Below are 92,705 nucleotides of genomic sequence, written 5' to 3'. Positions count from 1 at the left end.
CCCCGTAGCGCTTACTTCGTAACGCGCTGCAGCGAAAGAGCTGCGCATTATAAAGAATTATCAGAACCCGTCAACACTATGCAGAAAATAATTCCCGGCCACGTCTTCAGGTGATTTGCCATTAGAAGCCGCCTCATCAATCTGCGGAGCCCAATCTCGCCTGAAGAATCGCAGCGACCCACTCTGATACCACCAGCGTCAGCTTCATCGTCGCCCGGGTAGCACCCACAAACAGCCTCCGTGCAGCTTTGTCATCGAGCGCCTCAAAGTCCACCTCAGTCAGGATCACACAGGGCGCGGCGCGCCCCTTGAAGCGCAATACGGAGTCCGTGAGGATGTCGCCCTCGGTCAGGATCGGATTGCCCAGCAGGTCATAACGCCCCGTAGGAGCCTTCAGCAAATAGGGACCGAGTCTCGTGAATGGCGTCAGCGCCGAATGCTCACGCCCGCGATAGCTGATCAATGCAATGTGCGAACGCTTGAAGCCCAAGCCGATGGCACGGGTGACTGCGCTGATTGAGCGCGCCACCAGTTCGTCCGGCGTCGTGTAAGTCAGGATATCGATCTCCGATCCGCTCAACGGACTGCCAGCCTCGACCGGGTGTTCCAGCGGAAACAATAGATTAAGCGACGCGAGGATGTCCTTCGGGCTGCGGTAATTGATATCGGAACGTAGCGTCACCCAGCCCGGCAGCTGAACCTGTGGCAGGCCGTAGAGATTCTGCATCGGATCCTCCAGCCACCAGGCCCGCCCGCCAGGGCGCAGGAAGCGCAGCAGGTTGTCGGCCCAGCGGGTATGGAAGTCCTGCCCTTCGTCGATGATGATCTCGTCGAAACGATCTGCCTCATCCGGAACATGCTTGTCCAGAAAGCCTTCCAGCCGGGCGAAGGCGCCTTCACGGCTGAAATCCGGCACGTCACCAGCCGCCCGACAGATACGATCAGCCAATTGATGATAAGTGAGGACCTGACCACCCGGCGGAGCGATGAGCGCGATGTGGTCGGCCAGCGGCCGGTTGTAACAAACGTAAAGCGGCTTGCGCCCGGCGGCGAGCGTATCCCGATAGACCGCCATCGCCAGCTGAGTCTTGCCCGAGCCGGCAGTGCCGATCACGCGCAGGCGGAAGGGCTCACACTCGATGCGCCGCGCCCACTCCGCCAGGCCTCCGGCCAGCCGCGTATACAATGCATTCGCCTCGCCGACGACCGCATGCACTTCCGGCACCAGTTGCAGCACGTCACCAAGGAAGCGATGCAACTTGTCCTTATAGAGGACCGACTCACCCCGCGCCGGCAGGATGGAGCGCACGGTATGGGCCAGGTACTCTCTCTTGCCCGCATCGATGATGCGTGCCGGGTCGATGCCCGCGGTGCCGGGCTGCTTCACGGTGTAATCCGGGCAGAACAGCAGCGCATCGACCTGCGGTGACTCGATCCCGCAGATCGCCCTCAGACGCTGGGTCAGCGCATCGACGGTCCGTGCGAGCTGCAGCGGCACGCTCTTGTCCTTCTGGGCGTAGCGTTTCACCAGGCCTTCCGGCGTCTCGGCCAGGAAACCGGATTTCTGCTCGATCAGCAGCAGCTTGCCGGTCGGCCCGACGATCGCGAAATCGATCTCGCCGACGATGGCGTAATTACCCTGCTGGACCCGCGTCCAGTGCACGCCGTGATAAACGGTGTAAGTGTCGTCCAACTCCGCGGCAAGAATCGCCAGGGTTTCGATTTCGCGCTGGGCGGCGCCGCTGGCCTTCAACTCGCGCCAGCCTTCGGGATGAATGACAGCCATGTAGGGGATTCTCGTGATCGGATCCGGTCCGGATCGCAACCCGGCCATTCTGTCAGCCCGGCCCACCGATTGTCATGCCACCTGGCGCTGCGGACGCTGCTATATATATGGAGGCCACGGTCTACGCAGATACGACGCTACTGCAGATGCCCGGTTGATACCCATCAAGGCCGGGGGCCCCTCCCCACGGGGACAATGCCCAAAACCCTTCGGAAGGTGAGGCCATGTTCCGCATTTCGAGCTATATCCGCGAAATCACTACCCCCACGCCCCTCGGCCCGCGCCGCTCGCCACCGGGGCCGGTGGTCATCTGGAACCTGATTCGCCGCTGCAATCTGACCTGCAAGCACTGCTACTCGATTTCCGCCGACAAGGACTTCGCCGGCGAACTCGACACGCAGGAGGTCTTCCGCGTGATGGACGACCTAAAGGCCTTCCGCGTGCCGGTGCTGATCCTCTCCGGCGGCGAACCCCTGCTGCGGCCCGACATCTTCGAGATCGCCGGGCGCGCCAAGGCGATGGGCTTCTACGTCGGCCTGTCATCCAATGGCACACTGATCGACAAAGACAATATCGATGCGATCGCCGCCGTGGACTTCGACTACGTCGGCGTCAGCCTGGACGGCATCCGCGCGACCCACGACAAGTTCCGTCGCCTCGACGGTGCCTTCGAGCGTTCGCTGGCCGGCCTGCGCCTGTGCCGCGAACTCGGCGTGAAAATCGGCGTGCGCTTCACGATGACCCAGGACAACGCCACCGATCTGCCCGCGGTGCTGCAGCTGGTGGAGGACGAAGGCATCGACCGCTTCTACTTCTCACACCTCAACTACGCCGGGCGCGGCAACAAGAACCGCGCCGACGACGCCCACCACATCCTCACCCGCAAGGCCATGGACCTGCTCTTCGACACGGCCTGGGACTGCGAGCGGCGCGGCCTCGACAAAGACTTCACCACCGGCAACAACGACGCCGACGGCCCCTTCTTCCTGCACTGGGTGCAACGGCGCTTCCCGCAGCACGCGGCCCACGTGGAGGCCAAGCTGCGGCAATGGGGTGGCAACTCCAGCGGCGTCAATGTGGCCAACATCGACAACCTGGGCAACGTCCACCCGGACACCATGTGGTGGCACCACACCCTCGGCAATGTCCGCGAGCGCAAGTTCGGCGACATCTGGACCGATCTGTCCGACCCGCTGCTAGCCGGCCTCAAACAGTCGCCGCGGCCAGTCAAGGGACGCTGCGCCGACTGCCGCTACCTGTCGATCTGCAACGGCAACACCCGCGTGCGGGCCCAGCAACTGACCGGCGACCCATGGCAGGAAGACCCCGGCTGCTACCTCGACAACGCCGAAATCGGCGTCGCCGACGGCGAACGCCTGGAAGTGAAGCCGTGGGTCCGGCTGCAGTCCGTGGCCTAAGCACTCCTCACAAGGGACCGCAGCACCATGATCAAGCGCCTCATCCCCACCATCGCCCTCGCCGCGCTGGCCTTCACTGCCTTGCCGGCCCAGGCCGGCACACCGGAGCTCTTCGCCCAGCACTGCGCCAGCTGCCACGGCACCGGCCGGCTGGGCGCGATGGGGCCGGCCCTGTTGCCGGACAGCCTCGAGCGCCTCAAGCGCAAGGACGCCGTCGCGACGATCCGTGACGGCCGCACCGCGACGCAGATGCCGCCCTTCTCAGCGGTGCTGTCCGCCGCCGAGATCGACGCCCTCACCGACTGGATCTACTCGCCGGTCAGCCCAGCGCCGACCTGGAGCGCGGCCGACATCCGCGCCTCGCGCGTCGAACCCTATCCGCCCGGCAACCTACCAGACACCCGCCAGGGTGACGTGGCGAAGGCCGATCCAATGAACCTGTTCATCGTCGTCGAGGCCGGCGACCACCACGTCAGCGTGCTCGACGGCGATCGCATGGAGCGCATCTTCCGCTTCCCGTCCCGCTACGCGCTGCACGGCGGCCCCAAGTTCACGCCAGATGGGCGCTACGTGTTCTTCGCGTCCCGCGACGGCTGGGTCAGCAAGTTCGACATCTGGAACCTCAAGGTCGTCGCCGAGGTGCGTGCCGGCCTCAACACCCGCAACGCCGCCGTCTCCAGCGACGGGCGCTACGTGGCGGTGGCCAACTACCTGCCCGGCAACCTGGCCATCTTCGACGCCGACCTCAAGCTGCTCAAGCTCATCGACGGCCGCAACCAGAAGGGCGACGCCGCTTCGCGCATTTCGGCGGTATACGACGCCGCGCCGCGGAAGAGCTTCGTGGTCGGCCTGAAGGACCTGCCAGAGATCTGGGAAATCTCCTACGACCCGGCCGCCAAGCCCTTCCACGACGGCTACGTGCACGACTACAAGATGGGCGAAGCAATTTCCACGCCCGGCTACCTCAACCCGCGCCGCACGCTGCTCGAAGAACCCCTCGACGACTTCTTCTTCACCCAGGACTACACCAACGTGGTCGGCGCCAGCCGGGACGGGCACGGCAAGGTGGTCAACCTCGATGTACGTCGGCCGATCAGCAACCTGGACCTGCCCGGCATGCCGCACCTGGGTTCCGGCATTTCCTGGCTACGGGACGGCCATCGCGTCGTGGCCAGCACCAACCTGAAGGACGCGCGGGTCAGCGTCATCGACATGCAGAACTGGCAGACCGTCGCCACCATCCCAACGCTGGGCCCCGGCTTCTTCCTGCGCAGCCATGAAAACAGCCCCTACGCGTGGGTGGACTCGATGATGAGCCCGACCGCCCGGGACACCCTGCAAGTCATCGACAAGCAGAGCCTGCAAGTCGTCGCACAAGTCCGCCCCGAACCGGGCAAGACCTTCGCCCACGTGGAATTCGACCGCAACGGCCGCTACGTGATCGCCAGCCTGATGGAGAAGGACGGTGCGCTGATCTTCCTCGACGCCAAGACTTTCAAGGAGATCAAGCGCCTGCCGGCATCGAAGCCTATCGGCAAGTACAACCTGTTCAACAAGATCCAGCGCTCCGAGGGCACCAGCCACTAGGCTGAGCCAAGCCAGACCTCAGCAACCCAACGCCACGCGTTTGGCCTGGTGAGCCTGTCGCTGTGCGGTCAATTGTTCGATGGCAGCCTTGGAACGGGGATCCCGCAACGCGGTCTCTGCGCCACGGATAACCTCCAGCAGTTCGGCACACACCGCCGCCTTGCCGGCAGCGTCCAGATTTTCCGGAACATCGGGGCTCCCGGTAATCGGTGCCGCGGGCTCCGGTGTTGCGACACTCCGCGCCGGCTCCACCGTCACCACCGGAATCTCCTCACGAGGCTCGGCCTCCCGCCAGGCGTCCACACCGCCGTGCGTAGACCAGTAGGCTGCAGCCCCGGTCAGCAACACCGCAGCGGTTACTACGCTCCCTTCCCTCATCGTCGGACCTCGCTGCACAAGGCCCGGAATGTACCATTTTGGGCACTCCACCACCTGTGCGGTCCGCCACGCGTCCGTTTCTCCGCTTGAGCGCGGTCAAGGCCCATGTGGCCCGCAGGGGCCAATCTGTTGCGACCCGGGCTGTTACGCCCGCCCCCGAGAGAGCCCCATGACCGATTCGTCCGCCCCCGTCATCGTCGATGCCCGCGGCCTGATGCCACCGGAGCCGCTGAACCTGACCCTAGAAGCCCTCGACACCCTGCCGCCGGACGGCGAGGTGATTCTGCTGATCTACCGGGAGCCGACGCCGCTGTACGACATCCTGCGGCGCAACGGCTACACCCATCGCACCGAGATGAACAGCGATGGCGAATTCGCGATCCACATCCGCCACGCCACCCCCTGAGCGGCGGGGAGCGGCTTCAATCGTGTTCAGCCAGGCGGGCGGCGTCGTGGATCACGATGTGCTTGCCCTGTACCGAGATCAGGCCGGCATCGGACAACTCGTGGAAGATTCGCGACAGGGTTTCCGGCGTGAGGCTCAGGCGCGACGCGATCACCTGCTTGCTGGTCGGCAGCTCAACGCTGTGCGTGCCGTCCTTTGGCGCACACGGCGCGCTTTCGGCCAATTGCAGCAGATAACCGATGACCCGCTGGGTGGAGGAACGCAGCGCATAGGACTCCACGTCCCGCACCATGGTGTGGAGGCGGATCGACATGCCGGCCAGCAGCTTGCGCGCAAAGCGCGGGTCCTGCTCGATCTGGTCGAAGACCGCCGACGCACCGATGTGCAGCACCAGCGTGTCGGCCAGCGCCTCACCCAGCACCGGATAGGGCTGGTCAAGGAACATCACGGCCTCGCCGAAGCTCTGCAGCGGCCCGAGGATCTCGACGACCTTCTCGTTGCCCTGGGCGGACGTGAAGGCCAGCTTGATCTGACCCCACACGACCAGGAAGAAACCCTTCGGCAGGTCGCCGCGCTGGAACAGGCGGTCGCCCTTCTGCAAACGCTTCTCCCGCGTCGCGGCAGCCAGATGGGCCAGATCCTCCGGCGCCAGGGCGCTGAACAGGGGCATGCGGCTCAACAGGCCAGGAATATCGATCTTGTCGGTGGACATGGCGCAGATTCTCGTATCGGGCGAAATGCCGGTTACGGATTCTAACCTTCTCCGCCCACCCCGAAACCTCTGTACGGAGTCCTTACCCCTTTATGGATAAGCCCATCTCACTGCAGGCGCGCCCCACGGGTGCAGCGCCTCAACCCGCCGCCGAGCCACCCGCTTCGGGCGCTACGGTCCTCTTCGCCGCCCCGCACCGGTCGATGTTCCTGGCCGGCGCGGTGCAAACCCTGCTGGCCTTCGCACCGTGGGCGTGGGAACTACTGGCCCGCAACGGCTTGCTGCCGGCCCCCGTCTGGCCATGGCCGCCGGCCTGGGTACACGGCCTGTGGGCCGCCTACGGCATCTTCCCGTTCTTCGTGTTCGGCTTCCTGCTGACCGCCATGCCGCGCTGGCAGGGCATGCCCGATACGCCCGGTGCGGTGGCGCGCCTGCCGTGGCTGCTGCTGGCGGCCGGCTGGCTGGGCTTCGATGCGGGCCTGTTCATCGCCACGCCGGTGTTGAGGATTGGCGGGCTGGCGCTGGTGCTGGCCGGCTGGCTGCTGATCCTGCGGGCACTGTGGCCAGTGGCCTTCAAGCCGGAAGCCCAGCGCAAGCACGCCGGCACGACCTGGTTCGCCCTCGCCGCCGGCGCACTCGGCCTCGTCGCCTGGCTGGCTTTCGCGGCCGGCGGCGCCCCGCTGGCGGCCCGCATCGGCGTGTCCATCGGCGTCTGGTGGCTGCTCGCCCCGCTGTTCATGGTGGTCAGCCACCGCATGATTCCCTTCTTCTCGTCCTCGGCGCTGCCCAAATACGAGCTCGTCCGCCCGGACTGGGCACTGCAGGTACTGGTCGGCGCCAGCCTGGTCCACGGCCTGCTGGCCATGGCCGGGTACGAAGCCTGGGCCTGGCCAGCCGACCTGGCCGCCGCCGGCACGGCCCTGTGGCTGAGCTGGAAATGGCAGTTCCGGCGCAGCTTCGCGGTGCGCCTGCTGGCCATGCTGCACATCGGCTTCCTGTGGCTGGGCATCGCCTGGCTGCTGGCTGGCCTGCAAGGCCTGGGGCAGGCCTTCAGCGTCACCCTCCTCGGCCTGGCGCCGCTGCATGCGATGGCGGTCGGCTTCTTCGCGACGATGACGCTGGCGATGGTGTCGCGCGTCACCCTCGGCCACTCCGGGCGCCCGCTGGTGGCCGACGAACTGACCTGGCGGCTGGCCCTCGGCCTCCATGCCGTCGCCGCCGTGCGCGTGCTGGCCGACGTGCTGCCCGGCGCCCAGACGGTACTGCCAGCGGTCGCCGCCGTCGGCTGGCTGGTCGTGTTCACCCCGTGGGTCGTCCGCCTGGTGCCGATCTACCTGAGCCGGCGCGCCGACGGCAAGCCGGGCTGAGCCGAGCCCTCACGGCTTTGCTGCGAGGCGGCAAAGTGCACCGTTTTCATGCGACCATGCGCGGACGCGGGCGGCTGACATGCCGCCCGCGTTTCCCGAAACAACCGCGCTATCGACATGGAATTCCTGACCGACCCGCAACTGCTGATCGCCTTCTTCACCCTCACCGCGCTGGAACTGGTGCTGGGCATCGACAACGTGATCTTCATCTCCATCCTGGTGGACAAGCTGCCGCCCGCCCAGCGCGGCACCGCCCGCCGGCTGGGGCTGTTCCTGGCCATGTTCATGCGGATCGGCCTGCTGATGCTGCTGTCGTGGCTGGCCGGGCTGACCGAGCCCCTCGTCACGGTGCTGGAGCACGGCTTCTCCGGCCGCGACCTGATCCTGCTGGCCGGCGGCCTGTTCCTGGTCTGGAAGAGCACCCAGGAAGTGCACCAGCTGATGGAAGGCGAGGAAGGCGAAGCCTCCAGCGCCGTGCAGGCCACCTTTGCCGCGGTGCTGGTGCAGATCATCCTGATCGACATCGTGTTCTCGCTGGACTCCATCATCACCGCCATCGGCATGGTCAATAACCTTCAGGTGATGATCGCCGCCGTGGTCGCCTCGGTGGGCCTGATGATGCTTGCCTCCGGCCCGATCGGCGACTTCGTGTCGCGCCACCCCACCGTCAAGATGCTGGCCCTGTCCTTCCTGCTGGTGATCGGCGTGGTGCTGATCGCCGACGCCTTCGGCCACCACGTGCCGAAGGGCTACATCTACTCGGCGATGGCCTTCTCGGTGCTGGTCGAAACCCTCAACCTGCGCATGCGCAGCCGCCAGGCCGCCAAGGCGGAACCGGTCAAGCTGCACGCCGCCTATGCGCGGGAGGAAAAACAGTGACGGCCCCCTTCGGGCCGCTGACTCCCGATTTCGTGCTGTCGGCAGTGGAAGCCACCGGTCTCTTCTGCGACGGCCGGCTGCTGACCCTCAACAGCTACGAGAACCGCGTCTACCAGGTCGGCATCGAGGACACCGCGCCGGTGGTCGCCAAGTTCTACCGCCCGGCGCGCTGGAGCGACGAGGCCATCCTCGAGGAACACGCCTTCCTGGCCGAGCTGGCCGAGGCAGAGATCCCCGCCGTGCCGGCGCTGGAGATCGGCGGGCGCACGCTGCACCATACCGACGGCTTCCGCCTGGCCCTGTTCCCGCGCCGCGGCGGCCGCGCGCCGGAGCTGGACGACCCGGAAGTACTCACCTGGCTGGGGCGCTTCCTCGGGCGCATCCACGCCATCGGCGCCCGCCAGCCCTTCACCCACCGGCCGACACTGGACATCCGCAGCTTCGGCGAGGAACCGCGCGACGCACTGCTGGCCTCGCCCTTCCTGCCGCCGGAACTGCGCGACACCTGGCTGTCGGTGGTGGACCAGGCCCTGGCCAGCGTGCGCCGCTGCTTCGAGCGAGCCGGCGAACTGCCCCAGATCCGCCTGCACGGCGACGTGCACAGCGGCAACGTGCTGTGGACCGACACCGGCCCGCATTTCGTGGATTTCGACGATGCCCGCAACGGCCCGGCGATCCAGGACCTGTGGATGCTGCTGTCCGGCGACGCACCGGCAATGGCACGCCAGCTCGACGCGGTCCTCGAAGGCTACGAGCAGTTCGCCGATTTCGAACCGCGCAGCCTCAACCTGGTGGAAGCCCTGCGCACCCTGCGCCTGATCCACTACGCCGGCTGGATTGCCAAGCGCTGGGACGACCCGGCCTTCCCGGCCGCCTTCAGCTGGTTCGATACGCCGCGCTACTGGCAGGACCAGATCCTGGCACTGCGGGAGCAGGTCGCACTGATGGACGAATCGCCGCTGCTGCGGCAGTTCTGAGCGGGAAAGCAGTCAGGCCGGCGCCGCCGCTTCGGGCGCCTTGAACTCACCGGAACGGAAGGCGTCGAGCATGCGCCGCATGCGGCCGGCGTCCTCATCGGTGAAACCGCGCTTGAAATCGGTGAGCACCAGCCGCGCGCGGGTCGGCCAGTTGCCGGGGGCGTCATCGATGGCCAGCCATTGGGCGTCGCCGCCTTTGCGGGCCAGCCACTGGTGCGCCTCCCGCTCGCGCAGGCCGTACAGCTCGTCGGGCTTGCGCGGAAAGATCGTCGGCGTGGTGTCGATGACCCGCGGCCGGATATCCTCCGAAAAACGCGCCACCAGCTTGGGCAGCGAGAACAGCGTGCGCCAGTCGGATGCGATGACGACCCGTGTCTCCGGGTAGTCGCGCAGCACCGCCTCCAGCTCCGGCAGGCAACGGAAATCCTCCACCTCGCCCCAGGGATGGGTGACGCCGTCGAAGTCGAGGAAGACGTAAACCGGACTCATCGCCACGGCCGCCGAACCGGCAAGTTTTCGATCAGGAGTTGATGCATCGCAACAATGGCATTCGAGAAAGCCGGAAACTAAACGTTAATGTAAAAAACCCGTGTAACAGACACGCTAGACTATTCTAAAGTCAGCGATTGTTGCAGTGCGGTAAATTTTCTTATCCCTACGGAGCCCCTCTATGAAACCCATCATCAACCTCGAAGGCAAGGTTGGCCTGATCACCGGCATCGCCAACGAAAAATCCATCTCCACCGGGGTCGCCGAGGCCTGCATCGACGCGGGCGCCAAGGTCATCATCACCTACCAGAACGAGAAGACCCTGGCTTTCATCGAGCCCATCGTCAGCCGTCTGGGCGTCGAGGACGTGATGCTGCTCGACGTGACCAAGCCGGAGATCGTCGACGACGTGTTCGCGCAGATCGACGCCAAGTACGGCAAGCTCGACTTCGCGATCCACTCGATGGCCTTCGCCAAGCGCGACGATCTGCACGGCCGCGTGGTGGACACCTCTGCCGACGGCTTCGCCCTGGCCATGGACGTATCCACCCACTCCTTCGTGCGTCTGGCCCGCAAGGCCGAGCCTCTGCTCGAAAAGGCCGGCGGCGGCTCGCTGATCACCATGACCTACCTGGGCAGCGAGAAGGTCATCGCCAACTACGGCATGATGGGCCTGTGCAAGGCCGCGCTGGAAGCCGCCACCCGCTACATGGCCTTCGAGCTGGGCTCCAAGAACATCCGCGTCAACGCCATCTCCCCGGGCCCGCTGATGACCCGCGCCGCCTCCGGCATCGCCGGCTTTGACGGCCTGATGGCCGCCGCGGTGGATCGCTCCCCGCTGCACCGCCTGGTCACGCCGGAAGACATCGGCGCACTGACCGCCTTCCTGGTCTCCGACGCGGGCCGCAACCTCTCCGGTGGCGTACACTTCGTGGATGCCGGCTACAACATCATCGGGTAATCCCACTCGCTCCGTGATGACGGAACCGGACGCCGGGGACGCCGCGGGCGACATCATCGCCGCCCGCATCGCCGACCCGGTGCCGGTCCATCCGCTGCTCGACGGCCGCCCCGAGCTTGGGCGCGGCGAGTCGTCCATCGTCCTCGATGCCGGCGACGGCGAGCGGGTCTACAAAGTCGTCAGCTCCCCCGCCGACTACTACTACCTGGCTGCCGACGACCGTCCCACCGGCATTCACTTCCCGCGCCTGTACCGCGACCACGGCGTGGTAGGCAAAGCCAGCAACGGCTACTCCTTCCGTCTGCTGGAAATCGAACGCCTGGAGCCGATCAGCGGCCCGGCCGAAGCCGTCGCGCACATCCTCTCCGAAGCCTACTGGCAGGGCTGCGAGAAATGGGCCAATCTGGGCGTCAACCGCGGCCGCCTGGCGCTCTACCACATCGCCCAGGAACCACCGCCAGGCCTGCCGGGGAGCATCGTGCAGGCCATCGCCGCGCTGTCCGACTTCATCGAGGAGTACCCGGTCCAGCCGGACATCCTCAACCCCCACAACCTGATGATGCGCGCCGACGGCACCCTGGTCTTCTCCGACCCGGTCTTCCTGCCCTGACAGGACGGGGCACTCCAGCCCTTATTCCAGGCGCAAATACGAAAAGCATTTTTACAAAGCTGGGCCGCACGCGCCTTTGTTACTGTCACAAAACATTCATTTGATTCAGCAAGACGTCTGTCGATAAATGTGCGGGTTTTCTGGTGCAACGCACAAGAAAACGCTCAAACCCGCATCGCCCTGCCAGGCCGACATGAAGTCCTCCCTATGAGCATTCGACGCTACCTGATCATCCTCATCACCATCACCACCACGCTGTTGCTGGCCGCCGGCACGGCCGGCCTGCTGATGTTCCACCACAACACGCGACTGGTACGCAGCCTCACCGACGATGCTATTCCCGGCGCACTGGCCGCCTCCGACCTGGGCGCCCAGCTCAAGCAGGTACAGATCATCCTCACTGAGATCGTCTACGCGCCCAGCGCCGACGTGGCCGCCGGTGCCAAGGAAAAACTGCTGGCCCAACGCCAGGGCCTGCACGAAGCCCTCAAGGAGCAGGCACCACTCGCCCACTCCGACACCGAACAAGCGATGCTCCTCCAGGCGGAAGAAAGCCTCGCCCAATACGAAGCAGCCATGGACGAGACCATCGAACAGGCCGTAGCCGGCCAGCGCGCCATCGCCGAAGCCAGCCTGTACGCCAACGTGGCGCAATACCAGCAGGAACTGCAGCAGATCCTCGAAACCCTGCGCGTCGAGAAGCGCCGCACCAAGGACCGCTCGGTGGCCGCCGTGGAAGAAGGCTTCGTGCAGACCGAATGGATCCTCTCGATCACCACCGGCCTGACGCTGGTCGTCCTGGTCGGCCTGGTGTTCCGCCTGCACGGCAACATCATCAAGCCGCTGCGCGCAATGGAAACCACGATGGCCTCCATCGCCACCTCGCTGGACTTCACGCAGCGCGTGCCGGTGGTGCGCGACGACGAGATCGGCCAGTCGGTGCGTGCCTTCAACAGCCTGATCGACACCCTGCAGGCCAGCCTCGGCGAGATGGTCGAGGTGATCCGCCGCAACGAGGTGGCCTCCATCGAGATGCACCAGTCGGCCGCCGCCATCGCCCGCCTGGCGTCCAACGGCACCCAGTCGTCCCAGGCCATCCACTCGGCGGTGCAGGCCATCCAGGCCCATATCGTCGACATCGACCGGGAAACCCGCCAGGCCGGCGAGATCAGCAACGACTCCAGCGCCCGCGCCACCGAGAACAGCGCGGTGATCCGCAACGCCGCCGGCCGCATCGAACAGCTCGCCGCCAGCATCGACAACGCCTCGGGACGGGTCTTCGACCTGGCCGCGTCGGTGGCAAAGGTCGAGACCGTCGTCTCCGAGATCCGCCAGATCGCCGACCAGACCAATCTGCTGGCCCTCAACGCAGCCATCGAGGCAGCACGCGCCGGCGAGTCGGGGCGCGGCTTCGCGGTGGTCGCCGACGAGGTGCGCAAGCTGGCCGAACGCGCCGCCGGCTCCACCGAGCTGATCAACCAGCACATCTCCGAGATCCGCGAGACCTCCCACGACTCCACCGAGCTGATGCAGAAGGTTATCGGCGAGATGCAGGAGAGCACCGTGCTGGCCCAAACCGCCGGTAATGCCGTGGAACGCATCGAAGACTCCACCGGCAAGGTCATCGACGTGGTGAACGAAATCACCCGCCTGGTGGCCATCGGCCAGTCGTCCAGCAACGAGATCGTCGGCCAGGTCGGCATGATCGACAACCTCCTCGGCGACGCCAACCACGCCGCGCTGCACACCAAGCAGGCCGCCGACTCGATCCGCGACATCTCCCAGCACATGGCACGTATCGTCGAGCGTTTCCGCATCGGTGGACCAGCCCTTGCATCGGCACGCTAAACGGCGCCGCTTGGCCTAAAATCCGCAGCGCTTTGACGGGGCACAGCCCCGCACACCCTCAACACGGAGAACCTGCATGTCCGGCGATCATTTCCATGTCCACGGCCCCCACGACCACGCGGTCGAGCACGCCAGCCACGGCGGCGACGGCTTCGCCTCGCGCATCGCGGCGATGACGGCGGTCCTGGCCACCCTCGGCGCACTGTTCAGCTATGCCGGCGGCGCCACCCAGAACGACGCGCTGATGCACAAGAACGAGGCCGCCATCCGCAAGACGGAAGCTTCCAACCAGTGGGGCTACTACCAGGCCAAGAGCTCCAAGCAGAACATCGCCGAATTGGCCTTTGCGCTGACCAGCGGTGAAGCCCAGACCCGCTACCAGTCGGAAATCGAGCGCTACAAGCGCGAGAAGGAAGACATCAAGAGCAAGGCCGAGAAGCTCGAAGCCTCCGCCACCGAGGCCGAGGAAGCCAGCGAGCACTCCATGCACGAGCACCACCGCTGGGCCCAGGCGATGACCGCCATGCAGGTCGCCATCTCGCTGGCGGCAATCACCCTGCTGACCCGCAAGAAATGGATGGAATGGGCCTCCCTCGGGGTGGCCGGCGCTGGCTGCGCGATCGCTGCGGTGGCCCTGCTCCACCTTTGAAACCCAAAATGGTCAGAATGCCTTGACAGTCTGAGTACAGCTACGGAGCATGGAGCGGGTCCAACGTCAGGAGGGCCACACCATGCAACACCGTTCGCGTTCCATCGAACAAGGCAGTGCATGGCGGCCCTGGCGCCGCCTAGCCGAGGCCTTCGCCGTCATTGTCGGCCTCGCCGTTCTGAGCCCGGCGCACGCCGACAAACCCTACCAATATTACGTGGTCGGCAACCCGGCCGACGCCAGCTCCAGCCAGCCACCCCGCGAGCCGTCCGCGCTGCTGATGGGCGGCGGCCCGGACGTGGACGCGGCCTTCCAGTGGATGATCGCCCGCGCCGGCGGCGGCGACTTCGTGGTGATCCGCGCCACCGGCACCGACGCCTACAACCCCTACATCTATGCGATGGGCGGCGTGGATTCGGTGGAGACGCTGATCATCCCGTCGCGGGGTGCCGCCAACGATCCCTTCGTAATCGACCGCATCAGCAAGGCCGAGGCCTTGTTCATTGCCGGTGGCGACCAGGCCGACTACATCAATTTCTGGAAGGGCACCGGCGTCGAGCAGGCCATCAACGGCCTGATCGCCCGCAGGGTGCCGATCGGCGGGACCAGTGCCGGCCTGGCGGTGCTCGGCCAGTTCGACTTCGCGGCCCTCAACGGCACCGTCTATTCCGACGACGCGCTCAGCAACCCCTACAACAAGCGGATGACCATCGACCGTGGCTTCATCACCGCGCCAGGCCTGGACTTCGTGATCACCGACGCCCATCTGGACACCCGCGACCGCATGGGCCGGCTGGTCGGCTTCCTGGCGCGCATCGTGCAGGACGGCTGGTCGGGCATGACCCGCGGCATCGGCGTGGACGTGGAAACGGCCCTCGCGGTGGCCGGCACCTCGGCCACCCGGCTCGGCACCGGCTCGGTGTATTTCCTGCAAACCAACGGCCTGCCGCAAGTCTGCCAGCCCGGCACGCCGCTCACCTACCGCAACGTCGGCGTGCAGCGCCTGTCCGGCAGCGGCCGCTTCGACCTGCTGAACTGGCGCGGCTACGGCGGCGCCACCACCAACTACAACCTGTCTGCCGAGGGCGGCCTGCTGTACTCGACCCAGCCGGGCGGAGCGATCTACTGAACTCGCCCGGCGGCCAACTCAGTTGCCAATGCTGAAAGGGCGCTGCAGGTAAATGTTGCGCCCTTCCGGCAAGACCAGCCGGTTGTCCTTCACATAGCCGTCCCACAGGGCCACCAGCTCCGCCAGCCGGGCCGGCTGGCTGGCGGCCAGGTCGGTGGTTTCGCCGGGATCGGCGGCCAGATCGAACAATTCCCACTTGCCGCTGCCCACCGGTTTCTCCGACCACACGATCTTCCAGTCCCCCTGACGGATCGAGCGGTTACCGAACAATTCCTCGCCGAGCACATAGTCCTGCGGATGGGGGCTGGCGACCTGGCCCTGCAGGTAGGGCAGCAGCGAGCGCCCGGTGATCGGGTGCACACTGCGCCCCTTGTAGCGGCTGCCGGGGTCGGCCACGCCGGCCAGTTGCAGGAAGGTCGGCGCCAGGTCGCGGACCGTCGCCAGCGCCTTCCGGTTGCCCCCTTCCGCAGCGCTCACACCGGGCAGTCGGGCAATGGCCGGAGAGATCACGCCGCCTTCGGTGGTGAAACCCTTCGAGTAACGGAACGGCGTTGCCCCCACCTCGGCCCAGCGGGCCCCGTAATACACATAGGAATCCGCCTTGCCGATGTTGTCCAGCCGGTTGTTCGCCCCGGACGGCGTGAACTCGGGCACCACGTGGCCTTCCGCGCCGTTGTCGGAGAGGAAGAAAACCGCCGTGTTCTCATACTGACCGGTGTCCTTCAGGTACTGGATCAGGCGCCCGATGTTGGCATCCAGGTTGTCCACCAGTGCCGCGTAAGTCTCCATGCGGCGCGCCTCCAGGGCCCGCTGCTCGGGGTTCAGGCTGGACCAGTCGGGTAGAGTGGCCGTCGCCGGCAGCGGCTGATGTACCGACTTTCCGGCCTCGACGAGGCCGAGGCGGCGCTGGCGCTCCAGGCGCTCGGCGCGGATCGCCGCGTAGCCGCCGTCGTAGCGCCCCTTGTACTTGGCGATGGCCTCCGGCGGCGCCTGCAGCGGCCAGTGGGGCGCGGTGTAGGCCGCGTAGGCAAAGAACGGCTGGCCGTCGGCGCGGTGCTTGTCGATGAAGGCGATCAGCTTGTCGGTGAAGGTGTTGGACGAGAAGTAGTCCGCCGGCAGCTTCACCTCGCGGTCCTGCTCCACGTAGGTGCCGGCATTCCAGCCGGCCGGCGTCGGGAAGTGGTTGCCACCGCCCTGCAGCAGCGCAAAGGATTCCTCGAAACCGCGCGCCTGCGGACGGTGCTTTCCGTCCAGGCCCAGGTGCCACTTGCCGGCCAGGTAGGTGTGGTAGCCGGCGTCGCGCAGCAGCGCCGGAAAGGACAGTGCATCGTCGTTCAGATAACCCTCGTAGCCCGGCTGGCCCTTCTGATTGGGCTGGATCAGCTCGGCCATCGTGCCCAGTCCGGCGAGGTGGTGATCGGTGCCGGACAGCAGCGCCGCGCGGGTCGGCGAGCAGGTCGGCGCGACGTGGAAATTGGTGAGGCGCACGCCGTCGCGCGCCAGCTCGTCCAGGTTGGGGGTGTCGATCTCGCCACCGTAGGGGCGAATATCCGAATAGCCCAGGTCGTCGGCCAGGATCAGCAGGATGTTCGGCCGGCGCGCCGCACCGCCCGTCTCCGCCGGCCCGGCCGCCAGTACAGAACCGAGGCCGCAGCACAGCAGGGCCAGCGCCGTCATCCGGGGAAAATCGATCTTTACAGCCATCGCGCTACGTCTCCACAGGGGCGGCGCTGAGCTCAGCGCCTGACGCCGGGCAAGTTAGCGGCGAAACGGAAGGCTGGGAACGAACAAATCGTGGATAGCTTTGCGCACATGCCATGCCGTGTGCGGCACGAAGCAGCGCTGCTGGCCCGGCAGCAGCCGGCTGTGGCGGTGACAGCAGAAGCGGGGCGGCCCGAAGGTTCCCACCGGCGGCGACGGACCGCACCCGATCCGCAGCGGCGCGTGCAAACGCCGAGTTGCGCCACGCGACGCGCGGCGACGGCCGCGACGGGGAACGCTTCTTGCGGGCCTGCCGCAGCGCAACACGCGCCCCATCAACGAATGAAAAACGATCCGATGAAACTGAAGACCCTGATTTCCGTGGCCGCCCTCGGCCTGGCCACGCCGCTGCTGGCCCAGGCCCAGGCCGTCGTCAATGTGCGCAACCTGTCCTATGCAGCGGCCCACGAAGCCGCCTCGGTAGCACTGGAGACCTGCCGGAAGGGCGGTTATGCCGTCACCGTCACGGTGCTCGACCGCCTCGGCCGTACCAAGGTCGTCCTGCACGACGATGGCGCCGGGCCGCACACCATCGAGAACAGCCTGCGCAAGGCCTACACCAGCCTGACCTTCAAGACCACGTCGGGGGAATTCGGCAAGCGCATCGCCGGTACGCCGAACGCCGCCGGCATCCTGCAGCTGGAAAACGTCACCACGCTGGAAGGCGCTCTGCCGATCCTGGCCGGCCAGGACCTGGTCGGCGCCATCGGCATTTCCGGCGCGCCGGGTGGTGACAAGGATGCCGCCTGCGCCCAGGCCGGCATCGACCGCATCGCCGGCGGTTTGGCCGCCCGCTGACGCCTGCCTGGCCGGGCCGTCTGAAGGGGAAGCCGGGGCCGGCCTCCCCTGCGGTGCTCAGATCACCGCATCCTTCACTTCACCGCCGAGGGCTTCCAGCACAGCCGGGATCAGGCGCGACAGCTCGCCGCTCATCAACGCGAAGTCGGCTTCGATCTGCATGTCGGTGGCGTCGGCCTGGCGCTCGGCCTCTTCCTTGATGATGTCGAGGAAGGCCAGGCGCTTGATCTCCATCTTCTCGGTGAGCATGAAGGAGATGCGGTCGTCGAAGGTCAGCGCCAGCCGCGTCGGCAGCTTGCCAGCGGCCAGGTGGTCCTGCACGTCCTTGCCGTCCAGCGCGTGGCGCACATAGCGCACCGCGGCCTTCTCGTCGGTCACCGCACGCAGTTCGCAGTCCAGGTCGATGCTGAAAGCACCCGACGCCTCATTGGCGGCCAGCCAGTCGGTCATCACCGACACCGGCGACAGCTGGGTCTTGACCATCTTCACCGGCAGCTCGTCCAGCGTGTCGCGCAGGGCCTCGAGGACTTCCTCGGCGCGGGCCTGGCTGGCGGCGTCGATGACCAGCCAGCCGCCCACCGGGTCGATCCAGCTGAACACCTTGCGGCGGCGCGTGAAGGCGCGCGGCAGCAGTTCCTGCAGCACCGCCTCCTTGATTTCCTTCATCTGCTTGCGACCGGGCTTGTAGCCCTGCTGGGCCTCGATCATCTCGGCCTTGTCGGCCGCTACCTCGTTAACCACCGACGAAGGCAGCAGCTTCTGCTCGACGGCGAGAGAAATCAGGAAATGGCCGCCGACCGCCAGCACGAAGCGGTCGTCCTTGGTCGGCGAACTCCAGCCGCGGGTCGCCATGTCCTGGCTGCCACAGGGCTGGAAGGGCCGCGCGGCGAGCTTCTCGGCGAGGGCTTCGGCAGTCAGGCCCCAGTTTTCAGGAAGACGGTAGATCTGGAGATTGCGGAACCACATGGGGATACATCCGTGCTGATGGAGAAGAGGCGGCATTGTAGCCGCCATGGCGGCGGAAGGCCCGACCCCGTACCGAACGTTGGGGCGAATTCATTCGCCCATGACGGCTCGATCGAAGTTCGCGGGCGAATGAATTCGCCCCAACGGGGCTACCCGTCAGGAGGCGTCGGCCGGAGTGCTTTCCCAGCCGTTCTCGAAGACCACCGTTTCCAGCGGCATGCGTTCGGCCCACTGATGAATCTCCAGCATCGGCCTGGGATAGAACTCGTCCACATGGCCGATGCACAGGATCGCGACCGGGCGCGCGCCGGCCGGCATGTCGAGCAGCGTGGCCAGGTCCACCGGGTCGAAGATCGACACCCAGCCGAGGCCGATGCCTTCGGCGCGGGCCGCCAGCCACATGTTCTGGATCGCACAGGCCACCGAGGCGAGGTCCATCTCGGGCAGCGTACGGCGGCCGAAGACGTGCTTCTCGCGGCCGTCGGCCAGCGCCACGACGATCACCTCACCGGCCTCGAGCAGGCCCTCCACCTTGAGGCGCATGAAATCCTCTTCCCGCTCGCCAAGAGCGCGGGCGGTGTTGCGGCGCTCCTTCTCGACCAGCACGTGCATGCGCTCGCGCAGGCCCCGGTCGGTGATGCGGATGAAGCGCCAGGGCTGCATGTAGCCGACGCTGGGGGCGTGATGGGCCGCCCACAGCAGCCGCGCCAGGATCTCGGGATCGACCGGGTCGGGGCGGAAGTGACGCATGTCGCGCCGCTCGGCGATCACGCGGTAGATCGCCGCGACCTCGGCATCCGGGAAACGATGGGAATCGGCCATGATGGGTACGGTTTTATCGGTGAGGGGTTGGGGCTCTTTTTGTGGTGGCGAATGAATTCGCCCCCACAGCTTAGGGCAGCGGCTCCATGCGAGCCGCCCCACGGCATGGCCCCGAGTTTACTCGTCGAGCAGGCGGACGCGGACCTTCTTGCCCTTCAGCTTGCCATCGGCGAGGCGCTTGAGAGCCTGGCGGACGATGTTGCGCCGCACGGCCACATACGTGGATTGCTCGGTCACGTTGATCTTGCCGATCTGTTCGGCGGCAAAGCCGGCCTCGCCGGTCAGCGCACCGAGCACATCGCCGGGGCGGATCTTGTCCTTGCGCCCGCCGAGGATCTGCAGCGTGGCCATCGGCGGCAGCAGCGGCGCGGCATTCTCGGCCTGCAGCTCGGCGATGGATTCCCACTGCGGCTCGAAGCCCTGGCTGCGGGCGATGTTGCCGACGCGGTTCTTCTCCGTCGGGCCGACCAGGCTCAGCGCCCAGCCGTCGCGCTCGGCACGGCCGGTGCGGCCGACGCGGTGCACGTGCACCTCCGGGTCGGGCGTCACATCGACGTTGATCACCGCTTCCAGGCCGGCGATGTCGAGGCCGCGGGCGGCCACATCGGTGCCCACCAGCACCGAGCAGCTGCGGTTGGCGAAGCGCACCAGCACCTGGTCGCGCTCGCGCTGGTCGAGGTCGCCGTGCAGCGCCAGCGCATGGATGCCCTCGGCGTGCAGCACGTCCACCAGGTCGCGGCACTGCTGCTTGGTGTTGCAGAAGGCCAGCGTGCTCTCCGGGCGGTAATGGCGCAGCAGCAGGCCGACGGCGGCCAGGCGCTGCTCCCGCGTCACCTCATAGAAGCGCTGGCGGATCTTGTCGGCCTCGTGCTGCTCGGCCAGGGCGATCTCCCGCGGCTGGCGCATGAACTGGCGGGCCAGGCGCACCACGCCCTCCGGGTAGGTGGCCGAGAACAGCAGGGTCTGGCGGTCCTTCGGGCAAGCCTTGGCCACGTAGGCGATGTCGTCGAAGAAGCCCATGTCGAGCATGCGGTCGGCCTCATCGAGAACCAGCGCGCGCAGCGCATCGAGCTTGAGGCTGCCGCGGGACAGGTGGTCCATCAGGCGGCCCGGCGTGCCGACGACGATATGCGCGCCGTGGGCCAGGCTGTCGGCCTGCGGCCGGATCGGGCTGCCGCCGCACAGGCTGAGGACCTTGATGTTCTCTTCGGCGCGGGCCAGGCGACGGACTTCCTGGGCGACCTGCTCGGCCAGCTCGCGGGTCGGGCACAGCACCAGGGCCTGCACGGCGAAGCTGCGCGCGTCGAGGCGGTTCAGCAGCGGCAACGCGAAAGCCGCGGTCTTGCCACTGCCGGTCTTGGCCTGGGCGATCAGGTCGTCGCCGGCCAGGGCCACCGGCAGCGCGGCGGCCTGGATCGGCGTCATCGTGTGGTAACCGAGGCGCGCCAGGTTGGCGATCACCGCGGCCGGCAGGGGCAGCTGGTCGAAGGGCGCCGATACGGCGGCGACGGGAGGCGGGACGAAAGTCGCCGCGGGGTCAGCGGCGGAATCGGCGTCCGGCGGCGGGGGAAGAATCGAGCTCATGCCGGATTATCCCGGAAAGCCCCGCCTGCTGCTCGCCAAGCAGGCCAATGCCCCGTACTCAGTTGTTCAGGTGCAGGCGTGCCCGTTCCCGTGCCAGCCGTTCCTGCAAACGGTTTTGCTCTTCCGCCTCGGCACGCCGCTGCTGCTCTTCCTTCTGGCGCTGCTCGTACTCGGCCTTGCGGCGGGCGGCCTCCTCGGCCTGCTGCAGCTCAGCCGACACCCGGTCGGCGTAATAGCTGCGCTCCTGCAGGGCGTGCTCGCGCTGGCGCTCCTCCTCCTTGCGGGCGTATTCCGCGCGCTGTTCCTCCTGGCGGCGGACCGACTCCGCGCGCTGGCGGCGCTCGGCGGCCTCCTGCTCGGCGATTTCCTGCTCCGACATATCGCCATACATCTGGCGCCGCTCCGCTGCGATGACCTTCTGCTGCGCCTCCGCAGCCCCGTCACCGCTGGCCACCCGGCGGAAGGCAAAGACCGAGAAGAAGATCTGGATCAACATGCCGATGATCATCAGCGTACCGATCACACCCAGCATGATGCGCAGCGGCGAGCGCTTGGCGGCCTTGATCTCCACCTGCAGCGGCAGCGGATCCCTGACCAGCAGCGGCTCGACGACCGCCTCCGCCACAGCCGGCCGGGAGCGGGCCAGCCCCGCGTCGTAAGCCGCCCGCCGCCCCGGATCGGCCAGAATCCACACCGCTTCGCGGATCGCCTTGAGCTTGTTGTCCACGTCGGCCGGCGGCAGGCCGTGATTGCCCGACTGATAGTGGCGGGTCAGGCGCAAGTGCGCCGCCTGAATGTCGGCTTCGCTGGCGGTGGGCGCCAGCCCGAGCAGGTCGTAGAGCGTGGTCCTGGCTGTCATGGCAATCCGTCGGGCAAAAACTCGGCTAAGGGCCGAAAGACAGGGGAATTATACGGATCTCCAGCGGCATCTCGGCGTGACGCAGATCGTCACGGACACGGCAAAAAATCCCGCCGCGGCCGATAATCGGCCATCCGCCCACCGATCCGCGCCACCGATGGAACTCGCCCAGCTCAGCCACACCCTCCGCCAGGACGCCCTCAGCGTGGTGTTCGTCAATGTGCTGCTGCAGCAGATGGGCGTCCCGGTGCCGGCGGTGCCGACCCTGCTGCTGGCCGGCAGCCTCGCCGCCGGGCCCGACGGGCTCGGCAAGCTGCTGGCGGTGGCGGTGCTGGCCTCGGTCGTGGCCGACTGGGCCTGGTACGGCGCCGGCAAGCTGTTCGGCTACCGGGTGCTGGCCGGGCTGTGCAAATTGTCGATCAACCCGGCGTCCTGCGTCAGCCAGACCGAAGCCCGCTTCATCCGCTGGGGCCTGTCGTCGCTGGTGGTGGCCAAGTTCATCCCCGGTTTCTCGACGGTGGCGCCGCCGATCGCCGGCGCGCTGCGCATGAGCCTCGGCGGCTTCCTGCTCGCCGCGGCGGCCGGCGCCGCGCTGTGGGCCGGCGCGGCACTGGGGGCAGGCTGGGTGCTGAAGGAGGCGGTGCAGGCCGCCATCGTCGCGCTGGACGAACACATGGGCCGCGCGCTGGTGGTAGCCGGCCTGCTGGCCGGCGCCTGGCTGGGCTGGAAGCTGTGGCAGAAATACCGTTTCCGCCAGCAATGCGCGATCGCCCACATCACGCCGACCGAACTGCTGGCGGCGTTGGAATCCGCCGACCGGCCGCTGGTGCTCGACCTGCGCGGCGCGACGATGATCGCCGCCACCGGCCCGATCCCCGGCACGCGCCTCGCGGAACACGACCGCCTGCACGAGGCGGTCGGCGACTGGCCGAAGAATCGCCCCATCGTCACACTCTGCGCCTGCCCCGAGGATGCCGGCGCGATCCAGGCGGCGCGCCGCCTGCTGAAAGACGGCTACCTGTCGGTGCGGCCGCTACAGGGCGGCTACGAAGCCTGGCTGGCCGCCACCGGCCAGGCGGAGCCAGCGGACCCTCAGTAACCCGGCCAGGGCAGCGGCGGCGCAACCAGGCGCCGCTCGCCGGGCCCTGCCACCGGTCCGAAGCGAGCATCGCCGGCCTCCCACTCGTGCTGGGCAGCGGCAATCTCCTCCTTGCTGAAACCGACGAAGTTCCACCACATCAGCACCGGCTCGCCGAAGGGCGCACCGCCGAGCAGCAGGATGCGCCCGCCCGCCGACAGCTGCGCATCGAAACGCGCCTGCCCGTCACCGAGATAGGCCAATTCGCCGATCCCGAAACGCTTGCCATCGATGTCGATATGGCCCTCAAGCGGCAGCACTGCGTATTCAAAGCCGGGTTCCAGCGCCAGGCCGACACGGCCGCCCGCCGCGCTGCTCACATCCAGCCCGACCAGCGGCGAATACAGGCGCGCCGGCGCCACGTGACCGCCATGGCACCCAGCCAGCAGCGTGAACGTGCAACCGTCGGCATCCCAGCGCGGCAGGTCGGGATAGTGCTCGAAGGCCGGCTCACGCTCCCGTTCTTCAAACGGCAGTGCAATCCACAACTGCGCGGCGTGCAGACGCGTCTCGCCGGGCAGGGAATCCTCGGTATGCACGATGCCGCGCCCGGCGGTCATCAGATTGACCTGGCCGGGGCGGATCACCTGCTCGTGGCCGAGACTGTCCCGGTGCAGCACCTCGCCCTCGATCATCCACGTGAAGGTCTGCAGGCCGATGTGCGGATGGGCGCCAACGTGCATGCCGTGGCCGGTCTCGAAGTCCCGCGGCCCGATGTGGTCGAGGAAACACCAGGCGCCCACCATGCGCCGCTCACGGGTCGGCACGGCGCGCCGGATCGTCAGTCCCTCGCCCAGATCAGCGGAGCGGGCCTCGATGCGCTGGATCGTCATGGTCCTGTCCCTCCGCCCGTTCAGGCGCTCAGTTCGGTATGGATGCGCACCTCGCCGGTGAGCAGCTTGTGCATCGGGCAGGCGTTGGCGATCTTCAGCAACTGGGCGCGCTGCTCGTCGCTGAGTTCGCCGCCCAGATGGATCAGGCGCTCGATGTCGTTGCCGGCCTCCGGCTTGCCCGCCGGGTTGAGGCGCAACTCCACCCGTACGCCGGTCAGCGGCCACTGGCGGCGTGTCGCCACCATCTTGAGGGTGATCGCCGTGCAGGTGCCGAGGCTGCCGAGAATCAGGCGCTCCGGCGACGGGCCGGCATTACCGCCGCCCACTTCGACGGGCTCGTCGGCGGACCACACGTGGCCCAGATCATCGGACAACTGCACAAGGTAGGGCGTGTCCTGCAGGACGGCTTCGACGCGGGGTGTTCCGGACATGATTCCTCCAAGGAATGACGGCAAGCTGCCGGGTCCTGCTGCGACTCCGCCGCCAGGCGAACGTTCCTCAGCGCGGATGCTCGCCCTTGCGCACCGCGTCGATCATCTGGAAGGCGATGGTGGCCGGGTGCGGCAGCATCGGCAGCGCATCCAGCGGATACCAGCCGATGTCCTCGATCTCGCTCTCCTGGGCCACGACGTCGCCGCCGGCATAATCGGCGAAGAAGCCGAGCATCAGCGAATGGGGGAAAGGCCAGGGCTGGCTGCCGAACCAGCGGATGTTGGCGATCTCGATGCCGGCCTCCTCGCGGATCTCCCGGCGCAGGCAGTCCTCGACGTTCTCGCCGGCCTCGACGAAACCGGCCAGCGCGCTGTAGATGCCCGGCGGGAAATGCGGCGAGCGGGCCAGCAGCAGCTCGTCGCCCTTCAGGATCAGGCCGATGCACACCGGCGAGATGCGCGGATAGGCCTTCGCACCGCAGGCCCGGCATTCCCGCGCCGGCTCGCTGGCGCTGGTGTGCAGCGGACCGCCGCATTCGCCGCAGAAACGGTGCTGCTGCAGCCACGACACCAGTTGGCGGGCACGGGCCAGGGCTTCGTGCAACCCGTCGGGCCAGCGGCCCCACAGCTGGCGGTAATCGCGGGTGGTGAATTCCGGCGGCACGCCCAGGTGGGCCGGCCACAGGCGCAGTTCGCAAGGGATGCCGTCGAGGCTGCCGATGGTGATCGCCTCCAGGCACGGGCCGAGGGAATCCAGCCGCGTCGGGTCCGGCAGTTGAAGATCGGGGTCCAGCAACAAGGACGTTCCGACGAACGGAAAGACCCGCGACGCGATGGCGCCTTCGGCCACCCCAAAGCTCGGCACAAAACCCGACATAAGCAAACTCACCCTAGGCACAGGCCGCCGGCATGCGGCGGCGGAAGACAGGATCTACCCGACGGGGGTAGTAGCGACGGCCTCACAATACGTAATTTTCGGAGGCACGACCAGCCAGTCCTCGAAACGCCGCAGGGCCTGCTGCAGGACTTCCGACCCGACATGCGCGTCCCACGCGGCACGATCGCGATACAACTCGTACAACACGAACGCATTGTCCTGCCCGGCCAGCCGGTGCGCGGCGTAGAAGAGCGTGCCTTCTTCCGGCCCCGCCGCTGCCACGAGGTCGCACAGCAGCGCCTCCAGATCGCCATCGAAAGCCGGTTTGGCCGCCAGTTCCACGATCAGTCCATACATTTGAATGCTCCATGTCCGTAGTAAAGGAGCACTCAGCATGCCGATGCGTCAGATCTGCGTATTGTAGAAATGCGTCCCGGCGCGCGCCCGCTGCAGGTATTCACCGGGCACACAGCCGACCCGCGCACGAAAGTCCCGGTTGAAATGCGCCTGATCGTAATAGCCCCGTTCCATAGCAGCCCCAGCTGGACGCGCCGCCGTATCCAGCACCAGATCGCGGACAACGTGCTGGAAGCGGCACAGGCCCTTCACCTCCCCCGGCGTCTGGCCCGTCACAGCCAGAAAGCGGCGCTCCAGCTGACGACGGCCTAAATGCAGCCGGGCGGCGAGTGCATCGACCGACAGTTCGCCCGCATGGCGGTACAAGAGCGCCATCCCGGCTTCCACCACGGCATCGCACGCATCCCGACGCAGGTTCTCGATCAGGAAACGCTGGATCAAGGCCACCCGTTCGTCGCGCCTCGTTGCGTAGGACAGGCGCCCAAGCAGAGCCCGCCCCTCGGCGCCCCACAGATCGGCAACGGAATGGCTGCCGTCGTGCAGCTCCCGGCCCGGCACGCCGGTGAAACGATGGATCATGCCAATCCGGAAACGCACCGCGATAAAGCCCAGCCCGGACAACGATCTAAGCTGCAGCGACCGGCGACGCTGGCAGAACAGGTGACCAGCCTCTGCCAGCCGGAAGCCACCTGCACCATCGTTCCAGGCAAAGGGCTCGCCGTAGTGGAAATACAGCTCTGCCCCGGTGCCCGGCAGCACGGTCGGTAGAACCACCACTTCGCCGGCCTCCCCTTCCCAACCCCACAAGCGGTCGACAAATGGACGCAGGACAGGCGGCGGACTCAACTGGAAAGTCCGCACCGAATCGACCTCAGGCGTTACGTACGAAGCGCGTCAGGCTGACATCCACCGTCAGATCGAGGGATTCCAGCGCCGCCGCGCGGGCCCGCCCCTCCGCCGTGGCGCGGTACAGGTGCGGCGTCATCGTCAGCAGGTCGGCGATCTGCGCAGCGCTGTCGAGGCGGATAGCGGCGCGCACGCTTTCCACGGCGTGCAACCGGAAACCGTCCGGCGCCTGCGTCTCCGGCGGGCGTGGCGCCTTCAGCGTCGGATAGATGATCTCGCGCAGCTCGCGCAGGTGATCCGGCCCCGCGTCCACCTGCAGCAGTTCGCCACCCGCGCGCAGCACACGGGCGAACTCACCATACACCGGGAAGCCGAACAGGCACAGCAAGCGGTCCACGGTGCCCGCTAGCACCGGCAGGTTGGCATTACTACCGACCACCCAGGCGACCCGCTTGTCGCGCTTGGCGGCGGCCTGCACCGCCCACTTGGAGATGTCGAGACCCAGCACGGCCAGGTTCGCCCCGCCCGCATCGGCCGCAGCCGCCAGCTCGCGCAGGTAGTAGCCTTCACCACAGCCCGCGTCGAGGCAGGCCGTCGGCCGGCCGGCAGGCAGGTCAGCCAGCACTGCGCGGTTCACCGCGTCGGCAATCGGGCGATACACGCCGCTTTCGAGGTAACGCCGACGCGCCGTGACCATCTCCTTGCTGTCACCGGGATCGCGGGAACGCTTCTGCTGCACTGGCAACAGGTTGATGTAACCCTGGCTGGCCAGGTCGAAACTGTGGCCGGCCGCACATCGCCAGGCGGTGCTGCCGGGGAGCAAGGGCCCTCCGTCGAGGGGGCAAGCCAGAGCCTGGAATGGAGAGATCATGGGTGGATTCAGAGGGTCGGATACGCTGTCGACGCGGGCCTGCACAATACCCGAGATCTCAGTCCGCAAAAAACCGGTAGGTGTTGCGCCCCGCGGCCTTCGCGGCGTACATGGCCCGGTCGGCCTTCTTGAGGAGTTCCTGGGCGTCGTCGCTGCCGTTGATGGGGTAGACGGCGATGCCGATGCTGGTGGAGACGTGCAGGGGCGTATCGGCGATCCGGATCGGCTCGCCGATGGCCTGGATGATCTTGTCGGCCACCCGTGCGGCGTCTTCCGCATGGGTGACTTCGGTGAGCACCACGATGAACTCGTCGCCCCCCTGGCGGGCGATGGTGTCACCGCTGCGCACACAAGCCTGCAACCGGTTTGCGACGTGCTTCAGCAGTTCGTCGCCGGCGTCGTGGCCGAGGGTATCGTTGATCTGCTTGAAGTGGTCGAGATCGAGGAACATCACCGCCAACGAGCGTCCGAAGCGCCGCGCCTGGGCCAGGCCGTGATCGAGACGGTCGGACAGCATGCGCCGGTTGGGCAGGCCGGTGAGCACGTCGAAGAAAGCCAATTGCTGGATCCGCGCCTCGTCATTCTTGTGGTCGGTGATGTCTCGGTTGGAAGCCCGGCGGCCAAGGAACTCACCGGATTCGGAAAACACCGGCAGACAGATGTGCTCGATCCAGCGCACTTGTCCATCGGGCAGCAGGATACGGAAGCAGAATTCGCAGGTCTCGTGCCTGTCGATGTGGTGCAGCAGGTGCTCATCGACGATCGCCCGATCGTCGGGATGGGCGATATTGCGCAGAAAGTCGGGGTCGGCCATGAAATCCGCCGCCGGACGACCGGTCACCCGTTCGCAGGACGGCGAACTGAACAGCGGCTGACGGTTCGGCGAAATCCAGGTTTCCCAGTCGTAGGCGAATTTCGAGATGGTCTGGTACTTGGTTTCCGATTCCGCCAGCAAGGTCCAGGCACGCGCCAGTTTCCAGCTGCCCAGCCCGGCCAGCACCAACATCAGTCCGGCGGCGCCGGCGACCCTCAGTCGGATGCGCTGTGCGATGGCATCCCGTTGCTCGCCGGGCCAGTGGGAGACGACTTTCCAGAAATAATCGCCGGCCGGCGGCATTCCCGCGCGGCGCGACTCGGCGGAACCCAGCGGGCGCATGGTCTCCCAGGTCCACACCCCGTCCTGAAGCTCTGTCTGCCCGCGCTCCGCCGCAACGATGGCTTTCCATGCCGCAGGCGCCCGGACACCCATGCTCGCCTCGGCACGCTTGAACATGAAGCCCCATTCGTCGGCCGCTCGAGGGCTTTTCAGCCAGTAGCCCTGCATGTCGACGAGCATGCCACGCCCGCCGGTGGCCTTTGCGAAAGCCTGCAGGATGCCGTTCCCGTAGTAGTTGAGGACCAGCACGCCGCGCCTGCGGCCATCCCCATCGACCACCCGGGTGGCCACGCGGAGCATCGGCTTATAGGGGATCTCGATACGCTCATGCTCGATGTTGAGGTCGAGGGGCGAGATAAACACCTCGCCGACACCGAGACGCAGCGCCTCGCGAAAATAATAGCGTTGCGCCTTGTTCTGAAGCTCGGCTGCCGGCACCGTCACCGGCAGCCCTTGGCGCAGGTCCACACGCACCCGCTCCATGCCGCTTTCGTCGAGCCAGCGGATCTGATCATAAACCTGCTTGGCCCCCGAGAAGGCTGAGAAATCGGCCGCCAGCGAGGCCAGCCGGGCTGCGCTCGGTTCGTGCGCCACCTCGCGCAGGCTGCGCAACCGGGACAGGAACAACAGGTCCCCGGCCACCGGTTCGATATTCCAGGTCGCCGCGCCGACGCCAAGCCTGACCTGGGCCAGCTCCAGTTCGCGCCGGTACGCCAGTTCGCGCTCCACCTCCAGATGGCCATAGACCATCGCGCCCCCGGCCAGCAGCGCCGCGAGGGGAAAGAAGAGACATATGAAGAGCTTCCGAAAACTGATCATGGCGTCGAAGCCCGTTGCGGGTGGCGGATGCGCCCACCCATACGCCGATCCTTTCAAAGGCTGGCGCTATCGGTTTTCCGGCGGCGGTGCGCCTGCTTGGCGGAATACATGCGGCGGTCGGCGACATCGAGCAGTTGTTCGATATCGTCGCTATCGTCCGGCAGGCAGGCGGCGCCGATGCTCACGCTCAGATCGTAAGCCTGGTCCTCGTACCGGAAGGGGCCAGCGACATTGGCATACAGGCGCTGAACGACCGTATCGACGCCGGCCGACGGCTCGACCGGGGCCAGCAGCACAGCGAACTCGTCGCCCCCCAAGCGTGCCACCGTATCCGATTCACGGGACGCGGTCTTGAGCCGCTTGGCCACCTCGCGGAGCGCCGCATCGCCGACCCGATGACCGAAGGTGTCGTTGAGCTGCTTGAGGCCATCCATATCGATCATCAACACGCAGGCGGGCCGCCGCTCGCGCCCCTTACGGGCCGCCACTTTGCGCAGGCGGTCCATGAACAGGGAACGGTTGGCCAGGTTGGTCAGACCGTCGTGCGTGGCCTTCTGGAACAGCTTGTTGCTGTCGAGCTGGGTGGCGAAATGCATCGCTGCCGCCACCACCCCGGACAGCAGGCCGAGCAGGGCTTCGTCCTGCATGCGGAAAGCCCGCGGCTGCTCGGACATGGCCTTCAGAACACCAACCACCTTGTTGTCGAACTTGAGCGGCATGACGATCATCGAGCGGAGGCCAATCTGCCGGCAGGCCGCCTGGTCCACCCGCACATCGTGCTCGGTATCGTCGCTGCGCAGGATGGAGCCGCTTTCCACGCACATTCCCGACAGGCTGTTGGCCTGGCGCAGGCGCAAGCCCAGGTGGGGGCCGGCGATGCCGGACGCCGCGGCATAGACCATATCGTCATCCTGGGCCAGCTCGATCACTGCGCCGTCGGCATCGATCAGGTCCAGCGTACGCTCGACCACCAGCGCCATCACTTCGCCCAGGTCCAGTCCGGCCTTGACGATCTCGGTCTGGATCTCGATGACTTTCAGCAACTGCTCCTGGGACGGCATGCCAGCGGGTCCTTGTTCTTATTTCAAAATTATCAAATTCGCTGCAAAACCATACTGAAGGCCTGGGCAATTGGCAACTCGGCAGATCACGCTGCAGCGCAATCTCTCACGGCACGTTGAAACGCCAAAGAGCGCGGGCGGAAGGATGCTCAACCGTCCGCAGCGATGCGCCCGTCCACCAGCTGGATGGTCCGGTCGCAACGGGCCGCCAGGCGCGGGTCGTGAGTCACGATGAGGCAGGCGCACGCGGTTTGACGGTTGAACTCGCGCAGCAGCGCGAAGATGTCGTCGGCGGTGTGGGTATCGAGGTTACCGGTCGGCTCGTCGGCGAGGATCAGGCGCGGCCGCAATGCCAGCGCACGGGCGATGGCGACGCGCTGCTGCTGGCCGCCGGACAGCTCGGCCGGCTTCTTGTGGGCGTGGGCCTTCAGGCCGACCGCGTCGAGAAGCTGTAGCGCCGTGGCTTCGGCTTCGTCGTCGGGCGCGCCGCGGGCGATGATGGTCGGCATCATCACGTTTTCCAGCGCGCTGAAGGCCGGCAGCAGGTGGTGGAACTGGAACACGAAGCCGATGCTGCGCCCGCGCAGCGCGGTGATCTCGGCTTCCGACAGGGCCGCCGTGTCGCGCCCGCCGATGGACAGTCGCCCGCCAGTGGGGCGTTCGAGCAGGCCGATGATGTTGAGCAGGGTGCTCTTGCCGGAGCCGGACGGACCGATCAGGGCAGCGAACTCGCCCTGTGCCAGGCTCAGGTCGATGCCGTGCAGCACCTCGGCTTCCACCGGCGTACCGACGTTGTAGGCCTTGGTCAGGCCGGCGAGCTCGATGACCGCGTCGCTCATGACCGGATCGCCTGCACCGGGTCCATCTTCGCCGCGCGACGCGCCGGGATCAGCGCCGAGGCGAGGCCGACACCGGTCGCCACCAGCGCCGCCAGCACAATGAAGCGCGGCTCCAGCTCGGCGGCGAACAACGGACTGCCGTCGGCGTTGCGATAGATCGCCGAGAACATGTTGAGCAGCCCGAAGGCCAGCAGGCTGCCGAGGATCGAGCCAACCGCCCCGACCAGCGCCCCCTGGATCAGGAAGACCTGCAGGATCATCGCGCGGCTGGCGCCCATCGCGCGCAGGATGCCGATTTCCTTCTGCTTCTGGACCACGCTCACCACCAGCACGCTGGCGATGCCGAGGGCCACGATGACAATCACGAAGCTGCGGATCAGGTTGTTGGAGACGGTCTGGTTGCGCAGCGCGGCGAGCAGCTGCGCATTGGTCTGCATCCAGCTATCCACGGTGAGGCCGGTGGCGCCCTGCAGGCGGGTGGCGATGGCCTGGGCGTCGAAGATGTCGGCCACCGTCAGGTCCAGGTTGGACACCCCGCCCGGCAGATCAAGCAGGCTCTGGCCCAGCGGCAGCGTCACGAAGACCCAACGGCGGTTGAGGTCCTTGTTACCGATGTCGAAGATGCCGCCCACCTGCAGCAGCTCGTCGCGCCCGTTGGGCAGCGCCACGCGCAGCTTGTCCTCCAGGCGGATGCCCAGATCCTTGGCCAGCTCGGAGCCGATCACCGCGCGGGTGCCGTCCACCGCGAAGCGGCCGGCGACCATGTATTCCTCCATGCGCACGATGCGCCGGTAGCGCTCGGCATCGATACCCATCAGCGCGACGGACTTGTTGGCCTGGCCACGCACGGCGAAGGCCGGCCCGGTCACCGTCGGTGACACCGCGGTGACGCCGGGCATGGCGGCGGCCAGGCGGGCGACGTTCTCCCACTGGTCGACGGAGCGCAGGCGCTGCGCACGGGGCTCGATGACCACCGCCGAAGCCGGATCGTCGAAGGCGCGGCGGTTGGCCTCTTCCAGCGGACGGATCACCACATGCGGCTGGGTGCCGAGCACCCGGTCCACGATCTGCGCCTGCAGCTGGGTGATCAGCTGGGTCAGGAAGACGATCACCGCCACCCCGCCGGTGGTGCCGGCGAGGATCAGCAGGGTCTGCATGCGCCCCTCACGCAGGAAGCGCAGCGCGACCAGTGGCGCAAAAGGCACGCGCAGCTTCAACGCATCATGCCCTGCGGAACCTGCACGCCGCCGATCTTGGGCTTCTTTGCCTCGCGGATGCGCAGTTGGTCGCCTTCCAGCGCGCCGGAGGCCGGCAGCACGGCCAGGTCGCCTTCGGCAAGACCCTTGAGGATTTCCACCTGGCCGATGCCGCTGAGGCCAAGTTGCACGTCGGCACGCACCGCCACGCCGTCCTTGGCCAGCAGCACCCACGGCTTGCCGCTGTCGAGGTCGCGCACCGCCTCGGTCGGCAGCACCAGGGTCGCGTCCCGGCGGCCGGTAACGGTTTCCACCGACACGGTCATGTCGGGGCGCAGGAAATCCGGTGGCGCCGGCACGCGGAAGCGGATCTCGACGGTGCCGCGCTGGGGGTCCACCGCCGGTGCCAGGTAATACAAGGCCGCGTCGAAGGGCCGCGCCGGATAGGCATCGGCAACGCCACGGGCCTGCTGGCCGGGTTGCAGCAGACGCAGGTTCTTCTCGTCCACCGTCGCGTAGACGCGGGTTTCGCCGCTGTCGGCCAGTTCCAGCAACACCTTGCCGGCCGCGGCCACGTCGCCGGGCTCGGCCTTGCGGCTGAGCACCACGCCCGTCGACGGCGCGGTGAGGGTCAGCAGCGCAGCCCGCGCGCGGGCGTTGGCGAGTTGGGCGCGGGCCTGGGCGACGCGCGCCTCGGCGGCCACCTTCTCGGTGCCGCCGGACTGCTGGGCGGCCAGCTGGGCTCGCGCCGCAGCCACCGCGGATTCCGCATTGGCGGCGTTGCGCAGCGCGTCGTCGGCCTTCGATTGGGCGTAGAAACCACGCCCCACCAGCTGGCGCGCACGCTCCGCCTCGGCACGGGCCACCGTCAGGTTGGCTTCGGCCTGGGCCAGTTGCTGGGCAGCCACCGGGCGGCCGAGGGCTTCGATCTGGGTCAGGCGTGCTTCAGCCTCGGCCACTGCCGCCACAGCCTGGCCGATCAACGCCTCGGCGTCGTCGGCACGCAGGCGGGCCAGCACCTGGCCGGCCTTGACCTTGTCACCCTCGCGCACGGTCACTTCCAGTACCGTGGCAGCCAGTGGGCTGCCGATGGAAATCCGCGCCGGCGTGACGATTCGGCCGGTCGCCACCACCGACTGGGTCAACGGCGCCTTACGCACCGCCGCCACGTCCACCTCGCGCCCCTTCGGCCACAGCAGCACAGCCGCAACCGCGCCGGCCGCGGCCAGCGCCAGGATCAACCCGCGGCGCGTCACGCCGGTTCGGCCAGGAGTTTGTCGAGGAGGGCGTGGAGCTTGGCAAAGTCCGGCTCGCCGAGGTACTTCTGGACGACCCGGCCCTGCTTGTCGAGCAGGAAGGTGGTCGGTGTCAGGCGCACCTCCTCGAAGCCCTTGGCGGCCTTGCCGCCGCTGTCGAGGGCCACGGTGAAGGGCAGGCCGTTCTTCTGCGCGTAGTTGCGCACGTATTCGGGCGGGTCATAGTCCATCGCGATGGCCACGGTCTCGAACCCCTTCGGTGCGAACTTGTTATACGTTTCGATGAGCTTGGGCATTTCAGCCACGCAGGTGGTGCAGGTGGTGGCCCAGAAATTGACCAGCACCACCTTGCCCTTCAGGGACGACAGCTGGCGGGTCTGGCCGTCGAGGGTCGTGAAGCTCACGTCGGGCGCTGCCGCCGGCTGACTGCAGCCATGCAGGAAGGCCAGGATCAGGACGGGCGCGACAAGACGCGTGATAGCCTTTAATAACATCGTGTTCAACCGGAAAAGAAGGAGGTATGCCGTGCGTGCGATTTTGAGAGCTTTGCTGTTGCTTGTCATCTGTAGCCAGGCCTGGGCCCTGGGTCTGTCCGATCTGACCGACAAGGATGCGTCGGGCGGCCTGAAGGACGCCCTCGTCCAGGGAGCCGGCAAGGCGGTTGGACAACTGGGTGCGGACGGAGGTTTCCTCAACAATCCGAAAGTGAAGATCGGCCTGCCCGACAGCATCGCACCGCTGGAAGGCGTACTGCGCACAATGGGCCGCGGCAAGGACGTGGACGCGCTGATCGCCACGATGAACAAGGCCGCCGAGCAGGCCGTGCCGAAGGCCAAGGTCCTGCTGGTGGACGCGGTGAAGAAGATGAGCGTCGAGGACGCCAAGAAGATCCTCACCGGCGGCGACGACTCGGCCACCCAGTATTTCAAGGAAAAGACCTCCGTCCAGCTCGCCGAATCCTTTCTGCCGACGGTGAAGGAAACCACCGACAAGCTGGCCCTGGCCGCGCAGTACAACAAGCTGGCCAGCAAGGCCGGCCAGTTCGGACTGGTCAAGGGCGACGACCTGAAGATCGAGAACTACGTGACCCGCAAGGCCCTCGACGGCCTCTACCTGATGATCGCCGAGGAAGAGAAGGCGATCCGCAAGGACCCGGTCGGCGCCGCCACCGGCCTGGCGAAGAAGGTTTTCGGGGCGCTGGGCCAGTAAGCCGGCGCCCGCCTCAGAAGCGGAAGCCCACCGTCAGGCGGGTGGCGTTCAGGTCGCTGAAGTTCTGCCACGGCTCGTAGGCCAGGTGCAGGAACCAGGTCGGGAAGTCATAGCCGAGACTGAGGCCCCAGCCTTCCACCGGGCCGCTGTCGGCGATGCCGGTCTTGCGCAGCACGTCGACGGTGACCCGCTGCCCGTTGCCCACCGGCCAGCGCGCCACCGCATGGACGTGCTGCTGGTGGGTACCCAGGCGGTCGTCGCGGATCGCCATCAGGTAGTAGGTGCGGCCGCTGTCGTCCCGATAGCCGGCGGCCAGCGACAACGCGTCGTTGGGGTCGAAGTTGAGATTGAAATAGGGCTTGGTGTTGGTCCGCCCGATGCCGACCTGTACGAACCACGGCTCACCCAGCTCGACGCTGAAGCTGCCGCCCCAGAAACCGCCCGAAGCCCATTGCAGGGACGGCTGCAGCGCCAGCGTCGAGCCCTCGAAAGGCTGCCAGCTGGTATCCACGCCGGCCCGCCCCTGGCTACCGAAATCCCGGTCGCGGTAAGCGCCCAGCCACGCCGACGAGTCGCCGCGGCGGTAGCGCAGGTTCACGTCCTGCCCACCGAAGCTACCGCCATAACGGTATTCGCCAAAGCTCAGCTTGAAGGGCCGCTCAGCTGCGGTGGCCTGCACCGCGGCCGCGTCGCCGGGCAGGCGGGCTTCGTCGGATGCCTGGGCGGCAAGGCTCGCCATCACACCGACGGCAAGGACAAGGAGACTCTGGACACGCATCACGGGCAGTCGTCGCAAAAAACACACAGCCGATCATAGCGGACGCAGTTCACAACCGTGATCAACTGACTGGAACCGAAAGCCCGCCGCACACTCTGCGTCATTAAGGAGGCCGGCAGAGCGTCCTGCCCCGGCCCTTCGGAGGAGGAAGACAAAGTGAACAACGTTTCGCACATCCCGTCCTACCTGTCGGCCGAACATCTCGGCCCGTGGGAGACCTTCCTGGTGCAGGTGGACCGGGTCGAACCGCACCTGAGCCCCGACTTGCGCAAGCTGACCCCGATCCTCACCCGCCCGATGCGGGCCTTGATCGTCAATGTGCCGATCCGCCTCGACAACGGCGAGATGGGGCACTTCGAGGGTTACCGGGTCCAGCACAACCTGGCCCGCGGGCCGGGCAAGGGCGGCATCCGCTTCCACCCGGACGTGACGCTCGCCGAGGTGATGGCCCTGTCGGCGTGGATGACCGTCAAGAACGCCGTGGTGAACGTGCCCTTCGGCGGCGCCAAGGGCGGCGTGCGGGTCGATCCGCGGCAGCTGTCCATCGCCGAACTGGAACGCCTGACCCGCCGCTACACCAGCGAGATCCACATCCTGCTCGGCCAGGACAAGGACGTGCCGGCCCCGGACATCAACACCAACGAGCAGACCATGGCGTGGATCATGGACACCTACTCGATGAACGAGGGCCGCACCGCGATGAGCGTGGTCACCGGCAAGCCGATCAGCCTGGGCGGCAGCCTGGGCCGCAAGGACGCCACCGGCCGCGGGGTCTTCGTCGCCACCGTCGAGGCGGCGCGACACATCAGCCTGGAGCTGAGCGGCGCGCGGGTCGCGGTGCAGGGCTTCGGCAATGTCGGCGAAGCGGCGGCACGCCTGTTCTCCAACGCCGGCGCGAAGATCGTCGCGATCCAGGACAGCACCGGCGCCATCGTCAATCCGGCCGGCCTCGACGTGCGGGCAGTGAAGGCCTGGCGCCACGAGCATGGCACGCTGCAGGGCGCGCCGGGCGCCGAATCGGTGTCCACCGACGACTTCTGGCAGATGGAGACCGACGTGCTGATTGCCGCGGCGATGGAGAATCAGATCACCGCCGCCAACGCCGGCCACATCCGTACCCGCATCATCACCGAGGGCGCCAACGGCCCGACTACGCCGGAGGCCGACCTGATCCTGCAGGAGCGCGGCATCACGGTGATCCCCGACGTGCTCGCCAACGCCGGCGGCGTGACGGTGAGTTACTTCGAGTGGGTGCAGGACATCAGCGCCTTCTTCTGGACCGAGGACGAGATCAACGCCCGCCTCGACCGCATCATGCGCGAAGCCTTCGCAGCGGTCTGGGACTCGGCCCAGGCCAAAGGCATCCCGCTGCGCACCGCCGCCTTCGTGCTCGGCTGCGAACGCGTGCTGCTGGCCCACAAGGTGCGCGGGCTGTATCCGTAACGGCGTGGCCACTCAGTGGCTATTGCCCCGGCAAACGGGCGCAACAAACCAATCGGAAACAGGGCGAAATCCGGAAGCGGAATTCGCCCTGTAATCAATCAGCGGGAATCAGGCACCCGCCGGCTTCGCCAAAGCCGTATCGAAAGTCCGGCCGAGCTGCAGCGCATCGGCAATCACATCGACGAAAAAGGCGATGATTTTCTCCTCGATATGTTCGGGAATGAGCGGGACATTGATGTGGGCATTCAGCGTCTTGACCAGACGTGCCTTCAACACGCTGAAATCACCGCTGGGAAGCCCTTGGTTGAAGTCGTTGATATAGGCCAGCACACCGGACGGCAGGATCTTCGCCAGGGCCGCATCGAGCCGCGACACCAGCCAGCTGATCAAGGGTCCGTCGATCAGATCGAAGGGGCCGGTCGGAATCAACGCATCAATCTTCTCGGCCAATAACGCAAGCTGCTGCTCGCTCAGCACATGTGCCGGCGGCGCGTTGCGGGCTGCCGCCACCGACTGCTGCTGCGCCTGCAGGCGCGCCGTCCAGTCCAACCCCAGCGCAGCAGCCGTTTCGCGGCCGACGATGCCGTCCACGTCCAGGTGCCGTTCCTGCTGGAACTTCTTCACCGCGTCCTCGGTGATCCGGCCGAACCTGCCGTCCTCGTTTGGCGTTCCGGCAGTCTCGTTCCCAAGCACCCCGCGTTCGATCAACGCAGCCTGCAGTTGTTTGACGTCATCTCCACTGTCTCCCCGCTTGAGCACGAAATAGGCCATTTGGATTTCCTCCGATAAATATGCCAAGTCAAATAAGAGGTACTGCAAAGGCATACTAGGACAGGAAATCCGGTCTCGACAGGTAAAGCCAAATGGTATTTTCAGCTATGGATCCATGAAAAATAGCGGGTATTACAACTCGTTTTCATGGGTAGGCCCAAAACGGAAATAAGGCACCACAGGGGACCGGGAATTACCACCGGAATCCACCGGTCAATAGGGCGAACCGTCCTTGTGCACGAAGACCCAGCGGCCGTCCTCGCGGAGGGCCTGGAGGTCGTCGTCCGGGTAGCTGACGGCATCGCCCTCGCTGCGGTCGCCAACCTCCAGATATACAGCCTCCTCCCCGCTGAGGTTCACCAGGCAGTGCGCATCGCCGGAGCCGGCCCGGAAGCCGGCACACATGCCCGGCTCGAGGCGGGTTTCGCCGTGGTCGGTGCGCAGTGTCGGCGTGCCGCTCAGCACGTAGATGAACTCGTCCTGCCGGCTATGGGCGTGGCGCAGCGCGGACACCGCACCGGGGGCCATGCGCACCAGGTTGACGCCGAAATTGCCGAGGCCGAAGAGGTCGCCGAGGGGGCTTTTCTCGCGGCCGTTCATGCGCGACGCGAAGGGTTCCGGATAGGCGGACGGTCGGCGACGGGGTTCGGCGTCGGCGGCGCGGATGGCGATAGGAAACCTGGTTTCGCTCATTGAAGGGTTCTCCTGGACACACGGGTGATAAGGAAACGGAAATCAGCAGGCCGGCAATGACTCAAGCAGGTGCGGCAAATGCGGGAAGCAGCCGACGCGCCATGTTCCAGGCCCGCCCCGCGGCCTCTGCATCGCCACTCACCAAGGCCACGCCGATCGCCCCGTCGAGCAGCAGGTTGAAGTCGGCGGCCAGTACCGGAGCCTCGCCGGCGCCGGTCAGCGGCTCCAGCAACCCGACGAGGTAGGTTTCGACGGCCCGCTTGTGCTCGCGGGCCAACAGCTGCAACTCGGCCACCTCCCCATGGAACTCCGCGGCGACGTTGAGGAACATGCAGCCGGCGAAACCCGGTTCTTCAAACCACTGGCGATGCCAGGCGAACACCGCCGCCAGACGATCCAGCGGTGCCGATTGACGGTCGACGAAAGCCGCCAGGCTGGCGCGGAAACGCCGGTCGCGCTCGCGCAGCACCTCGGCGATCAGCGCATTCTTCGACGGGAAATGAGCGTACAGGGTCTTCTTTGCAACCCCGGCCTCGGCCAGCACCCGGTCGATGCCGACCGCGTGATAGCCACCGGTCGCGAACAGGCGCAGGGCCGTGTCGACCAGATGGGCGCGCTTGTCGGCGCGGGGCGCGAGCTGCGATGGCATTGGAGTGGGCATGGGCTTCACGTTACCTGCTGCCGCAGGGCTTGCAAAGCCGACGGCGAAGGCTGATAGTAGACAGATCTGTCTACTATACTGGAGAACATCAAATGCCTGCCTTCCTTCAACGCTTGCGCGGCACCGGTAGCGCCCTGCCCCCGATGCCTTCGGTCCAATCCATCGCCCTGGCCGGGCTCGGCGGCTTCCTCGCCATCGCGGTGGTAGCCGGCCTCGCCGAACAGGCCTCGCTGGCCCTGCTGCTGGGCTCCTTCGGCGCCTCCTGCGTGCTGGTCTTCGGCTTTCCGGAAGTGCCCTTCTCCCAGCCGCGCAACGTAGTCCTCGGCCACACCCTGAGCAGCTTCGTCGGGCTGGCCTGCCTGGCCGCCTTCGGCCCGCACTGGTGGGCTGCCGCGCTGGCGGTGGCACTGGCGATCATGGGCATGATGGCGCTACGCTGCGTCCATCCGCCGGCCGGCTCCAACCCGGTGATCGTCTTCCTCACCGCACCGGGCTGGTCCTTCCTGCTCACCCCGACCCTCACCGGCGCCCTGCTGCTGGTGGCCGTCGCGCTGGTGTACAACAACCTGCGCGGTGCGAAGCACTATCCCCAGTACTGGTGACGCCGACTTCCTGTTGAGCAGCGCCTGTGGGGGCGAATTCATTCACCCCCACGGCAAACCGGCCTGCGATGAGCCAGCCACATAGGCCAGGACGGATTCGCCTGGGCTGTTACACTTTCGCGCCATTTTCCGCTGGTGCCCACGCCGGGCCACAGCGTCGACGAAGAGGACAGCAGCGGCATGCAGACGCCCACCCCCAGCCAGCACCCACCGGAAGAAGACGCGCAGGTCACCGCCTTCGTCGATTGCAGCACCATGCGCCTCGGCGACCGCATGGCCTGCGCCTGGATGGCCCAATTGCGCCACCGGCAAAGCGGTGAGCGCTTCGCGCTGATCGACCGCCACCCGGTTCTGGCCAGGGACTTCCCGCTGCCGCGCTATTTCGGCGAAACCTTCGTGGACTGGAGCGAGGCGCAGATCGCCGCCGCCGCGCTGCCCGAGTGGAACATGGGCAACCTGTGGCTGACCGTCACCAATGCCTTCGCCGCCCATCCCCAGGCCGGCCATTTCGAAACGCTGCCTCCCGCCATCGCCGCCCAGGCGCGGGAACTGGCTGCCTCGACGCCGGCCGGTCGGCCACGGATCCTCATCCACGTCCTCGACGACGCCCCCTACAACCTGGCCCGGCGCTGGCGCCGCAAGGATGCCGACGCCCTGTGCGACGAACTGCGCCAGCTCGGCGCCGAGGTCATCGTGCTCAACCCCGCCTCGGCCCAGTTCATCGGCAGCTTCGAGCGCATGCTGGCCGAAATGCTGGCCGCCGACCTTTTCATCGGCGGCGATACCGGCCCCAGCCACGTGTTCGCACTGTTGTGCGCCGACCGGCCACAGCTCGCCGTCTATCCGTCCATGCTGCGCGATCAGCGGAACTTTGCCGCCGAGCAGGCCAGCCTGGGGCTCGCCCTGCCGTGGAACAGCCTGCCCAAGCGCCCCACGCTGCGGGTCATCGAGATGAAGCGCCGCCGGACCCTGATCTGGCGCGGCTGGCAGCCCCTGCTGCGCCGGGCCGGTTTCTTCGACGGCCGCGACATCGCCCACCAGGCAATGGCCGAACTGGCCGCCCACACGAAAGGCTGACGACAGCCCATTGTCACAGCGGCGTGACATTGGGCCGTTAGGCTCGCCGGCTGGTCTTTCTGCATACCCGCCGTGCTGCCTACCGACGCCTCCTATGGCTCCGACCGCTCGGGGCTGATCTCCGGTTTCCTGTTCCGCCCCGGCGCTGCCGGCGAAGCCCTCGACACGGCGCGGGCCACCCGCTGGCTGAGCGGCGCCGAGGTGGCCCATGACGGGGCCTTCGCGTGGCTGCACTTCAACCTCGCCAACGCCGCCACCGAGCGCTGGCTGCAGGAACACCTGGGCGAGGTGGACGCCTTCTTCGACGCGCTGCACGAGGGCTCCCGCTCGACGCGCATCGAGTACGCCCACGACGCGCTGATCGCGGTGGTGAACGACGTGCTCTACGAATTCGACTTCGAGCCGTCACAGCTCGCCACCCTGTGGCTGTACCTGGACGAACGGACGGTGATCAGCGCCCGCCTGCAGCCGCTGCGCACCATCGACCGCCTGCGCGAGGCAGTACGCCAGGGGGAGACCTTCGACTCCACGGTGGCCATGCTGACCCACCTGCTGCGCGACCAGGCCGACGTGCTGGTGCAGATCGTGCGCACCGCCACCGACCAGGTGGACGACGTGGAAGACACCATGCTTGCCGAACGCGGGCAGCGCAGCCGCGCCCGGCTGGGTTCGCTGCGCCGCGTGCTGGTGCGCCTGCGCCGCCTGTTGGCGCCGGAGCCGGGCGCCCTGTTCCGCCTGCTCAACCAGCCACCGCGCTGGATCGCCGCCGATGACCTGCAGGACCTGCGCCATTCGACCGAGGAATTCTCGGCCGTGCTGGCCGACATGAGCGCGCTGCAGGAACGCATCAAGCTGCTGCAGGAAGAAGTCGCGGCGCGGGTCACCGAGGAAACCAACCGCAGCGTGTTCGTGCTGACGATGGTCACCGTGCTGGCGCTGCCGATCAACATGATCGCCGGCCTGCTCGGCATGAACGTCGGCGGCATTCCGCTGGCCGACCATCCGGAAGGCTTCTGGATCGTCGTGGCGATCATCGCCAGCTTCACCGTCGGCGCCGCCTGGTGGGCCTTCCGGCAGAACGACGAATAGCCCTGCGGACCGTTCAGCGGCGGATCGGCGGGTGTTTTGGGGTGTTCTTGGCGAGCAGCTTCCAGGCCACGCCGAAGACGTCGTCGCCGCGCGACACGGCCTTGCGCGGCAGGCTCAGCAGATCGTCCTCCGGCGTTGCCGCAGCCCGCTCGCAGGTGGTGCCGCTGAAATAACCGGCGGCAGCGGCGGCCTCGACGCAGCGCAGGTCGTGGCTGCCGTAGGGGTAGCAGAAATGGTCCACGCGCCGGCCGAGGAGGTCTTCCAGCACGGCCTTGCTGGAATTCATTTCATCGACGATGCGCTCCGTACCCTGCTCGGCAAGGCGCAGGTGGCTGCGGGAATGGGAACCGATGGTGAAGCCGAGATCCTGCACCTCGCGCAACTGGGCGGCGTTCATCAGCGGCGCCGGTTCCGACCCCTTGCCGGCATCCCAGCTGGAGGTCTGGCCGATCAGCCCGCTCACCGCATACACCGTCGCCGGGTAGCCGTGCTCCTTGAGCACCGGCGCGGCGTGGGTCAGAAAGTCCACGTAGGCGTCGTCGAAGGTCAGCACCAGCGGTCGCGACGGCAGCGGCTGCTCACCGCGCAGGCCGGCCACCGCGTCGTCGAGACCGATCACCGAATAGCCCAGCAGCTTGAACAGCCTCATCTGCGCCCGGAAGCGCGGCAGGTGGCAGTACAGCGCGCCATGGGCCTTGACCCGGCCGGGGAAGTCGCCGACCCGGTGGTACATCAGGATCTGCACCCGCATCATCGTCCGCAGGCCTCGCGATAGACCGCAATCGTGCGCTCGAACATTGCGTCCTCCGTAAAGCCACCCTCGAAGATCTGCCGCGCGCGGGCGCCGAAAGCGGCGCGCCGGGCCGGATCGCCGAGCAGGTCGTCGATGGCGGCGGCCAGCGCGACGGGATCATCGGGCGGCACCAGGTGGCCGCTGCCGCCCTCCTCCACCACTTCGCCGATGCCGCCCACGTAGCTGGCGACGATCGGCAGGCTGCAGGCGGAAGCTTCCAGCAGCGTCAGCGACAGGGCTTCCCGGCGCGACGGCGCCAGCAGCAGGTCGGACGCGGCCAGCAGGGCCGGCACGTCTTCGCGATGGCCAAGAAAACGGATCCGCCCCTCCAGGCCGAGTTCCCGTGCCTGGGCCTGCACCTGCGGGCCAAGGTCGCCGTGGTGGTCGCCGGCCAGCAGCAGCGTCCAGCGCCGTTCGCGGAGGCGAGCCAGGGCCGCCAGCGCAGTGTCGTGGCCTTTGGCGGAAACGATGCGCGCCGCCATCAGCAGGCAGGGCTCGTCGTCGGCCACGCCGAGTTCGCGCCGCGTCGCCGCGCGCACATCGGCCGGCAATGCTGCCGCCAGGTCGGCGATGCCGTGGTGGACCATGCGGATGCGCGCCGGATCGTAGCCGCTGCGCTCCAGAAAATCAGCCACCGCCTGGGACACCGCGATGATGCGGTCGGCCCGTCCGAAGTGCTTGCCGGCGTTGTCCGAATGGGCAGTCGCCACATTGGGCAGGCGCGCCAGTTTGGCCGCCAGGCCGGCGTACCAGGCCCCGCGTGTCAGGTGGCCGTGAATCAGGTCGGCGCCGATGCGGCGGGCGTACAGCGCCAGACGCACGGTGGACGGCAGGTCGTAGATGCCAACCAGCGGCAGGTCGATGCCGTCGAAGCCGTCGGCGCGCAATTGCTGGCCAAGCCAGCCGGCCATCGGGCCGGCGTAGAAGGCCTCGTGGCCGCGCTCGCGCAGGCCGCGCATGAGCTGCAGAGCGTGGCGCTCGGCGCCGCCGCTCTTGAGGCTACGCAGGACAGTGACGATCTTCACTGGCCGAGCACCTTGCGATAAATGGCCAGGTTGCCTTCGACCATACCGTCGATGGAGAACTCGGCCAGAATGCGCGCCCGCCCGGCTTCGCCGTACTGGGTGCGCAAGACCGGGTCGGCAACCAGGCGTTCAATGGCGGCGGCAAGCGCCGGCACATCGCCCGGCGGACACAGGATGCCGGTCACCCCGTCCTGCACCGCTTCCGGTAAGCCGCCGGCGCGGCTGGTGATGACGGGCACGCCAGCGGCAGCGGCCTGCAGCAGGGACACGCCGAGGCCTTCCATCTCGGCCGGGTGGACCAGCAGATCGAGGCCGCCGATCCAGTGGGCCAGGTCGTGGCGGAAGCCGGCGAAATGCACCGTGCCGCCGAGGCCGCGGGCCGCCACATCGGCACGCAGCTCGGCCTCCAGCGGCCCCTGGCCGAAAACCAGCACCTGCAGTTCGGGATAGTGCTCGACCAGCTCGGGCAGCGCGGCGAACAGGTAGCGATGGCCCTTGCGCGGGATCATCTGGGCCACCACGCCGATCACCAGCGCGTCCTGCGGCAGGCGGAACTCGGCGCGGAAAGCTTCGGGATCGACCGGTACCAAAAAAGGCGCCGGATCCACCGCGCTGCGCACGCAGCTGACCTTTTCCGGCGCCAGACCTTCGGACAGCAGCACCTCGCGGATGCCTTCCGAGATGGTGATCACGTGATCGTAGAGGCGGTACTTGAGGGCCACCGCCAGCCGGGACTCAGGGTTATCCACGCGGCGTGACAGCACGCAGGGCACGCCGGCCATCCGGGCCGCCAGGGCTCCCCAGGTATCGGCACCACGGCGGCTATGCAGATGGACAAGATCTGGCTTCTCGGCGCAAATGACCCGCGCCAGGCGGAAGGTCAAGCCGGCATCGCCGTCGCCCCCCATCCGCATCTCCAGCAGACGGGTACCGGCCGGCTGGCGATGGGCGATGTCGCTGCCGGCCGGACAGGCCAGCAGGGTCTCGACGCCGCGGGTGGCGAGGCCCTCGGTGATGTACTGGACCTGGCGGGCACCCCCGTAAAGGTGCTTGCCCGCTTCCACATGCAGAATCTTCATGGTCTTGTTTCTTGGGTCTGGGCGGCCAGCATGGCCTGGGCCCGGTCGAGGACCATGGCCGGCGTGATGTCGCGCAGACAGGTGAATTTGCCGCCACAGGTCGGCCGGCGCCGGCATGGCGAGCAGTCGAGGCCGAGCCAGATGACGCTGCCGGTAGGGCGGCCAGTGTTCAGATAGGGGCAGGTGGAGCCGAAGATGGCCACTGTCGGGCGGGCCAGCGCGGTGCCCATGTGGGTCAGGCCGGTATCCACGCCGACCAGCAGCGCCGCGTGGGCGATGGCGGCCACCGCCTCCGGCAGGCGGGTGCGGCCAGCCAGGTTGACGATGTGCGGGTCGGCCGCGGCGATGCGCGCCGCCGCCTCGGCATCCGCCGGACCGCCGAGAATCACCGGGGTCAGCCCGGTGGCGGCGATCAGCTGCGGCGCCAGCGCCTGCCAGGCGTCCTCGAACCAGTGCTTCTGCGGGCGCGTCGTGAACGGCGCGAACACCGCGTAGCGGCCGGGCGCCAGGCCCTGTTCGGCGAGCTTGCCGAGCACACTGGCTTCGGCAGCCGGATCGACGGTCAGCGTCGGCAGGAAGGCACCGGCATCGAGGCCCAGCTGCTGGGCCAGGAACTGGTATTCGGAACCGATGCGCGCCTTTTCGCCACCGCGCGGGATCACCTCGCTCATCAGCAGCTGGCTGCCTTCCTTGGAGCCGAGGCCGACGCGGCGCGGCGCGCCCGACAGCCAGGTGATGAAGCCGCTCTTCAGCAGGCCCTGCAGGTCCAGCGCGGTGTCGAAGCGGCGCGCGTGCAGCTCGCGGCGCAACTGGCGCACGCGCCGCCACAGTTCGAGCCGGCGGCCTTCCTTCCACAACTTGACCCACTCGCCCTTCGACCAGGTGATGACCTCGTCGATATTCGGGTCGCTGAGCAGCAGTTCGTGGATGCCCGGCTCGACCAGCCAGGCGATATGGGCGTCCGGATGGGTGCGGCGGATCGCCGCCGGCAGCGCGGAGGCAAAGACCACGTCGCCGATGGCGGAGCTACGGACGATGAGGATGCGTTTCATGCATGCACGGGCCGGCGGAGCGCGGCCTGCCTGGCGGTGTTCTTGGTGAGCAGCTTCCACAACACGCCGAAGGCGGTATTGCCTTGGGAGACGGCCTTGCGCGGCAGCGTCAACAGGTCGTCGGCCGGCGTGGCGACGGCACGCTGGCAGGTCGTGCCGGTGGCGTAGCCGGCAGCGGCAGCGGCTTCCACCGCGCGCATGTCGTGGCTGCCGTAGGGATAGCAGAAGTGATTCACCGGCGCGCCGAGCACGTCTTCGAGCATGCGCTTGCTGGCGGTCAGTTCCTCAACGATGCGCGGCGTGTCCGCCTGGGCCAGACGCGGATGGCTGACCGTGTGGGAACCCACCGTGAAGCCCATCGCGTGAACCTCGCGCAGCTGGGCGGCGCTCATCAGCGGGGCGGGAACGAGGCCTTCCGGCGTGACCCACTCGGAAGTCTTGCCAAGCAGCCCGGCCACCGCGTAGACCGTCGCCGGATAGCCATGGGCCTGCAGCACGGGGGCGGCCTGTTCGAGGAAGTCCACGTAGGCGTCGTCGAAGGTCAGCACCACCGGCCTGGGCGGCAGGGTTTTCCCGCCGCGCAGGGCCACCGCCGCATCGTCCAGGCTCACCACCGAGTAGCCGCAGTAACGCAGCATGGCCATCTGCGCCTTGAAGCGCGGCAGGTGGCAGATCTGCGCGCGATGACTGGGCATGCGCTGCGGAAAATGCCCCACCCGGTGATACATCAGGATGTGGATACGGCTCATCGGCTCGGCAAATGACGCGTGCGGGATCGCATGATGCCAGAGGATCGCCCCTTGGCGTAGCCGCCTGTTGCGGTGCAGCTAGAACCAGCGGCTGGCCAGCCAGGCCAGCGCAGCGAGCACGGCCACGCCGATGGCCGCGTTGCGGGTCTTTTTTATGGCGCGCTGCAGCTTGACGTGCCGCCGGCTGGCCTGGAAATGCTCGACCACCGGCGCTTCCGTACCGCGGTCGAAGATCTTCACATAGCTTTCCGGCAGCGGCCCGATGCGTAGTTCCGGGTGGCACTCGATGGCAGCGGTGAAGCTGTCCTGGTCCACGCCGAGCAGCATGCCGCCCTGGGCGGCGATCCAGTCGTCCACGAAGGCCCGCGCCGGCGGCCCATTGCGCAGGTAGAGCGTGCCGGTCAGGTAGCGGTGCGAGAAACTGCCGTCGCCGGGCGCCACGAAGACGCCCAGGTCGGCGTCGAAATCGAAGAACAGGCGCAGCGGCGAACGCACCACCGAGTCGGCGTCCAGATAGACCACGGCGCGCCCCTCGAAACGCTGCAGGCAGTCGCGCAGGAACTCCGGCTTGATGCGCGTGTTGGCCTCCCAGTAGCCGCGGCTCGGGTAGCGCTTCAGGAAATACGGCGTGCCGGTCTGCTCCAGCGACGCGCGCAGCTGGGCCGCCTCGGCCGCGTAGGTATCGGTATAGAAGGCGCACACCAGGAAGGGCACATCCGGGCGGTCCTGCAGGATTTCTTCGGAAACGGTTGTCGTCATCGTCGTCGGTCGGCGGCGGCCTGGCGGAGCCGGCGGGCCAGCAGGAAAACGGCGAGCTTGCGGCGCTTCGCCTCGATCACCCGCACCAGATGGCGGCCCACGGTCTTGCGGCGCTGGCCGTCCATGCGTGCGCCGATGGTGCTGGCGAGGCCGCCATCTTCCTCGACCACGCACGGAAATACCACCGGGACGCACAGACCGTGCTTCCAGTAGAGATCGAACTCGTCGTCCACCGGCCGCTTCGGCACCGCCAGGTGCTCCAGCAGGCGGCGGGCACCGGCCTGGCTGACGAGATAGCCCTGGGCGCCGCTGGGGTTCTTGTTGGGCAGGATCAACAGCCGGCCGTCTGCCAAGCGAGCCACCGGGATGCCGCGCACCGGGCCGAGGGAGGACAGGCGGACCAGATCGTAGGGCAGGTCGAGACCGGCGATCCCGGCAATCACCCGCGGCAGCTCGGGGCTCAGCACCACGTCGTCCTCGAGCACCACCGCGTGGGCCAGCCCCCGCTCGACGACGATCTCCCAGCAACGCTGGTGAGACAGGTAGCAGCCCAGTTCGCCGGGCGTCAGGCGCGGCTCGCTGCCGGCCGGCAGACTGCGCCGATCGACGCGGCTACCCTCGACCGCCGGCAGGAACTCGGCATCCAGCGCCAGCGCCGCCAGGCGCCGCTGCATCAGCGCGCGGCGGTCGGCGGCCCGCTCGAGATTGAGGACGAAGATCTTCATCGCAGCGCCGGCGACTGCGCATCCCGGCTCCGCGCGCCAAGCAGCAGCACCGCGAAGAGCACGAACAGCAGCGAGGTGTTGGAGCGCCACAGGTAGTCCTCGAACAGGCTGCTGGTACAGATGAAGACCACCAGCGCGGTGCGCAGCGGCGCCACCTCGTCGCGCCGGCCGCGCCACAGCAGCGGGGGGAAATACACCGCGAGGAGGATGGCGCCGCCGAGCAGGCCGGTGGTACTGAGCACGAAGAGGTACTGGTTGTGGGGATTGTCGGTGGTCAGCCAGCCAGGCGAATGGCGCGCGTGGAGCACGGCGTATTCCCGCGTGTAGTCGCCGCTACCGACGCCGGCCAGCGGATGCTCGGCGAACAGACGCGCCGAATTCATCAGGAAGGTCAGGCGCAGGCCGGCCGAGGTATTCACCGACTCTTCGTAATGGGTGATCTCATGGACGGCCATGTCCACCCGGCTGCGGAAATAGTCGTTGCCGATATAGGCCCCACCCAGCAGCGCCGACACCAGCGTGGCCGACACCAGACCCGCCAGCAGCGGACGACGGGCGAAACGCTGGCAGACCAGTACCGCCAGCAGCACCAGGAAGACCAACTGCCCCGCCCGGCCGCCGGAAAACAGCAGATTGCCGGCGGTCAGCGCCGTCAGCAGCGCGTACCCCAGGCGCCGCGCGGGCGGCCCGGACAGGCTGGCCCGCGCGGCCAGATAGGCCGCCCAGGCCAGGATCGGCGCATACAGGATGTGGTCGACGAAGGGTGCCGTGTCTTCCGGATCCTTGGCCACCCGCAGCCCGGCCGGCCAGTCCGGAAAGAGGTGCATCTGCAGCCAGTTGTAGTAGGCCAGGCCCTCGGCCAGCAGGCAGCCGGCCAGAAAGGCGGCGATGCAGCGCGGCAGCAGTTCCCGGCGGGCAATCGTCAGGTACAGCGGCGACAACAGGAAGAAGGTGTAGCGCCCGACCATCCGCCGTCCCTCGGCCATGTCCTCGGTCCACAGCAGGGCCAGCGGAAACAGCCAGAAGAAGGCCTGGAAGATCCAGAACAGGCTGTCGCCGCGCAGCAGGGCCCATTTCTCGCGGAAACGCCCTTCCAGCACGGACAGCAGCAGCATCACCGCGCTCAGGGTATATACCGGCGCTACATGGCCGGGCAGGAAGAAGAAGGCCGCGGTGAACAGGGCCGCGTTGATACGCGGAATGCGGGCCCGGAACGCGCCGAGCGGCGCCGCCGTCATCGCAGCTCGACTCCACAGATGGCAAAAGCCGACTGCATGTCGCGCCGTTCGGCCTCCGACTTGAAGCGCACCCGATCCCAGCCGAAAGCGATCACCCGGGTTGTCGCCGGGCTGGTCTGGCGGGCGAACAGCAGCGCCGTGGAGCGCACCCCCAGCACCGCATCGTAGGCGTTGCGGGCCAGGTGCATTTCGAGGGGCTCGTCGAGGGTCACCACGGCATAGTCCGGATGGTTGAGCTCCAGCGCCGGGTCCTTCGGATGGCCCTTGTAGAAGACCTGGCGGATACCTTCGAGAGCGAGCCAGGTATGGATCTCGGCGCTCACCGCATCCCGGTCGGCGGGCTTCATCAGGCCGGCCCCGACCAGCGGCTGGCCGATCACCAGCGCCCGGCGCGGCCCTTCCTGCGTCTGCGCGGCATCGGCAGCCGGCGTGACGAGAGGCGGAAGCACGACCGTCTTGGCCGGGGAATACTCGTGGGGCAGGCCCGGCAACACGTAGATGCGGTCACAGAAATCGGCATCGGAACCGATGCGGTCCCCTTTGAAGCACCGGTAATCCAGCTCCGGCGCCACCAGGCGGCGCAGCTTGCGGACATGCTGGGACAGGCGGCGCAGGCCGGTGAGCGGATAGCGGCGGATGCTGATGATGCCGTCCGGCAGGATGCGCGCCTTCATGTCGGCACAGCCGCACAGCCTGGGCAGCGCGCGCAGGAAGTAGTTGATCGCCTCGGTATCGAACACCGCGCTGTGGATGTGCAGGCTGTCGCAGCGGCCGACCAGCCCGGCCACCAGCCGGATGTTGGCGCGCAGGCGGCGCAGGCGGCCGAACAGGCCGGGCAGCGGTTCGCGGCGCGGCCACGGCATGTAGCTCGATGCGTCCCAATCGTCGGGCCGCACCACCGGGGTCATCCCCGGCTTGTACCAGACCAGTACCTGGCGCGCCCCGGCCTCGTGAGTCTCGGCGATGCGCCGCGCCGCCAGGTATTGCAGCGGCGAAGCGACGAAGTAGAGGGCAACCCGGTTCGTCATGGTGTCAGGCCGCGTCCGCCGTCACCTGTTCGCCACTGGCCAGCAGGCGGGCGTAGGCCTCGCCGCGGGCCACCAGTTCGTCATGCGTACCAGCCTCGACGATGCGCCCGCGCTCCATCACCACGATGCGATCGGCGTCGCGGATGGTGGACAGGCGGTGGGCGATGACGATCACCGTGCGGTTGCGGCGCAGTTCGACCAGCGCATCCTTCACCGCCCGCTCCGATTCGTTGTCGAGAGCCGAGGTGGCTTCGTCGAGCAGCAGAATCGGCGCGTCGCGCAGGAAGGCGCGGGCAATCGCGATGCGCTGCCGCTGGCCGCCGGAGAGCTGGCTGCCGTTGGCGCCGACCCGCGTCGCGAGGCCGTCCGGCAGCTTGTCGATGAACTCCATCGCGTGGGCCGCCCGGGCCGCCGCGACGATGGCGGCCTCCGGCACGTCGGGGCGGCCATAGGCGATGTTGGCGGCGATGCTGTCGTCGAACAGCACGACCTGCTGGCCGACCCAGCCGAGCTGGGCGCGCAGGTGGGCCAGCGGCAGGCTGTCGAGGGGCGTGCCATCGAGCAGCACGCGGCCGGAACCGGGCTCGTAGAAACGGGCGATCAGGTTGATCAGCGTGGTCTTGCCGCTGCCCGAGGCGCCGACCAGGGCCACCGTCTGGCCCGGATGCACGTCCAGGCTGAAGTGCTGCAGCGCCGGCTCGGACTGGCCGGGATAGGAGAAGCTCACATCGTCGAAGCGCAGCTCACCGGTGGCCCGCGGCAGTGTGCCGCTGGCGCTATCCACTTCCGGCGGCGTATCGAGCAGCTCGAAGATGCTCTGGGCGCCGGCCAGGCCGCGCTGGATCGTCGCGTTGATGTTGGTCAGACGGCGGATCGGCTCGAAGAGCATCGACATGGCGGTGACGAAGGCCACGAATTCGCCGGGGCTGAGCTTGTCCTGGGCCGACAGGGACGACGCGGTCCAGATCACCGTGGCCACCGCCGCCGCCGCCAGCACCTGCACCAGTGGCACGTTGGCAGACGACACCCGCACCGTGCGCATGGTCTGCTTGCGCAGTTTTTCGGACACCTCGGCGAAACGCCGGTCCTCGTGCTCGTGGGTGCCGAACAGCTTGATCTCGCGCACCCCGCCGAGGGTTTCCTCGACCATGCCGGTCAGGCGCCCGGTGGTTTCCTGCATCTCCTGGTTGGAGCCGCGCAGCTTGCGGCTGGCAACGCGGATCAGCCAGGCGACGATCGGCGCGATGGCGACGATCACCAGGGTCAGCTCCCAGGCGGTGTAGATCAGGTAGCCGGTCAGGCCGATGATGATCAGCGTATCGCGGACGATGATGATCCACGCGTTGGACAGGGCGGCACCGACCTGCGGGATGTCGTAGAGGATGCGCGACAGCATGCGTCCGCCGGTCTCCGCCTGGTGCACGGGAATCGGCAGGTGCATCTGGTGGCGGAAGACCTGCTGGCGCAGGTCGGTGATGGCCTGGTTGGCGATCCACTGGCTGGACACGCTGGCCACGTACTCGGCCACGCCCTTGCCCAGGAAGGCCAGCATCAGGAACAGCGGCACCTGCCACTGGGCGACATGGCTTTTCTTGATCAGGCTTTCGTCTACCAGCGGCTTGAGCAAACCCGGCAAAACGGGCTCCAGGGAGGCCGCGGCGATCATCGCCAGGATGGACAGGGCGACCACCCGCGAATAGGGCCGGATCGAACCGAGCAGGCGGCGGTATAGCTGGATGGAGTCTTTCATTCGTCTAATGGCCCAAAACCCAGCGCATGGGCCGAAGCTTGCGCATCACGCAGCACGGGGTCAAATCCGTTTTTGTCATTAAATGTGCGTGCTGCCCTCGCCGGTCACGCATGTCACCACAGTCAGCGGCACGGCGATATGCCAGACGTCACTGCCGTTACGGCCTCCGCGACGTCAAGCTGGTGCAGCGGCACGTGGTTGAGGCAGCGGATCGCCGGATCGTGCAGCAACAGGGGCCGCTTGCCGAGCAGGCAGATGGCCGGCTTGCCGGTGGCGGCCGCCATGTTGAGCACGCCGGTGTCGTTGCCGATACAACCATCGGCCGCACACAGGATGCCGGCGGTCTGCATGATGGTCCCGCGGGTAAAGGGGCGGATCGCGGCCCTCGCCACCTCCGGCACACCCGCGACGATGCGGCGGGCGTTCTCGTCCTCGGCCGGACCACCCAGCAGGACCACCCCGTAACCCTGCGCGATGAGTTCCGCCGCCAGCGCACCATAGCGTTCGTCGCCCCAGTGCTTGTGTTTCTCGGAGGTCCCGATGGCGAAGCAGACAGTCGGATGAGGCAGGGCCGCGATGAAGTCCTGCCCGAAGGCGAGCTCGACGGCGGGCACTTTCATGCGCGGCACGATGGCCGCCGGCGCGATGCCGTGGGCGATCACCAGCGCGGTGGCCTCCTCGTAGATACCGACGCCGGGCCCCTGGTACTTGGCAATGAACGGCGGCTGATTGAGGAACAGGCGCTGGCGCAGGTTGGTGCCGAAACCGATGCGCACCGGGATCTTGGCCAGCCAGGCGAGGATCGCGTGGTGGTAGCGCCGGGAGAACAGGAAGATCCGCTCGAACTGATAGGCCTCGAGTTCCCGTGCAAAGCGCCGCAGACCGGAGAACCCCTTGTGGCGCCCCTTGCGCCCCTCGCTGCGGCGCGGATTGCGGTCGTAAAGGATCACATCGTCGATGCAGTCCTCGGCGGCCAGGATGTCCTTCGCCCGGGTGGACGGCGCCGCGATCACCGACACCTTGCCGTTGCGGCTTGCCGCCGCAATTGCACGGATATAGGGCAGATGCCAGACCAGGTCACCAATGCCAACGTGACGGATCAGCACTGCGGTTTTCGGATCCGCCCCACGCACCTGTAATTCCATGTCTTTAGGAGATTTCCGCTGCAGCACCGGCGCACCGGCGTTCATGGCCGGCCATCGCGATGCAGGTTGATGTTATGCCGTCCCTGCCGGTCCCCGGCCAGACGACGATGCCGGCAGCAGTTTCGCCCACCGGCCCTTTCGGAAGCCTGACCAGCATCCCACGGGTAGATGCAAAGCGCTGTAGGGCAATCGTCTGGATTGGCCAGCAAGCTGTAATCAAATGTTCTGTATCCCCTGGTGCGGCGGCGAGTCTATTCCCGGTGCAATACCTTGTCCACGATGAGGCTGGACCAGCCTTCCTCGTGGAAACTGGCCTCGAGGGCCTCGCGGTTATACTCGGTATCCACCCATTCCAGAAAACCGATCGGAGCGCGCGCATTGCGTGCCACATAGCTGGCGAGGAAGAAATCCAGGATGCCGGTCTTGGCGCCCTTGAAATGCCCATAGCGCCAGTTGAGTTCGGCCAGCGCGTCCTCGACCCGGTGCCCCAGATGCAGGATGCGGTACAGCGCCGAACCCAGCCCCGCCCGGTCGGCCCCCGACTTGCAGTGCAGCAGCGCCGGAAATTCCATGCTCTTGAAGAGCTCGTCCATCGCATGCACCTCTTCCACTTCCGGCGCGGTGCGGGAGTACAGCTTGACGTCATGGAGCATCAGGCCGAGCTTGTCGCAGGCTTCCTTCTCCAGCGCGTAGGAGCCATAACCATGGGGCCCGCGCAGGTTCACCACGCTGCGGATGCCGTACTTCTGCTGGTACTTGGCGAGCTGGGCCGGGCTGGGCTGGCTGCAGCGGTACATGCCGCCACCCAGGTGGTAGAAGTTGTTGTAGACGGCACGGATCATCCCGTGGTCCACCAGGTGCATGTCGAACCAGGCGCGCACGCGCCCCGAGCGCGAGGAAATGTCCATCACCATGACCGGGCCTCAGTCCGGCAGCGCCAGCGAGCGAGCGTCGGCCGCCGCCGCGCGGGTCTCGTCGGCCAGCGTGGCGAGGGTCGCCTGGCGGCCGAACAGCAGGTCTGGCCGCAGCGCGACCAGCAGGTCGTTGCGGGTGGCATCGTCGGCGCGCACCACCCAGTCCACCGGCCGCAGGGCGGCCAGTACCGCCGCTGCGCCGGCAGCCGCAGCGGCCGGCTCGATGACCAGCAGACGGTCCGCTTCCTTGCCGGCGATTTCGAGCTGGGCCAGCATCTCCGCCCCCGGCACGCCCACCGGGCCCAGCACCACGGCGATCCGCTCGCCGGCGGCCTGGGCACGCTGACAGGTGCCCAGCACATTGTCGGCTGCCAGCACGCCACGGGCCAGCGGCGCATGGGCGTTCATCGCTTCGTAGAGTTCGTCGATACTGGCGGTGGCCGTGCCCAACTTGCCGACCACCACGCCGGCGGCCAGATTGGCCAGCGCAGTGGCATCGCGCAGGTCGAGGCCGGCGGCGATGCCACAGCCCAGCACCGCCGACACGGTGTCACCGGCACCGGTCACATCGAACACTTCCTGCGCCCGCGTAGGCTGGTGATGGGCCGGCTGGCCCTTCTGCAGCAGCGTCACCCCATGCTCGCCGCGGGTCACCAGCAGCGCTTCGAGGCCCAGTTCGTCGCGCAGGGCTTCGCCGCGGGCGATCAGCGTGGCCTCGTCCGGACAGGGGCCGACCACCGCTTCGAATTCGGCCAGGTTGGGCTTGACGATGGTGGCGCCGCGGTAACGCGAGAAGTCGGTGCCCTTGGGGTCCACCACCACCGGAATGCCCCGCGCCCGCGCCGCAGCGATCAGCGCCGCCACGTCGGACAGGGTGCCCTTGGCGTAGTCGGACAGCACCAGCACGTCGGCCTGTTCGAGCTGCGCGGCCAGCGCGACACCGACCAGTGCAGCCTGGCGGTCGTCGAAACGCTCCTCGAAATCGAGGCGGATCAGCTGCTGGTGGCGCGAGATCACACGCAACTTGGTGATCGTCGGCGCGTCGGCCAGGCGTTCGAAAGCACAATCCACCCCCCGCTCGACCAGACCGGACTCCAGCAAGCGGCCGGCCTCGTCGTCGCCGATCAGGCCGACGACCCGCGCCTGCGCACCCAGCGATGCCGCGTTGAGGGCCACGTTGCCGGCCCCGCCAGCCCGCGCTTCGTCATGGCGCACCTGCACCACCGGCACCGGCGCTTCCGGCGAAATGCGGGCAGTGGCGCCATGCCAATAGCGGTCGAGCATCACGTCGCCGCAGACAAGCACACGACAGGCAGAAAAATCCGGCAGGGAGAAATGCATACACGGGCAGGCATCCGCAACGCGGACACCGGAAAGACGTAAAGCCGGAATTATCGCATCAAGGACCGGACGCCGGACGGCTGCCGGCGATATCGGGCGCCGGCAGCCGCGACACGCCCACGGCAGTTGTCGCCCGCCAGCCGCAATCGCATACTGCAGCGGTGAGCTTCATCCATGGAGGGCAACACCATGCTGCACGCCACACCGGGCCGCAACCACGCCGCTCCGCCGCCGGAAGAGGAATTCGAACCCTTCGGCGGGCTGGTGCGCTACGAGCGGCAAGTCCCGATCCACCAGGTGTCCTACTACCTGTGCGGCGAGATCCAGGAGCCCCAGTTCTACACCGAGCTGTTCTACACCCTGCGCACCGCCGCCGAGACGGACCTGATCTACCTGCACATCAACTCGCCGGGCGGCGACTTCAACACCGGCCTGCAGATCATCAACAACATGCTGGCCTCGGAAGCCCACGTCATCACGGTGCTGGAGGCGCGGGCCTACTCGATGGCGGCCTTCATCTTCCTGTCCGGCGACGAGCTGATCGTCCACGACAACTGCCAGCTGATGTTCCACACCTATTCGAGCAGTTTCGCCGGCAAGGGCAGCGAACAGCTGGCCGAAGTGCACGCCCTCGGCAACTGGTTCGAGAAGGTCACCACCCGCCTGTGCACGCCCTTCCTGAGCGCCACCGACATCAACCACATCCTGCAGGGCAGCGATCTGTGGATGGATTCCGACGAAATCCGCCACCGCCTCGGGCGCATCAAGCGCGCTCCGGCGCGGCCCCGCCAGACGCCCCGCAAGCAGGCCGAGACCTGAACCCCGTTGGGCAGGCCCGTCCAGACAGCCGATGGCATGAACGGAAAGATCCGGTGACAGCCGGGTTTCAGGGCAGCGCCGCGGCGATGTCCCGGGCCAGCGCATCGACCAGGCGCCCATGGGCCGCCGCCAGGGCCGCGTGGGTCGGCGCCACCACCGGCTCGCTGGCGACGAAGCGCCGGCTGATCAGGTCCTTGCCACCCTTTCTCAGGGTCCACACCGCCTCCAGCGTGACCCGCTCGAAACCTTCAGCCTCTAAACGCTGCACGTCGATCGGCAGGCTCAGGTCCGGCTCGGCCAGCGTCGCCTGCGGCCACGCGACGACCCGCCCGTAGCCGCGCAGACGGGCAACGTCGGAAGCGATGCGGCGGGCGATCTCGGTTTTCAGTGGGGCGACCCAGCGGTGCCCGTCGGCCACGTCGACGCGCACGCCGTCCACCAGGCGGACCATGTGCAGGCGGTCGATGGCGGCCGGCACACCAACCGGCCCGACCACCAGGCTCGGTCCCGCTACGGCAGGGGCGCCGTCCGCCACGGCCTGCGGGCCGAGGCCGAAGAACTGGATCGGCGGCGTGGTACCGCAGGCCGCCAGCAGGAGGGCCAGACTGGCCAGCAGAGGTTTCATGGCTTGTCCTCGGGTTTACCGCGCAGCAGCGCCTCGGGATGACGGTCGAGGCTGTCGGCCAGATGGCGCAGGGCCTGGGCGGCCCGCGACAACTCCTGCAGGCTGGCGCGCAGGTCCTGCTGCAGCGGCGCATCGCTGCTCAAGAGCTTGCGGGTGTCGGCGATGGCGCCGCGGGCCTCGATGATCGTATCGCGCACATCGCCATTGGCCAGGCCGTCGAGGCGCTTGACCAACGCTTCGACCTCGTCGAGGGTGCGGCCGAGACTGGCGATGGCCTTCTGGGTGTCCTTGCCGATGGCATCCAGCGGCAGCTTGTCGATGCGCTCCACCACACGCAGCAGGGTGGTCTGCAACTCCTCCAGACTGCCGCGCTGGGTCGGTAACTGGGGCGGGTTCTGGGCCCAGTCGGCGCGACCGGCGCCGGCAGCCGGGAAGAAGTCCAGCGCCACGTAGAGCTGGCCGGTGACCAGGTTGCCATTACGCAGTTGGGCGCGCATGCCGCTGGCGATCAGGCGGTCGATGAAGGCCCGGAAATCCTTGTCCCGGTAGTCCTTGCCCGCATACGGCGCGCCGCCCTGAGCGGTACGCGCCTGCAGGCGGTTGGGAAAGATCGCCACTTCGACCAGAAGCTCGAGGTCGGCGCTGCGGGCATGGAAAGCCGGATGGATCGCCGTCACCTCACCGACCTGGATGCCACGGAAATCCACCGCTGCCCCCACCGACAGGCCTCGCACCGATTCGTGGAAGCGCAGCAGATAAGTATGCGCGTTGATGTTGGGCTGCTTGAGCGCCTCGTCCCGGTTGCGGAACAGGCGAAACACGTGATCCTTCGGCACCGGCTCGTCGGCGTCGCCATCCGGTGTCTGGAAGGCCAGCCCACCAGTGAGGATCGACGTGGCCGACTCGGTATTGACCTGTACGCCTTCGGCACTCAGCTTCACATCCACGCCGCTGGCGTTCCAGAAGCGGGAATTGGCCGTCACGAAGCGGTCGTAGGGCGCCTGCACGAAGACCTGGATGTCCAGGTGCTTGCCCTGCTCGTCGAGCTTGTAGCCGGTGACCTGGCCGGCCTGGATGCGCCGGTAGAACACGGGGGTACCGACGCCGATCGAGCCGAGGTTGTCCGCCTCCAGGCTGAAGCTGCGGCCGGGCACGTCGAAACTGACCACCGGCGCCTCCCGCAGTGCGACGAAACTGCGCCGAGGTTCGGCGGACTTGCCCACATCCATCCCCACGTGGGCACCGGCCAGCAGGGTGTCGAGACCCGACACGGAACCGCCGGAGACCCGCGCGCTGACCACCCAGAAGCGCGTGTCGTCCACCAGCAGGCGGGCCGCCTGGCGGGCCAGCTGGGCGGTGGCAAGCACGTGACCGCCATCCTCGGCAAGGGCCACCGCAGTGATCTGGCCGACGTCCACGTCGCGGTACTTGATGCGGGTCTTGCCCGGCTCCAGGCCGGTGCCGGTATCGAACTGGATGGTGATCACCGGCCCCTGCTCGTAGTAGCTGCGCACCGCCAGGAACAGGCCGATCAGCGCCGCCACCAGCGGGATGATCCACACCAGGGGGACACGGAAACGGCGCGGGCGATCGACTACGGCAGTCGGCAGGGCAGGCGGTTGCGGGTCAGTCATGGTCGGAAGCTTCGGAATCGGTGAGCGGGTCCCAGATCAGGCGTGGATCGAAGGTCAGGGCGGCAAACATCGTCAGTACCACCACCGCACCGAAGGCCACCGCGGCCGGACCGGCCTCGACGGTGGCCAAACCCCGGAACTGTACCAGCGCGACCAGCAGCGTGATCACGTAGATGTCGAGCATCGACCAGCGCCCGACGAACTCCACCAGCCGATACAGGCGGGCGCGCTGCAGCGTCCGGTGACGGGAGCGGCGCTGCACCGAGGCGGTGAGATGAGTCAGCGCCAGGATTTTCAGCAGCGGAACCACCACGCTGGCGAAAAACACCACCACGGCCAGCGGCCACTGGCCGTCCACCCACAGGAAGATTACCCCGCTCATGATGGTGTCCACCTGGTGATTGACCAGCGACGTGGTGACCATGATCGGCAGCAGGTTGGCCGGCAGATAGAGCAGCGCCGCGGCCAGGATCAGGGCCCAGGTGGTGGTGATGCTTGCCGGCTTGCGCAGATGCAGCGGTGCCGCACAGCGCGGGCAGCGCGGCGGACCGGCGGCCTCCGCCGGCGCCCGCGCCAGCTGGCCGCATACATGGCAGTTCAGCAGCCCGGCCTGGCGGGCGGTGAGGTGGGGCCTCATGCCTCCACCTCCAGCCGGACCATCCGCCACAACAGGCGACGGTCGAAAGCCCGCCCGGCCAGCGTGAGGACCAGGATCAATGCCGCAGTGGCCCAGAAGGCCGTGCCGAGGATCACCGAGCCCGAGTGGGCCAGCTTGACCAGCGATACCAGCATGCCGAGCAGGAAGACTTCGGTCATCCCCCACGGCTGTACCGACAGCACCAGACGGAAGAAGGCGGTCAGGCGCGGCGAGCGGCGGCCGAGGCGCAACGGCACGAGAACCAGCAGGATCATCAGCATCTCGAGCAGCGGAAACAGCTGCGCCGTGACGAAGACCAGCGCCGCCACCGGCTGCATGCCGATCTGCCACAGATTGCGCACGGCGGCGAACATCGTCACCTCGGCGTAGCGCCCCTGCAGCTCCAGGCCGATCAGCGGAAAGGCGTTGGCCAGCCCATACAGGATTGCCGCGGTCAGCGTGTAGGCCAGCGTGCGATCGAGGCTGTCCGGCGGGTTGCGCGCCAGTTCGGCGCCGCAGCGCACACAACGGGCCGTCTCGCCGGGCGCGATGGGCACATCGTGCTGCAACAGGTCGCATTCATGGCAGGCGACCAGTGACTCGGGGGGGATTGGTGGAGCGGCAGGCATGGGCAGGCCACGGACAATGACGTTCCATTGTGCGGCGCACCGCCGGCGCTCCGCAAGATCGCCCGCCCTGCCGACGGAAGCGCGTCAGCGAGCCGGCGCCGCAGCGGCCGCCTCAGTCGGCGGCGTTGCCGCGGGGGTGGATGGGGCCGTGCCGGCGGGGTTGGCCGGGTTGGCCGCGGCATCGCCCCCCGCCCGCGGCGACGCGGCAGGCGGCACTATCGCCAGCACGATGGGCGTGTTGTCGTCCCGCTGCCGCAGGATCACCCGATCCGCGAGCACGTGTTCAACGCGCAGGTCTTCATGGTAGGCCTGGCCTTCCGAAACCATTTCCGGAGGCCGTCCATTGTCGGAAAGGATGACCACACCGGGCGTCGCGCCGTTCCCGACAATCACGCCCTGGGCCACCAGGCCCAGGGCTTCGGCCGCCGGGGGTGGCAGATCCTCTTCCACCGGAACGCCGGATCCCGACACTCGGATCCAGCCCGCCTCCTCGGCAACCCACAAGGCTGCCACCACCACGATCCCGGCGTGCAGCAACACGCGCCGCACACTGACTCCATCCCATCTGCCCATCCCGCTCCCCTTGTTCCGGGGCCCTCCAGCCCCTTCTGCTCCTCCGCCCCAGGCGCAGGCGGATGAAGATACGACCCAAATCGATAGTCTAACGCCGGCCGGTGTCAGACCCTGGCGGCAACTTTCCGGCGACAAAATCCAGCACATCGCGCACGAAACGTTCCCGCTCCCACAGATGGGGCGCGTGATCGACACCCTCGTAAATGTGCAGCAGCGCATCCGGAATGCGCTGCTGCACGAAATGGGCGGTACCGGTCGAGTAGAAGTTGCTCGATCCACCGTAGATCAGCAGCGCCGGCACCGGAATGCCCTGCAACACGTCCCGGTAGTCGGCGGCGGTCAGGCTGCGCCAGCACTCGATCAGCGGCTCGGCTTCGAGGGCCTGCAGGCGCTGGCGGGCGGTCTGGATGCCGCTGCCGTTTTCGGCGTACTTGATCCGCGCCCGCTCGTTGTGGCCGTCGGCCGCCAGGCGCAGCACCGCTTCGGCAAAGTCCTGCTGCAGCGCGCCGATGAAGGCCGCGTTGCGTCCGGCATCGAAATCCCCGTAGATGCCGCTCTTCCAGTCGTCATCGGTGATGAGGCGCGGCGACTGGTCGATGAAGACCAGCCGCGCCAGACGGTCCGCCCCGAAATCGCGGAGGTATTGCCACAGGGTCAGCGCCCCCATCGAGTGGCCGACCGCCACCACCCGGTCGAGCCGGTAGTGATCGAGCAGGTTCTGCAGGTCGCGGGCCATGCGGGCGACGGTCGGCACGGTGTCGGTCCGCAGCCCATGCCCGCCGTGGCCGCGGGCGTCCCAGCGGTACACCCGGAAATGGGCCTCGAAGGCCTCGACGAAGGGGTTCCAGTCCCGGTGCGAGGAGGTCCAGCCGTGCAGCAGCACCAGTGGCGGACCTTCGCCGGAAATCTTCAGGTGGAGCTTTTCGCCGTCATCGGCAAGAAAGTGGTCCATGGGCGGACGGGAAAATCGGTGGAGTCGCGAGTGTATATGACGTGCGTGAAATACTCAGCCATCGACGGGCCGATGGGGCGTGTCGAGCACGCGCTGGTAGAAGCCCACGTCGAGCCAGCGCCCGAACTTGAAGCCGACCTCCTTCAACGTGCCTCCATGCACGAAACCGAGTTGCTCGTGCAACGCGATGCTGCCGGCGTTGGCCATGTCGATGACGCCGACCAGCAGATGATAGTCCTGCGCCCTGGCCGCCTCCAGCAGGCGTTCCAGCAAGGCCCGGCCAAGCCCCTTGCCGCGGTGGTCGCGGTGCACGTAGATGGAATGTTCGACGGTGTATTTGTAAGCTGGAAAGGCACGGAACGGACCATAGCTGGCGAAGCCCAGCAACGTGCCTGCCTCGTCCACCGCGCCGATCACCGGATAGTGGCCGGCCGCCTTGGCGGCGAACCAGGCCGTCATGCTGTCGCCGGTGCGCGGCTGGTAATCGTAGAGGGCGGTGGAGGTGGCGATGGCCTCGTTGAAGATGGCCAGGATCGCGTCGCCATGCTCGGCGAGGGTGCAAGCAATGAAATTCATCGGCGGGAAACGGGGCGCAGAGACAGCCCTGATTGTGCCCCAATCCGCGGCTGGACCGATGCCGGCTTCAGCGGTTGAACCAGCGCAGCAGCGTGCCCCAATCGTGGAGGTCGAGGCGGGTCACTTCGCCACAGGCGAAGTCCAGGCCAAGCCAGTGCTCCGCCGGCAGCTTGAGCAGGTGGCCGGCCAGCGCGCGCAGCGGACCGCCATGCGCGACCACCACCGCAGCCGGCGGCGGCGCGGCCTGCAGCTCGGCGAGAAAGTCGTGGACGCGGGCCGCCATCTGGCGCGGCGACTCGCCGCCCGGCGGGGCGAAATCCAACGGTGCGTCGGCCCACGCGTCGAGGGCGGCGCGGCCGATGTCGTCGTAGCTGCGCCCTTCCCATTCGCCGAAGTGGATCTCCTTCAGGCGCGGTTCGAGCCGCGGTGTGCCGAGGGCTTCCGCCAGCAGGCGGGCGCGGGCCAGCGGGCTGGCGTACAGCGCAAACTCGGCCGGCAACAGCGGACGCAGACGCGTCGCCACGTCGACGGCGGACTCGGCCAGCCCCAGGTCGGTCTGGCCGTAGCAGATCCCCGACGCCACGGCGGGCCGGGGATGACGGATCAGGTAAAGCTCCACGCAGCGAGCATCCCCATATAGATGGCGATTTCGGCGAGCTGCTGGGTGGCGCCCAGGCAGTCGCCGGTATAACCGCCGAGGCGGCGGGCGAACTTCCGTGCTGCAGCGATCGCCACCACGACGGTGACGAGCAAAGCAGCCATCGCTTCCAGCGGCGTCAGCAGCAACAAGGGTATAACGCCCGCCAAGGTCGCAATGCCCAGCTCGGTAGCGCTCGGGCGGCGCGCTACCGGCGCCGACTTGGCGCTGTCATCGCTGCGTGCATAGTCGAGCACCGCCATCACGCTGACTGCAGCGAGGCGCGACAAGGGATGGGCCACCAGCAGCGCGGCGAGCACCGGGTAGTCGTCGTCGGCACCCAGGTCGGCGAGGGCCAGGTATTTGGCGAGCAGCAGCAGCACCAGCCCGATGGCGCCGTAGCTGCCGATCCGCGAATCCTTCATGATCGCCAGCGCCTGCTCCTTGGTCCAGCCGCCGCCGAGGCCGTCGCAGGTGTCGGCCCAGCCGTCCTCGTGGAAGGCGCCGGTGGCGCGGATGGTCGCCGCCATAGCCAGCACCACCGCCAGGTCCACCGGCAACAGCTGCGCCGCCAACCAGTAGGTCGCTGCGCCTATCAGGCCGATCAGCCAGCCGACCAGCGGCAGGTAGCGCGCCGCGCGCCCCAGCTTGTCCGGCGCAAAATCCACCCAGCCCGGCACCGGCAGGCGGCTGAAGAACGCGATGGCGATGAAGATCAGCTCGAGCTGGGCGCGGATCATGGCCGTTCAGCGATGTTGCGGTGCGCGGGCGTCACGCGTCCTTGCCGCTGACGCCGGCGGACTCGAAACTGGCCATCTCGTTGAGGAAATTGACCGCGGCCTGCACCAGCGGGAAGGCCAGCGCGGCGCCCGTGCCTTCGCCAAGGCGCAGGTCGAGCTGGACCAGCGGCGCGGCGCCCAGATGGGCTAGCTGCACGGCGTGGCCGGGCTCCTCGGAGCGATGCGCGAAGACGCAGTAGTCGATGATCTCCGGCGCGATCTCGTAGGCCACCAGCAGCGCACTGGTGACGATGAAACCGTCGATCAGCAGCAGCATGCCGGCTTCGGCGGCGCCGAGCATCGCCCCGGCCATCATCGCGATCTCGAGGCCGCCGTACTCGGCCAGCGCTTCCAGCGGATCGCCGCGGCGCCCGCCGCGGGCCACAGCCTGGGCCAGCAGCGCGCGCTTGCGGATCATGCCGGCGTCGTCGAGGCCGGTGCCGCGGCCGATCACCACGTCCAGTTCGGTGCCGGTCAGGCAGTGGGTCAGCAGGGACGCAGCGGCGGTGTTGCCGATGCCCATCTCGCCGAAGCCGATCACGTTGCAGCCGTCGGCGGCCAGGCCGCGGGCCAGCTCGCGGCCACGGGCCAGCGCGGCGTCGCGCTGGGCGACGGTCAGCGCCGGCTCTTCCAGGTAGTTGGCGGTGCCGGGCGCAATCTTGGCGTCGATCAGGCCGGGGCGGCTGCCAAAGTCGTGGGCCACGCCGGCATCCACCACCGTCAGGCCCATACCCATCTGGCGCGCGAAGACGTTGATAGCGGCGCCACCGGCGAGGAAGTTTTCGACCATCTGCCAGGTTACGTCCTGGGGATAGGCGGATACGCCGGCCTTGGCCGCACCGTGGTCGCCGGCAAACACCAGCATGTGCGGCTTGCGCAGTACGGGGCTGAGGCTCTGCTGGATCAGGCCGATCTGGCGGGCCAGTGGCTCGAGGCGGCCGAGGGCACCGAGGGGCTTGGTCTTGGTGTCGATGCGCTGTTGCAGCGCGGGGGCAATAGCCTGGTCGGGACGGGCGATGGCGTAGGTCATGGAACGCATCTGCGGACGGTATCGAGGCCGCGGATGCTAGGACGCGGCAACCATTTGTTCAAGCGCCGCCGTGTCTGGACGGCCGCCCCGCGACACCCGCCGGGCAGCCGGAACGCCTTAATTGGCGCGGTTTTGCTCGCCCGTGGGGCGGACCTGCAGGACGATCCGGCGGCTGTTGCGCACCTCGCGCTCCCACGCGCGCTTTAGCACGAAACGCAGTTCGTAATCGCCGGCCGCGTCGCCAATCACCGCGAAGACCTGGCTGCTGGCCCGGCGTGGCGCGGCGGCGGCCTGGGTTTCCTCGAGCCTGACGCGAACCGCGCCGTTGGCGCCGTCCACGTACCAGGTGGCGCCACTGCCGGGATAGGACGGCAGCGCGATGCGGCAGATCTGCCCGACGTTGCTGGCAAGGCGTTGAGTGCTCATGGTGTGGATCCCCTTTTGCTTTTTTTAAGGAATCCATGGTGCCCTGCAGCACGCGGCGGTCGCTATGCGCCGGGACATCGCCGGGCTGTGACCTATTACCGGCCTGCTACGCGCCCTTGAGAACCAGCGGCAGGCCGGCGGCGACGAAGGTCACCCGCCCGCAGAGGGCTGCCACCGCCTGATTGAGACGCCCGGCTTCGTCGCGGAACAGGCGGCCCAGCAGGCTCTCCGGCACCAGGCCGAGGCCCACCTCGTTGGCCACGAAAATCACCCGCCCCGGCAGCCGCGGAATCAGTTCGAGCAGCGCCGCCCGCTCACGGGCAAAGGCCGGCAGCAACTCGGCACCGGCGGCCGGCGGCAGGTTCTCCGCCCCGTCGAGCAGGTTGGCCAGCCACAGGGTCAGGCAATCGACGACCACGCAGCGGTCTGGCGCAGCCGTCGCCTCAAGGGCCGCCGCCAGCGCACGCGGGGCTTCGACGACGTTCCAGCCGACCGGCCGGTCGGCCTGGTGGCGGGCGATACGCACGCGCATCTCCTCGTCCAGCGCCTCGGCAGTGGCGATCACATGCACGGCCAGGCCGCTGGAGGAGGCGATCTGCTCGGCGTGGCGGCTCTTGCCGGAACGGGCCCCGCCCAGGATGAATTCGGATGACATAAATGGCTCCAACAGATTGACGTTAACGTCAACCCAGTTCGGGAAGTGACTGATTTTGGTGGTATTATCGCAGCCGTTGTCGCCACAAGGCCGAATCGGCCCGGCGATACACGTGCTCCAGGTGCTCCAGCGGCCGTCCAGGCCAGGAGTTAAACGGGAAACAGGTGCGCGCGCTTCCCCGGAAGCCGCAATGCCTGTGCTGCCCCCGCAACGGTAAGCAAGCATCAGACGCCTCACACTGCCACTGGACCCACCGGGTCTGGGAAGGCGATGCGTCCTGTCCGGTCGGCATTGTGCCGCACCGGCTCGGCTTGCGAGCCCGGATACCGGCCTCGATCACACAACAGCGGAAGTGCCACGGGGTGGTGGCGATGCACGCGGCCGTGATCCTGTCTGGCCTTCTGCGGTACCTCCCCTGCGCTTCCACACGCAATCCACCCGAGTCGGCGGGGACGCCACCGGGTCCGGGAGAACCTGACAGATGATCATCCGCCTTTCCACCGCCGCCCTCGCGGTCGCCTCCGCCTTCCCCGCCATCGCGCTTGCCGCCCCGGCCGAACAATCCACCGTCGTCGTTACCGCCACCCGCCAGGCCCAGCGTGCCGACGAATCGCTGGCCGACGTGACGGTCATTGAGCGTGCCCAGATCGAACGCGCCGGCTCGACCTTCTCGCTGCCCGAACTGCTGGCCCGCCAGCCCGGCATCCAGATGTCCTCCAGCGGCGGCCCCGGCAAGGCCACCGACGTCTTCATCCGCGGTGCCAGCCCGCGCCAGACCCTGCTGATCGTGGACGGCATGCGCCTCGGCTCGGCCACCCTCGGCTCCCCGACGTGGCAGGACATCCCGCTGTCGCAGATCGAACGCATCGAGATCGTCCGCGGCCCGGCCTCCGCGCTGTACGGCGCCGACGCCATCGGCGGCGTGATCCAGATCTTCACCCGCAAGGGCGAGGGCGCGCCGAAGGTGGACGCCTTCGTCGGCGTCGGCAGCTACGGCACCCGCGAAACCTCGGTCGGCGTCTCCGGCGGCACCGACAAGCTGTCCTACTCCGTGCGCGGCGGCTATGCCGAGAACGACGGCTACAGCGCCATCTACAGCAAGACCAAGCAGCCCTTCTACTACAACCCGGACAAGGATCCGTACCGCAACAGCAACCTGTCGGCCAAGCTGAGCTATCGCCTCGCCGACGGCCATGAAGTGGGCGCCTCGATCCTCTACGCCACCGGCCGCAACCACTACGACTCGGGCCTCGGCTTCGACAACTTCAGCGACGACGTTCAGAACGTCTGGAACCTGTACAGCCGCAACCGCCTCAGCGACGTCTGGACCAGCACCGTGCGCTTCGGCCAGTCCATCGACGACGCCAAGAATTTCGCGTCCTACGCCCCCAACGGCGCGTCGATCAAGACCACCCAGCAGCAGTTCATGTGGCAGAACGACATCCGCCTGCCGGTCGGCACCCTGCTCGCCGCCTACGAAAACCTGCACCAGAAGGCCGTCAACCAGGACACCTTCGACGTCAGCCGCTCGATCAACTCGGCTCTGCTCGGGTGGACTGCCGGCTTCGGTGCCCACAAGGTCCAGCTCAACGCCCGCCACGACGACAACAGCCAGTTCGGCGGCAAGACCACCGGCTACGCCGGCTACGGCTACCAGATCCTGCCGACCCTGCGCGTGCAGGGCAGCATCGGCAACGCCTTCCGCGCGCCGACCTTCAACGAGCTGTACTACCCCGGCTACGGCAACGTCAACCTGAAGCCGGAGAGCGCCTACAACAAGGAAGTCGGCCTGCTGTGGGAACAGCACGGGCATAACGTCAGCGCCACCTACTTCCGCAACCGCGTCACCAACATGATCGTCAACGATCAGAACTTCATCCCGCAGAACGTCGGCAGCGCCCGCCTCGAAGGCATCAGCCTGGGCTATGGCGGCCAGCTCGCCGGTTTCGACATCGTCGCCAACATCGACTTCCTCGACCCGAAGGATCTGGACACCGGCACGCGCCTGCAGCGCCGTGCCAACAAGACCGGCAACCTGGCGGTCAGCCGCAGCTTCGCCGCCCTCACCGTAGGCGCCGAATGGCAGGGTGCCGGTGGCCGCTATGACCGCACCGGCGAAACCAAGCCGATGGGCGGCTACGGGCTGGTGAATGCCTTCGCCAAGTACGCGCTGAGCAAGGAGCTGGGTGTCGAGGCACGTGCCAACAACATCCTCGACAAGCAGTACGAGACCGCCCTGGGCTTCAAGACGGCCGGCGCCAACGTGTTCTTCGGCGTACGCTACACCCCGCAATAAGCCCATGCACGGAGGGACCATGGCCCACGGGCACGCCACCGCCCAACACCGTCCAGTCAGCATGCGCGGCACGCGCCTGCGTGCCCGGCTGGTCATCGCCGGCCTGATGGCGGCGGCGCTGGCGGCCTTCGCCTGGTCCCTGTCGGCCGGCGCCATGCCAGTATCAATGCAGGACATGCTGGCCGCGCTGGGCAGCGGCGAAGGGGGCATGGAGGCGGACATCGTCCGCCAGCTGCGCCTGCCCCGTGCCATTGCCGCCTTCGCCTGCGGCGGCCTGCTGGCCCTGGCCGGCGCGCTGATGCAGGTGCTGCTGCGCAACCCGCTGGCCGATCCCTACGTGCTGGGCATTTCCGGCGGCGCGGCGGTCGGCGCGCTGGGCGCAATCCTGGCCGGCGCCACCGCCGGCTGGATCGACGGCGGCGCCTTCATCGGCGCCCTCGGCGCCACCTTGCTGGTCTTCGGCCTCGCCCACGGCGACGGCTCGTGGACGCAGACCCGCCTGCTGCTCACCGGCGTCATCGTCGCCTCCGGCTGCGGCGCGGCGGTGGCGCTGATGCTGAGCCTGGCCCCCGAGGGCCGGGTCAAGGGCATGCTGTTCTGGCTGATGGGCGATGCCAGCAGCGCCAGCCGGCCGTGGCCGGCGCTGGCCCTGCTGGGCATCGGCCTGCTGGCCGCCCTGCCCTTCGCCCGCGAACTCAACCTGCTGGCCCGCGGCGAGATCACCGCCCGCGCCCTCGGCGTGCGGGTCGGCCGCCTGCGGGCGCTGGTGTATGGTCTCGGCGCGCTGCTCACCGCCGTGGCAGTGACCACCGTCGGCTCGGTCGGCTTCGTCGGCCTGATCGTGCCGCACCTGGTACGCCTGGCCATCGGCAACGACCAACGCCTGCTGCTGCCCGCCGCCACGCTGGCCGGCGGCGTGCTGCTGTGCGCCGCCGACACCGCCGCGCGCACGGTGGTCGCGCCGATCCAACTGCCGGTCGGCGTGCTCACCGCGCTGATCGGCGTGCCGGTCTTCCTGTTCCTGCTGGCGAGGCATCCGCGATGAAGATGGACGTGCGCCCGGCAGTCCTCGCCACCGACCACCTCACCGTGCAGGTGGGCCGCCGCGACGTGGTGCGGGAACTGGACTTCACGCTGCAGGCCGGAGACACCCTGGTGATCCTCGGCCGCAACGGTGCCGGCAAGACCACCCTGCTGCACACCCTGGCCGGCCTGCGCGACGTCGCCGACGGCACCGTGCTGCTGTCCGGCCAGCCCTACGCCGCCTGGCCGCGCGGCCATGAAGCCTGCCTGCGCGGCCTGCTGGCCCAGAGCCAGCCCGACTTCTTCAGCGCGACGGTGCTCGAAACCGCCCTCGTCGGCCGCCACCCCTACCTGGGCCGCTGGGACTGGGAAGGTCCGGAAGACGAAGCCATCGCACTGGCTGCGCTGGCCAGCATGGGCCTGGGCGACTTCACCGAGCGCCAGGTGCCGACGCTGTCCGGCGGCGAGCGCCAGCGTCTCGCTATCGCCACGCTGCTGGTGCAGCGGCCGCGCCTGTACCTGCTCGACGAACCGCTGGCTCACCTGGACCTGCATCATGAAGTCGCGGTGCTCGACCATTTCCGCGCCCTGGCCGCCTCCGGTGCGGGCGTGGCGATGGTCCTCCACGACATCAACCTGACGGCCCGCTACGCCAGCCACGTGCTGCTGCTCGACGGCGAAGGCGGCCACATCTTCGGCCCGGCCGCCGAGGTGCTCACCACCGAACGCCTGTCAGCCGCCTTCGGCCATCCGCTACGCGCCGTCGCCGATGGCACCGCGACACTGTTCGTGCCGGCCTGACAGCTCCCAAACCTGCACTGTGCCCGTTGTGGCTGTGAGGCAAATTCATTCGCCCCACAAGAAATCCACAGGAAATTCACAAGAAAACCACAAGAACCCAACCCCCAACGAGTCCACAAACACCACCATGACCGACCACAACACCTCCTCCGACACCGAACGCGACGCCCGCCACAAGGCCCGCATGGAACGCAAGAAGGCCGTCGTCGACGCGGCCATTGCCGCCGCCACCGACCAACGCGGCGTGCTGCTGGTGAACACCGGCAACGGTAAGGGAAAGTCCAGCGCTGCCTTCGGCGTGCTGGCCCGGGCCCTCGGCCACGGCCTCAAGGCTGGCGTGGTGCAGTTCGTGAAGGGCCGCTCCGACACCGGCGAGGAAGCCTTCTTCCGCCGTCAGCCGGAGGTCAGCTGGCACGTGATGGGCGACGGCTTCACCTGGGACACCCAGGACCGCAGCGCCGACATCGCCAGCGCCAAGGCCGGCTGGGAACAGGCGCGGGCCTTTCTGCGCGATCCGGAGATCGGCTTGGTGGTACTCGACGAACTCAACATCGTTCTCAAGTACGCCTACCTGGACGTGAACGAGGTGATCGCCGACCTGCAGGCCCGCCCGGCCATGCAGCACGTCATCGTCACCGGCCGTGGCGCACCGGAAGCCCTGATGGCGGCGGCCGACACGGTCACCGACATGGGCGTCGTCAAGCACGCCTTCAAGGCCGGCATCGCTGCCCAGGCCGGCCTGGAGTTCTAAGCGCCGGCTGCGGTAAACCCCGGTTCTGCCGGCCGGGTCGGGCGCGGTAAGCTTGATTCCTTATTTCCGTTTGCCGCCCCGACCGCCATGCACCGCATCGTCTACCTGGAATCCGGCGCGCTGATCGCCGACATCCGCCGCCCCGCCTTCGCCCACCAATGGACCGAATACGAGGCCACCGCCCAGCATGAGGTGGCGGAGCGCCTGGCCGGCGCGACCATCGCAATCGTCAACAAGCGCCAGCTCACCGCCGAGATCATCGCCGGCCTGCCCGACCTGCAGATGGTGGCGATCGCCGCCACCGGCTACAACAACGTGGACCTGGAAGCCTGCCGGGCCCGCGGCATCGTCGTCTCCAACGTGCGCGGCTATGCCCGCGAGACCGTGCCGGAGCACGTGCTGGCGCTGATGCTGGCCCTGTCCCGCCAGCTGGTGCCCTACCACCAGTCGGTGGCCGCCGGGCGCTGGCAGAAGAGCGAGCAGTTCTGCTACTTCGACTACCCGATCCGCGATCTGTCCGGGCAGACCCTGGGCCTCCTCGGCAGCGGTACCCTCGGCCAGGGCGTTGCGCGCCTCGCCGAAGCCTTTGGCATGCGGGTGATCCGTGGCGAGCACAAGGGCGCGACGACCGTGCGTGACGGCTACGTGGCCTTCGAGCAGCTGATCCGCGAAGCCGACGTGATCAGCCTGCACTGCCCGCTCAACGATTCCACTCGCCACCTGATCGGCGCCGCCGAACTGGCGGCGATGAAGCCCACCGCGCTGCTGATCAACACTGCCCGCGGCGGCCTGGTGGACGAGACGGCGCTGGCGAACGCGCTGCGTGCCCGGCAGATCGGCGGCGCCGGTTTCGACGTGCTGACCGAGGAGCCGCCCACCGACAACCCGCTGCTAGCCCCCGACGTGCTCACCGCCGGCAACTTCATCCTCACGCCCCACGTAGCGTGGTCAAGCCGCGAAGCCATGCAAACGCTGGCCGACCAGCTGACCGGCAACATCGAGGCCTTCGCCGCCGGTGAGGCACGCAACCGCCTGGTCTGAAGCCACGCGACCGGGCAGGCACCTGAAATCTCGGGCAGATTCCTTCGCCCTTGCGGCTCAGACCACCTTCTTCGGCCGCCCACGTTTCTTCGGTTCGGCGTCGCCCTTCGCCTCGGGCAGCGGCGCCAGCAATGCGCGGATGTCGTCCTCGCCAAACTTGACGCTGCCCTCGTGGTCCTCGGCGAGGATGCCGGCGGCAAGTTCCGCTTTCTTCTCCTGCAGGCCGAGGATCTTCTCCTCGATGGAGCCGGCCACCACCAGCTTGTAGACGAACACCGACTTGGTCTGGCCGAGGCGGTGGGCGCGGTCGGTGGCCTGGTTTTCCACCGCCGGGTTCCACCACGGGTCGTAGTGGATCACCGTATCGGCGGCGGTCAGGTTGAGACCGACGCCGCCGGCTTTCAGGCTGATCAGGAAGACCGGCACGTCTCCGTCCTGGAACTGACGGACCGGGGTTTCCCGGTCGACAGTGTCGCCGGTCAGCGCCACGTGGCGGATGCGCCGCTCGTCCAGCTCGGCGGCGATCAGCGCCAGCATGCCAGTGAACTGGGAGAACAGCAGCACCTTGCGGCCCTCGTCCACCAGCTCCGGCAGCATGTCCATCAGCAAGTCCAGCTTGGCCCGCTCCTTCACCTTGGCAGCGGCATCGGTCTTCAGCAGGCGCGGGTCGCAGCACACTTGGCGCAGCTTGAGCAGCGCGTCGAGGATGACGATCTGGCTGCGCGCGAAGCCGCGGGCCGCGATCTCGTCGCGCACGCGCTGGTCCATCGTCGCCCGCACCGTTTCGTAAAGATCGCGCTGGCGGCCGTCGAGCTCGACGCTGCGTACCACGATGGTCTTCGGCGGCAGCTCCTTGGCCACCTGTTCCTTGCGGCGGCGCAGGATGAAGGGCGCGATGCGCTTCGCCAACAAATCGCGGCGCACCGTGTCGCCGAACTTCTCGACCGGCGTACGCCAGCGGGCGGTGAAGTCCTTCACGTCGCCGAGGAAGCCCGGCAGCAGGAAGTCGAACTGGCTCCACAGCTCGCCGAGATGGTTTTCCAGTGGCGTACCGGTGAGGCACAGGCGATGCTCGGCGCGCAGCGTACGCACCACCTGGGCGGCCTGGCTGGCGGCGTTCTTCACCGTCTGGGCTTCGTCGAGGATCAGCGAGTGATATTCATGGGCGGCGAGCTGTTCGCGGTCGCGCCACAGCAGCGGGTAGGTGGTCAGACACACGTCGGCGTCGGGGATCTTCGCAAAGGCCTCGGCGCGGCCGCTGCCGCGCAGGCTCAGCACCTTGAGGTCCGGCGCATAGCGCTCCGCCTCCCGCTGCCAGTTGAAGACCAGCGAGGTTGGCAGCACCACCAACGCCGGCTTGGCGAGGCGCCGGCCGCGCTTTTCGACGAGCAGGTGGGCCAGGGTCTGGGCAGTCTTGCCGAGGCCCATGTCGTCGGCCAGGATCCCGCCGAGGCCGTGGCGGCGCAGGTGCTGCAGCCAGGACAAGCCTTCCAGCTGGTAGGGGCGCAGCTCGAGGGCGAAGCCCTTCGGTGCGGCCACCGGCTTGATGACGCCGGCGCCGCGGATGCGCTCGATCCAGCGCTCCAGGCTTTCCAGCCCGCTGGCCCGCCAGCCGTCGCCGAGCACGTCGGCCAGGCGCGGGGCGTCGAAGCGCGATACGCGGATGCTGCCGGACGGGTTGTCGAAGAGGTCCACCAGCGTGCGGGCGATTGGCTTGACCCGCTCGGCGGCCAGCGCGACGCGGTCGCCGTCGTCGAGCTGGACGATCACCTGGCTGTCGTCGGGGATGCGCTCGATCAGCTTGGGGTCGAGCCAGCGCGCATCCTGCTTGAAGACGGCGTGCAGCAACGGCGCCAGGTCCACGCGGCGGCCTTCCACCTCGACGCCGAGGGACACGTCGAACCAGCCCTCGTCGCTCTCCTCGATCTCCACGTGCCAGTCGCTGGCCACCAGCAGGCGATGGCGGAAATCCCGCGGGCACTCGATGTGCCAGCCCACCTCACGCAACACCGGCGCGACGAGGGAGAAGAAGTGGCTCCAGTGGGCTTCGCTTTCAAGCCCGTACAGACCTTCGGTCGGAATGCCCTGACTGATCAGCCAGCCGCGCTTGAGGGGCATGAACCCCGCCGCCAGAAAGGCCTGCCAGGCGGCCTTCTCGGCCTCCGGGTCGCGCTTCACGCGCACCGCGCGGCCGTCCTGCAGGGTCGCCACGTCGTGGGTGGAACCGGGCTCCAGGCGGGCTTCGCCATAGACGAAGGCGGGGCTCGCCACATCGTATTCGCTGCCGCCGAAATCGGCCTCGTAACCGCGATGGCGGCGCCAGCTCCAGCAATAGATGCTGTTCAGCGTCAGCACCGGCCGGCAAGGGGCGTCCACCAGCGGCAATTCGGCACTCTTGCTGCCCTGCGGCGACGGCAGGGCCGGCGCCAGCTCGGCCAGCGCACTGGCTACCACCGGTAGTTCCACCGCCGACAGGGCCGGCAGGGCCAGTAGTTCGGCGATCACCGGTGCATCGTCCACCTGGATGCGGCCGACCTCGCCACGGTTGCTGTCCACATAAACCAGCGGCTCGGTGCGCAGCACCAGCGTGGCAGCCGGCTCGGCGGCCAGGCGGGCCTTGACGCCGCTCTCGCCGGGCACCCATTCCAGCACGGCCGGACGCAACGCACCCCCGCGCAGTGGCTGGGCGTGACTACGGTCGTCCATTTCCAGGTAGCTCCTCCCGGTCGCCACCGCCGCCTCCAGCAGGGCCACGCCCGGCGCCCCTTCGAGCAACGGCCAGCCATAGCCACCACCGAGGCGGTTGGCCTCGCGCAGCAGGCGGAAGACGTACAGGTCCTCGTCGCGCACAAAGGCCGGCGGGCGCAGCAGGGCCTGTTCGTAGTTGGTCCATTCGCTGGCCGAGCCGGTCAGCTCGCCATCGGCCCCGGTACGCGCCTTGACCAGGCTGAACTCCAGGCTCTCGCTGCCCAGCTGGCGGATGATCCGGCACAGGTAGAAGATGCTGTCCCGCGGTGCCGATGCCTTGCGTACCTTGGCGGCCTTGTCCACCCGCTCGCGCAACGTGCGCACCCAGGCCAGCACTTCGGCGCGGGGCTTGTCCACCAGCTTGCCGGGCCGGCGGGCGGCGAGGATCAGCGCCGCGGCGTGCTTGCAGCGGCTGCCCACCGGGCAGGTGCAGCGGGTGTTCAGCTCGATGGAGCTTTCACCGAAGAACTCGCGCCGCTCGATGCGCACGCTGACCCGGTAGGGCACCGGCTCGGAGCCCTGCACCAGGGCCTGCAGCTGGTTGCCGGCCGCCTCGATGTTGCGCACGCGGCCGATGTAGCCGCGGGCGCGGGTCAACGCGTTGGCGGTGAATAATTCACCGAGGAGGGTATCGTCGAGCTGGGCGAGAAGACGTGCGAGATCCATGCCGGCGGTTTCGGGCGGGCGAAAGGCGGAATTCTAGGCGCACTCCGCGCCGCCGCGAAGCTTCAGCCGCGGGCGTCGCGACCGGAATCGAGGGAAAACCCAGCGACGTCGAGCAGCGCCGGCAGGGCTTCGGCGGCACGCAGACGCAGGCGGAAGTCTACTCTCTCACTCAGTGGGGTATGACCCGGGTTGATCTCGATGGTCGGGACTCCGTGCTCGATGGCCCACTGCACGGGCCCCGCGATGTAAGGGAAGGCACTGCCAGTGCCAACCGAGGCAACCAGCTCCGGCCCGGCGGCCAGCACGGTTTCGAAACGGTGCACCGCCTGGTCGGGCAGGTTTTCGCCGAACAGCACCACATCCGGGCGCAGGATGCCACCGCAGTGGGGGCACTCGGGCGGAATCGTCAGGCCGGCGTAGTTATCCACATGGCGGCAGCGCCCGCAATCCACACAACGCAGACGGCGCAGCGTGCCGTGCATCTCGATGACATCGCGGGAGCCGGCCTGCAGATGGAAGCCATCCACGTTCTGGGTCAGCACGGTCACATTGTCGCGCAGGGCTTCGAGACGGGCGATGGCATAGTGGCCGGCATTGGGATGGGCGCCCCGGCAGCTGGCTTCGATCTGCGACAGGAAGCGCCAGGTGATGTCCGGCCGCCGGGCGAACATGGCGCCGGACAGGGCCTGTTCGATGGGCAGGCCGATATCGGTATGCGCATCGTCATAGAGACCGCCGACACCGCGATAGGTCGGCAAACCCGAATCGGCTGACAAGCCGGCACCGGTAATGAACAAAATGCGCCGGGCGGTGGCAAAAAGGCGACCTGCGGCCTCGATTTGGGCAGCGTAGTCGGCTAGGGTATGGTCTGTCATGCTGAATCCCTGACACTAGACGGCGGGAACAGCCCGCCGGACGCAATGTTGCGGCGCATGCCGCCGAAAGGCAAATGCCATATCGCATAAGGACCCGAACGATCGGCGAATCGGGGTCCATCGAGGAGGACCGGAACCACCATGTGCCAGCTACTGGGAATGAACTGCAACACGCCCACCGACATCTGCTTCTCCTTCGCCGGCTTCCAGGCCCGCGGCGGACTGACCGATGTGCATGGCGACGGCTGGGGCATCGCCTTCTTCGAGGGGCGCGGGGTGCGCGTCTTCCTCGATCCCCAGGCCAGCAGCAAGTCGCCGGTGGCCGAGCTGGTGCGCCACTATCCGATCCATTCCCTCAACGTCATCGCCCACATCCGCAAGGCCACCCAGGGCGTGGTGACGCTGGAGAACACCCACCCCTTCCAGCGCGAGCTGTGGGGCCGTTACTGGGTGTTCGCCCACAACGGCAATCTCAACGGCTTCAATCCCGAATTGCGCGGCTATTTCCAGCCGGTCGGGCAGACCGATTCGGAGCGTGCCTTCTGCTACCTGATGGAGTCGCTGCGTCGCCAGTTTCCGGACGGTGAACCGTCGCGGGAAGCGCTCTTCGCGGTGATACGCAGCATCGCCGCCGAGGTGGGCAGCCACGGCGAATTCAACTTCCTGCTGTCCAACGGCACCTGCCTGTTCGCCCACTGTGCATCGCGACTCACCTACATCGTGCGTCAGGCTCCGTTCGACCGTGCCCACCTCAAGGACCAGGACATCACGGTGGATTTCCGCGAGCTGACCTCGCCGGCCGATCGGGTGGCGATCGTCGCCACGACGCCGCTCACCGACAATGAAGACTGGGTTCCCATCGAGCCGGGCAGCCTGCTCCTGTTCGTCGACGGCACGCCGGTGGCCGCCGGTTCTGCAGCCACCCGCGCCTTCATTCGGCAGGAGGCTGCAGCGCGCTGAGGATTAGTGTCAAAATGAGCAGACATTGCTTTCGCATGCGGAAGACGGGCCCTGCCCCCTGCCGCAGACCGGCAATCCGACCGGACCGGAATCGTCCAATACAACCTGACCGCAGCTCATTATCGCCATGCCGACAAGTTCGCCGAAAGACTGCCCCCTATGCTTCCCGGATCCGGAAAACGTGCTCTGGCAGGACGCCAGCTGCCGCGTCATCCGGGTGAATGACAGGGACTATCCCGGCTATTGCCGGCTGATCTGGAATGAGCATGTGGCCGAGATGAGCGATCTATCGCCCGCGGACCAGCGCCATTGCTTCAACATCCTGATGGCCGTCGAGGTGGCCTTGCGCGAGTGCTTCCAGCCCGCCAAGATCAACCTGGCCAGCTTCGGCAATGTGGTGCCCCACCTGCACTGGCACCTGATCCCGCGGGAGCTGGACGACCGCCATTTCCCGGAGCCCGTCTGGGGACAGGTCCAGCGCAGCAGCAGCGGCACGACACGCAACGTGGACGACGCACGGCTGACCCTGGCCATCCGTAATGCAATTGCCGAGCAACTTTCCGGCTGAAGCGGGGACCGTAGCCATGACGGACAGCCTGCAGACCACCTACACCGACCTGCGCAGCGTCGAGCAATACCGCAAACTGCTCAGGAATCTCCACACGCTCAACGCCGGAGAGAGCCACGCCACGCTGGTGCGCATGCTCGAAGGCCTGCTGGCCAGTCCGCTGGGCCCCGAGGAACAGCTCGAGGTCCTCGAGGCATCGCGGCAGACGATCACTTTCGTTCAGCACGAGATGTCGTCCCGCTACGCCGCTCACCCGCTGCCGCCCGACAGCGCCGAAGACGCCACACTGCGACAGGTGGTCCGCCTGTGGTCCGCGCTGAGTACCGCCTACGCCCGCCTGGCCGAAGGCCATGCCAGCAGCTCGGACGAGTTCCGGGCCCAGCTGCCCTTGCTGGCCCAGCGCCGCATCCAGTATCTCGGGCAGATCATCATCGAACATTTCCGCGCCCACCGCTCCGAGCCGCCAGGGGCGTGGAAAGCAGTCCACGACGCCTATCTCGAGGCAGACCGGGCCGGCGCGACGCACAGCCGCGTCATCGACCCACTCAACAACACCTGGAAGGCCCAGAGCCCGGACGAAGCCTATATCGCGCTGCTGCTGGTGGACCTGACCAACCCCTACGGCCGCAATCAACGCGAACTCAACTGGATCTGCCGCTGGGCCCAGCGCTTTGCACCGTATTGCGTCCTGCAGAGCAGTTGGGAGCAGGACGATGTCCGCGCCTACGGCCTGGATCCCAACGAGGATCATGGGCTGCGTCCGATCGCCCTGATCGGCTCGCGTCCCGGCATGCGCCGTTTCGACGGGCATCGCCTGGCCGCACAGATCAAAGCCATGCTGGCGGAATTCAAGCAGGGAACTAGCCCGGCTTCCCTCGGCCTTGGCGACGACTGCTCCCAGCCAGCCTGCGCCCGGCTGCTGGTCTCCCTGTACCGCCCATGGGGCATGTCGGCGGCCGGGCGGCGCTTTCCCCGTCGCAACAAGAAGGGCGAAAACAAAATCTGCACCGACTGGGACGGCATTGGCCTGCTCATCTCAGGGCAACCCTTCGAGCCCCCCAATCGCCGCCAGTTGATGGGCAGCCGCTACGACATCAATGTCATCACCTTCGGCGCACGGGCCGAGGAGAGTGCGACCCCGCCGCTGCTGGATGCCGAAACCGAGGCCATCCGACGTGGTTCGAGCATCGATGCATGGGAAACCGTCGATCACTCGGTGTCGGGCTTCAGGCTGCAGCGCAAGCACCCGGTCCAGCGGATCGAACATCACCAGCTGGTCGGCATCAAGCCCAGCGACGGTACCCATTACCTGCTGGGCCAGGTCAGCTGGCTGATGTACGAACCGGACGGCACGCTGCTGACCGGCATTCACCTGCTGGCGGGCCTGCCGAGCAGTTGCGCGGTGCGCATCACCGGCATCAACGTGAGCCCCAGCGAGCCCTATGTTCAGGGCTTCCTGCTGCCGGAAATCGCCGCGATGCGGGCCCCGGCGACGATCGTGCTACCGGGTGGCTGGTTCCAGGCCGATCGGGTGCTTGAGCTGCACACCACCACGGCCCGGCAGATCCGCCTGACGACCCTGGTGGCGCGAGGCACGAACTTCGACCAGGCAACCTACGAATACGTGCAGCACTGAGCTGGGCGGTTTTACGCCACCAGGCGCCGGACCGGAAAACAGGCAGTGAAGCGACTGCCCCGCCCCGGTTCGCTGTCGATCAACAGGTCGCCCTGATGGCGGCTCAGCACATGTTTGACGATGGCCAGGCCGAGTCCGGTACCACCGGTTTCCCGTGAACGCCCCCGGTCCACCCGGTAAAAACGCTCAGTGAGGCGCGGAATGTGCTCCGGCGCAATCCCGATACCGTCGTCTTCCACCATGTATTCCACCACCGCTCCGCGCTGCCGCCAGGTGAGACGGATGTGGCCGCCGGCCGGTGTGTAGCGCACGGCGTTGATCGCCAGGTTGACAAAGGCGCTGTACAACTCCTTGTTGTTGCCTAGCAGGCGGGCGTGGGTCGAACAGTCCAGACTGATCGTATGGCGACCGCCGGAGACCACCTGCGCCTCCTGCTGAATTTCCCCGAGCAAGGTCCCCACATCCACCGGCTCCTCGTGAAGGATGGGCGCCCCCGTTTCCAGTGCCGACAGGGTCAGCAGATCCTGGATCAAGCGCTGCATCCGACCGGCCTGTTCGGACGCCAGACCGAGGTAATGGCGGATATCGTCCTTCTCCAGATCCTCGAGCCCGTCGATCACGGTCTCGAGGAAGCCGCTCACCACGGTCAGCGGCGTGCGCATCTCATGGGACACATTGGCCACGAAATCGCGGCGCATGGCTTCCAGACGCTCCCCCTGGGTGATGTCCTCCGACATCAGCAGGCGCATGTCGTCGCTGAAGGGCACAACATGGACCATCAGGGTCCGCCCAATCGGACGGCCTGCGGTGAACACCAGGGGTTCCTCGTAATGTCCTCCCTGCAGGTAGCGCACGAAATCCGGCTGACGGACGATGTTGGTCACCGGCGCCCCCTGATCACGCGCCCGATCCAGGCCGAAATGCTGCTCGCCGAGTCGATTGACCCATTCGATGGTGTTGCTCATCGACAGGAACAAGAGGCCGTTGGGCATCGCCTGGCTGGCCTCGCGGAAGCGCTCCAGCGCTGCGGACAGACGCTCCTGCTGGCGGCTGGCGGTACTCGCGCGTCGATTCACGTCGGCGAACACGTAGTCCCACAGGCCGAAGGCACGCGGCAGCGGCGCCGCTTCGTCCACAGGTGTGCGCAACCAGCGGACCAGCTTGAAGAGATTGTTGATGTGGTATAGCCCGACCAGCAGCAATGCCACCGAGAAGGTGGCGAGTGCTGGCACCAGACCGAAGAACACGCCCACCGCCGCCGCCAGCAGCGCGATGACGGTCAGGATCGTGAGAACCGCGACACGGATATAGCTGATCGGCCGGATTTCCGTGACATCTTCCAGAGACAGTCCCACAGATCAGCGCACCGCCGCCGGCGTCTCCTGTTGGGTCGAGAAACGGTAGCCGCTGCCGCGTACGGTCTGCACCAGACCATCGTGACCGCTGGGCTCGAGGGCACAGCGCAGGCGGCGGATGTGCACGTCGACAGTGCGTTCCTCGACGAAAACGTGGTCGCCCCACACCTGGTCGAGCAACTGGGCACGGGAATGGACGCGTTCCGGATGGGTCATCAGAAAATGCAGCAGTCGGAATTCAGTCGGGCCAAGGGTAATCGGGTTGCTGCCGGCTGCCAAGCGGTGCGTCGCCGGGTCGAGGCGCAGACCGCCCAGTTCGACCGGATCCTCGGTGGTTTCCGGTGCCCGGCGACGCAGCACCGCCTTGATGCGGGCCACCAGTTCGCGGGGCGAGAACGGCTTGGTGATGTAGTCGTCGGCCCCCGACTCGAGGCCGAGCACCTTGTCCTGCTCCTCGCCGCGGGCGGTCAGCATGATCAACGGAATGCCGCGGGTACGCTCCTCGCCGCGCAGGCGGCGGGCGAACTCCACACCGGACATGCCGGGCAGCATCCAGTCGAGCAGGATCAGGTCGGGCAGTGCATCACGGACGATGCGCTGGGCAGTTTCCGCGTCCGATGCCCGCACCACATGGTGGCCGGCGCGCATCAGATTGGCGGCGATCAATTCCTGGATAGCGGGCTCGTCTTCGACGAGCAGAATGGTGGCAGGCATGGATACCTCGATGGAATCTCTGAACGCAGGCAGTGTATTTCAGCAACTTGAACTTTTCATGACATGTCACACCCCGTTGCCAGCATGCAATGACAGGCTTCAAGGGGAGCCGGGCCCGCCTTCGAGTATCATTCGCACATTGCCCATTGAGACACGGAGCCCCGCATGGCTGGCCTGCACAAGGACGACCCCATCCCCACCGAGATCAAGTTGCACCAGGTTTCCCACCGGATGGAAATCGCCTTCGACGACGGCAAGCGCTTCGAATTCACCTATGAGTTCCTGCGCGTCTTTTCGCCCTCTGCCGAGGTGCGCGGCCATGGCGTCGGTCAGGAAGTCCTCCAACTGGGCAAGCGCGACGTGGACATCACGCGCCTTGAGCCGGTGGGCAACTACGCAATTCGTCCGGTCTTCTCCGACGGCCATGACAGCGGCCTGTACTCCTGGGACTACCTCTACGACCTCGGCGAAAGGCGCGACGAACTGTGGGAATCCTACCTGCTCCGCCTCGCCACCGAGGGTGGCAGCCGTGATCCGGCCGACCTACCACCGCCGGCCCCGAAATCCGGTGGCTGCGGTCACCACCACTGAATCCTGGTCGTCGGCAGAGTGCCGACGACCCAATGCTTCGCACCCACTTCCAGATCATGAACGACAAGACCACCCACTTCGGCTTCCAGAAAGTGGCCGAATCCGAAAAGGCCAGCAAGGTCCGCGGCGTTTTCTCCTCCGTCGCCAGCAGTTACGACGTGATGAACGACCTCATGTCCTTCGGCCTGCACCGCCTGTGGAAAGCCTTCACCGTACAGATTGCCGGCGTCCGCAAGGGCGACCGGGTGCTCGACGTGGCGGGCGGCACTGCCGACCTGTCCTTGGCCTTCGCCAAAAAGGTCGGCCCTACCGGTCAAGTGTGGCTCACCGACATCAACCACGCCATGCTGTCCCGTGGCCGTGATCGTGTTGTGGATAACGGCTTCCTGTTGCCGGTTGCCCAGTGCGATGCGGAAAAACTGCCCTTCCCCGACGACTATTTCGACGTGGTGACGGTCGCTTTCGGCCTGCGCAACATGACCCACAAGGACCAGGCCATTGCCGAAATGCGCCGCGTGCTGAAGCCGGGCGGCCGCCTGCTGGTGCTGGAATTCTCGAAAGTCTGGAAGCCCCTCGCGCCCGCCTACGACTTTTATTCCTTCAAACTGCTGCCGCTGATGGGCGAAAAGGTCGCAAAGGATGCGGACAGCTACCGCTATCTGGCCGAGAGCATCCGCATGCATCCAGACCAGGAATCCCTCAAGACCTTGATGGAACAGGCCGGGCTGGCCCGCGTCGAATATTTCAATATGACCGCCGGCGTAGTCGCGCTGCACCGGGGTCACAAGCTCTGAACGGATCCCGCCTCCGCACGGATTTCCGCTGCCGGAGTAACAGCCTTGTGCAGCGGGAGCCGAAGGTCACCGCAATTCTTGATGGAGTGGAAATGTTTGCCTCATCGGCCATTGCCGGCCTCAACCATCTGCTTGCCGATGCCCCCTGGGCGCGGGAACGCCTGGCGCCGTATTCCGGGCGGGTCGCCGCAATTCGCCTCAAGCCGCTGGAACTCTCCCTCGGCGTGGATGGCGATGGTTACTTCAACGAAGCCGCCGCCCGAGAACCGGATGTTGCGTTGGACCTACCCCTGAGTTCCCTGCCGAAAGTCCTCGGCGGCGGCATGGACGCGCTGATGGCGGATATCCGCATCAGCGGCAATGCCGACTTCGCCGATACCCTCGGCTTCGTCTTCCGGCAGCTTCGCTGGGACGGTGAGGAAGCGCTGGCCCGACTGATCGGCGACATCGCCGCCCACCGCGCCGTCATGACCGCGCAGGACATCTTCAGCTGGCATCGCCAGGCGACCCACAACATCGTCGACAACCTTGTCGAGTACTACAGCGAAGAACGCCCGGTGCTCGTCAAGCGTCAGTTCCTGGAAGAACTGGCCAACGCCAACGCCGAACTGCGCGATGATCTGGCGCGCCTCGACAAGCGCCTGGGCAAACTCGAAGCGTCTCCCGCCCCCAAGACAGCCCGTTGATACGACACGGCCAACAACTGTGAGTCAGTGAAATTCCGATGGGCGGATGTCAGCACAAACAAAAAGGGCAGTCCTCACGGACTGCCCTTTTTGTTTGCAACCAATCGTCTCGATCAGTGGCCGCGCTTCTTCAGCTTGCTGATCGCCGCAATCTGGGCCAGAGCCGATGCCAGTTCGGACTGGGCCTTGGCATACTCCAGGGCGGAACCCTGGTTCTGCAAGGCTTCTTCCGCCAGACGCTTGGCTTCCAGCGCCTTTGCTTCGTCCAGATCCTTGCCACGGATGGCGGTATCCGCCAGAACCGTAACCAGATTGGGCTGGACTTCCAGCAGGCCGCCGGCCACGAAAACCAGTTCCTCTTCGGTCTGGTTCTGGACCTTGACGCGCACGGCACCCGGTTTGATCCGGGTCATCAGCGGCATGTGGCCGGGCAGAATGCCGAGCTCGCCGGCTTCGCCGGGCAGAGCCACGAATTCGGCCAGACCGGAGAAGATCTGCTCTTCCGCGCTGACGATATCGACGTGAATGGTCATTGCCATAGCTATTTCCTCCTCAAACCGGCGACCTCGCTAGAGAGTCGCCGGGCGATGGTCGCATTGATCAGAGGGTCTTCGCTTTTTCGAAGACTTCTTCGATCGGGCCGACCATGTAGAAGGCCTGCTCGGGCAGGTGGTCCACTTCACCGCTGAGAATCGTCTTGAAGCCCTTGATCGTTTCCTTCAGGGGAACGTACTTGCCGGGGGAACCGGTAAACACTTCCGCCACGAAGAACGGCTGCGACAGGAAACGCTGGATCTTACGAGCGCGGGACACCAGAAGCTTGTCTTCCGGAGCCAGTTCGTCCATACCCAGAATCGCGATGATGTCGCGCAGTTCCTTGTAACGCTGAAGGGTCTGCTGAACGCCGCGAGCGGTGTTGTAGTGCTCTTCGCCAACCACCAGCGGATCGAGCTGACGGGAGGTGGAGTCCAGCGGATCGACTGCCGGGTAGATACCCAGCGAAGCGATGTCACGGGACAGCACGACGGTCGAGTCGAGGTGGAGGAAGGTGGTCGCCGGGGACGGGTCGGTCAAGTCATCCGCAGGCACATAGACAGCCTGGATGGAGGTGATCGAGCCCACCTTGGTGGAGGTGATACGCTCCTGCAGACGGCCCATTTCTTCGGCCAGCGTCGGCTGGTAACCCACCGCAGAAGGCATACGACCCAGCAGCGCGGACACTTCGGTACCGGCCAGGGTGTAGCGGTAGATGTTATCCACGAAGAACAGGATGTCACGGCCTTCGTCACGGAAACGCTCGGCCATGGTCAGGCCGGTCAGCGCCACACGCAGACGGTTGCCGGGGGGTTCGTTCATCTGACCGAACACCATCGCAACCTTGTCGAGAACGTTGGAGTCCTTCATTTCGTGGTAGAAGTCGTTCCCTTCACGGGTACGCTCGCCCACGCCGGCGAACACCGACAGACCGCTGTGCTGCTTGGCGATGTTGTTGATGAGCTCCATCATGTTCACGGTCTTGCCCACACCGGCACCACCGAACAGACCCACCTTACCGCCCTTGGCGAACGGACAGATCAGATCGATAACCTTGATGCCGGTTTCGAGCAGATCGACGGAGGGAGAGAGCTCGTCGAACTTCGGAGCCTTCTGGTGAATGGTCCGGCGCTCGTCGCATTCGATCGGACCAGCTTCGTCGATCGGGCGACCCAGCACATCCATGATGCGGCCCAGGGTGCCGTGGCCCACCGGCACAGCGATACCCTTGCCGGTGTTCGAAACTTGCATGCCACGACGCAGGCCGTCCGAAGACCCCAGCGCAATGGTACGCACAACGCCATCACCGAGCTGTTGCTGAACTTCGAGAACCAGTTCAGAACCTGCCAACTCGAGGGCGTCGTAAATCTTGGGCATCGCGTCGCGCGGGAACTGCACATCCACCACGGCGCCGATGCATTGAACGATCGTTCCTTGACTCATCGTCGTTTCCCCAAACTTGTTAAACCGTTACACCGCGGCTGCGCCGCCGACAATTTCGGACAGTTCCTTCGTGATCGCGGCCTGACGGGTCTTGTTGTAGACCAGTTGCAGTTCGCCGATCACGCTTCCTGCGTTGTCGGAAGCTGCCTTCATCGCCACCATCCGGGCACTCTGTTCGGACGCCATGTTCTCGGCGACAGCCTGGTACACCAGCGCTTCGACATAGCGCACCAGGAGTTCGTCGATCACCACCTGCGCATCCGGCTCGTAGAGGTAGTCCCAGTTCCCTTCCGGGGTACCGAGACGCTCGCCGGTCAGCGGGAGAAGCTGCTCAAGCTGGGGTTCCTGCTTCATCGTGTTGATGAAGCGGGAGTAAACAATGTGCACTTCATCCAGCTCGCCATTCTGGAACGCATCGATCATGACCTTGACGGGCCCGATCAGCTTTTCCAGATGGGGGGTATCCCCGAGCTGGGTGACGTGCGAGACCACCTTGGCACCAAGGCGCTGCATGAAACCCAGCCCCTTGTTGCCGATGGCGGTCACGCGGATGTCGGAGACACCCTTGCTTTCCCAATCCTTGAGCGCATTCAACCCGACACGCAGAGTGTTGGTGTTGAGGCCGCCGCACAGACCCTTGTCGGTCGTGACGACGATCAGCCCCACACGCTTGGCATTGTCCTTCTTGACGAGGAACGGATGCTTGTAGTCGGTGATGTTGGCTGCAGACAGATTCGCGGCGAGACGGCGGATCTTCTCGGCATAGGGACGGGCTGCACGCATGCGGTCCTGAGCTTTACGCATCTTGGACGCTGCAACCATCTCCATGGCCTTGGTGATCTTTTTAGTGTTCTGGACACTCTTGATCTTGTTACGGATCTCTTTGCCGCTAGCCATATTGCTCTCCGTATGCCCGCGTTAAGCCCAGCTCTTCTTGAACTCTTCGATGACGGCGGCGAGTTGCTTGTTGCCTTCGGCGTCGAGGTCCTTGGTCGCTTCGATCTTGGCCACCAGATCAGCGGCCTTGGTCTTCACGTACTGGTGCATCGCGGCTTCGCAAGCGAGAGCACGCTTGACTTCGACATCGTCGAAAGCGCCCTTCTCGACTGCGAACAGAGTGATCGCCATTTCGGAAACCGACAGCGGAGCGTACTGCTGCTGCTTCATCAGTTCCGTCACGAGGCGACCGCGCTCGAGCTGCTTGCGGGTGGCTTCGTCCAGGTCGGAAGCGAACTGTGCGAACGCAGCCAGCTCACGGTACTGGGCCAGTGCCAGACGCACACCGCCGCCGAGCTTCTTGATGATCTTGGTCTGGGCTGCGCCACCGACGCGGGACACCGAGATACCCGCGTTGATGGCGGGACGGATACCAGCGTTGAAGAGGTCGGTTTCCAGGAAGATCTGGCCGTCGGTAATCGAGATCACGTTGGTCGGAACGAACGCGGAAACGTCGCCAGCCTGGGTTTCGATCACGGGGAGAGCGGTCAGCGAACCGGTCTTGCCCTTGATTTCACCCTTCGTGTATTGCTCGACGTACTCTTCGGACACGCGGGCAGCGCGCTCGAGAAGACGGGAGTGCAGGTAGAACACGTCGCCGGGGTAGGCTTCACGGCCGGGGGGACGACGCAGCAGCAGGGACACCTGACGGTAGGCCCAGGCTTGCTTGGTCAGATCGTCATAAACGATCAGGGCATCTTGACCGCGGTCGCGGAAGTATTCGCCCATGGTGCAGCCGGAGTACGGGGCGATGTACTGCATCGCGGCGGACTCGGAAGCGGTAGCAGCAACGACGATGGTGTATTCCATCGCGCCGTGCTCTTCGAGCTTGCGAACCACGTTGGCAATGGTCGAGGCCTTCTGACCGATCGCAACGTAGATACAAACCATGTTTTCGCCCTTTTGGTTGATGATCGCATCAACCGCAACGGCAGTCTTACCGGTTTGACGGTCGCCGATGATCAGCTCACGCTGGCCACGACCGACAGGAACCATGGCATCAACCGACTTCAGGCCGGTCTGCACCGGCTGGGACACCGACTTACGCCAGATCACGCCCGGAGCAACCTTTTCGATCGGCTCGGACTGCTTGGCGTTGATCGGACCCTTGCCGTCGATCGGCTGGCCCAAGGAATTCACGACACGACCGATCAGCTCAGGGCCAACCGGAACTTCCAGAATGCGACCGGTACACTTGACAGTGTCGCCTTCGGAAATGCCTTCGTATTCACCCAGGACCACAGCGCCGACGGAGTCGCGCTCGAGGTTCATGGCGAGGCCGAAAACGTTGCCGGGGAATTCCAGCATTTCGCCCTGCATGGCATCGGAGAGGCCGTGGATACGGCAGATACCGTCGGTCACTGAAACCACGGTACCCTCGGTGCGGGCATTCGCGGACAGCTGCAGGTTCTGAATCCGACTCTTGATCAGGTCACTGATTTCAGAGGGGTTGAGTTGCATTGCTTATGCTCCTAGTTCTTTAGCGCGGCGGCCATGTTCGCGAGCTTGCCGCGGACCGAGGCGTCGATGACTTCATCCCCAACGGCGATCTTCACCCCACCAATCAATTCGGGGTCGACGCTGACAGTCACAGTGAGCTTGGCCTTGAAGCGGGCTTCAAGGTCGGCAACCAATGCGTTCAGCGTGGCATCGTCCATCGGGAAGGCGGAGGTGATGTTCGCCTCCTTGACACCTTCGTGTTCGTTCTTGAGTTCAACGAACAGGTCACGGATCTCGGGAAGCACTTGCAGACGCTCGTTCTCGACCAGGACACGGACATAATTCTGCTGTTCGGCAGACAGTCCGGCACCGGCGACATCGAGGAAAAGCCCTGCCAGTTGTTCCGGCAGGAGCTTGGGATCGGTGATGCAATCCCGCATTTGCGAATCGCTGGCCACAGCAGCCAGACGATCAAGTGCTTCCGACCAAGGCCCCAGCGCGTTGCCCGCGGAAGCGAGCTGAAATGCCGCTTCAGCATAGGGGCGTGCGATGGTGACGTTCTCGGCCATGGCTTATTGAAGTTCCTGTTTCAGGTTGGCCAGCAGGTCGGCATGGGCCTGAGCATTGATTTCCTTGCGGAGAATCTTCTCGGCGCCAGCGACAGCGAGTTGGGCGACCTGATCACGCAGGGCTTCCTTGGCGCGTTGAGCAGCGACACCGGCTTCGGCTTCGGCGGCTTCACGAGCCTGGGCAATGATGCGGGCGGCTTCGGCGCGAGCTTCATCGATGAAGGTGGCAGCCTGCTTTTCAGCAGAGGCACGGACGTCCGTGGCGGACTCGCGGGCCTTGCGCAGCTCTTCAACGACTTTCTTCTCGGCATGAGCGAGATCGCTCTTCGCCTTGTCCGCAGCCGCCAGCCCGTCGGCGATCTTCTTCGCGCGCTCGTCGAGTGCCTTCACGATGGGGGGCCACACGAACTTCATCGTGACCCACGCCAGAATGAAGAACACAACGAGCTGGGCTACCAGGGTTGCGTTCAAATTCACGGTAATCTTCCTTTAGTCAGGTTGAACCGCGAAACTTAGATCTTGAACGGGTTGGCGAACGCAAACATCATGGCGATACCGACGCCGATCAGGAACGCAGCGTCGATCAGACCAGCCAGCAGGAACATCTTGGTCTGCAGGGCGTTCATCAGTTCGGGCTGACGGGCGGATGCTTCGAGGTACTTGCTACCCATGATGCCGATACCGATACAGGCACCGATAGCACCCAGACCAATGATCAGACCGGCGGCCAGAGCAACAAAACCAAGAACGTGTTCCATGACGACTCCTTTAGTTGAGATGATTTAATTGAAACCGAAACTGCAAATTAAAACTTGAAACCGGGACTGCTTAGTGGCTTTCGTGGGCTTGGCCGATATACACCAGCGTCAGCATCATGAAGATGAAAGCCTGCAGCGCGACGATCAGGATGTGGAAGACGGCCCAGATGGAACCGGCGACGATGTGGCCAAGGAACCCGTAGACAGTAGCGGTGCCGCCCATCAGCGCGATCAGCATGAACACCAGTTCGCCAGCGTACATGTTGCCGAACAGCCGCATGCCGTGCGAAACGGTCTTGGCCAGGAATTCGATCATCTGCATCAGGAAATTGACCGGATACAGAAGGGGATGGGAGCCGAAAGGTGCAGTGAAGAGTTCATGCACCCAGCCGCCGAAACCCTTGATCTTGATGTTGTAGTACAGGCAGATCAGCAACACGCCGACGGACATGCCGAGGGTGCCATTAAGGTCGGCGGTCGGAACAACACGCAGGAAGGCATGCTCGTCACCGGAAATCAGCGCCCAGATCTTGGGGAGCAGGTCGACCGGCAGGAAGTCCATGGAGTTCATCAGGAAGATCCAGAAGAACACAGTCAGGGCCACGGGAGCGACGAACTTGCGGGACTCGGCGCTATGTACGATGCCCTTGGCTTGGTCAGCAACCATTTCGACAAGAATTTCGATGGCAGCCTGGAAACGACCCGGCACACCGGAAGTGGCGGCGCTGGCCGCCTTGATCAGGATCAGCAGCGTGACGACACCGAGACCGATGGAGAAAAACAGCGTATCGACGTTCCAAACGCTCCAGTCGATGATCGCGCTCTGGGCTTGACCAGTCGAATTGAAGTGAGTCAGGTGGTGGACAATGTATTCACCCGCAGTAGGGGCGTGTGCTTCGTGGCCAGTGCTCATGGTCAGGTCTTCACCAAAAATGCAAATAAATTCGCCTTCAGCGCCACGACCAACCCGAGAAACAACGCCAACCAATGGACGTCTGGATACACGAGTCGAACGGTCGCCAACAATCCTACGGTTGACGCGATCTTAAAGAACTCGCCAACAAAAAACGCAAGCGGGTACGACGCTGCCGGACGCTTGGAAACAGCGTGCAGACGCAGGGCGAAAAACAAATTGGGAAGAACACAGGCTGCGCCTCCCAACGCCGCCGACAACGCACCGCGCAACCCCAAAAATGCTCCAGCGATCAATGTCGCCAGAATCGTCGCGCCTATCTGCAGGAATACCGCTTTTAACATGGCTCTCTGCGTGGCACGTCGGGTGTTGCGCCGTCCGCCGTACGAAAAACATGTGGATGATAGGGGTTAACCGCAGCCAAGTCAATCATCGCGGCGGCGCAGCATGCACGCGGTCTGACAGCGGAGTTATCAATTTTTGCCGACAGACCCATTGACAGATTCCAAAAACATATCGATTATTGTCGATATGAAAAATGATTACTCCCGAGCCATTCCTGAAGCATGGCAGGAAATTTCCGCGGTATTCACCGCGCTGGGCGACGAACACCGCCAGCGCATCTTGCTGACCTTCGAACCCGGCGAGCGCCTCAACGTTGGACAGATCGCCGAAGTATCCACGCTGGCGCGCTCGACGGTATCTCACCACCTGAAGGTCCTGCGGGAGGCCGGCGTACTGACCGCCGAGCGCGAGGGCAAGGAAATCTATTTCCATGTGAACAAGGGCTTCCTGCAGGACACCCTCGGCACGGTGCTGAATTACCTCTCTTCCAACCTTTAAACCATCTCATCCGCCATCATGCGATCGTTCATCAAGGCCATCCTTCGCAGTCTCGCGGCATTCCTGTTCCGCGTCCGCAGCATTGGCACTCCGGCAGAGCGACATGAACGCCTGCTGATCGTCGCCAACCACGAGTCCTTTCTCGACGGCCTGCTGCTGGGCCTGTTCCTGCCGTTCGATCCTGTCTTCGTCGTGCATACCGGCGTCGTCCAGAACCCGTTCTTCCGTTTCGTGCTATTGCTGGTGGACTACCTCGCGGTCGATCCGACCAGCCCTATGGCGATGAAGAAGGTCATCCGTCTGATCGAGAGCGGGCGCCCGGTGGTCATTTTCCCGGAGGGTCGCATCACGACCACCGGCAGCCTGATGAAGACCTATGACGGTCCGGCCTTCGTCGCGGCCAAGACCGGGGCGACAATTCTGCCGGTACGCATCGACGGTGCAGCCCGGACGTACTTCTCGCGTCTGGCATCTCATGTCCCGCGCCGGCTGTTTCCACGTATCACCTTGAGCATCCAGCCGACAACCCTGCTCCCGATGCCCCAGGGCGCAACTGCGCGGGTCAGACGACGCAAGGCCGGCGAGGCGATGCGACAGCTGATGCAGGAACTGATCTTCGCCACCCGCCCCAACCAGACCCTGTTCGAAACCCTGCTCGACGCAGCAGACATCCAGGGACTCAAACACCGCTTGCTCGAAGATCTGAAGCAGATCGAGTACAGCTACGGCGACCTGATCAAGATGGCCCTTGCCCTCGGCCGTCTGGTGGCACGGGAGAGCCGGCACGGTGAAGCGGTCGGCCTGCTGCTACCCAATCTGACCGCCACCCTCGGCCTGATCTTCGGTCTGACGGCCCACCGCCGGGTCGCCGCGATGCTGAACTACACGGCCGGGACAGAAGGCATGCAGACCGCCTGCACGGCAGCACAGATCCGCACCATCGTGAGCTCACGTGCCTTCATCGAGCAAGCCAAGCTGGACGACAAGGTGGCGGCACTGCGCGATGTACGGGTGATCTACCTCGAAGACCTGCGCGAGAAGATCAGCCTCGGCGACAAACTGTGGCTGGTGCTGTGGGCGCTGCGTTTCCCCCGCACAGCGCTGCCGGCCGGATCGCCGGAAGACCCGGCAGTAGTGCTGTTCACATCCGGCTCGGAAGGCAAGCCGAAAGGGGTCGTGCTGTCCCACCGGGCCCTGCTGGCCAACGTCGCGCAAATCCGCGCTGTCGTCGATCTGTCGATCGATGACAAGATCCTCAATGCGCTGCCCCTGTTCCATTCCTTTGGCCTCACTGCCGGCGCCCTTCTTCCTGTACTGAGCGGCGCCAAAGCCTTCCTCTACCCGTCGCCGCTGCACTACCGGGTGATTCCGGTTCTTACCCCTAAACTATTTGAACTATTAAAGATTGAATGGAGAGGTGTAAACCCCTTCAGTCGTATCACTCCTAGCCAGCTGTCCATTGAGGTATCTTGAGGGATGGATTGGTAAGTTTGTGGGTGAGGTGCTTTTTCACTTAGCATCTCAACCGGTTTTCAAAATGAACTTGACCTGGGCTCGGGCCGGCGAAGCCGAACGAGCCAGGAGGCAAGCGAGCGTAGCGGAGCGCGGCAGGTACAAAGTGATGTCGCTTCAGTCACCGACGTTGCGTCCGGCGGGGTTAGTCGAGTGCCTGGATTCACTCCGGTCCAGAAGGAGGACTCTGCCTGAATACCACTAAGTCATCAGACGGCAACCGGCCAGAAGCGGAAATTTGCCCTTCTCCAAAACAGTCATCGGCAATGGCTGTTGTAGTTTTGGAAGCAGCCCGTCAGTAACTTTTCGAGTTATAAACTCGACATGCCCAAACGTGACGCAACCAATTGGTCGATTAGAACCTATGGCCCTTCGCCAGGGAGCCATGCACACGACCATTTTCAGGTTCTCTGGGGACTGGAAGGAAGCCTGGAGCTCGAAGTTGAGGGCAAAGGTGCAATAGTTAACGCTGGGCATGGGCTCGTTATCGCACCCAGTGACAAACACGAATTTGAGTCATTGCGTGGTAGCCGCTGCTTGATACTCGACTCCCCAGACCTTGGTTGGTCGTCGCGTGAATGCCTGCCTCAGTTCGCCAAGGCATCAAACCTGCTGGCTCAATACATTGCGGAG

At 66.5% G+C, this 92,705-nt stretch carries 96 protein-coding genes and 1 riboswitch (1 of these 97 running past the window's edge); of the genes, 33 read left to right on the top strand and 63 right to left on the bottom strand.

The genetic code is table 11. From position 1 onward, the window contains the following. Window positions 1–136: 136 nt before the first annotated feature. Window positions 137–1,786 (bottom strand): ATP-binding domain-containing protein, encoded by a 1,650-nt coding sequence (locus B4920_RS10945; RefSeq protein WP_079434702.1) that lies wholly within the window; start codon window positions 1,784–1,786, stop codon window positions 137–139. Window positions 1,787–2,010: 224 nt separating this feature from the next. Here B4920_RS10945 and nirJ point away from each other — a divergent pair, with 224 nt between their 5' ends. Continuing rightward, window positions 2,011–3,204, top strand: coding sequence for a heme d1 biosynthesis radical SAM protein NirJ (nirJ, locus tag B4920_RS10940; RefSeq protein WP_079434701.1), 1,194 nt, complete (start codon window positions 2,011–2,013; stop codon window positions 3,202–3,204). A gap of 27 nt (window positions 3,205–3,231) precedes the next feature. Beyond that, the gene (locus tag B4920_RS10935; protein WP_079434700.1) at window positions 3,232–4,791 is read left to right on the top strand and encodes a nitrite reductase; all 1,560 of its coding nucleotides are present in this window, start codon (window positions 3,232–3,234) and stop codon (window positions 4,789–4,791) included. A gap of 18 nt (window positions 4,792–4,809) precedes the next feature. On the opposite strand, the gene B4920_RS10930 is transcribed toward B4920_RS10935, so the two are convergent. Beyond that, window positions 4,810–5,169 (bottom strand): hypothetical protein, encoded by a 360-nt coding sequence (locus B4920_RS10930; RefSeq protein WP_139379491.1) that lies wholly within the window; start codon window positions 5,167–5,169, stop codon window positions 4,810–4,812. Between the two features lie 169 nt (window positions 5,170–5,338). On the opposite strand from B4920_RS10930, the gene B4920_RS10925 reads away from it, so the two are divergent. Continuing rightward, window positions 5,339–5,575: a DUF2249 domain-containing protein gene (locus tag B4920_RS10925; RefSeq protein WP_079434698.1), complete on the top strand. Its 237-nt coding sequence runs from the start codon at window positions 5,339–5,341 to the stop codon at window positions 5,573–5,575. Between the two features lie 16 nt (window positions 5,576–5,591). On the opposite strand, the gene B4920_RS10920 is transcribed toward B4920_RS10925, so the two are convergent. Next, entirely contained in the window at window positions 5,592–6,287 is a 696-nt protein-coding gene (locus B4920_RS10920) for a Crp/Fnr family transcriptional regulator (RefSeq protein WP_079434697.1), read from the bottom strand. Between the two features lie 92 nt (window positions 6,288–6,379). On the opposite strand from B4920_RS10920, the gene B4920_RS10915 reads away from it, so the two are divergent. From B4920_RS10915 to B4920_RS10905, 3 genes are all read left to right on the top strand, one after another. Next, window positions 6,380–7,654 (top strand): NnrS family protein, encoded by a 1,275-nt coding sequence (locus tag B4920_RS10915; RefSeq protein ID WP_079434696.1) that lies wholly within the window; start codon window positions 6,380–6,382, stop codon window positions 7,652–7,654. Between the two features lie 117 nt (window positions 7,655–7,771). Further along, window positions 7,772–8,533: a TerC family protein gene (locus tag B4920_RS10910; protein WP_079434695.1), complete on the top strand. Its 762-nt coding sequence runs from the start codon at window positions 7,772–7,774 to the stop codon at window positions 8,531–8,533. After that, window positions 8,530–9,510, top strand: coding sequence for a serine/threonine protein kinase (locus B4920_RS10905; RefSeq protein ID WP_079434694.1), 981 nt, complete (start codon window positions 8,530–8,532; stop codon window positions 9,508–9,510). The genes B4920_RS10910 and B4920_RS10905 overlap by 4 nt, the downstream gene beginning before the upstream one ends. 12 nt (window positions 9,511–9,522) lie before the next feature. Here B4920_RS10905 and B4920_RS10900 read toward each other — a convergent pair whose 3' ends face one another. Next, window positions 9,523–9,999, bottom strand: a complete 477-nt coding sequence (locus tag B4920_RS10900) for an HAD domain-containing protein (RefSeq protein ID WP_079434693.1) — start codon at window positions 9,997–9,999, stop codon at window positions 9,523–9,525. Between the two features lie 181 nt (window positions 10,000–10,180). Here B4920_RS10900 and fabI point away from each other — a divergent pair, with 181 nt between their 5' ends. The 5 genes from fabI to B4920_RS10875 all read left to right on the top strand — a co-directional run bounded on the left by fabI (window position 10,181) and on the right by B4920_RS10875 (window position 15,196). Next, entirely contained in the window at window positions 10,181–10,960 is a 780-nt protein-coding gene (gene fabI, locus B4920_RS10895) for an enoyl-ACP reductase FabI (RefSeq protein ID WP_079434692.1), read from the top strand. A 16-nt stretch (window positions 10,961–10,976) separates the two neighbouring features. Continuing rightward, window positions 10,977–11,570 carry a hypothetical protein gene (locus B4920_RS10890; RefSeq protein ID WP_079434691.1) on the top strand — a complete coding sequence of 198 codons (594 nt, stop codon included), beginning with the start codon at window positions 10,977–10,979 and terminating at the stop codon, window positions 11,568–11,570. Between the two features lie 207 nt (window positions 11,571–11,777). After that, the gene (locus tag B4920_RS10885) at window positions 11,778–13,418 is read left to right on the top strand and encodes a methyl-accepting chemotaxis protein (protein WP_079434690.1); all 1,641 of its coding nucleotides are present in this window, start codon (window positions 11,778–11,780) and stop codon (window positions 13,416–13,418) included. 76 nt (window positions 13,419–13,494) lie between these two features. Continuing rightward, entirely contained in the window at window positions 13,495–14,067 is a 573-nt protein-coding gene (locus B4920_RS10880) for a DUF4337 domain-containing protein (protein ID WP_079434689.1), read from the top strand. 82 nt (window positions 14,068–14,149) lie between these two features. Then, on the top strand, window positions 14,150–15,196 hold the full coding sequence (locus B4920_RS10875; RefSeq protein WP_161493282.1) for a cyanophycinase: 1,047 nt from the start codon (window positions 14,150–14,152) through the stop codon (window positions 15,194–15,196). 18 nt (window positions 15,197–15,214) lie between these two features. Here the strand turns inward: B4920_RS10875 and B4920_RS10870 are convergent, their stop codons facing one another. Next, on the bottom strand, window positions 15,215–16,900 hold the full coding sequence (locus tag B4920_RS10870; RefSeq protein WP_079434687.1) for an arylsulfatase: 1,686 nt from the start codon (window positions 16,898–16,900) through the stop codon (window positions 15,215–15,217). Window positions 16,901–17,254: 354 nt separating this feature from the next. On the opposite strand from B4920_RS10870, the gene B4920_RS10865 reads away from it, so the two are divergent. Then, window positions 17,255–17,755, top strand: a complete 501-nt coding sequence (locus tag B4920_RS10865) for a heme-binding protein (protein ID WP_161493281.1) — start codon at window positions 17,255–17,257, stop codon at window positions 17,753–17,755. A gap of 57 nt (window positions 17,756–17,812) precedes the next feature. Here B4920_RS10865 and B4920_RS10860 read toward each other — a convergent pair whose 3' ends face one another. The 4 genes from B4920_RS10860 to B4920_RS30835 form a co-directional block, all read right to left on the bottom strand. Continuing rightward, window positions 17,813–18,721 (bottom strand): recombination-associated protein RdgC, encoded by a 909-nt coding sequence (locus B4920_RS10860; protein WP_079434685.1) that lies wholly within the window; start codon window positions 18,719–18,721, stop codon window positions 17,813–17,815. 156 nt (window positions 18,722–18,877) lie between these two features. After that, window positions 18,878–19,543 (bottom strand): 5,6-dimethylbenzimidazole synthase, encoded by a 666-nt coding sequence (gene bluB / locus B4920_RS10855; protein WP_079434684.1) that lies wholly within the window; start codon window positions 19,541–19,543, stop codon window positions 18,878–18,880. Between the two features lie 117 nt (window positions 19,544–19,660). Beyond that, complete coding sequence (gene dbpA / locus B4920_RS10850; protein WP_079434683.1) at window positions 19,661–21,127, bottom strand: ATP-dependent RNA helicase DbpA; 1,467 nt, start codon at window positions 21,125–21,127, stop codon at window positions 19,661–19,663. Between the two features lie 58 nt (window positions 21,128–21,185). After that, the gene (locus tag B4920_RS30835) at window positions 21,186–21,986 is read right to left on the bottom strand and encodes a DnaJ domain-containing protein (protein ID WP_079434682.1); all 801 of its coding nucleotides are present in this window, start codon (window positions 21,984–21,986) and stop codon (window positions 21,186–21,188) included. 157 nt (window positions 21,987–22,143) lie between these two features. Here B4920_RS30835 and B4920_RS10840 point away from each other — a divergent pair, with 157 nt between their 5' ends. Continuing rightward, a complete protein-coding gene (locus B4920_RS10840; protein WP_079434681.1) occupies window positions 22,144–23,085 on the top strand; it encodes a VTT domain-containing protein in 942 nt (313 codons plus the stop codon). Here B4920_RS10840 and B4920_RS10835 read toward each other — a convergent pair. From B4920_RS10835 to B4920_RS10780, 12 genes are all read right to left on the bottom strand, one after another. Then, window positions 23,079–23,957 carry a pirin family protein gene (locus tag B4920_RS10835; protein WP_079434680.1) on the bottom strand — a complete coding sequence of 293 codons (879 nt, stop codon included), beginning with the start codon at window positions 23,955–23,957 and terminating at the stop codon, window positions 23,079–23,081. The two genes, B4920_RS10840 and B4920_RS10835, sit on opposite strands and share 7 nt — an antisense overlap. Before the next feature lie 20 nt (window positions 23,958–23,977). Next, window positions 23,978–24,388, bottom strand: a complete 411-nt coding sequence (locus B4920_RS10830) for an OsmC family protein (RefSeq protein WP_079434679.1) — start codon at window positions 24,386–24,388, stop codon at window positions 23,978–23,980. A 67-nt stretch (window positions 24,389–24,455) separates the two neighbouring features. Next, the gene (nudC, locus tag B4920_RS10825) at window positions 24,456–25,265 is read right to left on the bottom strand and encodes an NAD(+) diphosphatase (RefSeq protein ID WP_079434678.1); all 810 of its coding nucleotides are present in this window, start codon (window positions 25,263–25,265) and stop codon (window positions 24,456–24,458) included. A gap of 54 nt (window positions 25,266–25,319) precedes the next feature. Beyond that, window positions 25,320–25,622 (bottom strand): putative quinol monooxygenase, encoded by a 303-nt coding sequence (locus B4920_RS10820; RefSeq protein ID WP_088179444.1) that lies wholly within the window; start codon window positions 25,620–25,622, stop codon window positions 25,320–25,322. A gap of 48 nt (window positions 25,623–25,670) precedes the next feature. After that, window positions 25,671–26,468 (bottom strand): AraC family transcriptional regulator, encoded by a 798-nt coding sequence (locus B4920_RS10815; protein WP_139379489.1) that lies wholly within the window; start codon window positions 26,466–26,468, stop codon window positions 25,671–25,673. A 25-nt stretch (window positions 26,469–26,493) separates the two neighbouring features. Next, window positions 26,494–27,339, bottom strand: coding sequence for a putative RNA methyltransferase (locus B4920_RS10810; protein WP_079434675.1), 846 nt, complete (start codon window positions 27,337–27,339; stop codon window positions 26,494–26,496). Window positions 27,340–27,397: 58 nt separating this feature from the next. Further along, on the bottom strand, window positions 27,398–29,314 hold the full coding sequence (locus B4920_RS10805) for a diguanylate cyclase (RefSeq protein WP_079434674.1): 1,917 nt from the start codon (window positions 29,312–29,314) through the stop codon (window positions 27,398–27,400). Between the two features lie 53 nt (window positions 29,315–29,367). After that, window positions 29,368–30,375 (bottom strand): sensor domain-containing diguanylate cyclase, encoded by a 1,008-nt coding sequence (locus B4920_RS10800; RefSeq protein WP_079434673.1) that lies wholly within the window; start codon window positions 30,373–30,375, stop codon window positions 29,368–29,370. 149 nt (window positions 30,376–30,524) lie between these two features. After that, window positions 30,525–31,214 carry an ABC transporter ATP-binding protein gene (locus B4920_RS10795; protein ID WP_079434672.1) on the bottom strand — a complete coding sequence of 230 codons (690 nt, stop codon included), beginning with the start codon at window positions 31,212–31,214 and terminating at the stop codon, window positions 30,525–30,527. Beyond that, on the bottom strand, window positions 31,211–32,419 hold the full coding sequence (locus B4920_RS10790; protein ID WP_254050906.1) for an ABC transporter permease: 1,209 nt from the start codon (window positions 32,417–32,419) through the stop codon (window positions 31,211–31,213). The genes B4920_RS10795 and B4920_RS10790 overlap by 4 nt, the downstream gene beginning before the upstream one ends. 8 nt (window positions 32,420–32,427) lie before the next feature. Beyond that, window positions 32,428–33,666, bottom strand: a complete 1,239-nt coding sequence (locus B4920_RS10785; protein ID WP_079434671.1) for an efflux RND transporter periplasmic adaptor subunit — start codon at window positions 33,664–33,666, stop codon at window positions 32,428–32,430. After that, on the bottom strand, window positions 33,663–34,160 hold the full coding sequence (locus B4920_RS10780; RefSeq protein WP_079434670.1) for a peroxiredoxin: 498 nt from the start codon (window positions 34,158–34,160) through the stop codon (window positions 33,663–33,665). The genes B4920_RS10785 and B4920_RS10780 overlap by 4 nt, the downstream gene beginning before the upstream one ends. A gap of 58 nt (window positions 34,161–34,218) precedes the next feature. On the opposite strand from B4920_RS10780, the gene B4920_RS10775 reads away from it, so the two are divergent. After that, window positions 34,219–34,875, top strand: coding sequence for a DUF4197 domain-containing protein (locus B4920_RS10775; RefSeq protein WP_368664716.1), 657 nt, complete (start codon window positions 34,219–34,221; stop codon window positions 34,873–34,875). Window positions 34,876–34,888: 13 nt separating this feature from the next. Here B4920_RS10775 and B4920_RS10770 read toward each other — a convergent pair whose 3' ends face one another. After that, on the bottom strand, window positions 34,889–35,653 hold the full coding sequence (locus tag B4920_RS10770) for a hypothetical protein (protein WP_139379488.1): 765 nt from the start codon (window positions 35,651–35,653) through the stop codon (window positions 34,889–34,891). A 156-nt stretch (window positions 35,654–35,809) separates the two neighbouring features. On the opposite strand from B4920_RS10770, the gene B4920_RS10765 reads away from it, so the two are divergent. Continuing rightward, window positions 35,810–37,096, top strand: coding sequence for a Glu/Leu/Phe/Val dehydrogenase (locus tag B4920_RS10765; RefSeq protein WP_079434667.1), 1,287 nt, complete (start codon window positions 35,810–35,812; stop codon window positions 37,094–37,096). A gap of 108 nt (window positions 37,097–37,204) precedes the next feature. Here the strand turns inward: B4920_RS10765 and B4920_RS10760 are convergent, their stop codons facing one another. The 3 genes from B4920_RS10760 to B4920_RS10750 all read right to left on the bottom strand — a co-directional run bounded on the left by B4920_RS10760 (window position 37,205) and on the right by B4920_RS10750 (window position 39,221). Further along, window positions 37,205–37,867 (bottom strand): peptidoglycan-binding protein, encoded by a 663-nt coding sequence (locus B4920_RS10760; RefSeq protein ID WP_161493280.1) that lies wholly within the window; start codon window positions 37,865–37,867, stop codon window positions 37,205–37,207. 213 nt (window positions 37,868–38,080) lie between these two features. Continuing rightward, the gene (locus B4920_RS10755; RefSeq protein ID WP_079434665.1) at window positions 38,081–38,560 is read right to left on the bottom strand and encodes a cupin domain-containing protein; all 480 of its coding nucleotides are present in this window, start codon (window positions 38,558–38,560) and stop codon (window positions 38,081–38,083) included. 61 nt (window positions 38,561–38,621) lie between these two features. Next, entirely contained in the window at window positions 38,622–39,221 is a 600-nt protein-coding gene (locus tag B4920_RS10750; RefSeq protein ID WP_216819829.1) for a TetR/AcrR family transcriptional regulator, read from the bottom strand. Between the two features lie 92 nt (window positions 39,222–39,313). Between B4920_RS10750 and B4920_RS10745 the strand changes: the two genes are divergently transcribed. The 3 genes from B4920_RS10745 (at window position 39,314) to B4920_RS10735 (ending at window position 41,989) form a co-directional block, all read left to right on the top strand. Continuing rightward, complete coding sequence (locus B4920_RS10745; RefSeq protein ID WP_079434663.1) at window positions 39,314–39,823, top strand: HPP family protein; 510 nt, start codon at window positions 39,314–39,316, stop codon at window positions 39,821–39,823. Between the two features lie 180 nt (window positions 39,824–40,003). Next, window positions 40,004–40,900, top strand: a complete 897-nt coding sequence (locus B4920_RS10740) for a hypothetical protein (RefSeq protein ID WP_079434662.1) — start codon at window positions 40,004–40,006, stop codon at window positions 40,898–40,900. 72 nt (window positions 40,901–40,972) lie between these two features. Next, complete coding sequence (locus tag B4920_RS10735) at window positions 40,973–41,989, top strand: transporter (RefSeq protein ID WP_088179443.1); 1,017 nt, start codon at window positions 40,973–40,975, stop codon at window positions 41,987–41,989. Window positions 41,990–42,002: 13 nt separating this feature from the next. Here B4920_RS10735 and B4920_RS10730 read toward each other — a convergent pair whose 3' ends face one another. The 13 genes from B4920_RS10730 to rfaE1 form a co-directional block, all read right to left on the bottom strand. After that, the gene (locus tag B4920_RS10730) at window positions 42,003–42,743 is read right to left on the bottom strand and encodes a polysaccharide deacetylase family protein (RefSeq protein ID WP_079434660.1); all 741 of its coding nucleotides are present in this window, start codon (window positions 42,741–42,743) and stop codon (window positions 42,003–42,005) included. Next, window positions 42,740–43,807: a glycosyltransferase gene (locus B4920_RS10725; protein WP_079434659.1), complete on the bottom strand. Its 1,068-nt coding sequence runs from the start codon at window positions 43,805–43,807 to the stop codon at window positions 42,740–42,742. Before B4920_RS10725 ends, B4920_RS10730 begins: the two co-directional genes overlap by 4 nt. After that, window positions 43,804–44,886 (bottom strand): glycosyltransferase, encoded by a 1,083-nt coding sequence (locus B4920_RS10720; RefSeq protein WP_079434658.1) that lies wholly within the window; start codon window positions 44,884–44,886, stop codon window positions 43,804–43,806. Before B4920_RS10720 ends, B4920_RS10725 begins: the two co-directional genes overlap by 4 nt. Beyond that, window positions 44,883–45,938 (bottom strand): lipopolysaccharide heptosyltransferase II, encoded by a 1,056-nt coding sequence (gene waaF / locus B4920_RS10715; protein WP_079434657.1) that lies wholly within the window; start codon window positions 45,936–45,938, stop codon window positions 44,883–44,885. The genes B4920_RS10720 and waaF overlap by 4 nt, the downstream gene beginning before the upstream one ends. Continuing rightward, on the bottom strand, window positions 45,935–46,687 hold the full coding sequence (locus tag B4920_RS10710; protein ID WP_079434656.1) for a polysaccharide deacetylase family protein: 753 nt from the start codon (window positions 46,685–46,687) through the stop codon (window positions 45,935–45,937). The genes waaF and B4920_RS10710 overlap by 4 nt, the downstream gene beginning before the upstream one ends. A 78-nt stretch (window positions 46,688–46,765) precedes the next feature. Beyond that, a complete protein-coding gene (locus B4920_RS28410; RefSeq protein WP_088179442.1) occupies window positions 46,766–47,446 on the bottom strand; it encodes a hypothetical protein in 681 nt (226 codons plus the stop codon). Then, on the bottom strand, window positions 47,443–48,171 hold the full coding sequence (locus B4920_RS10705) for a glycosyltransferase family 25 protein (RefSeq protein WP_079434655.1): 729 nt from the start codon (window positions 48,169–48,171) through the stop codon (window positions 47,443–47,445). Before B4920_RS10705 ends, B4920_RS28410 begins: the two co-directional genes overlap by 4 nt. Then, on the bottom strand, window positions 48,168–49,409 hold the full coding sequence (locus B4920_RS10700; RefSeq protein ID WP_079434654.1) for an O-antigen ligase: 1,242 nt from the start codon (window positions 49,407–49,409) through the stop codon (window positions 48,168–48,170). Before B4920_RS10700 ends, B4920_RS10705 begins: the two co-directional genes overlap by 4 nt. Beyond that, window positions 49,406–50,437 carry a polysialyltransferase family glycosyltransferase gene (locus tag B4920_RS10695; protein ID WP_079434653.1) on the bottom strand — a complete coding sequence of 344 codons (1,032 nt, stop codon included), beginning with the start codon at window positions 50,435–50,437 and terminating at the stop codon, window positions 49,406–49,408. Before B4920_RS10695 ends, B4920_RS10700 begins: the two co-directional genes overlap by 4 nt. Window positions 50,438–50,441: 4 nt before the next feature. Next, the gene (msbA, locus tag B4920_RS10690; RefSeq protein WP_079434652.1) at window positions 50,442–52,187 is read right to left on the bottom strand and encodes a lipid A export permease/ATP-binding protein MsbA; all 1,746 of its coding nucleotides are present in this window, start codon (window positions 52,185–52,187) and stop codon (window positions 50,442–50,444) included. 122 nt (window positions 52,188–52,309) lie between these two features. Beyond that, window positions 52,310–53,332: a glycosyltransferase family 9 protein gene (locus B4920_RS10685; RefSeq protein ID WP_161493279.1), complete on the bottom strand. Its 1,023-nt coding sequence runs from the start codon at window positions 53,330–53,332 to the stop codon at window positions 52,310–52,312. Between the two features lie 251 nt (window positions 53,333–53,583). Next, on the bottom strand, window positions 53,584–54,240 hold the full coding sequence (locus B4920_RS10680) for a tyrosine-protein phosphatase (protein WP_254050905.1): 657 nt from the start codon (window positions 54,238–54,240) through the stop codon (window positions 53,584–53,586). Between the two features lie 15 nt (window positions 54,241–54,255). Further along, the gene (gene rfaE1 / locus B4920_RS10675; RefSeq protein WP_079434649.1) at window positions 54,256–55,587 is read right to left on the bottom strand and encodes a D-glycero-beta-D-manno-heptose-7-phosphate kinase; all 1,332 of its coding nucleotides are present in this window, start codon (window positions 55,585–55,587) and stop codon (window positions 54,256–54,258) included. 174 nt (window positions 55,588–55,761) lie between these two features. Here rfaE1 and B4920_RS10670 point away from each other — a divergent pair, with 174 nt between their 5' ends. Next, window positions 55,762–56,406: an ATP-dependent Clp protease proteolytic subunit gene (locus tag B4920_RS10670; protein ID WP_254050904.1), complete on the top strand. Its 645-nt coding sequence runs from the start codon at window positions 55,762–55,764 to the stop codon at window positions 56,404–56,406. A 67-nt stretch (window positions 56,407–56,473) separates the two neighbouring features. On the opposite strand, the gene B4920_RS10665 is transcribed toward B4920_RS10670, so the two are convergent. The 12 genes from B4920_RS10665 to cobU all read right to left on the bottom strand — a co-directional run bounded on the left by B4920_RS10665 (window position 56,474) and on the right by cobU (window position 65,559). Beyond that, window positions 56,474–57,031: a membrane integrity-associated transporter subunit PqiC gene (locus B4920_RS10665; RefSeq protein ID WP_079434648.1), complete on the bottom strand. Its 558-nt coding sequence runs from the start codon at window positions 57,029–57,031 to the stop codon at window positions 56,474–56,476. Continuing rightward, window positions 57,028–58,665 (bottom strand): intermembrane transport protein PqiB, encoded by a 1,638-nt coding sequence (locus B4920_RS10660; protein WP_079434647.1) that lies wholly within the window; start codon window positions 58,663–58,665, stop codon window positions 57,028–57,030. The genes B4920_RS10665 and B4920_RS10660 overlap by 4 nt, the downstream gene beginning before the upstream one ends. Next, complete coding sequence (locus B4920_RS10655) at window positions 58,658–59,302, bottom strand: paraquat-inducible protein A (RefSeq protein WP_079434646.1); 645 nt, start codon at window positions 59,300–59,302, stop codon at window positions 58,658–58,660. The genes B4920_RS10660 and B4920_RS10655 overlap by 8 nt, the downstream gene beginning before the upstream one ends. After that, window positions 59,299–59,859, bottom strand: coding sequence for a paraquat-inducible protein A (locus B4920_RS10650; protein ID WP_216819828.1), 561 nt, complete (start codon window positions 59,857–59,859; stop codon window positions 59,299–59,301). The genes B4920_RS10655 and B4920_RS10650 overlap by 4 nt, the downstream gene beginning before the upstream one ends. 156 nt (window positions 59,860–60,015) lie before the next feature. Next, a complete protein-coding gene (locus B4920_RS10645) occupies window positions 60,016–60,504 on the bottom strand; it encodes a hypothetical protein (RefSeq protein WP_139379487.1) in 489 nt (162 codons plus the stop codon). Window positions 60,505–60,592: 88 nt separating this feature from the next. Continuing rightward, window positions 60,593–61,456, bottom strand: coding sequence for an alpha/beta fold hydrolase (locus B4920_RS10640; protein WP_079434643.1), 864 nt, complete (start codon window positions 61,454–61,456; stop codon window positions 60,593–60,595). A gap of 54 nt (window positions 61,457–61,510) precedes the next feature. Then, complete coding sequence (locus tag B4920_RS10635) at window positions 61,511–62,032, bottom strand: GNAT family N-acetyltransferase (protein WP_079434642.1); 522 nt, start codon at window positions 62,030–62,032, stop codon at window positions 61,511–61,513. Between the two features lie 67 nt (window positions 62,033–62,099). Continuing rightward, on the bottom strand, window positions 62,100–62,651 hold the full coding sequence (cobC, locus tag B4920_RS10630; RefSeq protein ID WP_079434641.1) for an alpha-ribazole phosphatase family protein: 552 nt from the start codon (window positions 62,649–62,651) through the stop codon (window positions 62,100–62,102). Next, on the bottom strand, window positions 62,636–63,406 hold the full coding sequence (locus B4920_RS10625; protein ID WP_079434722.1) for an adenosylcobinamide-GDP ribazoletransferase: 771 nt from the start codon (window positions 63,404–63,406) through the stop codon (window positions 62,636–62,638). Before B4920_RS10625 ends, cobC begins: the two co-directional genes overlap by 16 nt. Window positions 63,407–63,440: 34 nt before the next feature. After that, a complete protein-coding gene (gene cobT / locus B4920_RS10620) occupies window positions 63,441–64,478 on the bottom strand; it encodes a nicotinate-nucleotide--dimethylbenzimidazole phosphoribosyltransferase (protein ID WP_079434721.1) in 1,038 nt (345 codons plus the stop codon). A gap of 117 nt (window positions 64,479–64,595) precedes the next feature. Further along, window positions 64,596–64,904 (bottom strand): protease inhibitor I42 family protein, encoded by a 309-nt coding sequence (locus tag B4920_RS10615; RefSeq protein ID WP_079434640.1) that lies wholly within the window; start codon window positions 64,902–64,904, stop codon window positions 64,596–64,598. A 106-nt stretch (window positions 64,905–65,010) separates the two neighbouring features. Further along, window positions 65,011–65,559 carry a bifunctional adenosylcobinamide kinase/adenosylcobinamide-phosphate guanylyltransferase gene (cobU, locus tag B4920_RS10610; RefSeq protein WP_079434639.1) on the bottom strand — a complete coding sequence of 183 codons (549 nt, stop codon included), beginning with the start codon at window positions 65,557–65,559 and terminating at the stop codon, window positions 65,011–65,013. A 102-nt stretch (window positions 65,560–65,661) separates the two neighbouring features. Next, window positions 65,662–65,909: riboswitch (cobalamin riboswitch) on the top strand. Between the two features lie 131 nt (window positions 65,910–66,040). Between cobU and B4920_RS10605 the strand changes: the two genes are divergently transcribed. From B4920_RS10605 to B4920_RS10585, 5 genes are all read left to right on the top strand, one after another. Further along, window positions 66,041–67,855 carry a TonB-dependent receptor gene (locus B4920_RS10605; protein ID WP_079434638.1) on the top strand — a complete coding sequence of 605 codons (1,815 nt, stop codon included), beginning with the start codon at window positions 66,041–66,043 and terminating at the stop codon, window positions 67,853–67,855. 61 nt (window positions 67,856–67,916) lie between these two features. Next, complete coding sequence (locus B4920_RS10600) at window positions 67,917–68,900, top strand: iron ABC transporter permease (RefSeq protein ID WP_079434720.1); 984 nt, start codon at window positions 67,917–67,919, stop codon at window positions 68,898–68,900. After that, the gene (locus B4920_RS10595; protein ID WP_079434637.1) at window positions 68,897–69,679 is read left to right on the top strand and encodes an ABC transporter ATP-binding protein; all 783 of its coding nucleotides are present in this window, start codon (window positions 68,897–68,899) and stop codon (window positions 69,677–69,679) included. The genes B4920_RS10600 and B4920_RS10595 overlap by 4 nt, the downstream gene beginning before the upstream one ends. Before the next feature lie 127 nt (window positions 69,680–69,806). Next, complete coding sequence (gene cobO / locus B4920_RS10590; RefSeq protein WP_079434636.1) at window positions 69,807–70,430, top strand: cob(I)yrinic acid a,c-diamide adenosyltransferase; 624 nt, start codon at window positions 69,807–69,809, stop codon at window positions 70,428–70,430. Between the two features lie 87 nt (window positions 70,431–70,517). Continuing rightward, window positions 70,518–71,471 carry a D-2-hydroxyacid dehydrogenase gene (locus tag B4920_RS10585; RefSeq protein WP_079434635.1) on the top strand — a complete coding sequence of 318 codons (954 nt, stop codon included), beginning with the start codon at window positions 70,518–70,520 and terminating at the stop codon, window positions 71,469–71,471. A 57-nt stretch (window positions 71,472–71,528) separates the two neighbouring features. Here the strand turns inward: B4920_RS10585 and B4920_RS10580 are convergent, their stop codons facing one another. Further along, on the bottom strand, window positions 71,529–74,885 hold the full coding sequence (locus tag B4920_RS10580; protein ID WP_079434634.1) for a DEAD/DEAH box helicase: 3,357 nt from the start codon (window positions 74,883–74,885) through the stop codon (window positions 71,529–71,531). Window positions 74,886–74,947: 62 nt separating this feature from the next. After that, on the bottom strand, window positions 74,948–75,760 hold the full coding sequence (locus B4920_RS10575) for an NAD-dependent deacylase (protein WP_079434633.1): 813 nt from the start codon (window positions 75,758–75,760) through the stop codon (window positions 74,948–74,950). Between the two features lie 141 nt (window positions 75,761–75,901). On the opposite strand from B4920_RS10575, the gene B4920_RS10570 reads away from it, so the two are divergent. From B4920_RS10570 to B4920_RS10560, 3 genes are all read left to right on the top strand, one after another. Then, window positions 75,902–76,720, top strand: coding sequence for a class II glutamine amidotransferase (locus B4920_RS10570; RefSeq protein ID WP_079434632.1), 819 nt, complete (start codon window positions 75,902–75,904; stop codon window positions 76,718–76,720). Window positions 76,721–76,847: 127 nt separating this feature from the next. Then, window positions 76,848–77,288 (top strand): HIT family protein, encoded by a 441-nt coding sequence (locus tag B4920_RS10565; protein ID WP_079434631.1) that lies wholly within the window; start codon window positions 76,848–76,850, stop codon window positions 77,286–77,288. Between the two features lie 16 nt (window positions 77,289–77,304). Further along, a complete protein-coding gene (locus B4920_RS10560; RefSeq protein WP_079434630.1) occupies window positions 77,305–78,924 on the top strand; it encodes a hypothetical protein in 1,620 nt (539 codons plus the stop codon). 11 nt (window positions 78,925–78,935) lie between these two features. Here the strand turns inward: B4920_RS10560 and phoR are convergent, their stop codons facing one another. Next, window positions 78,936–80,279 carry a phosphate regulon sensor histidine kinase PhoR gene (gene phoR, locus B4920_RS10555; RefSeq protein ID WP_254050903.1) on the bottom strand — a complete coding sequence of 448 codons (1,344 nt, stop codon included), beginning with the start codon at window positions 80,277–80,279 and terminating at the stop codon, window positions 78,936–78,938. Between the two features lie 3 nt (window positions 80,280–80,282). Further along, window positions 80,283–80,993 carry a phosphate regulon transcriptional regulator PhoB gene (gene phoB / locus B4920_RS10550; protein ID WP_079434629.1) on the bottom strand — a complete coding sequence of 237 codons (711 nt, stop codon included), beginning with the start codon at window positions 80,991–80,993 and terminating at the stop codon, window positions 80,283–80,285. Between the two features lie 165 nt (window positions 80,994–81,158). On the opposite strand from phoB, the gene B4920_RS10545 reads away from it, so the two are divergent. The 3 genes from B4920_RS10545 to B4920_RS10535 all read left to right on the top strand — a co-directional run bounded on the left by B4920_RS10545 (window position 81,159) and on the right by B4920_RS10535 (window position 83,064). Next, the gene (locus B4920_RS10545; protein WP_079434628.1) at window positions 81,159–81,584 is read left to right on the top strand and encodes a gamma-butyrobetaine hydroxylase-like domain-containing protein; all 426 of its coding nucleotides are present in this window, start codon (window positions 81,159–81,161) and stop codon (window positions 81,582–81,584) included. Between the two features lie 56 nt (window positions 81,585–81,640). Continuing rightward, window positions 81,641–82,378: a bifunctional demethylmenaquinone methyltransferase/2-methoxy-6-polyprenyl-1,4-benzoquinol methylase UbiE gene (gene ubiE / locus B4920_RS10540; RefSeq protein WP_079434718.1), complete on the top strand. Its 738-nt coding sequence runs from the start codon at window positions 81,641–81,643 to the stop codon at window positions 82,376–82,378. Window positions 82,379–82,470: 92 nt separating this feature from the next. Continuing rightward, a complete protein-coding gene (locus B4920_RS10535) occupies window positions 82,471–83,064 on the top strand; it encodes an SCP2 domain-containing protein (RefSeq protein WP_079434627.1) in 594 nt (197 codons plus the stop codon). A gap of 113 nt (window positions 83,065–83,177) precedes the next feature. Here the strand turns inward: B4920_RS10535 and B4920_RS10530 are convergent, their stop codons facing one another. The 9 genes from B4920_RS10530 to B4920_RS10490 form a co-directional block, all read right to left on the bottom strand. Further along, window positions 83,178–83,603: a F0F1 ATP synthase subunit epsilon gene (locus B4920_RS10530; RefSeq protein WP_079434626.1), complete on the bottom strand. Its 426-nt coding sequence runs from the start codon at window positions 83,601–83,603 to the stop codon at window positions 83,178–83,180. A 61-nt stretch (window positions 83,604–83,664) separates the two neighbouring features. Beyond that, window positions 83,665–85,041: a F0F1 ATP synthase subunit beta gene (atpD, locus tag B4920_RS10525; protein ID WP_079434625.1), complete on the bottom strand. Its 1,377-nt coding sequence runs from the start codon at window positions 85,039–85,041 to the stop codon at window positions 83,665–83,667. Between the two features lie 27 nt (window positions 85,042–85,068). Then, on the bottom strand, window positions 85,069–85,938 hold the full coding sequence (gene atpG, locus B4920_RS10520) for a F0F1 ATP synthase subunit gamma (RefSeq protein ID WP_079434624.1): 870 nt from the start codon (window positions 85,936–85,938) through the stop codon (window positions 85,069–85,071). A gap of 21 nt (window positions 85,939–85,959) precedes the next feature. Next, entirely contained in the window at window positions 85,960–87,498 is a 1,539-nt protein-coding gene (atpA, locus tag B4920_RS10515) for a F0F1 ATP synthase subunit alpha (RefSeq protein ID WP_079434623.1), read from the bottom strand. Between the two features lie 11 nt (window positions 87,499–87,509). Beyond that, window positions 87,510–88,046, bottom strand: coding sequence for a F0F1 ATP synthase subunit delta (locus B4920_RS10510; RefSeq protein WP_079434622.1), 537 nt, complete (start codon window positions 88,044–88,046; stop codon window positions 87,510–87,512). 3 nt (window positions 88,047–88,049) lie between these two features. Next, a complete protein-coding gene (locus tag B4920_RS10505; protein WP_079434621.1) occupies window positions 88,050–88,523 on the bottom strand; it encodes a F0F1 ATP synthase subunit B in 474 nt (157 codons plus the stop codon). 35 nt (window positions 88,524–88,558) lie between these two features. Further along, window positions 88,559–88,804, bottom strand: a complete 246-nt coding sequence (gene atpE, locus B4920_RS10500; RefSeq protein ID WP_079434620.1) for a F0F1 ATP synthase subunit C — start codon at window positions 88,802–88,804, stop codon at window positions 88,559–88,561. A 70-nt stretch (window positions 88,805–88,874) separates the two neighbouring features. Beyond that, a complete protein-coding gene (gene atpB / locus B4920_RS10495; protein WP_079434619.1) occupies window positions 88,875–89,717 on the bottom strand; it encodes a F0F1 ATP synthase subunit A in 843 nt (280 codons plus the stop codon). Between the two features lie 2 nt (window positions 89,718–89,719). After that, window positions 89,720–90,061: an ATP synthase subunit I gene (locus B4920_RS10490; protein WP_079434618.1), complete on the bottom strand. Its 342-nt coding sequence runs from the start codon at window positions 90,059–90,061 to the stop codon at window positions 89,720–89,722. A gap of 187 nt (window positions 90,062–90,248) precedes the next feature. On the opposite strand from B4920_RS10490, the gene B4920_RS10485 reads away from it, so the two are divergent. From B4920_RS10485 to B4920_RS30945, 3 genes are all read left to right on the top strand, one after another. Continuing rightward, a complete protein-coding gene (locus B4920_RS10485; RefSeq protein ID WP_173862659.1) occupies window positions 90,249–90,560 on the top strand; it encodes a helix-turn-helix transcriptional regulator in 312 nt (103 codons plus the stop codon). A gap of 18 nt (window positions 90,561–90,578) precedes the next feature. After that, window positions 90,579–92,033, top strand: coding sequence for an AMP-binding protein (locus B4920_RS10480; RefSeq protein WP_173862658.1), 1,455 nt, complete (start codon window positions 90,579–90,581; stop codon window positions 92,031–92,033). 363 nt (window positions 92,034–92,396) lie between these two features. After that, a protein-coding gene (locus tag B4920_RS30945; protein ID WP_079434616.1) for an AraC family transcriptional regulator crosses the window boundary here: on the top strand, window positions 92,397–92,705 show its 5' portion. Its footprint extends 378 nt past the window's final position; 309 of the gene's 687 nt are visible here — the first part of the coding sequence; the start codon lies at window positions 92,397–92,399; the stop codon falls past the right edge of the window.

Origin of the sequence: Zoogloea sp. LCSB751, from assembly GCF_002028455.1 — a bacterium.
Lineage (GTDB): Bacteria > Pseudomonadota > Gammaproteobacteria > Burkholderiales > Rhodocyclaceae > Zoogloea.
Note: the sequence above shows the minus strand (reverse complement) of the source record. Positions and strands in the feature narration are given on the sequence as shown.

Bases quoted from the DNA above. Each gene is read 5' to 3' on its own strand.
- B4920_RS10800 (WP_079434673.1), bottom strand. From the start codon at position 30,375: ATGCCGTCCCAGGAGCAGTTGCTGAAAGTCATCGAGATCCAGACCGAG.
- atpD (WP_079434625.1), bottom strand. From the start codon at position 85,041: ATGAGTCAAGGAACGATCGTTCAATGCATCGGCGCCGTGGTGGATGTG.
- B4920_RS10830 (WP_079434679.1), bottom strand. From the start codon at position 24,388: ATGTCCGGAACACCCCGCGTCGAAGCCGTCCTGCAGGACACGCCCTAC.
- waaF (WP_079434657.1), bottom strand. From the start codon at position 45,938: ATGAAACGCATCCTCATCGTCCGTAGCTCCGCCATCGGCGACGTGGTC.
- B4920_RS10770 (WP_139379488.1), bottom strand. From the start codon at position 35,653: ATGCGTGTCCAGAGTCTCCTTGTCCTTGCCGTCGGTGTGATGGCGAGC.
- B4920_RS10680 (WP_254050905.1), bottom strand. From the start codon at position 54,240: ATGGACATTTCCTCGCGCTCGGGGCGCGTGCGCGCCTGGTTCGACATG.
- B4920_RS10545 (WP_079434628.1), top strand. From the start codon at position 81,159: ATGGCTGGCCTGCACAAGGACGACCCCATCCCCACCGAGATCAAGTTG.
- B4920_RS10750 (WP_216819829.1), bottom strand. From the start codon at position 39,221: ATGCCCACTCCAATGCCATCGCAGCTCGCGCCCCGCGCCGACAAGCGC.
- B4920_RS10915 (WP_079434696.1), top strand. From the start codon at position 6,380: ATGGATAAGCCCATCTCACTGCAGGCGCGCCCCACGGGTGCAGCGCCT.
- B4920_RS10835 (WP_079434680.1), bottom strand. From the start codon at position 23,957: ATGACGATCCAGCGCATCGAGGCCCGCTCCGCTGATCTGGGCGAGGGA.
- B4920_RS10925 (WP_079434698.1), top strand. From the start codon at position 5,339: ATGACCGATTCGTCCGCCCCCGTCATCGTCGATGCCCGCGGCCTGATG.
- B4920_RS10920 (WP_079434697.1), bottom strand. From the start codon at position 6,287: ATGTCCACCGACAAGATCGATATTCCTGGCCTGTTGAGCCGCATGCCC.
- B4920_RS10585 (WP_079434635.1), top strand. From the start codon at position 70,518: ATGCACCGCATCGTCTACCTGGAATCCGGCGCGCTGATCGCCGACATC.
- B4920_RS10615 (WP_079434640.1), bottom strand. From the start codon at position 64,904: ATGAGCACTCAACGCCTTGCCAGCAACGTCGGGCAGATCTGCCGCATC.
- cobT (WP_079434721.1), bottom strand. From the start codon at position 64,478: ATGACCTACGCCATCGCCCGTCCCGACCAGGCTATTGCCCCCGCGCTG.
- B4920_RS10760 (WP_161493280.1), bottom strand. From the start codon at position 37,867: ATGGCCTATTTCGTGCTCAAGCGGGGAGACAGTGGAGATGACGTCAAA.
- B4920_RS10870 (WP_079434687.1), bottom strand. From the start codon at position 16,900: ATGGCTGTAAAGATCGATTTTCCCCGGATGACGGCGCTGGCCCTGCTG.
- B4920_RS10600 (WP_079434720.1), top strand. From the start codon at position 67,917: ATGCGCGGCACGCGCCTGCGTGCCCGGCTGGTCATCGCCGGCCTGATG.
- B4920_RS10640 (WP_079434643.1), bottom strand. From the start codon at position 61,456: ATGGACCACTTTCTTGCCGATGACGGCGAAAAGCTCCACCTGAAGATT.
- B4920_RS30835 (WP_079434682.1), bottom strand. From the start codon at position 21,986: ATGACAGCCAGGACCACGCTCTACGACCTGCTCGGGCTGGCGCCCACC.
- B4920_RS10535 (WP_079434627.1), top strand. From the start codon at position 82,471: ATGTTTGCCTCATCGGCCATTGCCGGCCTCAACCATCTGCTTGCCGAT.
- B4920_RS10865 (WP_161493281.1), top strand. From the start codon at position 17,255: ATGAAACTGAAGACCCTGATTTCCGTGGCCGCCCTCGGCCTGGCCACG.
- B4920_RS10685 (WP_161493279.1), bottom strand. From the start codon at position 53,332: ATGGAATTACAGGTGCGTGGGGCGGATCCGAAAACCGCAGTGCTGATC.
- B4920_RS10565 (WP_079434631.1), top strand. From the start codon at position 76,848: ATGCCGACAAGTTCGCCGAAAGACTGCCCCCTATGCTTCCCGGATCCG.
- B4920_RS10740 (WP_079434662.1), top strand. From the start codon at position 40,004: ATGCAGACGCCCACCCCCAGCCAGCACCCACCGGAAGAAGACGCGCAG.
- B4920_RS10655 (WP_079434646.1), bottom strand. From the start codon at position 59,302: ATGAGGCCCCACCTCACCGCCCGCCAGGCCGGGCTGCTGAACTGCCAT.
- atpB (WP_079434619.1), bottom strand. From the start codon at position 89,717: ATGAGCACTGGCCACGAAGCACACGCCCCTACTGCGGGTGAATACATT.
- B4920_RS10605 (WP_079434638.1), top strand. From the start codon at position 66,041: ATGATCATCCGCCTTTCCACCGCCGCCCTCGCGGTCGCCTCCGCCTTC.
- B4920_RS10480 (WP_173862658.1), top strand. From the start codon at position 90,579: ATGCGATCGTTCATCAAGGCCATCCTTCGCAGTCTCGCGGCATTCCTG.
- B4920_RS10705 (WP_079434655.1), bottom strand. From the start codon at position 48,171: ATGAAGATCTTCGTCCTCAATCTCGAGCGGGCCGCCGACCGCCGCGCG.
- B4920_RS10840 (WP_079434681.1), top strand. From the start codon at position 22,144: ATGGAACTCGCCCAGCTCAGCCACACCCTCCGCCAGGACGCCCTCAGC.
- B4920_RS10665 (WP_079434648.1), bottom strand. From the start codon at position 57,031: ATGAAACCTCTGCTGGCCAGTCTGGCCCTCCTGCTGGCGGCCTGCGGT.
- B4920_RS10730 (WP_079434660.1), bottom strand. From the start codon at position 42,743: ATGATGCGGGTGCAGATCCTGATGTACCACCGGGTCGGCGACTTCCCC.
- B4920_RS10860 (WP_079434685.1), bottom strand. From the start codon at position 18,721: ATGTGGTTCCGCAATCTCCAGATCTACCGTCTTCCTGAAAACTGGGGC.
- B4920_RS10935 (WP_079434700.1), top strand. From the start codon at position 3,232: ATGATCAAGCGCCTCATCCCCACCATCGCCCTCGCCGCGCTGGCCTTC.
- B4920_RS10745 (WP_079434663.1), top strand. From the start codon at position 39,314: ATGCCTGCCTTCCTTCAACGCTTGCGCGGCACCGGTAGCGCCCTGCCC.
- B4920_RS10900 (WP_079434693.1), bottom strand. From the start codon at position 9,999: ATGAGTCCGGTTTACGTCTTCCTCGACTTCGACGGCGTCACCCATCCC.
- B4920_RS10810 (WP_079434675.1), bottom strand. From the start codon at position 27,339: ATGATCTCTCCATTCCAGGCTCTGGCTTGCCCCCTCGACGGAGGGCCC.
- B4920_RS10700 (WP_079434654.1), bottom strand. From the start codon at position 49,409: ATGACGGCGGCGCCGCTCGGCGCGTTCCGGGCCCGCATTCCGCGTATC.
- B4920_RS10490 (WP_079434618.1), bottom strand. From the start codon at position 90,061: ATGTTAAAAGCGGTATTCCTGCAGATAGGCGCGACGATTCTGGCGACA.
- B4920_RS10820 (WP_088179444.1), bottom strand. From the start codon at position 25,622: ATGTATGGACTGATCGTGGAACTGGCGGCCAAACCGGCTTTCGATGGC.
- rfaE1 (WP_079434649.1), bottom strand. From the start codon at position 55,587: ATGCATTTCTCCCTGCCGGATTTTTCTGCCTGTCGTGTGCTTGTCTGC.
- B4920_RS10645 (WP_139379487.1), bottom strand. From the start codon at position 60,504: ATGGGCAGATGGGATGGAGTCAGTGTGCGGCGCGTGTTGCTGCACGCC.
- B4920_RS10510 (WP_079434622.1), bottom strand. From the start codon at position 88,046: ATGGCCGAGAACGTCACCATCGCACGCCCCTATGCTGAAGCGGCATTT.
- cobO (WP_079434636.1), top strand. From the start codon at position 69,807: ATGACCGACCACAACACCTCCTCCGACACCGAACGCGACGCCCGCCAC.
- B4920_RS10560 (WP_079434630.1), top strand. From the start codon at position 77,305: ATGACGGACAGCCTGCAGACCACCTACACCGACCTGCGCAGCGTCGAG.
- B4920_RS10635 (WP_079434642.1), bottom strand. From the start codon at position 62,032: ATGAATTTCATTGCTTGCACCCTCGCCGAGCATGGCGACGCGATCCTG.
- B4920_RS10575 (WP_079434633.1), bottom strand. From the start codon at position 75,760: ATGACAGACCATACCCTAGCCGACTACGCTGCCCAAATCGAGGCCGCA.
- B4920_RS10570 (WP_079434632.1), top strand. From the start codon at position 75,902: ATGTGCCAGCTACTGGGAATGAACTGCAACACGCCCACCGACATCTGC.
- msbA (WP_079434652.1), bottom strand. From the start codon at position 52,187: ATGAAAGACTCCATCCAGCTATACCGCCGCCTGCTCGGTTCGATCCGG.
- B4920_RS10670 (WP_254050904.1), top strand. From the start codon at position 55,762: ATGGAGGGCAACACCATGCTGCACGCCACACCGGGCCGCAACCACGCC.
- atpE (WP_079434620.1), bottom strand. From the start codon at position 88,804: ATGGAACACGTTCTTGGTTTTGTTGCTCTGGCCGCCGGTCTGATCATT.
- B4920_RS10755 (WP_079434665.1), bottom strand. From the start codon at position 38,560: ATGAGCGAAACCAGGTTTCCTATCGCCATCCGCGCCGCCGACGCCGAA.
- B4920_RS10695 (WP_079434653.1), bottom strand. From the start codon at position 50,437: ATGACGAACCGGGTTGCCCTCTACTTCGTCGCTTCGCCGCTGCAATAC.
- phoB (WP_079434629.1), bottom strand. From the start codon at position 80,993: ATGCCTGCCACCATTCTGCTCGTCGAAGACGAGCCCGCTATCCAGGAA.
- B4920_RS10660 (WP_079434647.1), bottom strand. From the start codon at position 58,665: ATGACTGACCCGCAACCGCCTGCCCTGCCGACTGCCGTAGTCGATCGC.
- B4920_RS10580 (WP_079434634.1), bottom strand. From the start codon at position 74,885: ATGGATCTCGCACGTCTTCTCGCCCAGCTCGACGATACCCTCCTCGGT.
- B4920_RS10530 (WP_079434626.1), bottom strand. From the start codon at position 83,603: ATGGCAATGACCATTCACGTCGATATCGTCAGCGCGGAAGAGCAGATC.
- B4920_RS10945 (WP_079434702.1), bottom strand. From the start codon at position 1,786: ATGGCTGTCATTCATCCCGAAGGCTGGCGCGAGTTGAAGGCCAGCGGC.
- B4920_RS10930 (WP_139379491.1), bottom strand. From the start codon at position 5,169: ATGAGGGAAGGGAGCGTAGTAACCGCTGCGGTGTTGCTGACCGGGGCT.
- B4920_RS10875 (WP_161493282.1), top strand. From the start codon at position 14,150: ATGCAACACCGTTCGCGTTCCATCGAACAAGGCAGTGCATGGCGGCCC.
- B4920_RS10795 (WP_079434672.1), bottom strand. From the start codon at position 31,214: ATGAGCGACGCGGTCATCGAGCTCGCCGGCCTGACCAAGGCCTACAAC.
- B4920_RS28410 (WP_088179442.1), bottom strand. From the start codon at position 47,446: ATGACGACAACCGTTTCCGAAGAAATCCTGCAGGACCGCCCGGATGTG.
- B4920_RS10485 (WP_173862659.1), top strand. From the start codon at position 90,249: ATGAAAAATGATTACTCCCGAGCCATTCCTGAAGCATGGCAGGAAATT.
- dbpA (WP_079434683.1), bottom strand. From the start codon at position 21,127: ATGAGCTCGATTCTTCCCCCGCCGCCGGACGCCGATTCCGCCGCTGAC.
- atpG (WP_079434624.1), bottom strand. From the start codon at position 85,938: ATGGCTAGCGGCAAAGAGATCCGTAACAAGATCAAGAGTGTCCAGAAC.
- bluB (WP_079434684.1), bottom strand. From the start codon at position 19,543: ATGGCCGATTCCCATCGTTTCCCGGATGCCGAGGTCGCGGCGATCTAC.
- B4920_RS10910 (WP_079434695.1), top strand. From the start codon at position 7,772: ATGGAATTCCTGACCGACCCGCAACTGCTGATCGCCTTCTTCACCCTC.
- ubiE (WP_079434718.1), top strand. From the start codon at position 81,641: ATGAACGACAAGACCACCCACTTCGGCTTCCAGAAAGTGGCCGAATCC.
- B4920_RS10805 (WP_079434674.1), bottom strand. From the start codon at position 29,314: ATGATCAGTTTTCGGAAGCTCTTCATATGTCTCTTCTTTCCCCTCGCG.
- B4920_RS10880 (WP_079434689.1), top strand. From the start codon at position 13,495: ATGTCCGGCGATCATTTCCATGTCCACGGCCCCCACGACCACGCGGTC.
- B4920_RS10595 (WP_079434637.1), top strand. From the start codon at position 68,897: ATGAAGATGGACGTGCGCCCGGCAGTCCTCGCCACCGACCACCTCACC.
- nirJ (WP_079434701.1), top strand. From the start codon at position 2,011: ATGTTCCGCATTTCGAGCTATATCCGCGAAATCACTACCCCCACGCCC.
- B4920_RS10780 (WP_079434670.1), bottom strand. From the start codon at position 34,160: ATGTTATTAAAGGCTATCACGCGTCTTGTCGCGCCCGTCCTGATCCTG.
- B4920_RS10710 (WP_079434656.1), bottom strand. From the start codon at position 46,687: ATGAGCCGTATCCACATCCTGATGTATCACCGGGTGGGGCATTTTCCG.
- atpA (WP_079434623.1), bottom strand. From the start codon at position 87,498: ATGCAACTCAACCCCTCTGAAATCAGTGACCTGATCAAGAGTCGGATT.
- cobU (WP_079434639.1), bottom strand. From the start codon at position 65,559: ATGTCATCCGAATTCATCCTGGGCGGGGCCCGTTCCGGCAAGAGCCGC.
- B4920_RS10720 (WP_079434658.1), bottom strand. From the start codon at position 44,886: ATGAAGATTCTGCATGTGGAAGCGGGCAAGCACCTTTACGGGGGTGCC.
- nudC (WP_079434678.1), bottom strand. From the start codon at position 25,265: ATGTCGGGTTTTGTGCCGAGCTTTGGGGTGGCCGAAGGCGCCATCGCG.
- B4920_RS10890 (WP_079434691.1), top strand. From the start codon at position 10,977: ATGACGGAACCGGACGCCGGGGACGCCGCGGGCGACATCATCGCCGCC.
- B4920_RS10885 (WP_079434690.1), top strand. From the start codon at position 11,778: ATGAGCATTCGACGCTACCTGATCATCCTCATCACCATCACCACCACG.
- fabI (WP_079434692.1), top strand. From the start codon at position 10,181: ATGAAACCCATCATCAACCTCGAAGGCAAGGTTGGCCTGATCACCGGC.